Raw genomic sequence first — 115,343 nt, 5'->3', positions numbered from 1 at the left:
GGCGCTGTCAGGATTGATTGATGCCGAGAAGAAACTTAAGGGCATCCCGGATATCGCTTTTGTCACCTTTGATACCTATGATGTCGTGCGGCATCCGGTCGTTGCGAACATCATCAAAGCATATGATGTCAAAGAGGAAACAAAACACAACATAGAAAAGTGAGCGATTATATGGAAATAGATATTTTTGATGAAACCGAATCTGTACAAAAAGAGCACACGGAGTTGGTCCATTCCCTGATTTCCTTTGCGGGGGAGTATTTGAAGTTGGCACCGGATACCGAATTGTCGATCACGTTTGTGGACAACAATCGTATCCAGGAGATCAATCGAGAATACCGCAACAAAGATCAAGCGACGGACGTCATCAGCTTTGCGCTGAATGATGACATGGATGATGACTTCCCAATCAATATGGAAAGCATATCCGGATTGTTCCCCACCAACATTGGCGATATCATCATTTCAACCGAAAAGACCCTTGAACAAGCGGAGTCCTATGGTCACAGTTTCGAAAGAGAACTGGGTTTCCTTGCTTTGCATGGTTTCCTGCATTTGAATGGTTATGATCACATGACGGAGGAAGACGAAAAGGAAATGTTTGGTCTTCAGAAAGAGATATTGGATGCTTATGGACTTAAAAGAGACGAGTAAGGAAAAAATGGGGAAAGTTGGCAAGAATCCAAATTTTTTCGCTTCAGTTAGGCATGCTTTGGATGGCATCGGCATTATCCTCAAAGAAGAAAAGAATATGCGCAGCCATGCCTTGTTGGGCTTGATACCGCTTCTGTTGGCATGGATTTTCGAATCGAGCACAACGGAATGGATCGTGATCATCTTCTGCATATTTTTGGTCATCATCATGGAATTTTTGAATACAATATTTGAAAATGTGGTCGATTTGGTTACGGATTACGAATATCATCCTCTGGCAAAGAAAGCAAAAGATATCGCTGCCGGAGCGGTCTTGGTTACAGTACTCTTTACCATTGTTATTGCAGCTATCATTTTTTTGCCCGAGTTTGTGGAATTATATTATAAGTTAATTTGAGGAGTTTTGTATGAATAAAAAAGAAGGTTTCAAATCTGGGTTCGTCTCCATCATCGGGAGACCGAACGTAGGAAAATCCACCCTACTGAACCGTATTGTCGGTCAAAAGGTCGCTATCATGAGCGATGTCCCGCAAACTACACGGAACAAAATCCAAGGAGTAGTCACTTCGGATGATTCCCAAATTGTGTTCATCGACACTCCCGGAATCCACAAACCGCAGACGCGTTTGAACGATTTTATGCTGAAGAGCGCATACAGTACGTTCAATGAAGTGGACCTGGTTCTCTTTATGGTGAATGCGGCAGAAAAAAGAGGAGCGGGCGATAATTTTATCCTTGAGAAACTCAAAAATCTGCGCACGCCGAAATTCTTGGTCATCAACAAAATCGATCAGGTCAAGCCGGAGGAATTGCTTAAAATTATTATGGACTATACGTCAGACAATGAATTTAATGAAGTGATTCCGATTTCCGCCATTCAAGGGAACAATGTCGATGAAATGATGGTCACCATCAAAAAATACATGCCGGAAGGACCGCAATTCTATCCGGACGATCAAGTGACGGATCATCCGGAATACTTCGTCGTGTCCGAATTCATCCGCGAAAAGATCCTGCAGTTGACCAAAGAAGAAGTGCCGCATTCCGTGGCAGTCGTCGTGGAATCGATGTTGCGCAATGAAGATGATAAAGTGCACGTACACGCAACCATCATCGTCGATCGCACTAGCCAGAAAGGCATCATCATCGGCAAAGGCGGGAAAATGTTGAAAGAAATCGGTGTCCGTGCACGCCGCGATATCGAAGCGATGCTTGGTGATAAGATCTACCTCGAACTTTGGGTGAAAGTCCAAAAAGATTGGCGCGACAAACAGAGTTATCTGCAGGACTACGGTTACCGCCAAAAAGATTACGATTGATCAGCTCGTGCGCTAAAGATACTCGTATAGCAATCAGAAAGAGTTTGGGAGGTTGCCTTCCGGGCTCTTCTGTTTTTGAAAGGATGCGACATGGAGACATATCAGCAATTTGATGGCATCGTCTTATCGATCCGAAAACACAGGGAAAAGGATGCATTGGTAAAAATATTTACGCGTGAACATGGAAAACGGATGTTTTTTGTAAAGAACATCAAAAATCCGAACCATTCCCTGAAAGCAGCACTCCTGCCATTCACAAAAGCGACTTATCTTGGCCGCATCAAAGATGACGGACTCAGCTTCCTGCAGGATAGTCGCGATATCTCCCATTTTTCCAACATGCAAACGGACATCCACCTGAATGCCTATGCGACTTATTTGAACAACCTGGCTGATGCGGCCATTAATGATGCCATCAAGGCAGCCGACCTCTACGATCTGCTCGAGGAATCTCTGGTCGCCATGCAGAACAGGATGGATGCGGAAGTCATAGTGAACATTTTCGAGATGCGGGTATTGAAATATTTCGGAGCAGCTCCGCAACTGCAGGAATGCGTTGTCTGTCACAGCAAACAGGAACCATTCGATTTTTCGGTCAAATATTCCGGAGCGCTATGCCAGAAACATTACGGTGAGGATCCCAGAAGATCACATGCAAGCCCTGCGGCTGTCCATTTTACCCGTATTTTCCAATTGGTAACGCCCAAGCAAGTCGGGAACATAAAAATAAAACCGGAGACAAAACAGGCGCTCAGAGCCTTCATCGACGAATTATATGAAGAATATGTCGGGATCCGCCTGAAAAGCAAGAGCTTCATCGATCAGATGTACGCTTGGGAGACAAAGGTTGAAATCCCGTTCCGTTCCGCTACCGAACCGGAGCCAAACAAGCCGAACGAAAGCGTACAGTCCGATCCAAGTAATTCTTGACAATCTGCATAAACAAGGCTAATATTGAGAATAACTAAATACTGGACGTTGAAGATAAAAGTACCTCTGGTCAGTACCGAAAAGCGAATTTGGGATAGTGTGAGCCAAAGCGGGAAACTATTGCGGAAAGGCGTATCCGAGTCCTGTAACGAAGTGCCGGCATCAGCCGGAATTAGGGTGGAACCGCGAAAATATTCGTCCCTATGTTTCAAGGAAACTTGATGCATAGGGATTTTTTTTATGTATTATTTCAAGTGGAGGAGAATTATGATGGAAAACAAATTAACTGTGCAAAAAATGATTCAAGCGCTACAAAATTTTTGGGCAGATCAAGGTTGCCTATTGATGCAGTCCTATGATACGGAGAAGGGTGCCGGAACAATGAGCCCGTACACTTTCTTGCGCGCAATCGGACCAGAACCATGGAATGCCGCTTACGTGGAGCCTTCACGTCGTCCTGCTGACGGCCGTTATGGTGAGAATCCCAACCGCCTGTACCAGCATCACCAATTCCAGGTGGTCATGAAGCCATCACCGGATAATATCCAGGAACTCTATCTGGAAAGTCTGAAGGTGCTGGGCATCGATCCGATCGAACACGATATCCGCTTTGTAGAGGACAACTGGGAAAACCCTTCATTGGGTTGCGCAGGCTTGGGCTGGGAAGTCTGGTTGGACGGGATGGAAGTAACCCAGTTCACCTATTTCCAGCAAGTGGGCGGTTTGGAATGCAGCCCTGTCACGAGCGAAATCACTTATGGGCTGGAGCGCTTGGCTTCTTATATCCAGGATGTGAACAGTGTCTACGATCTTGAATGGACAGAGGGCGTGAAATATGGCGAAATCTTCGGCCAGCCGGAATATGAACATTCCAAATATTCGTTTGAGGAGAGCAACGTTGATTTATTGTTCCAACTGTTCGATTCGTTTGAAGCAGAAGCGACAAAACAGATCGAAAACGGTCTTGTGCATCCGGCGTATGACTATGTCCTGAAGAGTTCGCATGCCTTTAATCTGTTGGATGCAAGAGGGGTCATTTCTGCTACAGACCGCGCAGGTTATCTCGCGCGGATCCGCAATATGGCACGCCAATTGGCGAAAGCTTTTGTCCAAAAGAGAAAAGAATTGGGTTTCCCTTTGCTTTCGGATGATCAAAAAGAACTTGCCCTGAAGGAGGACTAAATTGATGAGTCAAACTGTATTATTAGAAATCGGACTGGAAGAAATGCCTGCGAAATATGTGCGCAGCAGCAGTATCCAACTGAAAGAAAAGATGACTGCTTTTTTGGAAGATAACCGCATCAGCTTTGATGCAATCGAAATGTATGCAACACCGAGACGATTGGCGGTCATCGCCAGCGGAGTGAGTGATAAACAGGCGGATTTGGCTGAAATCGTCAAAGGACCCGCAAAAAAAATCGCTTTGCAGGCGGACGGCAGCTGGTCAAAAGCTGCACTAGGTTTTGTCCGTGGGCAAGGATTGACGCCTGAAGATATCTTCTTTGATGAACTGAATGGTGTAGAGTATGTGTTCGTCAAGAAGGAAACGAGCGGACAAGCTTCCTCAGAAGTCCTGAAGGAATTGAACACAGTTGTTGAGTCGATGACTTTCCCTGTTTCGATGCACTGGGGCAACCATCACTTCAAATACATCCGACCGATCCATTGGATTGCGGCCCTTGCTGACGATGAAATCATCCCATTCCAAGTTTTGGATGTCGTTTCAGGCCGGACCACGCGCGGACATCGTTTCTTGGGCAAAGAAGTGATGCTTGCGCATGCAAGTGAGTACGCAGAAAAATTAGCGGAACAACACGTCATCGCCGACCAGGACAAAAGAAAAAACATGATCCGTGCCCAATTCCAGCAGATTGAATCTGAAAACGGCTGGATCATCCCTAACGATGAAACCTTGTTGGAAGAAGTTACATCATTGGTCGAATACCCGACTGCCTTTTTTGGGGAATACGACAGCAAATATTTGACGTTGCCGGCAGATGTATTGATCACATCGATGAAGGACCACCAACGCTATTTCGAAGTGAAGGATAAATCCGGGAAACTGTTGCCGTACTTCATATCCGTACGCAACGGGAATGGCGCATTCATCGATAACGTTAAGAAAGGAAATGAAAAGGTCCTGACAGCACGACTTGAGGATGGCTTATTCTTCTTCAACGAAGATCAACGCATCACTATTGCGCAGTCGGTCGAAAAATTAAAAAAAGTCACATTCCATTCGAAAATCGGGTCCATTCATGATAAGATGGACAACACAGCTAAAATTGCTGCTCACCTTGCTGATTTGCTTGATTTGGCAGAGGATGACAAAACGCAATTGTTACGTGCGGCTTCCATCTATAAATTTGATTTGGTAACCAATATGGTTTCCGAATTTACGGAATTGCAAGGGATCATGGGTGAAGTCTATGCGCTACAACAAGGCGAAACCGCAGCAGTAGCGACCGCAATCCGCGAACACTATCTCCCTGTGTCCAGTGAAGGTGCATTGCCGGAGACCCAAGTCGGAGCAGTTTTGGCGATGGCGGACAAATTGGACAGCATCATCAGCTTCTTCTTGCAAGGAATGGTTCCGACGGGATCGAATGATCCTTATGCTTTGCGCCGTCAAATGATCGGGGTCATTCAGATCATCGAAAAATACCAATGGTCGTTTTCATTGGAAGAGTTGCTCTCCAGCTTGTTGGTAGAGGTGTATGCGGTTGAAGATACAGAATCGTTCTCCAAAACAATGAATGAACTTGCTGTTTTTGCAAAAGCCCGTATCCAACAGAAACTTCAAAACTACGGCATCCGATATGATATAGTGGAAGCTGTGTTGCAATCCGGAGAACAAGATGTCAACATTTTGTTTGCAAACGCAAAAGTATTGCAGGCGCACAGTGAAGAGGCATCGTTCAAGGCGATTATGGAAGCTCTTGCGCGTGTCGTAAACATTTCCGGGAATCCTGATGAATCGATTCCTGTTCAGAAAGATCTGCTTGAAACAGCCAGCGAAAAGAATCTGTACGTACAGATTAACCATCTCGATTTGGCTCTTTCACACGGCGATCCGGAAGCGGATTATGCGGCCTTGGCTGCGATTGCGCCATACATTGAAGCTTATTTCGATGAAAACATGGTAATGGTCGAGGATATTGCGATCCGCAGTAACCGTTTGAACACGCTCGGAAACCTGACGTTGAGCATTATGCAGTTTGCTGATGTCAGAAAATTGATCCTTAAATAGTGAAGTGATGGAGGCGGGGCTAACATTGTTTACTCCCGACTCCATCATTTTGTTTTTCGCCGAGCGCTGGAAGGATCAATACCTCCCATACTGTATTTTCTTTTCGTTTTTTGGTTAATATGGTAAATTAAGAGGGAAGAATGAGCAGTTCAGAAAAAAGAAGCGCAAATTATTTGTTAAAGATAACGGTCCAACTTTTTGTCTGCGGAAGCGCATTTGGAAATGTTGGGCCAATCGAATCATTTTGTTCGGCATATAGAGTGCCGAACAGTTTTCCAAGGGGGAAAAAAGATGTCAATGTTTTTAGATCATGCAAAAGTGCATGTAAAAGCCGGTAAAGGCGGCGATGGTATGGTAGCTTTCCGTCGCGAAAAGTATGTTCCCGATGGGGGGCCTGCAGGTGGCGACGGCGGTCGTGGGGGAAGCATCATTTTCGAAGTGGATCCAGGCCTGCGCACGTTGTTGGATTTCCGTTATAACCGCAATTTCAGGGGCAAGCCCGGTGAAAACGGCATGAGTAAGAGTATGTTCGGCCGTGGAGCAAAAGACACGATAGTCAGGGTGCCGCCGGGTACGATTGTGCGCAATGCGGAAACAAAAGAACTCATCGCTGATCTGACTGAAGCTGGCCAACAGGCTGTAGTCGCAAGAGGTGGACGTGGCGGACGCGGGAATAACCGTTTTGCCACTGCGAGAAACCCTGCACCCGAAATCGCCGAAAATGGTGAACCCGGGCAAGAGCTGGAGTTGGAGCTTGAGCTGAAAGTCATCGCGGACGTCGGTTTAGTGGGCTTCCCGTCAGTCGGTAAATCGACATTGCTGTCGATTGTGTCAAAAGCGAAACCAAAAATCGCAGCTTATCACTTCACTACGCTCGTGCCCAATTTAGGTATGGTACAAACCCGCAGTGGAGAAGAGTTTGTCATGGCCGATTTACCTGGATTGATCGAGGGCGCATCCCAAGGCGTAGGTCTGGGGATCCAATTTTTGCGCCACATCGAGCGCACAAGAGTCATTCTGCATGTCATTGATATGGGCGGCACGGAAGGCAGAGATCCTTTCGATGACTATGAAAAAATCAATAAGGAATTGGAAAGTTACCAATTGCGTTTGCTGGAAAGACCGACAGTCATCGTAGCCAACAAAATGGACGTGGCGGAGGCGGAAGAAAATCTTGAAGTCTTCAAACAGAAAATCGCCGAAAAATTCGGCGAAGACGAAGCGCCAAGAATTTTCCCGATTTCAGCTTGGTCAACGACCGGCGTAGCCGAATTGTTGGACTACACTGCAGAAGTTCTGAAAGAAACGCCGGAGTTCCCATTATTCGACGAAGAAGAAGTCGAATCATCCGTCCTTTACAAATTCGAAGAAAATCAAGAACAATTCACTATCGGACGCGATCCTGATTCCACATGGGTTTTGGGTGGCGAAAGACTGGAAAAATTATTCAACATGACCAATTTTGCTCATGACGAAAGCATCATGCGTTTCGCGCGTCAACTGCGCCAAATGGGTGTGGATGAAAAACTGAGGGCCAAGGGAGCGAAAGACGGCGACATGGTCCGCATCATGACTTACCATTTTGAGTTCGTCGATTAAAAAGTAACATCAGTATCAATAAATGGGGGATAATTATCGTGACAGTACAAAAACGTTCCGTTCCATTGGATGGGATGCGGGCGATTGCGATTATTGCCATCATTTTCTATCATTTGATGCCTCATGTTTTGCCCGGCGGCTACTTAGCAGTTAACATTTTTTTCATCCTGACCGGATTTTTCGTTACAGCGTCGGTGATCAAAGAATACAGCGAAAAGGGCAAACTGGCTTACAAGAGCTATTTGTCCAGAAGGTTCCACAAGCTTTTCTTTCCGTTGCTATCGATGATGATAGTAGTGACCGCATATATCACTTTGTTCCAAAGAGGACTCTTACTGAATTTACGGCCATGGATCCTTTCTTCATTAGGGATGTTCAATAACTGGTGGCAAATTTCTGTTGGAGCTTCTTATTTTGAACAATTCTATGTGCAGTCACCGTTCATGCATCTCTGGTTCCTTTCGATCATAAGCCAATTCTATATCATCTGGCCACTGGTTGTGTTGTTGCTGTTGGCGTTGTACAAAGATAAACGGATAATCCTCTACACAGCGGTCTTACTTTCTTTGTTTTCTGCTCTTGCGATGGGGATGTTGTACGTACCTGGAGAGGACGCTTCACGCGTTTATTACGGGACGGATACGCGTTTATTTTCGTTTATGATCGGCAGCGCGCTTTCAGTTGTCTGGCCGTTGGAGAGGCTGGACGAACCGGTGCCGAAGCAGATTGGTCGAAGATTGACGCTCGCTGGATTATTGAGCTACGCTGTTCTCGGCGTCATGTTCAGCAGCATGTTGGATAGTCAGGCATTCACTTACAGAGGCGGGATGTTCCTCAACAGTGTCATGATCGGCATTGCGGTTGTCTTAACAGCACATCCGGCAAATTTCATTTCAAAAATACTGCGGTTCAAGCCGTTTCAGTGGATCGGCAGGCGGAGTTTCCTTCTGTATCTGTGGTACTATCCGGTCGTTTCCCTTTATCAAGCAAAAGTAGTTGATACAAGCGTTGATCCCGGTCGCCATGTTTTGATCCAACTGGTACTCATCCTCTGTCTTTCCGAAATAGGTTACCAACTATTCGAAAAAGAGCGGCGGAAAATACCGTTTGGGCCGTCTTGGCGTCTTGGGGATACTTTTTCCAAAAGAAAACTTTCAGGATCCCTCGGTTTCACCGGGCATTTTCCGGAAAAAATCTTTGCAACCGGCAGTGTTTGCCTGCTGCTGATTGCACTGACTGGTTTGGTCCAGGCAAAATCCGGCGAAAATGCCGATGTGCAGGAATTGCGAGAGCAGATCGCAGCCAGCCAGAGTAAGATGGAAGAAATCAATCGTGATGCTTCCGCCCGCAGCAGGGCCATCAACAATATTGAAGGGCTGGAACGAGAGGTAGTTTTATTTGCCCATGATGCTGATATTACCTTCATAGGCGACTCTGTGTTGCTCTCGGTTTCGGATCAGCTGGTTACTGTTTTTGGTCGGGCAGTTGTCGAAGGTGCAGTCAGCAGACAGCTTTACCAAACTACTGAGGTGATTGCTGATTTAAAAAAACGGGAGCAATTACATGATACGGTTGTTGTCTTTCTTGGTTCCAACGGGACTTTCACCCGTACGCAAATGGAAAGCTTCATAGAGGAAATCGGGACATCCAAGGATTTGTTTTTTCTCACCACGAATGTTCCGAGAATCTGGAAGGACAGCGTGAATGAGCAATTGGAACTTGCCGAAAGCACGCATTCCAATGTCCATCTTCTGGATTGGAATGCCTACAGCAGCGGGCATGGCGATTGGCTTCTGGAGGACCAAGTCCATCCGAATCCGACTGGCGCGCAACAATTAGCCCTTTTTGTGGCAGAGCAAATCTATCAAGAATTAAATGATGAAAATGGGAGCAATTGATTATGAAAATTCAATTTTTAGGCACAGGAGCAGGTGTTCCTTCCACCAGCAGAAATCTTTCCAGTATAGCATTGAAGCTGTTGGATGAACGCAATGCCATCTGGCTTTTTGACTGCGGGGAGGGTACACAGCAGCGTGTACTCAAAACAACTATCCGACCCAGGAAAGTGGAAAAAATCTTCATCACCCATCTGCATGGAGATCATATATTCGGACTGCCTGGCTTTTTGAGCAGTCGGGCTTTTCAAGGCGGCAATACTCCCTTGAACATCTATGGCCCTGTCGGAATAAAGGAATTTGTGTTGACCAGTCTGCGTATATCCCAGTCGCACTTGCGCTATCCGATCTTTTTCCACGAAATAACGGAAGATGGCGTTGTGTTTGAAGATGAGCAATTTCGCGTCAGTTGTGCAAAGCTGAATCATGGTATCATTTCGTATGGATACCGTGTTGAAGAAGCAGACTATCCAGGAGAATTGCAGGCCGATAAACTCAAAGAGATGGATGTTCCCGCAGGACCGCTCTATGGAAAACTCAAGAACGGCGAGACTGTTGTTTTGCCTGACGGAAGAACCATCAACGGACTGGACTTTATTGGAAAAACAACTAAAGGACGCGTCGTAACGATTTTAGGCGACACAAGAAGAACGAAAAATACAGTCGTTTTAGCCAGAGATGCCGATGTGTTGGTTCATGAGAGTACCTTTGGGAAAGAAGACCAAGCGATAGCTTCTGATTATTTCCACTCAACGTGCATCGATGCCGCTAATGTAGCAAAAGAAGCAAACGTAAAGCAACTTTATTTGACCCACATCAGTGCGCGTTACTTGAACGGCAATGCGCATCAGCTGCAGCGGGATGCCCGTAAAGTCTTTCAGAATACAAAACTTGTCAATGACTATGACGAGTTCGACATTGCTCTGATGAAATGATTGCCGGAACCCTTGAGAACATACTCACTATTGTTCTCAAGGGTTGTAAGTTGACGATGCATCGGCAAAAAGATGATAATAAGAGTGTGTAAACATCAAAATGAGTGGGGCGATTATAATGAAAAATCAATGGAGATTAGTAGCAGGTATTATTTTGATCATCATCATTGTGTTGTTTGCCGTTTTTAACGTTGATTCTGTGCCGGTCAATTTTGGGTTCGCCGTCTTGGATGGACCTCTGATCATCGTCATTCTTGTTTCACTTCTGATGGGCTCGCTCATCACTTTATTGGTTGCGACAGGGAGTGCGACGAAGAAGAACAAAGAGTTCAAACAGATGCGTGCCGAAGTCGACGCAAAAAGCAAAGAGATCCAAACAGCCGTAGATACTGCAAAAGCCGGATACGAACAGCAACTGAGCGATCTGCGGATGCAGTTATCCCAGAAAGACAGCAAAATCAATTCGCTTGAAGAAGAGTTGATAAAAAAGCTGACTGTTGGTAACCCGGATCAACCGAGCAAAATTTGATAAAAACAGAGCTGGAGATTCATTTGATGGCTACTTCAGGTTAGAAAGAAAAGACTAGAACGGGTTTAGCTTCTAGTCTTTTTTCGGTTAAGGGGGCTGCAGTGCTTCTATATAGTTTACAAAGTAAGGAGTCGGTAAATTGTTATCGTCAAAGATGAATTGGAAAATACGCAAATCAGAAATTGATGCATCTATAAGCCTGGGAATCAGTCAGGCTACGGGCTTATCAGAAAAGTTCGTCCTACTGTGCATGCAGCGCGGACTTGAAACAAAGGAACAAATCACAGCATTCGTCGAAGGGACCCAAATGGAATTCCATGATCCATATTTGCTGCACGATATGGATAAAGCCGTCCATCGTTTGACTGAAGCTATTGAATCAGGGGAAGAAATCGTTGTTTATGGTGATTACGATGCGGATGGCATCACAAGTACTTGCATACTCGTGGAAACCATTGAAGTGTTGGGAGGCAATGTCGGTTATTATTTGCCGAATCGCTTCACGGATGGTTACGGCCCAAATGCCGCCGCATTCAAAAAACTGATCGAAAACGGGGCGCAACTGATCCTGACTTGCGATAACGGAGTTTCCGGTCACGAACCAATAGCGATGGCAAAAAAAATGGGGGTAGACGTCATTGTTTCCGATCACCATGAATTGCCGGCTGTCTTACCTGATGCATATGCTGTCATCCACCCGAAACATCCTGCCGGGTCCTATCCTTTCCCGGATCTTTCCGGAGCTGGCGTCGCCCTAAAAATCGCGGCGGCCCTTCTGGGGGAAATGCCCTTTGAATCACTTGACCTGGCTGCTATCGGCACTGTTGCGGACCTTGTTAGTTTGACAGGCGAAAATCGCTGGATCGTGAAACAAGGACTACAAGTCATGAAACAAGCGCATCGGCTCGGGCTGGCTGCATTGATGGAAGCCGCTGGAATAGATACGGCTGTTTTGGACGAAGAGAGCATCGGTTTCATCATCGGACCACGTTTGAATGCAGTCGGTCGATTGGAAGATGCGGGTCCGGGTGCTGAATTGATGCTGTCATTCGACGAAGAAAAAATTGCTGAATTGGTTGCCTATATTCAGGAAAAAAACGTCGAGAGACAAAGCATAGTTCAGTCCATCCATGAAGAAGCCCGTATCCAATTGGCGAAGAATGAAAATTTGCCGGACGTTGTTGTGTTAGGCAACAAGAATTGGCATCAGGGCGTTCTCGGAATCGTGGCAAGCAAATTGGTCGAGGAATTTGGACGGCCAACCGTATTATTTAATATCGACGAAAAAACCGGTATCGCGAAAGGGTCAGCCCGCAGCACCGAGGCGTTGGACATTTATGCTGCATTGGCAGATGCAAAGGATTCGCTTACGAAGTTCGGTGGGCACAAAATGGCAGCAGGCATGAGTCTTCCTGCTGCTGATTTAGCCGCTTTCTCTGAAAAGATCAACAACTATGCTGCTCGCTATCATGATGCAATCGTGCTGGGCGAATCCATTTATATAGACGCCATCTTGCCGCTTGCTGACGTCACCTTGCCGTTTTTGAAGGAATTGGAGTTGCTGAAACCATATGGTACCGACAATCCGAAGCCGATATTCGGCTTCCAAAATGTACCTTTGACAGACATCAGACAAATCGGTGCCGACAACAAGCATCTAAAGTTCAAGCTCAAGGATAAGGAGCTCTTTCTGGATGTGATCGGCTTCAATAAGGGGAGCATCAGCAATCATTTGAATGAGGCGGATGTCGTTTCCCTAATCGGCGAGCTTTCAATTAATGTTTGGCGGGACAGCGCGAAGCCTCAACTGCAGTTGAGGGACATTAAAAATAAACATGTTCAGTTTTTTGACAAAAGGAGTTCGGTCATCCAAGAATCGGTATTGGCTGTGGAAGATGCCTTGTATCTATTTTCGACTTCCAACATCATGAAACAATTTTATGAGCGTATTCCAAGCAGTTCGAATGCGGCCTTGCTCAAAGACAATACAGTGGATGCCTTGCAGGCCGTCAGCGCCAAGAATCTCGTGCTCTTCGAATGTCCTTTGAAGCTGAACCTTTTGGCGAATCTCCTGAAGAGTAATCAGTTCGAAAATGTGTATGTCGTCTCTCATGAATCGAATGGCGTATACGCAGATGGCGTTCCTCCTAAAGACCAGTTTGCAAAATTTTACCAGTATATCCGTTCGCATAAGGATATCGACGTGAGAAATCGATTAGATGCTTTGGCAGAATATTTAAAAATCAAGAAAAATCTTGCCATTTTCATGATTCAAGTGTTTTTGGAGGCGGGATTTGTTACAATAGACAATGGTTTCATCAATGAGGTCAAGAATCCCGTCAAAAGGGCTTTGGCTGATACACAAGTATACAAAGATCGCCTGCAGAAAATGGAAGCTGAAAAAATATTCATCTACAGCCCGTTTTCGCAACTGACAAAATGGTTGAATGAACAGATGATGGTTCAATAATTAGGAGGAACATAAAAATGGATTTAAAAAAATATATTGCTGACGTAAAAGATTTTCCGGAACAAGGCATCATTTTCCGCGATATTTCCCCTTTGATGGCAAATGGCGAAGCCTATCGTTATTCAATCAAGGAAATCGTGAAATATGCTCAAGACTTGAATGTTGATAAAGTAGTCGGACCTGAAGCGCGTGGCTTCATGGTCGGTTGCCCTGTGGCTGTGGAATTAGGCTGCGGATTCGCGATGGCCCGCAAAAAAGGCAAATTGCCCCGCGAAACAGTAGAAGTATCCTACGGGCTGGAATACGGGAAAGCGACATTGCAACTGCATCAAGACGCCATCTTGCCTGGCGATAAAGTGCTGGTCTGTGATGATTTGTTGGCTACTGGCGGCACTACAGCCGCGACTATAGAATTGGTTGAAAAATTAGGCGGAGAAGTTGTGGGCTTGGCGTTCTTGATCGAGTTGCTGGATTTAAAGGGCAGAGATCTGATCCAAGGGTATGACATCTTCACGCTGATGGAATACTAAGAGAAGCAATCCTAAATAAGCATAGACACGCAAAAAGGCTGCCGGTTGGCAGCCTTTTTGCGTCAGTCGGAGGACTGTTCTTTAAATGATGTGGTTCCGATACAGGCCGACTACTTTACCCAGGATGAGGACAGAATCCAGGATGATCGGATCCATGCTCGAATTTTCAGGTTGCAGACGATAGTAGTTATTTTCTTTGTAGAAACGTTTGCAGGTCGCTTCATCATCGTCCGTCATGGCTATGACGATATCTCCGTTTTCAGCCGTGTTCTGTTTTCTGACAATGACGGAGTCACCATCGAAGATGCCGGCATCGATCATGCTTTCTCCGCGGATTTTCAACATGAATAAAGATCCCGCATTGGATTGTAGATCCGGGGGAACCGGGAAATAGTCGGTTGCTTCTTCTACGGCAAGTATGGGCGCTCCGGCTGTGACAGTACCCAACAACGGCATTTTATCTGATAGGATCCCCAATTTGTCCAGACCTGCTTGGGTCAATTCTATCGCACGGGGTTTTGTAGGATCCCGCTGGATAAAACCATTTTTTTCAAGACGCGACAGATGGCCATGAACCGTAGATGTAGATGACAGTTTTACCGCATTTCCGATTTCCCTTACGGTCGGCGGGTAGCCCTTTTCCTGGACTTCTTCATAAATGTATTGAAGCACTTCAATTTGGCGTGAATCTTTATTTTTAACCATGAGATCATCATCTCCGTAATCCTATATTTATATCGTTTAGGATACCATTAATCCCCCAAAAAATCAAACAGATGTTCGCATGTTCTTTGAAAATTATGTAAGAATATGCCTAGTATTGCCACAAATCCAGCAAATGTTGAAGCGTTTTCCAAAAATCGCTAAATTTATCCGTGATTGCTATTTCTTTTTCTCATAATCTTTAGTACAATTAATGAATGAATGCTTTGGAAAGGGGGATGAATACGTGTCAACAACAGCATGGGTAATGATGGTTATTTTAGGAATAGTAATAGGCGCGGTTGGCGGATTTTTCCTTGCAAGACGTTATATGGTAAAATATTTTGAAGAAAATCCACCGATCAATGAAGAAATGTTGCGTTCTATGATGATGCAGATGGGTCAAAAACCATCCGAAAGAAAAGTTAAACAAATTATGGCTTCGATGAAAGCACAATCAACAAAGAAAAAGAAATAGACTAATGAAATAATATACAAAATGTGGATCTTTACGGTTCCACATTTTTATTTTGTCTGAATAAACGCAAGAAAGGGGAAATATCCGTGAGTATTTTCAAAAAATTGAGTTGGTTTTTTCGTCAGGAATGGAAAGCCTATTTTGTGGGCGTCTTTTTCCTGATCATTGTGGCTATACTTCAGGTTGTATCGCCGCGCATCGTCGGAATCATCATCGATGAAATTGCACTTGGCACGTTAACGATGGCTTCTTTGTGGAAGTGGACAGCGATCATATTGATAGCGGGCGTGCTGCAGTACCTCTTCCGTTATATTTGGCGGATGAAGATTTGGGGAACTTCAGCAGAACTGGAAAAGATACTTCGGTCAAGATTGTTCAAGCATTTCACCGAAATGGATGCTGTCTTCTTCCAAAAGTACAGGACAGGCGATCTGATGGCGCATGCGACGAATGATTTGAATGCCATCCGCATGGTCGCTGGCGCAGGTATCCTGACATTGGCAGATTCAATTTCTTCAGGCGGGATCACGCTCTTTACGATGTTCTTTTTGATCGATTGGCGTTTGACGCTCATTGCTATGATTCCATTGCCGGCTTTGACGTTGGTGTCACGAATCCTCGGACAAAAGATGCATAAACGATTCCGCAAAGCACAGGCCGCTTTCTCGAGTTTGAATGACAAAACGCAAGAGAGCGTATCCGGCGTCAAAGTCATCAAAACTTTTGGTGAAGAAGAAGAGGATATTCGTGATTTCGAAGCAATGACAAAAGATGTCGTTGCAAAAAATAAATCTGTCTATCTGGTTGATGCCTTATTTGATCCAGCTATCCAACTTATTTTAGGACTTTCATTTGCGCTGACAATCATATTCGGAGGTCGCTTTGTCGTGGAAGGCAGCATCAGTATCGGTCAGTTGGTTTCGTTCATCAGTTACATCGGAATGATGGCGTGGCCAATGTTGGCAGTGGGCAGACTTTTCAATGTACTTGAGCGAGGCAGTGCCAGTTATAGCAGGATTGATGAGCTTCTGAAGGAAAAATCAACGATCCAGGAGCAGAAAAATGCCATCCGGACTGTGGTTTCAGGCGATTTGGATTTTCAGGTATCCTCATTCAACTATCCAAACAGCAAAGAAATTAGCCTCCATGATGTCACCTTCCATTTAAAGCGGGGGCAAACGTTAGGGATTGTCGGCAGAACTGGATCGGGCAAAAGTACGATTTTCCGTCTGCTGTTGCGTGAGTATGACCAATATACAGGCAGCATCAACTACAATGGGATCGATATTCGCGATTATTCATTGGATGCATTGCTGAGCGGAATCGGTTACGTTCCCCAAGACAACTTTCTGTTTTCTTCTGACGTCAGGGAAAATATCCGTTTCGCTGATCCATCCATCAGCCAGCAAAAGGTGGAGGAGGCAGCGCGCTTGACGGCCATTCATCATGATATCCTTGGCTTCCCCGCTGGATACGATACGCTGGTCGGCGAGAGAGGTGTTTCTCTGTCAGGTGGGCAAAAACAACGGATAGCGATTGCGCGAGCCTTAGTCACCGAACCAGAACTGCTTATTTTGGATGATTCTTTATCTGCTGTGGACGCGAAAACCGAAGAAGCAATCTTGACGGGACTCAAGCAACAACGAGCCGACCAGACAACAATCATCGCAGCCCATCGGATCAGCAGTGTGATGCATGCGAATGAAATCATCGTTCTTGATGAAGGACGCATCGTCGAACGCGGGACTCATCATGAGTTAATGGAATTGAACGGGTGGTACCGAAGAATGTATGAAAAACAACAACTCGAAACAAAATTGGAAGGGAAGGATGAAGCATGAGTGGATCAGCATGGTCTAAGACAATCCCATTGAAGGAACAGCTACGGGTAATCAAAAGAATTTTCCGATTTGCCCATCCTTTTCGTTATCAATTTTTCATCGCCTTGCTTTTCAGTATCGCGTTATCGTTGGTGAATGTTGTGGCCCCGCGAATCATCCAAATTTATATGGATGATTATCTGGCTGTGGGCGATGTCACGACCAATATCAGTCTGTTTTTTGCGATGGCCTATCTGGGATCCATACTGCTGAAGATGTTAGTCACTTATCTGCAGCGTTATATATTCAGCATGGCATCCGAACAAACTGTCGAGAATATCCGCAATGCTGTTTTCCGTAAAATCAATCAATTGGGGATGCGTTATTATGATACAACTCCAGCTGGTTCGATTGTGTCTCGCGTTACCAATGACACAGAAACCATCAAAGAATTCTGGAATGTGTTTTTGGCTTTGGCAGAAGGGATTTTCAGCATCATTACCGTGTTCATCGCCATGTGGACATTGGACAAGCAGATTTCCTTGCTCTTCATCGTTTTTGTCCCGATAATGGCAGGTCTGATTTGGTATTATCAAAAATACAGCACACGTGTTTACCGGACGATGCGTGAAAGACTGAGCCAGCTGAATACGAAATTAAATGAATCCATTTCCGGTATGGCAATCATTCAGCAGTTCCGCCAAGAAAAACGTCTGCGCGCAGAATTTGATGCAATCAATGATGATTACAGTAAAGGTCGCGTAGCGATGGTCCAGATGAATGCTTTGATGTTGATGCCGGTCGTCAACCTATTGCAGGCAATTGCTTTGGCGATTGTCCTTTGGTTATTTGGCTACCAGACTTTGAACGGCGTTGTGGAGTTGGGGGTCATCTATGCATTCACTACCTATATCCAAAATTTCTTCCGTCCTATGGGAATGATGATGGACAACCTCAGCGCCCTGCAGGACGGTATCGTCTCCAGTTCCAGGGTCCTGAGTGTATTGGATAACGCCGAATTGGCGCCAAATCAACCCGCAGATTCGGAATTGGAGATCAGTCAGGGCAGAATCGAATTTAAAGATGTATCTTTCTCTTATGACGGGAAACAGGATGTGCTGAAAGGCATCAGCTTTACAGCCAATCCGGGTGAAACGGTAGCGTTGGTCGGGCATACCGGCAGCGGTAAAAGCTCGATCATCAATGTGTTGCTGCGTTTTTACGAATTCGAGAAGGGAGATATTTTGATTGATGGGAAATCGATAAAAGCATATCCAATCGAGGAAATTCGTTCGAAAATAGGTTTGGTCCTTCAAGATTCTTTCCTTTTTTACGGGGATATCTCGCATAATATCCGATTGATGAATAAGGACTACACCGATCGGGAAATAGAGGCTGCGGCTGCGTTTGTGCATGCCGATTCATTCATAGAGTCGCTTCCCGGAGGTTACCACGCAAAAGTGATTGAACGAGGAGCCAGCTATTCAAGCGGCGAGCGTCAATTGATTTCGTTTGCCCGTACGATTTTACGGGATCCAAAAGTGCTCATCCTCGATGAGGCAACAGCCAATATCGACACCGAAACGGAGCTGTTGATCCAAGAAAGCATGCGCAAGATGCGTGAAGGCCGAACAACGATTGCGATCGCACATCGTTTGTCGACCATCAGGGATGCTCACCTGATCCTAGTGCTGGACAAAGGGCGCGTCATCGAAAGAGGCACACATGAAGAACTGATCGCCAAGCGGGGAACCTATTATGACATGTACATGCTCCAGTCAATGAACGATTGACCAAACGAATCGGCAGCAATGCCAAAAAACAGCACCGGAAATTTTCCGGTGCTGTTTTTTTTGAAAGCTGCTGCATACTTGACATCAAATATCAGCTGATTTATTTCGCTACATACACAAAGTTCGGATCGATTTCCTGATCCAACTGACGGAAAGTAGTCCCGAGCAATTCGTCGTAGGCCGCCAATTCTTCTCTGGAGATCCGCTTTTCCTTCGGCAGGTATATGGGCTTGCCGAAGCGGACTGTCGCTTTTTTGCGTTTCAAAATAAGATCTTTGAATGTGAGCGGGCCTTGATAGACAACTGGGAGGATCGGTACATTGGCCAATTTGGCTATGGATGAAGTTCCACCTTTGATTTCGGTGGAATGTCTCGATCCGGTCGGAAAAATCAGCAGATTGGTCTTTCCTTCTTTCAGGATGGAAACAGGCTGTTTCAGTGCACTCGGACCCGGGTTTTCACGATTGACAGGGAACGCGTTCATATGAGTGAGTACCCATGTGATAAATTTCCCCTTGAAAAGCTCTTGCTTCGCCATTGAGGAAAAGATATGCGGGTAAACACCAAAAGCAATAAAAACTGGATCCAGCAGACTTCTGTGGGGTGCTGCAAGGATGAAGACTGTATCCTTTGGAATGTACTCTTTGTTTTGGATTTCGGTCTTGCCGTTCACTATCCAGACCAGAAATCTCACAATGTTAACAACTGCTTTAAAAAACATGACAGGTCTCCTTTTGCTTTAGCATTATGCTAATTAGTATGTGATAGTTTGTGTAATATTTCAAGCTAAATATTCATCTCCGGCAAGCGTCAATGGGGAAGAAGGTATATTTTTCGACGGAATTGCAGTACAATAAAGAGTGGACAGCAAGAAACAGAGGAAGTGATAGCGTGAAATGGAGTATGCCGGACAAGTTGATACAAGAGGGACGCGAATATGTGAATGAGGACCGTGTGCTATCCGTACAACCGGATTTCCACACTCAGGTTTGGCATTGTGAAGTGCTCGGCAGTAAAATGTATCATGTCACCTTAGATGGTACAGCCAGAGAACAGGATCTATGCCAGTGTAAATACTGGAAAAACCATCAGTATTGCAAGCATACGATCGCTGTTGAATTATATCTGAAGGAGAAATGCGGCACCCGAATTTTGACGGAAAGCAGTGCAGAGCAGTTTCAGGTAGATGCAGAAACGGCCGGTCAGGAATTTGTGAATGACTTGACGCAGATTTTCTTCCAAGAAAATAAAGGTGCCCAGAGCCTGACGAACCGAGCTGATTTTTTAGTGCAGTATACGCTGCAGATTCTCCGCATGAAACCAAATAATCTGATGCAAAACACAGGTGAACATGTATTAGCTCTTTCCTTGCGTGCAGGGATTGATAAATCGTATATGGTTACAAATATAGAACAATTTACGGAACAATTCACCAAACAAGAAAAATGGGATTACCGTCTTGGAGATGCGATCGACTTTCGGTCTGTGAAGATACAGGAATCGGACCAAGCCATCATCCATCGACTGCATAAATTGTTGGAAGAGCAACCCGCGGCGTTGAACAAGCAATTGTTGAATGTCACGGCCAGAAAATTGGATTCCTATCTGATTATTCCGCCGAGTTCAGCGCACTCCCTTTTGGAAGATTTAATCCAAACCGGCAGGGTGGAATGGATTCACGGTGATGATACATATCCGGATGTGCAGATCAGTCCCGAAAAACCGGGTTATCAATTCCTGTTGGGAAAAAAAGGCAGAGGAATAGAGCTTCGCATCCAGCGCGACAACATTACTCATCTATTGGAGTACGACTGGTTAATCGAAGCCAACAAAATCCATCCGCTCAGTGCGCAACAGCATAAATTGTTAGGATACCTCTCATTTTTTGAGAAACGTTTTGAGGACTCAGATGTGATCGGAGTCGAAGAGTCCGATGTATCGGATTTGCTGACCTACGTTATCCCGTTGTTGAAACAGATAGGAACAGTGCACTTCAGCGATGAACTGGAACGTAACATCATCGATGAACCATTGACTGTCTCAATCCATTTCCGCGGCCCGGCAAAAAGGATAAAAGGGGAAATTTTATTCAAATACGGAGAAACAGTCTTCAATCAAAACCGCGCCGCCAAAACGGCTTCCCAATTCTTGATCAGAGACACAATAGCGGAAGAGAGAATCCTGCAGGTGTTGGAAGCTTTGGAATTCAACATCATCGAAAACCAAATATCTTTCCTGGCTGCAAAAGATATCGACCTATTCAGCTTTCTTTACAGAAAAGTACCAACATTGCGCCGCTATGCTGAAGTGGAATTAAGTCCGGATCTGCAGAACCTGGTAGTCGAGGACACAGTCGTGTCAACTTCAGTCCAACGCAGAACAAGGGATTCTTTTTTGGATATTCGTTTTGATGTTGACGGAATTTCGGATAATGAAATAGACAAATTACTGAACAGTTTAAAAAAAAATGACGCCTATTACAAGACGGAGGACGGGCGAATATTGTCTTTGGAGACGGAAACAATGAGGGAGATGAATCGCTTCCTTTCGTTGATCAAAGATGAGTCACAAGTTCGTGAGGGGACTCTGTCCATGCCAATGATAAAAAGCCTGACGCTTGAAAAAGAAATCAATGACTTGAACCCTGAGGTAGGCAGTCAAGCTTTCCTTAATGAACTTTATCATTTCATCAAGCACCCGGATGAGTTTCCCGCTGAACTACCGAAATCGTTGCAAGCGGGTTTGCGTCCCTATCAAGCGACCGGCTTCAAATGGCTAAAGTTCCTTGCCAACTATGGTTTGGGTGGTATTTTGGCTGATGAAATGGGACTCGGTAAGACGCTACAGCTGATCACCTTCTTGCTCAGTGAAGTAGAAGAAGGCAAAAACGAAAATAAACCTGCTCTCGTGATCGCTCCGGCTTCGCTGATATACAACTGGAAGTACGAATTCCAGAAATTCGCACCTTTGCTTCAGATCATCGTCATCAGCGGCGTGAAAAAGGAACGGGAAGAGCAATTGTCCCAACTGCCGGAGAGCGGTATCGCAATCACATCTTATCAAAGTTTCCGTCAGGACATCGAATCTTATCAAAAGTGTGATTTCTATGCGATGATTCTGGATGAATCCCAGTACGTCAATAACTATAACACCAAGACGTTCCGTGCCATTGCGAAAATGAACGCCCGAGTCAACATAGCATTGAGCGGTACGCCGATCGAGAACAGCGTAACGGAGTTTTGGGCTATATTCCAATTGATCCTGCCTGGGTTATTTCCAAAATTGCAGGAATTCAAAAAAATGCCACTCGAAGATATTTCGAAAACAGCCAAACCCTTTATGTTGCGGCGGTTGAAGGCGGATGTGTTGGGCGACCTGCCGGAGAAATCGGAAGCGGACATATACAGCAGTCTAAACCGTGAACAGAAAGTCATGTATTTGGCTTATCTGCAGCAACTGCAGGAAAAGGTATCTGATTATGACAGTGAGGATTTCCAACGGAACCGGATGGAAATCTTGGCCGGGTTGACTCGTTTGCGTCAAATTTGCTGTGATCCCCGTTTGGTGGATCCTGTTTATGAGGGAGGATCCGGAAAATTGGAGCAACTGGTCGAAATATTGAGGAATGCTCAAGAAAACAACCAGCATGTTTTGGTTTTTTCACAGTTCACTTCCATGCTCAAGTTGATTGAAGCGGAATTGGCCAAGGAAAACTTAAGTTATCTGTACCTCAGCGGAAAAACCCCACCTGCAGAAAGAATTACGCTCGTAAATCAGTTCAACGAAGGCTATACGGATGTCTTTTTGATTTCACTGAAGGCGGGCGGCACCGGGCTGAACCTAACTGGCGCTGACACTGTCATCCTTTTCGATCTGTGGTGGAACCCGGCAGTCGAAGAGCAAGCCGCAGGCAGAGCGCATCGCATCGGACAAAAGAAAAACGTGCAAGTGTATCGTTTCATTGCAGAGGGAACCATCGAAGAGAAAATCAATCAACTCCAGCAAGATAAAAAAATGCTCTTTGATCAGTTGGTCGTATCGGAAGGGGAAGAAGCGCTCAACAGACAACGGTTGACGAATGATGATATCAAGCAGATTCTGGGGATACAAACCTGATATATCCTATAAAAAAGTTTCTGTTATTCATTTTCAGAAAAAAGACTTGCTTCTTTCAGCGTAATTCGATATAATTATCAACGGTGCAAAACCACATTTCACACCTTGATCGATACGGCGGACGTTGCTTATCGTAAGATGAGTTTCTGCTGTAGAAGAAATCGGGGGAGGAAAATAAAAACAAACTTGGAGGAAATAAACATGGCAGTAATTTCAATGAAACAATTATTGGAAGCAGGCGTTCACTTCGGTCACCAGACTCGTCGTTGGAACCCAAAAATGAAGAGATACATCTTTACAGAGAGAAACGGTATCTACATCATCGACTTGCAAAAAACCGTAAAATTAGTAGACGAAGCATACAAATACATGCTTAATGTTGCTGAAGAAGGCGGCGTAGCTTTATTCGTAGGGACTAAAAAACAAGCGCAAGATTCAATTAAAGACGAAGCTATCCGTTCAGGTCAGTTCTTCGTAAATCACCGTTGGTTAGGTGGTACTTTGACTAACTGGGATACTATCCAAAAACGTATCAAACGTTTGAAATCAATCGAAGCTATGTCTGAAGACGGCACTTTCGAACTACTTCCTAAAAAAGAAGTTTCAATCTTGAAAAAAGAACAAGAACGTTTGGAAAAATTCTTGGGCGGTATCAAAGATATGCCTAGAATCCCGGATGTAATGTTCATCGTTGACCCAAGAAAAGAAAGAATCGCTGTTCAAGAAGCGCACAAATTGAACATTCCTATCGTCGCTATGGTTGACACTAACTGTGATCCAGATGAAATCGACGTAGTAATCCCTTCAAATGATGATGCTATCCGTGCAGTTAAATTGATCACTGCTAAAATGGCTGATGCTTTCATCGAAGGCAACCAAGGAAATGATCAAGCTGAAATTTCTGTTGAAGAAACTTTTGCGGCTGAAGCTGACGAAGCAACTTCATTAGAAGAAATCGTTGAAGTCGTTGAAGGCGACAACGAATAATATTTCCTATTTAGTTTGAAGCAATGAGCTGTCTCAGAAAAGAAGAAAGATATAGCCAATTAGGTAGCCGACATCTTTTCTATCTCTTTGGGGCAGCTTTTTTTATGAAAAAGAATATTCAGGAGGAATCATAAAATGGCACAAGTAACAGCAAAAATGGTTAAAGAATTACGCGACATGACAGGCGTAGGCATGATGGATGCTAAAAGAGCTCTAGTAGAAGTCGATGGCGACATGGACAAAGCGGTTGACTACCTAAGAGAAAATGGTATGGCAAAAGCAGCCAAAAAAGCTGACCGTATCGCTGCTGAAGGACTTGCAAACGTATATGTTGACGGAAATACAGCTGTTATCGCTGAAATCAATGCCGAAACTGACTTTGTTGCGAAAAACGACAAATTCCAAAACTTGGTAGCTGATATTACAGCAATCATCGCTAAAAACAAACCAGAAACGTTGGAAGCTGCTTTAGCGATCGAAACTGCAGACGGCTCATTGAACGATGTCATCTTGAATGCTACTACTGTAATCGGCGAAAAAATTACTTTGCGTCGCTTTGCTATCGTTGAAAAAACAGATGCTGATGCTTTCGGCGCATACCTTCACCAAGGCGGACGTATCGCTGTATTGACAGTTTTGGAAGGCTCTGCGGATGCTGATGCTGCTAAAGATATTTCTATGCACATCGCTGCCATCAATCCTAAATATGTTTCTCGCGACGAAGTTTCCGCAGAAGAACTTGAGCATGAAAAGAAAGTTCTGACTGAACAAGCTTTGAACGAAGGCAAACCAGCTAACATCGTTGAAAAAATGATCGTAGGCCGTTTGAACAAATTCTTGAGCGAAATTTCATTGAACGACCAACCATTCGTTAAAGATCCAGATCAAACAGTTTCACAATTTGCTGCTTCAAAAGGCGGCGTTGTTAAATCATTCGTTCGCTACGCTGTAGGCGAAGGTATCGAGAAACGCTCTGTGGACTTTGCAGAAGAAGTAATGAGCCAAGTTAAAAAATAATGAAAATTGCCCCTTAATTGGGGCTTTTTTATCATAGTCATAAGCCTGATTAATCAGGGGTCAGCCAATTACGGAGGGAAATATAGAATGAGTGAACCAAAATACAAACGCGTTGTTTTAAAACTAAGTGGTGAAGCTTTAGCGGGCGACACCGGTTTCGGAATTAACCCACCGACGATTGAAGAAATCGTAAAAGAAATCAAAGAAGTACATGACTTGGGTGTGGAGATAGCTATCGTTGTGGGCGGCGGCAATATTTGGCGCGGCACGACAGGCGCTGAAATGGGTATGGAGAGAGCGCAAGCCGACTATATGGGCATGCTTGCGACTGTCATGAATTCTCTGGCTCTTCAGGATGCCTTGGAGAATGAAGGGGTTCCTACCCGTGTTCAGACTTCCATCGAAATGAGACAAATTGCCGAACCGTATATCCGCAGAAGAGCTGTCCGTCACCTTGAAAAAGGACGCGTAGTGATATTTGCTGCCGGTACCGGCAATCCATACTTCTCTACTGACACGACAGCAGCCCTTCGTGCCGCTGAAATCAATGCTGATGTTATTTTGATGGCTAAGAACAATGTTGATGGGGTCTATTCATCCGATCCGATGAAGGACTTGAATGCAACTAAATTCTCTGAATTGACTCATTTGGATGTTATTTCCAAAGGATTGCAAGTAATGGATACTACAGCAAGCTCATTAAGCATGGATAACGACATCCCGCTGGTTGTATTTAACTTAAACAGACAAGGGAATATTCGCCGTGTTATAATGGGAGAAGATATCGGAACGACTGTTAGGGGGAAATAATTATGGTTAAAGAAATCCTTGATAATGCGATCGACAGAATGAAAAAAACGGAAGCTGCACTGATCCGCGAACTAGGCTCGATTCGAGCAGGCCGCGCGAATGCGAGTTTATTGGATCGTATCGAAGTTGAATACTACGGAACGAGCACACCAGTGAATCAATTAGCATCCATCACGATTCCTGAAGGACGCATGTTGTTGGTCACACCTTACGACAAATCCAGTATCGGTGATATCGAACGCGCGATTTACCAAAGCGACTTGGGCATCAACCCAGCCAATGACGGCAACGTCATTCGTTTGGTGATTCCGGCATTGACTTCAGAGCGTCGTAAAGAGTTGGCAAAAACTGTTGGCAAAGAAAACGAGGCAGCTAAGATTTCTATCCGCAATATTCGCCGTGATGCCATCGAGGCGTTGAAAAAAGCAGAAAAGAACAAAGAAATCACAGAAGACGAGTTACGGACTTATGAAAAGAAAGTACAAGAGTTCACCGACAAATCTTCCAAAGAAATAGACAAAATAACGGCGGACAAAGAAAAAGAAATTTTGGACGTTTAACATTCCATTCGTTGGAAAGCAGCCAGGGCACAAATCATTTCGAATGATTTGTGCCCTGGCTCTTTTTAAAAATTATATAAATTCCGGTTAATCATAGGAATTCAGGCGGGTTTTTGTTAAAATAAAAAGAGTTATGAAAAAGTGAGGGATAAAGCATGGCTCTATTCAAGAGTGAGAATCCAAAAACAGATTTGCAGTTTGACGAAAATGGCATCATTCCAGCTCATGTTGCCATCATTATGGATGGGAACGGCCGTTGGGCAAAGAAAAAACTGATGCCACGGGTTTACGGACACAAAGAGGGTATGAATACGGTTAAAAAGATAACCATAGAGGCAAGCCGCCTTAATGTGAAGGTATTGACGCTGTATGCCTTTTCGACTGAAAACTGGAAACGTCCGACTGACGAAGTCAATTTTTTGATGGGATTGCCCATCGATTTTTTTGATGTCTTTATGCCGGAGTTGATGCAGAACAACATCAAAGTGACGACCATCGGCTGGATCGATCAGTTGCCCGAGAAGACGCTTAAAGTCGTGCAAAATGCAATCGAAAAGACAAAGGACAATACCGGTCTTATTTTGAATTTTGCGTTGAATTATGGTTCCAGGGCTGAAATCCTTCAAGCTACAACGATGATTGCGCACGATGTCGCAGCAGGAAAACTCTCGGCAGACGCAATCACTGATGACGTATTCTCTTGTTACCTATTCACAAGCGGTCTTGGTGAATGGCAGGATCCTGACTTGCTGATCCGTACCAGTGGAGAAATCCGTCTCAGCAACTTCTTGCTGTGGCAGGCAGCGTACAGCGAAATGTACTTTACGGAAGAATTTTGGCCTGATTTTTCGATAGCCAGCTTGCGGGCGGCTTTAGCAGAATATCAGCATCGCAATCGTCGTTTCGGCGGCATATAGGGAGGATATTATGAAGGAAAGAGTAATCACAGGCTTAGTGGCTGCCGCAGTATTCATCCCATTCTTGTGGCTTGGGGGACTGCCGCTGCAACTGCTCATGACAGCAATCGGTTTGATCGCTGTTCAAGAACTATTGAAGATGAAAAAGCTGTCCATCTTCAGTGTGGAAGGTATCATCACTGCTTTGGCGACCGTATTATTGATGTTGCCGGAATCTTATCTGCAGTTCATCCCCGATGGCATCGATGCGATGCTTTTAATTTATCTGGAGGCGTTGGTACTGTTCATTTTTACTGTGTTCTCGCGGAACGATTTTACCTTCGACGATGCAGCCGCTTCTGTCCTGACCTCCCTTTATGTCGGGAGAGGATTTTATTATTTCATGCAGACAAGGGACATCGGTTTTTGGATGGTGCTCTTAGTGTTGTTCATCATTTGGGGAACGGATATCGGCGCATACATGATCGGAAGAAAAATTGGCAAGAACAAGTTGGCTCCGGCTATCAGCCCAAATAAAACAATCGAAGGATCTGTCGGCGGTTCGATAGCCGCTGTGCTGATCGCCATCGTATTTTTCCATTACTACAATCCGCTGGAGTTATCTTTAGGACTCCAGATCATGCTGGCAGCCTTACTTTCGGTCTGTGGCCAGATGGGAGATTTGGTAGAATCGGCATTCAAACGTTATTTTGGCGTCAAGGATGCCGGGAAGATATTACCCGGACACGGCGGCATGCTTGATCGTTTTGACAGCACGCTTTTTGTGATGCCGGTGTTCCATATTTTTCTGCATTTCATCTTTTAACAAAGCGAAGACACGCTACAAAAAGGGAGGGATTACATGTTTCAGACAATCATAACGTTCATCATCGTGTTCAGCATATTAGTGATCATCCACGAATTCGGCCATTTCTATTTTGCGAAAAAAGCTGGCATTCTGGTTCGTGAATTCGCAATCGGCATGGGACCGAAAATCTTCTCTCATCGCAAAAACGGGACAACCTACACAATCCGGATGCTGCCCATCGGTGGTTATGTGCGGATGGCCGGCATCGGGGATGAGGACACCGAGTTGAAACCGGGTATGCCACTTAACATCACCCTTGATGAAGAGCAACAGGTCATTCAAATAGATTTGAGCAACAAACAGCATTTGCAGGCTGTGCCGATAGAATTACTGGAGGCTGATCTGGAACACGCACTTTTCATAAAAGGAATCATTCCGGGAAGTTCAGAACCCGTTAGATACGCAGTAAAACGCGATGCGACAATCATCGAGACCGACGGAACAGAAGTTCAGATCGCTCCCATCGATGTACAATACCAATCAGCACCTTTGCTGAAACGGATGCTGACAAACTTCGCCGGACCGATGAATAATTTCATTTTGGGTATCGCGGTATTCATCGCGATTGCGTTCGTGCAAGGCGGCGTTACAGTAAACGAGAGTCGCTTGGGAGAAATCCAACCTGACAGCCCGGCGGAAGCAGCCGGATTGCGGGAGAATGATGAGGTATTGGCTGTTAATGGCGATGCAACCGCTGACTGGACGGAACTGGTTACGTCCATCCAAGCCAATCCGGGCAACCAAATCACACTTACAGTCGTGACTGATGGAGAAGAAGCGCGTGATGTCCTCGTCACACCTGACACGAAAACTGATGAACAAGGCAACGAGTATGGTTTGATCGGTGTCGCTGTCCCGATGAATCGCACGCTGATGGCTAAAATCAGCTACGGATTCAAAGAATTTTGGGTGATTGCCACTTCCATTTTCGGATTGGTCTTTGCCATGTTCAGGACCGGCTTTCAGGCTGACTCGTTCGGCGGGCCTGTCGCTATTTATGCGGCCACCGAGCAAGTCGTTGATTATGGCTTTCTGAGCGTACTCAGTTTTCTGGCCTATTTGAGCATCAACCTTGGTGTCGTGAATCTATTGCCGATTCCAGCATTGGATGGCGGGAAACTACTGCTGAACCTAGTTGAAGGAATCAGAGGCAAGCCGTTGGATCCAGAGAAGGAAGGCATCATCACGGCTATCGGAATGGGGCTGTTGCTTCTGCTGATGGTCATCGTCACTTGGAATGATATTCAAAGATTTTTCTTTGGCCAATGATAGGAAGAAAATAAGAAGATTCAAAGAAAGGTACGTTCATTCTTTGAATCTTTTTGTTTGTTAGTTGAGAAGGAGAGATCAAATGTCGTTATCGAAACATGAATTGTTCCAGCAGATGTTGGAACAGATAAATTTGCATCACCAGCCGGAGTATCTACCGTATTTTGAAAACGGGGAAATCGAACAAGTCATCGTGCATAAAAAATCAAAATTATGGTCATTTCAGTTCGTTTTTGATAACGTTCTGCCTTTCGAAGTGTTCACTGCTTTGATGAACCACATGAAAATAAAATTCCAATCCATCGCCACAATCGATTTTCAGATCAAAACCAGGAAACCGATTTTGACGAATGAGAGCATCTTGGACTATTGGGAAACAGTCGTCCAACGCAGCAATATATCATCACCACTGGTTCTGAGTCTTTTTGCCAAACATACACCCGTTGTTTTGGACAATAAAGTCGTTATCAGTGTTGAAAACGAAATCACCAAAAATCATTTGGCAGACAACTACTTGTCCATTATCCAACAGAATTACATGGTCTTGGGATTTCCGAGTTTCCAGATCACAATCGAAGTGGACGAGGCAGCATCCGAAGCCAGAATGGCACAATATCTGGCCCGAAAACAAGAACAGGATGAAATGTTGGTCAAACAAGCAGAGGAAGCCATCAAACAAAATCAGCAGGATAGACAACGCAGCGACGGCTCGCAATCTAAAGGCAGCAATAACGGCCCCTTGCTGATCGGCAGACAGATTTCCAGCAAGGAAGAAATCAAGCAGATGGCCTCAATCACCGAAGAAGAGCGTTCGGTGGTCATTGAAGGCTATATTTTCGACAGTGAAATCCGCGAATTGCGGTCCGGGCGGAAACTGCTCGTATTTAAAATGACGGATTATACCTCTTCCTTTTCGGTAAAACTGTTTTCGTCGAATGAAACGGATGAACAGAACTTTGAGCTTGTCAAAAAAGGAATCTGGGTGCGCGTGCGCGGGAGTGTCCAAGAAGACACTTTCATGCGGGATCTGGTTGTGAACGGCCGAGACGTGAACGAAGTTGCTCATGCGGAACGGAAAGATCGTGCGCCTGAAGACGAAAAAAGGGTGGAATTGCACCTGCATTCAAATATGAGTCAGATGGATGCCACCAATGGGATCGGTGATTTTGTCAAACAAGCGGCAAAATGGGGACATAAGGCCATCGCTCTGACCGACCATGCTGCTGCGCAAGGCTATCCGGATGCTCACGCAGCCGGAAAAGCGAATAACGTAAAAATATTGTACGGAATTGAAGCATATGTCGTCGATGACGGCGTTCCGATAGCCTATAATCCGGTCCATGAGGATCTAAGTGAAGCGACCTATGTCGTATTCGACGTTGAAACAACGGGGTTATCGGCAGTTTACGACACGATCATCGAGCTGGCTGGCGTAAAAATGTACAAAGGAAATGTCATCGAAACATTCGAAGAATTCATCAATCCGGGCCATCCGTTATCGCAGACGACCATCCAATTGACGGGCATAACCGATGATATGGTCCGCGATTCCAAGCCGGAAAAAACGGTGCTCGAGGAGTTCGCTGCATTCGCCGAGGGGACCATTCTTGTAGCCCACAATGCCAGCTTTGACATGGGCTTTTTGAACAACAGCTATGAACGCTATGGTATGGCCGAAGCGCCACAACCTGTAATCGATACCTTGGAGATGTCCCGTTTCTTGCACCCGCAATTGAAATCCCATCGTTTGAATACGTTGGCGAAACGCTATGGTGTCGGTTTGGAACAGCATCACCGGGCCGTTTATGATTCCGAAACAACCGGCGCCCTCTGCTGGATATTCCTGAAGGAAGCCCGCGAAGAACACAACATTCTATTTCATGATGAACTGAACAAATACATCGGCGGCGGCGATTCATACAAACGAGCGCGGCCGTTCCATGCAACGATTTTGGCAAAAAACCAGGATGGGCTGAAGGACCTTTTCAAAATCATTTCTGCTTCTAATATTGATTATTATTACCGGACACCGCGTCTGCCGCGCAGCGTTCTGCAAGCATCCCGGGAAAACTTATTGATCGGCTCCGCCTGCAGCGAAGGCGAAATATTTGAGGCGATGATGCAAAAAGGGGCAGAGGCTGCTAAAGCGAAAGCCAAGTTCTATGATTACATCGAAGTTATGCCAAAAGAGGTCTATGCGCCGCTCATCACGAGAGAACTGGTGAAAAATGAAAGTGATCTGGAAGAGATCATTACCCAAATCGTTGCCATCGGCGATGAATTGGGCAAGACGGTCGTCGCAACCGGGAATGTGCATTACTTGAACAAGGAAGACGCCATCTACCGGGAAATATTGATTGGGTCTTTGAAGGTGAATCAAGGAAAAGTCCTGCATCTGCCGGAAGCCCATTTCCGGACGACAGACGAGATGTTGGATTGTTTCTCCTTCCTCGGCAAAGAAAAAGCCAAGGAGATCGTTGTATCTAATTCCCAAAAAATTGCCGACAGCATCGATGAAATTATCCCAATCAAGGATCAGTTGTACACGCCGAACATGGAGGGGGCGAATGAGGAAGTCACAAGGCTCTCCTATGATGAAGCCAAACGCCTCTACGGAGAACAACTCCCTGAACTGGTCGAAAAAAGGCTGGAAAAAGAACTGAATTCGATCATCGGAAACGGCTTCTCGGTCATCTATCTGATTTCCCAAAAACTGGTTCTGAAAAGCAACCAGGACGGCTATCTGGTTGGATCCCGGGGCTCGGTCGGCTCAAGTTTTGTAGCCACCATGACCGGTATAACGGAAGTCAATCCTTTACCGCCGCATTACCGGTGTCCGGAATGCAAATATTCCTACTTCTATGAAGATGGCTCGATCGGTTCCGGCTACGACTTGGAAAAGAAGGACTGCCCGAAATGCGGAGCGGATATGGACCGAGACGGGCACGACATCCCTTTTGAAACCTTCCTTGGATTCTACGGGGACAAGGTACCTGATATCGACTTGAACTTTTCAGGGGAATATCAAGCCCACGCCCATGCTTACACCAAGGAGCTCTTCGGTGAGGAATATGTGTACCGTGCCGGAACAATCGGTACAGTGGCTGATAAAACAGCTTTTGGCTATGTCAAAGCCTATGAGCGGGATCACAATTTCAGATTCTCGTCAGCGGAAATCGATCGGTTGGCAAAAGGCTGCACGGGAGTAAAAAGGACGACGGGACAGCATCCAGGCGGTATCATCGTCATTCCGGACTACATGGATGTCTATGATTTTACACCTATCCAGTTCCCGGCCGATGCCCAAGATTCTGAATGGAAAACGACCCACTTTGACTTCCACTCTATCCATGATAACGTGCTGAAATTGGATATACTGGGACACGACGATCCGACTGTAATCCGGATGCTGCAAGATCTATCCGGAATCGATCCCCAGACGATCCCACCCAATGATCCGGATGTCATGAAGATTTTCGGCAGTACTGATGTATTGGGTGTCACGCCTGAACAAATATTCAGTAAAACCGGTACACTCGGAATTCCCGAATTCGGGACGCGCTTTGTCCGGGGAATGCTGGAGCAGACAAGTCCGAACACATTTGCGGAATTGCTGCAGATTTCCGGTCTTTCCCACGGAACAGATGTTTATTTGGGCAATGCCGAAACACTCATCCGCGAGAACAATATCCCGCTGGCGGATGTTATCGGTTGTCGTGATGACATCATGGTATATCTGATCCATCACGGTATGGATGATGGTTTGGCCTTCAAAATCATGGAAAGTGTCCGGAAAGGGAAAGGGATCCCAGACGATTGGCAGGCGGAGATGCGGGCAAAAGAAATACCTGAATGGTATATCCAATCGTGCCTGAAGATCAAATATATGTTCCCGAAAGCCCATGCTGCGGCATATGTATTGATGGCTTTGCGCGTCGCTTATTTCAAAGTGCACCAACCGATCCGTTATTATTGTGCTTTCTTCTCCGTGCGCGCGCAGGATTTCGATTTAGTCGCGATGACGCAAGGGAAAGAAATGATCAAGACCCGCATGAAAGAAATCATGGATAAAGGGTTGGAAGCTTCAGTCAAGGAAAAAAGTTTGCTTACCGTACTGGAATTGGCGAACGAGATGGTGGAGCGCGGCTTCAATTTCAAAATGGTCGATCTTGACAAATCGCACGCGAATAATTTCGTGATCGAGGGGGATACGCTGATTGCGCCGTTCCGGGCTATTCCGGGACTAGGCGGCAACGTGGCGAACCAGATTGTTCAAGCCAGGGAAAACCAACCATTCTTATCCAAAGAAGATTTGGCGACAAGAGGGAAAGTTTCAAAGACAATCATTGATTACATGAATGAAAACGGAGTGTTGAAAAACTTACCCGATGAAAATCAACTTTCTTTATTTGATTTTTAAGGAAAGGCTATTCCAAAGCCGTTAGGTTGGTAGGTCCTTGCATTTACTGACACAATGGTGTATAATTATAAAAGAATAAGTCGTCGGAAGGAGTGAGCGGAAACGCTCACTCTTTTTACGCAGTCAGCCAATGTATGACAGTGGTGTAGGATTGATAAAGGAGGATTTCTGTGAGTCGTGTAGTAGATGAAGTTCGTGTAGTGGTTCAACCAATAGTTGATGAACAGAATTTAGAATTAGTGGATATGGAGTTTTTGAAGGAAGGGAAAAACTGGTTTCTCAGAATTTATATAGATAAGCCAGGCGGTATCGATATTGAAGAGTGTGCATTGATCAGCGAAAAAGTCAGTGAAGCACTGGACGCTATTGATCCAGATCCGATCCCTCAGGCATATTTCCTGGAGGTGTCCTCGCCAGGTGCAGAACGTCCATTGAAGACGGAAGCAGATATGCAGAATGCTATCGGCAAATACGTGCATCTGTCCTTCTACCAAGCAATAGATGGCGAGAAATTCTATGAAGGAACGTTGAAGGAAGTAAACGATGACTCCGTTGTATTGACGATCAGAATCAAAACCAGAACAAAAGATATCGAAATCGAAAGAAAACAGATTGCAAACGCAAGATTGGCTATCCAATTTTAATCATTTTTTGAGATAGGAGTGAACGAGTAATATGAGCAAAGAAATGTTAAGTGCTCTTGAAGTGTTGGAAAAAGACAAAGGTATTTCAAAAGAGATTGTCATCAGTGCGTTGGAAGCTGCTCTTGTGTCTGCTTACAAACGTAATTACGGACAAGCCCAAAACGTTGAAGTGGAATTTGATACTAAAAAAGGGGACATCCATGTTTACGCAGTTAAAGAAGTAGTGGATATGGTGTTCGATTCGACTTTGGAAGTAAGTTTGGAGGATGCTCTGCAGATCAACAAAGCTTACGAACTAGGCGATAAGATCCGTTTTGAGGTTACTCCGAAAGATTTTGGAAGGATTGCCGCTCAAACAGCCAAACAAGTCATCATGCAACGCATCCGTGAGGCGGAGCGCAGCATCGTCTACAATCAATTCATCGCTTATGAAAATGATATTTTGACGGGTGTCGTCGAAAGAATGGATAGCCGCTATATTTATGTGAGCCTTGGAAAAATTGAAGCAGTATTATCCAAGCAGGAACAAATACCGAATGAAACGTTCCAGCCGCATGACCGCATCAAAGTTTACGTCACAAAAGTCGAGAACACTTCAAAAGGGCCACAGGTTTTTGTCAGCCGTAGCCATCCCGACTTGCTGAAGCGCTTGTTCGAACAAGAAGTTCCGGAAATCTTCGACGGAGTAGTCGAAATCGTCTCGATCGCCCGTGAAGCCGGAGACCGGTCAAAAGTAGCCGTGCGCTCCCGCGATAAAAACGTCGACCCTGTCGGCACCTGCGTAGGACCAAGAGGCCAGCGTGTCCAAGCGATCGTAAACGAATTGCGCGGAGAGAACATGGATATCGTTGAGTGGAACGAAGATCCATCGATCTACATCGGAAATGCGTTGAATCCGGCACAAGTCGTGAACGTTGATTTCCATCAAGCAGACGGCAGTTGCACAGTGATCGTTCCTGATTATCAACTATCACTGGCAATCGGTAAGAAAGGTCAAAATGCACGCTTAGCGGCTAAATTGACAGGCTATAAAATCGATATTAAGTCCGAAACGGAGTATAATAAGTTATTGATGGAATCCGGTGCCCAAAAAGTTGCATCCGATGAAGACGATGCTGACACGCTTCATTCTTTCGCTGGCTTGGACAAAATTTTCACGGCAGAGGAAGTTGCTGATGACATTGCTGTCCCAACGGAAGATACAGATTACACGGAAGAATACGAAGATGATGAAAAAATCCTTGATCCTGAAGATGTCGAGCAATTGATATCGGAAGTCGAGACAGATCCGGAAGAAAGCTATGATGAATTAACAAAGGACCTTCAAGACTAATCAGTGAGGTGAAAGTTTATGAAGACAAGAAAAATTCCGATGCGGAAATGCGTCGTCTCCAATGAGATGAAGCCAAAAAAAGAATTAGTCCGCATCGTAAAAAATCAAGCAGGTGAAATAGCCATCGATCCCACAGGCCGCATGAATGGCCGAGGAGCCTATGTTTCTATGGAACCTGCATTGGTACAGAAGGCCTGGAAACAGCATATTTTGGAAAAACACCTTGAGATCGCGATCAGTGATGCGTTCTATCAGGAGTTGTTCGATTATGTCGAACACCAAAAAGCAAGGAGCCTACTATGACACCTGAAGACAAGATGTTGAATTTGCTGGGTTTGTCATTGCGCGCCGGCAAGTTGATCACAGGTGAAGAAATGACCATCAAGTCCATCCAAAAAAATGAAGCAGTCTTTGTGCTTTGTGCGACAGACTGCAGCACTAACACCAAAGAAAAATTAGAAAACAAATGCCGCTACTATGAAGTCCCGTTCCTGGTGCATTTCACTTCGGAACAAATCAGTCAAGCAATAGGCAAGTCCCGTTCCATTTGCGCCTTGACTGATAGAGGATTCGCCAAAAGTTTCATGCGGCTGAAAGGAACAAAGTAATGAGATAAGGAAGGTGATGACATGGAAAAAAAACGTGTCTACGAATATGCAAAAGAACACAAGGTATCAAGCAAAACGGTGTTGGATAAAGCAAAACAATTGGGGATCGATTATCATAGCCATATGTCAACCATGGAAGACGGAGACATCAAAAAGTTGAACCAATCCATCTCTTCCACTGCTGGAAATCAGGTTGCCAAGCCGAGTGCACAGCAATCCAATGCGACACAGAAAAAGCAACCAGCAGAAAACAAAAAGGCGCCTGCAACAAAAATACATAAAACTACTGATAAGAGTGAACTGAGGAAAAACACAGACATGAAAAATAAACCATCGAATCCTTCTTCGAATCAAAACAACGGTTCCGAAAATAAAGGACAAGCAAAAACTACTACAGACAAAAATGCAAAACGGCCGGCGCAAGCCACAAGCCAAGCTGGACAAAATCGTCCAAATACTAAAATGAATCGAGTTGACTCTGTTTCGCCAAACAAATCAAATGACAAACCAGTGCAGAAAACTGCAAACACGAATACCACTACCAATGCGCCAGCCAAATCAAACCGTCCATCATACGGTCAAAATTCCGGCGGTTCCAATCCGCGCAGCCAAGGAAATCAAGGGAGAGGCAACAATCCCTACAACAAAAACAAACGCTCGAAGTTCAAAAAAGGCACAACGAAGCAAGGACCGGCAGTACCTCCACGCAAATTCCGCGAGTTACCGGAAACTTTCGTCTATACAGATGGCATGAATGTAATGGAAGTTGCCAAAAAGTTGCACCGTGAACCAGCTGAAATCATCAAAAAGTTATTCCTGATGGGCATCATGGTTACACAAAACCAAGCACTAGGAAAAGACGCTTTGGAATTGTTGGCTGCCGATTATGGCATCGAAGCTGAAGAAAAAATCGTGCAGGATATTTCCGATTTGAACAGCTATTTCGAAATGGAAGAGAATCCGGAAGAATTAGTTTCAAGACCACCTGTTGTCACAATCATGGGTCACGTCGATCACGGTAAAACGACGCTTTTGGACTCACTGCGCAACACGAACGTAATTCAAACCGAAGCAGGCGGAATCACGCAGCATATCGGCGCTTACCAGGTCAAAATCGACGGAAAACCGATTACTTTCTTGGATACACCTGGACATGCTGCCTTTACGACAATGCGTGCCCGCGGAGCGGATGTCACAGACATCACGATCATCGTTGTCGCAGCTGACGACGGTGTGATGCCGCAAACTATCGAAGCAATCAACCATGCAAAAGCGGCAGATGTTCCTATCATTGTTGCAGTCAATAAAATCGATAAACCGACAGCAAACCCAGATCGCGTGATGCAGGAGTTATCTGATCAAGGTCTGGTTCCTGAAGCTTGGGGCGGAGAAACGATTTTCGTCAACATCTCGGCCAAGTTCGGACAAGGTATCGATGAATTGTTGGAAATGATTCTGTTGGTCGCTGAAGTCCAGGAATTGAAAGCTAATCCGAATCGTTTAGCGATCGGTTCCGTCATCGAAGCCCGTTTGGATAAATCCAAAGGCCCGATTGCTACCGTCTTGGTGCAGTCAGGTACTTTGAAGATCGGCGATCCGATCGTAGTCGGTAATACGCATGGTCGTGTCCGCGTAATGACCAACGATCAAGGCAGACGTGTAAAAACGGCTGGACCTGCAATGCCTGTCGAAATTACAGGTTTAAACGCAGCACCGCAAGCCGGTGATCACTTTGTCGTCTTTGAAGACGAGAAGACTGCGCGTCAAGCAGGTGAAGAACGTGCGAAACGTGCCCTTATGGAACAACGTTCAACACAAAACCGCGTGACCTTGGATAACTTGTTCTCCAGCTTGAAAGACGGAGAACTGAAGGAAGTCAATGTCATCATCAAAGCTGACGTACAGGGTTCAGTTGAAGCCTTGGCAGCAAGCTTGCAAAAAATCGAGGTTGAGGGTGTCCGCGTCAAAATCGTTCACTCCGCAGCTGGAGCGATCAACGAAAGTGATGTTACTTTGGCAGCAGCCAGTAACGCAATCATGATCGGATTTAACGTTCGTCCGACTCCTCAAGCGAAGATCCAAGCAGAAAGCGAAAATGTGGATATCCGTCTGCACCGTATCATCTACAATGCCATCGATGAAATCGAAACAGCGATGAAAGGGATGCTGGATCCTGAATTCGAAGAGCAAGTAACCGGTCAAGCACTTATCCGTGAGACCTATAAAGTTTCTAAAGTCGGCACAATCGGTGGAGCTTTCGTAACCGATGGCTACATCGGCAGAAACAGCAGCATCCGTATCATCCGTGACAACATCGTCATTTTTGACGGCAAACTTGCCAGCTTGAAGCGATTCAAGGATGATGCCAAAGAAGTTAAAAAAGGCTTCGAATGTGGTGTGATGATCGAAGATTACAACGATATCCGCATCGATGATGTCATCGAAGCGTACCATATGGTTGAAATCAAGAAATAATGCTCTACAGCAATCGAACTAACTAGTGAGAGGTGAACCGAAATGGCTAATTTCAGAGCAGGAAGAATCAAACAAGAAATACAACGGGAAGTCAATGATATCCTGGCTAAGCGTGTAAAAGATCCACGTGTTGCAAATGTGAACATCACCGATGTGGAAATCACCGGAGACTTGCAGCAAGCAACCATCTATTACAGCACTTTGTCGGAACTTGCCAGCGATCGCGAAAAAACGCAACAAGGTTTGGATAAGGCGACTGGCCTCATCCGCAAGGAACTTGGAACGCGTCTGACCCTCTACAAGACACCGGAATTGATCTTTAAACGAGATGAATCAGTGGCTTACGGAAGCAAGATTGATGAATTGATCCGCAAGATGCACGAGGACGAAAAAAAATAGATTTCATATTTGTGCAAAAAAGGCAGCCACAATGATCCGTGCGATCGTTGTGGCTGCCTTTTTGCTTTGTGGTCAAGAACATGGCATAAATCCCATATTTAGCTACCCAGAGGTCACTTGTGTAAATAGAATGACTCAGAGTCTGCCAGCTAGTTATAATCGTTTAGAGGTTGATTTTAGTGCTGTGAGCATTCAGCCCTGTTCGCTTGTAAAAAAAGATTGACCGACCATGACATTTTTGGACATAATGTAAAGTAGACTAAATGGACAGCACTGAAGCTGCTGATGGAGGATATTATGATTTGGAGTAAAATGAAGCCGCAGTTGGAGAACTTCCTCGCGCCTGTGTTAGTGGGCAGAGTGGAGTACCTATCCACCAGCTACCGCTATTCACCCGAAAAAAACGGCCAGTGTCGCATAGCCGTAGACAATAAAAAAATCTTCAACATGAAGGACGGAACGACAGGAATAAGGTGGTACCTGTCGGAACAGGACATCAAGAATGATCCTGCAGTCATGATTCCGCTCAGCGAAGCCGAAATTGAACAAATCAGGAAAGAAACCGGCGGAAAAGTACCTGAAGAACGGTTGGCAGTGATCGCGAGCGACCGCAAACTGTTGGCCTATGCGAAGGGAACGATGGCCGCCCAAGTGACCTTAAGCAAAACCGATTTCAACAAAACCGCTGATGTATTTTTGAGCCAACCCATCGAAGACAGTCTCGCAAGCAAAGACATTCTGCTTAATTGCTTGGCCTTAGTGGATAGGCGCGTCGGCAAGAAACGAATCATGGACATGGAACAATCAGTGAGAATGAAGCATCCGATTGTGCAATATTTCTATGCACTGAGGCGTGGCCTGAAGTAGGGTGTATTGGGGCTTGCGGTATCCACAAGGAACGCCAGCGGGGAAACCGGCTTCCGGACGCCAAAAAGGAACCAATCAGGCCAAATCACCTGAACGGCTCCTTTTTGCATTCATAACGTATGCTCTACAGATTATCTTCAAGGAATAGTTGTGTTCGTTTCTTCTCGAACCGTTGGTAAATGCTGCTGCCAAGCAATCCGAACAGAATCGGTCCAACGATCAGCAACAACGCCTGGACATATTCACCGGTGTGGAATGGCTGGTAGACCTGGAAGGTGATGGCAATCAAAGTAGCTGTGCAGACACTCAGCGAGCAAAGGTAACCTTGCCAGTGCGCAGCAATCAGTGAGTGCTTCAGCAATCCAGGGTTCTTGATACGATAGAACGGATAACTTGCGGCTACGACGAAATACGGAATGGCACGGGCTACATTCGTCATATAGGTCAGTTGGTTGAATAATGTACCTAAAATGGTACTATTTAAAGATAAGCCGATGATGCACAAAGAAACAACCGAAGCTTGGATCCAAAGTGCTGTTTGTGGCATCTGTTTGTGGTTGATTTTAGTCAGAAATTGCGGCCAAATTTCCTTTGGCGTGCCCTGGATCAAACTTTTTAATGGTGTATAGGTGATGGACGACAACAATCCGATATAGGCTACAAACAAGGTGAAGGCAGTATAGCGTATGAATGCTTGATATAGGAATGCCTGAGCGGATGCCGACAGACCGAAGGCAATGCTGAGGTTATTGGCAAGACTGCCCATCAAACCGTACATCAGATTGCCGAGATGGAACTGATCGGTTTCCCGCAATACATTCAGGTTATTCGCACCGCTCCATAGCATAATGCCGCCGAAATAAAGGACGACGATGATCACAGCGCTGAAAATCAATGCTTTCGGAAATTTCTTTTGCTGTTGGCCGGATTTGTCTACAAGACTGGCGATCGTGTCCAATCCGCCGAATGCGGTGATGGCAAAAATAAAGAAGGGCAACTGCGAAAGGAATGAATCATTGGTCCCTTTGAAGAAACTCGGGGCGGCAAGGCTCTGCTGCATATTTTGAGCGATGAGTTGCGGAGTGTTCACCATCAACATCAGATTGCCGATTCCAGAAATGAGCAGCAGACCGACCATTGCATAGCTGCTCGTCTTCAAAAATGAAAAGACGGCCTGGTGACCGCGGTTGATCACCCAAGTCATGCAAAATACAGCTACAAGTGAGAGAACCATAATCCAGTAGGCCGTGTCGATGCCGAACCATTGCTCAGCGGAAGTCAAGTCCTGTCCAAAAAGCATGATCGTGAAAGGAATCAACAATTTCATGAAGAGGCTGATGATCCACGTGAAGTAGCTGCAGTACCACAGGAAGGCGGTAATGAACGCGATACGCGGTGAAAAAGCATCCTTCAGCCAATCATAGATGCCGCCTGTGCGATTCGAGTAGCTGCGTGTATATTCTGATACAATAAGGGCATAGGGTATAAAATAAAAAAAAGCGCTGATCAAAAACCAAGGGAATGATTTCAGACCCATCATGAAAAATGAGGACGACATACTTGAAAAAGAATATACGGTCATGACGATGATCAGTATCAGATTGAAAAATGATAGACTTTTGGTTGGTTTCATAATAAACTCCTTATTAATAATTTGCTTCCAACAATTGGTATCATCATAGTAACTTTTTGGATAAAGGGCAACAAAAATCCACAGATTTCGAAAAATATAGGGAATTGGAGTAGTGAATAATGTCACAAATAGATTTGTGGTTGCAGGAGAAAAGAAAAGAATGGCAGGCAGATTTTTTAGGCTTGGCTCAGGATGTTGCCCTGGCCTGCCAACAAACTGAACTGCGTTGGACGCATGTTGCCGGAAATACAAGCGATCACTACAAAACGATCCGCTTGCGGATCGGTAAAGGCATCGCCGGCGAAGTTTGGCGCACCGGCCGGGAACAACGTGCCACTGAAATCCAATCAGACAGCCAGAATCTTTTGAAGTATCCAATTGCAAGGCTCGAGCAGCTCGATATGACAATCGGCATTCCGATAGTGCAAGACGGTATCACACGAGCTGTTTTGCTGCTGGGATACCGCAACCCACTCGCTTTGAATGTGGCCGATATGATTGCTGTCTATGCAGCTTTGCCGGGTTTGGAGACTCTATTGGAAGAGGAGGGGCACAAAGATGAGTGACTCAACTGAGCGCATTTCCAAAACTTTGCCCCCACCGACTTGGATCATGGATGCCGACTATACAATAATCGACAGGAATGCGCAGGCAGAAAAGTTCGAGAAAGATTATGTCATTTCAATGGAATATGCCGTAGAGGTTGCCAAAGGCACTTGCTGCGCTTTCCAAACGGATAAAAAAGCCTGCAAAAACTGTCCGCTCGAGAACAAATGGGCTGCTTCCGACGGATTTCCGATCACTTTTATGGGCCGTGACGGAGTGTCCTATGAATTTTTCGGGAAACTAGTGAAAACGGAACATATCTGGAAATTGGAGATTCGCTACATCGATAAGCCCTTCGAATCAGAGGGGAAAAGCATGCTGACATACTTAAACGAGGCACGCGAGAGTGAACAAAAAAGGATTGCGCGCGAACTCCATGATGGGATTGCCCAAAGCATCTACAGCTTGATGCTTGAAACGAGAGGGCTGAAGTGGACACCGTTTGAAGAGCATCAGCAGAAGCTCCAGGCGATTGATCAGCACTTTGCGGACGTACTATTGGAAATCAAAAGTTTGGCTACCGAACTGAGGCCAAGCATTCTCGATGATGTCGGGCTTATTCCGGCGATAAATCAGTTTGTTGAACAGACAATGGAAATGACAGGATTCATCATCCATGTTATCGTTGACGGAGAGCGGAAGAGGCTCACCAGTCGAGGAAATGTCGTCATCTACCGCAGCATCCAGGAGGCGATCTCGAATGCTTTGAAATATTCTGGAGAGAATGAAGCGACCATCGCCCTTGATTTTGGCCAAAAGGAACTGCGCGTCACGATTGCGGATGCAGGCAAAGGGTTCATCTACGATCCTTATCACCTGGGGTTCGGATTGCTGAACTTGCGGGAACGCGCCCAATCTGTAGGCGGGACAATCGAAGTCGAAACAGGTATAGGAAAAGGGACACGCATTACAATGAACGTGCCTTACAAGGAGGGAATGTCATGAAAATCATAATAGCAGACGATCATGCACTGGTGCGCAACGCGCTGACCTTCATGTTGAATGCGCAACCGGACATGGAGGTCGTCGGAGATGCCGCTGATGGCAATGAAGTTTTCATGAAGCTGGAAAATACGCAGGCGGATCTTGTATTGATGGACATCAGTATGCCTCCGGGAGAAAACGGTTTGCATACGACACGGCGGATCAAAGAAACGCATCCTGAGATTAAAGTGATCGTCTTGACAATGCATGACGAGGAAAGCTATGTGAGGGAAGCGCTGAATGCGGGAGCGGATGGTTTCATCCTCAAAAGCACAACCGATGACATCTTGCTGGACGGTATCCGCCAAGTCTACGCCAATCAGCGCTACTACAGCGGCTATACAAACGACAGACTGGATGAGATGGATACTTTTGAAGGCGATAGCCTCTACGCCAGTCTTTCGAAACGGGAAAAAGAGGTGCTGCCGCTTGTTGCTTTGGGCTACAACAACAGGGACATTGCCGAAAAACTGTTCATTTCTGTCAAAACGGTAGAAGTGCATAAAGCAAATATCAGAAAAAAATTGGAGGTCGACAGTTATGCCGATCTTTTGCGCTACAGCATGAAAAATCATTTGGTCGATTTCTAGGAGGAATATCATGAATATAGGTATCTTGTATGTTTTGCACGGCAGAAAGACCAGCATCCCACAAAAACTTTTGAATATCGTCAAAGAGTTCAGTGACACCTTGGATCTGCTGCAAGCGATCGGCATGCTGGAAGGGCAGCAACAGACATTGGAATCCGCAGTCACGTTGCTTGAAGAACAGGCAGTGGAAAAGATTGTTGTTGTCCCGGTACTGCTTTTCCCGGCTACGCACGCACGGGAAGATATCCCGCAGCGCATGCAAGCCAGCGCATCCGTTCCGTTCGAAATCTGCGAGACACTCGGGTCGACGCGCGCTGTCTACGGGTGGCTGAAAGGTCGATTGCAGGAAGTGACCGAGCGCCATCCAAAATTGCCGGTCATGCTGGTTGTGCATGGCACAACCCATTATACTGAACCTGCTGAACAACTGGAAAGGATTGCCGCTGCCTTGAGATCAGATCTAGGCCGAGAAGTCTTCGCTACGAATCATCTGGGGGAACCGCATTATCAAGCAATATCTGGAGAACACCCCTACATCGTGCAACGGCTGTTTTTTACAGATGGGTATCTTGCCAAGAAAATAGGTGTCTGGTTCGAAAATAATCGTCCTCAAGATGTGCTGCTGGAACAGTTGCTTGATGCAGAAGCCGTCCATGCTGCGCTTAAGGAACGATTGGAGGATGCCGGATGTATCCGATGATGGTCGACATCAGCAGACGCAAAGTAGTTGTGGTCGGAGGCGGCAAAATCGCTACGCGGAAACTACGAGAACTGATCCGTTGCGGGGCTCAGCCGACCGTCGTCGCGCCTGCCGTGAGTCCGGAAATCCAGAAATGGGCAGAAGGCGGCCAGGCATTACTGGTCAGGCGGACTTACCAATCCGGCGATTTTGATGGGGCAACATTCATCTTCATCTGCACGGACGATCCGGCTACAAACAAAGCCGCAAGATCGGAGGTCGGACCCCATCAGTTTCTGAACGACACGACCGATTGCAGCAACAGTGACTTCATCAACCTTGCTACTTTGCGTCAGGATGACTACCTGGTGGCTGTCTCCACTTACGGGAATGATCCGCGGAAAGCAAAACGTTTGCTTCGTGAGATAACTGAAAAAATAAATCCGACTCAAGCCTAGCGCTTGAGTTTTTTTGTTGTGAGGGAAGTTGCTTACAAGTGGCTGATCGAGGGAAACCAGATGGTTCGATATCCTTACTTCCGGCGAGCTGTCCTTCACCGGAGTAGAGTACGGTAATAACGCCTCTACCTCCGACGAAGGGTGCTTAATCGGAACTGACACCGTATAAGTGATCATAACTCCGGTTGGAATGTCTTTAACCGGAGTTGGGCAGATTAGCTAAGAAAGTGACTCGTTCATTAGAATCGCTTTTGTGTACGACATTGCACGCGCAAAACGTTTTTGTCTAAATTATGGCATTTGTCAAAACATAGGTGTTTCCCTAATATGAAATATTTCACAAATCCTTTATTGTGAATTTTATAACAACGAATAGAAGAGGGTGCGCAAATGAGAGAACATTTGGTCTTGATCGGAAACGGTATGGCAGGGGTTCGTTTGGTTGAAGAAATTTTGGAAAGAGATCCGGAACGCTATGATATCACGATCATCGGGAAGGAATGCTACCCGAATTACAATCGTATCATGCTGTCCAATGTGCTGCAGAATAAAATGACGGTGGATGAAATCATCACCAATCCATATACATGGTACGAAGAGAACAATATCACGCTGATCAACGAAGATCCGGCGGTCGGAGTCGATACAGCGAATAAGCTTGTCACAAGCGAAAAAGGGCTGAAGATCCCTTTCGATAAATTGGTTTTTGCCACTGGTTCCCATCCATTCATTTTACCGATTCCCGGTTCGCAGAAAGACGGCGTAGTCGCCTTTCGAACCATCGATGATACGGCTGAAATGATGGAAGCCGCAGGCAAGCACAAGAAAGCTGTCGTCATCGGCGGCGGTCTGCTTGGGTTGGAAGCCGCGAAAGGCCTACAGCTGCAGGGAATGGACGTCACCGTTGTCCATTTGGCCAAATGGTTGATGGAAACCCAATTGGATGAGAGAGCAGGCAAATTGTTGCAGGGAGATCTCGAGGCACAGGGACTGAAATTCCTGCTGGAACACGCAACAACCGAAATATTAGGTGACGAGCGCGTCACTGGCCTGCGCTTCAAGGACGGCACCGCGATCGATACCGATCTTGTCGTCATGTCGATCGGTATCCGACCAGCTGCCGAATTGGCGCGCGAAGTTGGTCTGGAAGTAAACCGCGGGATTGTCGTGAATGACTTCATGGAAACCAATTTGCCGGCTATCTATGCAATCGGGGAGTGCGTGGAACATGACGGGAAAACCTACGGATTGGTTGCCCCCTTGTTTGAACAAGGAAAAGTGCTGGCCGATGTATTGACCGGCATCGAAGCCAAACCATACCAAGGATCCAAGACGTTCACTTCCTTGAAAGTTTCCGGATGCGATCTGTATTCAGCAGGGAACATCATGGATACTGAAGGGATGCAGAGCATCGAAGCATTCGATGGTGTCAACAGGAACTACAAAAAAGTGTTCATCAAGGACAACCGCATCGAGGGGATCGTCCTCTACGGCGAAACAGCGGACGGCAACCGATACTACAATATGATGAAAAAAGGTCAGGAAATCGCTGATCTGCAATCGATCGCGATTCTGCAGGCCGCAGGTGAAGAGGCAGGCAGCGATGATGTCGTTGCTTGGGATGACGATGAGACCGTCTGCGGCTGCAACGGCGTCACGAAAGGCGACATCATCAGAGGCATCCGTGACAAAGGCTTGACAAATGTAGCTGAAGTCGGAAAAGTCACCAAAGCCGGAACCAGTTGCGGAAAATGCAAGCCGCAAGTACAGACTTTGTTGGAGCACGAACTCGGTGAGGGTGTCACAGCTTCAACCGGCATCTGCTCCTGCACGGATTTGAACAGGGACCAAGTCATGACTCAGATTTATGCGAAGCATCTGACGACCAGCACGGATGTATTCAAAGAACTGCATTTTGCAAATCCTGAAGGCTGCGCGAAATGCCGACCGGCAGTCAATTTTTATTTGAATGTCGCCTTCCCGACAGAACACAAAGATGAGCGCCAATCACGCTATGTGAACGAACGCATGCATGCCAATATCCAAAAGGACGGAACGTTTTCGGTCATTCCGAGAATGAGGGGCGGCCAGACGAATCCGCAGCAACTGCTGCAGATCGCCAAAGTAGCCGAAAAGTACAGCGTGCCTTTGGTGAAAGTCACCGGTAGCCAACGGATCGGTCTCTACGGCGTCAAGAAGCAGGACCTTCCGGCCATCTGGAAAGAATTGGACATGGTTTCAGCACAGGCTTATGCGAAAGCTTTCCGCTCGGTCAAAACTTGCGTCGGGAAGAACTTCTGCAGATTTGGTACCCAGGATTCAATGGGGCTTGGCATCAAGTTGGAAGAACGCTTTGAGTTCATCGACACACCGCACAAATTCAAAGTTGGCGTATCAGCTTGTCCGCGCAGCTGCGTAGAATCCGGCGTGAAGGATTTCGGCATCATTTGTGTCGAGAACGGCTATCAGATCTATATCGGCGGAAATGGCGGTACTGAAGTCAAGGAAGCGCAGTTGCTTACGACAGTGGAAACGGAAGAAGAAGTCATTGAATATTGCGGTGCTTTGCTGCAGTACTATCGTGAAACCGGCATTTACGGCGAGAGAACCGCTCCATGGATGGAACGGTTAGGGTTTGAGGCCGTCAAGCATATACTGGGCGATGCCGCCAAGCGCAAAGACTTGATCGAGGCTTTGGATGTGGCAACTGCAGTGAAACGGAAAGATCCATGGCACGAAGTCGTCGGCGATCGCGATATCCAGGAAAAATTATATTCGATAGACAGAAGAGAACTTGTAACGGTGGGTGATTAAAATGACAGAAAAAATATTTTTGACCACAACAGATGCTTTGTTTCCGCAGATCGGACGATCCGTATCGATCGGGAACAAAAAGATTGCCATTTTCCAACTATCAGACGGCCGTATCACGGCCATCGAAGATTTTTGCCCATTGACTGGCGGACCTGTTCTGGAAGGGACCGTATCAGGCGAATACCTTTATGAACCGCTGCGGGATTATAAAATATCCTTGCTTGACGGGCGCATCCAGGACCCCGATGAAGGCCAATTGAAGGTATATGAGCTGTTGCTTGAAGACGGGGACATTTACTTGAAGGATGCTTCGCTATGATCCATTTCGTAGGGGCAGGACCGGGAGATCCGGAATTGATGACTGCAAAAGGGGTGCGGCTGTTGCAGCATGCCGATGCGGTCATCTACGATCGGCTGGTCAATCCGTTGCTGCTCTTTCATTGCAAGCAGGATTGCCGTTTCATCTATGTCGGCAAAACACCTGATCGGCCCTCGATTAGACAGGCAGAAATCAGTGGAAAACTGATTGAGACAGCCGAATCTTACGAGTCGGTCGTCCGACTGAAAGGCGGAGATCCTGTCATTTTCGGCCGTCTGACGGAAGAATTAGAGGCTTGTCAGAACGCCGGTATGCGCTTCGACATTACACCCGGGATCACTGCCGCTAGCGGCACTGCCGGCTACAGCGGGATTTCGTTGACGCAAAGAGGAGTGGCCACTTCGGTGACTTTTACCACCGGCAGACTGGTCGATAATGAAAAAAACACTTTCCAGCAATTGTTGAACGGCCAGACTGTATGCCTTTACATGGGTGTGGAGGCGCTCGACCGTTTTGTGGAAGCGGCCTTGGCGCAAGGGATGTCAGCGAGAATGCCTATCCTGATCACCCAATGGGGAACATACGGCAGGCAGGTAAAGTTGCAAGGAACATTAGCGGACATCAGGCAAAAAATCAGCGAAACCAAAATCGAGAATCCGGCCATGATCATCCTGGGTGAAGTCGTCCATGCCGGGGAACGCTTTGATTGGTTTTCGGACTTGCCGGAAAAAGGCGAATCGATACTGTATATTTCCACAAACAGACCTGACATGGATGCACTGCTTGAGCAGACACAAAAAGGCGCGGATGTCTGGTGGATGCAAGTAGGCGAAACGCGGGATCACCGTTTTGATGAGGTAAACAAGCACTACTTAGCGGAGCGGCATTTCAATACCATCATCTTTGTTGATGAAGCAGCAAAAAATAGCTATGAAGCGGAAAAGGTGAAGCCATTATGGGAGCATTGAGCCCGAAAGAATTATTAGAAGAAGCCATTCTAAGAGGCAAACATAAAGCTGATTACAGCATCATGACGATGGCAACGTTGGGAATCATGGCCGGTGTCTTCATCGGACTGGCGGGTGTTGCGATGATCCGCACTATGGGATCGATGCCAGTTGAGTGGGGCACGCTCGTAAACTTGTTGGGGGCGATGGTCTTCCCGGTCGGCCTGATTTGCCTGTTGTTGGTGGGCGGCGAATTGGTGACAGGGAATATGTTGTCTGTATCACTTGCGTTGTTCGCAAAAGAAATATCCGGAAAATCCTGGTTGAGGAACATGGCGGTCGTCACACTTTTCAACTTGATGGGAGCCCTTTTTGTAGCCTATTTCTTTGGTTACTTGTCCGGCACGCTGCAAGGAGCGTTTATCGATAGGACGATTGCTGTCGCCAGAGGCCGTATCGATGTGGCACCCGTTCAATTGTTCTTTTCTTCGGTTGCTTGCAATATCCTGGTCTGCACAGGCGTTTACATGAACTATGCAGCCAAGGATTTCATCGGGAAAATTTTCGGTACTTTTCTGCCGATCATGGCTTTTGTGATTGCCGGTTATCAGCATGTCGTAGCGAACATGTTCCTGATTCCGGCAGGAATTTTCGCCGGAGGGGCGACTTGGACGGAATTCATGCTGAACATCAGCATTGTCTGGATCGGAAATCTGGTGGGCGGCGGATTCTTCATGGGCGGACTCTATTTCATGGCTTACAGAATCGGTATGCGAGAAAGTAGATAACCTTTTTATTTCAAGCGTCAGTCTTCTATAATAGTGACAGAAGGGAGGACGTTGCATGAAGACACTAAGAGTAGGGACACGAAGCAGTGCATTGGCCCTGAAACAAACCGAACTGGTCATTGAGGCTCTGAAAAGGGTGGATCCTTCGGTAGATATCGAGGTGGTCGGCATCACCACCAAAGGAGACAGGCTGGTGCACGTGCCCTTGGCGCAAATCGGAGGCAAGGGCGTGTTTGTGAAGGAAGTCGAGGCCCAACTGTTGGACGGGACAATCGACTTTGCTGTGCACAGCCTCAAGGATGTGCCAGCCCGTATGCCGGAGGGATTGACCATCGTCGCCACACCCAAAAGGGCGAATCCTTTCGATTGTTTGATCTGGAATGATGACAAACCTTTTTCGGGTACAGCTGTGCCTATGGTGATAGGCACAAGCAGTGTACGCAGGATCAACCAGTTGAAGACTGCATTTCCGGACATGTCGTTTATGCCGATCCGCGGTAATATCGAGACCCGACTCCGAAAGATGAAGGAAGAAGGATTGGACGGTATTGTCCTAGCGGCAGCAGGACTTGAAAGGATGGATTATCTGAAGGGATTGCATACCCTTATGCTCGAACCAGAAGTGTGTGTGCCGGCGATCGGACAAGGGATCATGGCTGTCCAGTGCCGTGAGGGCGATAAGGAACTGATGGCATTGCTGCGCGGAATCAATGATGAAGCTGCAGCAATTGCATGCCGTACAGAACGTTTCTTTCTGCATCGGGCTAATGGCAACTGCGACTTGCCGATAGGCGGCTATGCGCATCGATTGGATGATGGCCAATGGGAATTTTTGGCTTTCTTGGCCGAATCGACCAGCAAACCTGGGGTAAGGAAACGTTATGTCGGGGATGATCCGCTTGAGTTGGCGAAAATGGCTGCTGCCGAATTGTTGCCATGAAGAAAGCGGTATTGTTGACCAGGCCTCTAGCCATGAATGCCGAAGATCAGGTCCGCTTCCGTGAGGCAGGATACGGAAGGTTTTACGAAATACCTTTATGTGAAATCAAACAGTTACCGATACCGGAATCCATCAAAAATAAAATCAATGCGGCCGAGTGGCTTTTCTTCACGAGTCAAGCGCCTGTAAAGAGTGTCTTGGGCGTTGTTGAAAAAGGGCATCGCCCTTTGATTGCCGTTATCGGCAAGAAAACCGGTGCTATGGTCCAAGCATGCGGATTTGAAGTGGCTTTCGTCAGCCCGCAGGAGACAAAAAAACAGTTTGTTTCCGCTTGGCAGGAAACATTTCCAGCGGGAACATCGATTTTTTACCCAAAGAGCCAGCTAGCCGATGATGCCATCGAACAACTCCTGGGGATCGAAAACGATGTAACCGGTTCGGTCCTGTACCACAATGTCTTCCTGGAGGAACGCAAAGCGGAATTGACTGAGCTGCTCAAAATGGGCAAACTGTCCGCTGTTTACTTCGCAAGCCCATCGGCATGGAAAAGATTCTTTTCGGTCTACGACCAAACCGAAAAAAAACCGCTCGTTTTTTATGCCATCGGGGATACGACAAAAAAAGCCATCACTGACAGCGGCTACGAGGCTGTTCTGTTTCAACGATAAGCAAGCAGGCGCAAAGATCAACTCGATCTGAGCGCCTTTTTTTTCATTGGAGCGTCCTTTTTCCGGATATCCAGCCTTTGGAAAGGACCTTCATGCTATACGGTGCGGTGAGGAAGTTGTAGAATGTATGTAAGAGGTAAGATGAGTACCCTAGAAAATACGTTCTGCAGAAGGGAGAATTGAGATGGGGAATCTGTACAAGGACAAATTAAGCGGCAGCCGGATCGGCATCGTTTTCGGAGCGTTCGCGCCTTGCCACATCGGGCATCTGGAAGTCATCCTGAAGGCCAAGAAGGAGAATGACGGTTGCGTCGTGATCGTCTGCGGAGAAGATGGAGATTGCGGCGAGCCTTTCGGTCTGGATGTCTACAGGAGATTCCGTTACATGCGCGAATTGTTTGCGGATGATAACCAGATTTATGTTGTGATGGCGGCCGGCCAAGGCATTCCACAGAAAGAAACCGAGTGGGAGTCTTGGTTGGAAATCATCAACCTCAAGATAGCTGATTCGCTGCAGCACAGCGATGCGCAAAAGATCTGGTATACCGGGAAAACGATGCAGGCTGAGGCATTGGAAAAAAAATCCACCGACGAAGTCCATTTGGTGGACACCAGCCTCTACCCGGTCAGCGGCCAGAATATCCGCAATGATGCCTTGCGCTATTTTAATGCCATCGCTTTGCCTTTCCGGCGCGCATTCACAAAAAAAGTGCTGGTTTTGGGCGCTCCGAGCGGTGGGAAAACGACGCTGGTCAAGGATTTAGCGAAACTGTATTCCTGTCCCTACAGTTTCGAATATTCACGCCAGTATCAAGAGGAATCGAATGTGAATGATTTCGAACTGGATGGCATGGATTACCAGCGTTTGGTCACCGGGCAGTTCCAGCTGAATCGGGACACGATCGCGGATCCCGCCAGCCAAGGGATGGCAATTTTGGACACGGATGTGATGGTCACAAAAGTCTACGCACGCCTTGGCGCTGAGGACGTGGATTATGCGATCACTCCGGAAGAATATGCGATAGTGGAACAGTCAGCCAACGCCTTCATTGCGCGCCAGTTGTGGGATTTGATCCTGGTTGTGCCACCGACTCTGAAATATGTCGACGACGGGTACCGCAACATGGAATTTTCAGAGGATGCCTTTTTGACGACCATCCATGAGATGATGCTGGAGGAAATCGAAAGCAGCGGAAACCTGGATAAAGTCGTCATGCTGGATGCAAAAGGAATCGGTGAGAAGGACGAATTCAGTTATTATGCCCGTTACAAACAAGCAAAAGAAGCGATAGATGAACTGATGGGGCACAAACAATACAATAGCGATAATTGAATCCAAAGGGTGTTCGGGAAAACCGATCACCCTTGTTCGTTTATGTCTGATTTTCACAGAGGTTTTCCCGTGTTATGCTTCCTTTATCATCCAATGTCAGAGAAGTCGCTTCATACTCAAATTTTGGAGCACACATTCATAAATAACACACTTAATGGGGGAATCAGCATGGTTAAAATCGTATCGTCAGTAGTAGAGTTGATCGGAGATACACCGATCATCAAATTAAGTAAAGTCGTACCAGAAGGCTTCGCTGATGTCTATTTGAAATTAGAGGCGTTCAATGTCGGCGGCAGCATCAAGGATCGCATCGCCTTGAATATGATCGCGACAGCGGAAGAAGAGGGAATCTTGAAGCCGGGCGACACAATCGTTGAACCGACCAGCGGCAATACAGGAGTGGGTTTGGCTATGTTGGCGGCAGCGAAAGGTTATAAAGCCATCTTTGTGATGCCGGATACGATGAGCATCGAGAGGCGTCTGTTGCTTTCGGCTTATGGCGCCGAACTTGTGTTGACTCCCGGGGCTGAGGGGATGCCTACAGCTATCGCAAAAGCCAGAGAAATTGCAGCCCAACCTGGCCATTTTCTGCCTCTGCAGTTCGAAAACCCAGCCAATCCGGCTATCCATGAAACAACAACCGGTCCGGAAATCATTGCGGCATTCGACGGCGTCGGCCCCGATGCTTTCTTATCGGCTGTCGGAACAGGCGGTACGATCACAGGGGTAGGGAGAGCCTTACGAAAAGCGAATCCGGATGTCGGCATTTATGCGCTTGAACCTTCCGAATCCGCAGTGTTGAGCGGTGGCCAAAAAGGACCGCATAAGATTCAGGGAATCGGTACCGGCTTCATTCCGCAGGTATTGGACACAGCGGTATTCGATGGCGTGTTCCAGGTCTCAAGTGAAGAAGCTTTCGAAATGACGCGCAGACTTGCCAAAGAGGAAGGCATTCTTGTGGGCATCTCCAGCGGTGCGGCAGTGGCTGGAGCCATCGCCTTGGCCGGTCAACTTGGCGCAGGCAAGTCGGTTGTGACGATCGCTCCGGATAACGGCGAAAGATACCTTTCCACCCCAGTGTTTCAGAATTAAGCAATATACCGAATAATGATAGTGCCTCAACCACAGCAGGAGCGGTTCCTGTGGTTGGGGCACTTTTTTTGCTCCAAACTTGGTGAGGGCTTTTATTTGTGTATGTTTCGCTACTTTTTTTCCGCAACTATTCGTATGGATTTCGAGGAATTCAGTGGGTGCGTTCTTTTAAAATGGAATCAGCACCAGAAAAGGAGCAACGGTTGGCCGGACTGAAAAATTAGGAGGCGTCAATATGAATCCAGTCGTAATCATTCCAGCTCTTAACCCTGACGAAAAGTTGATTTTATTGGTTGAAGAGCTACAGAAAAAGGATCTGCTCACTATCGTGGTGGACGATGGCAGCGGTGCGGAATATGCAGCAATTTTCGAACTTTTGAAAAGCAAATACGCATGCGATGTCTGCACGCATCCCAGCAATTGCGGAAAAGGACGGGCCTTGAAGACGGGCATCAGATTTCTTTTGGACAAGTATCCGGACAGCACTGGTTTTGTGACGGCGGATGCAGATGGGCAACACGCGGTCTCAAACATCGGGGAAATCGCCGGCGCGCTGGGCGGAAATCCGCAGGCACTGGTGTTGGGCGTACGGAATTTCAAGGATCAGGGCATTCCCTTCCGCAGCCGCTTCGGCAACAAAATGACTTCTTCGATTTTCCTCGCCGTAACAGGCACCCATTGCCAAGATACCCAGACCGGACTGCGGGGCGTTCCTATGCAGTACGCTGATCTGTGCCTCGGTCTGACAGGGGAAAGATATGAATATGAGATGAATATGCTCATGACATTTGCGGAAAACAAAATCCCTTTTAGGCAAGTGCCGATAGAGACCATCTACATCGAGAATAACCGCGCCTCGCATTTCGACCCGATCAAGGACTCGGTCCGCATCTATTGGAATATCCTGAAATACAGTCTGTCTTCAGCGCTGTCAGCACTGGTGGACCTCTCTTTGTTCGGATTGTTCAGCACCTACCTGTTCCCATCCATGACAGCAAAAATAGGCCTTGCGACCCTGTTGGCCAGATGCATCTCCGGAGCTGTGAATTTTATGCTGAATAAGCATTGGGTATTCCAAAATGAACGGTCATTGGGAAGCCAAGGAATCAAATATGGCGCTCTCTTCATCACACAGTTGTTTTTGAGCGGACTGCTGGTGGAGCTTTTGAGCGACTTGCCGATTCCGTTGTTGCTTGTAAAAGCATTCATTGATGCATCGCTCTTTTTTGCCAGTTACGTTATCCAAAAAAAATACGTATTCAATACGGTCAAGAAAGGACACACCATTTTATGAAACAATTTTTTTCGAAGCCTTATCGTTGGGCTCTCATCTACTCGAGCCTGTTGAGTGCAGCAACTGCATTCGTCATATTGGATGCCTTTGTCATCCCAAAGTCTCTGTCTGCGGTATCCGCTACAGAGACAACGACCAGCACAAGCAATGAGGAGACGGAGGCGGGTGTATCCGAATCCGTAAGTGAACAAACGATCACCGAAGCCATCGTCACCGAATCTTCCTACGAAGATGAGAATATCCAAATAGCCATCGAAACAGGACGGAGCAACAATACAACCTATTATGCGGTGGATATCCAAGTTTCCGATGCTTCCTTTCTGAAAACCGCTTTGGCACAGGATACTTACGGCAGGAATATCAAAGCTGTCACTTCAAGCATCGCTGCCAGCCATGATGCGATTTTGGCGATCAACGGCGATTTTTATGGTTTCCGGGATGCGGGTTATGTCCTCAGGAACGGTACACTTTACCGTGATTCGGCAAGGGAAACCGAAGATGCGGAGGCGTTGGTCATCGATGACGAGGGTGACTTCTCGATCATTTCCGAAAATGAAACGAGTCTGTCTTCCCTGGACACATCAAGCATTGCGCAAATCATTTCTTTCGGCCCCGCATTGATCGAAGATGGTGAAATCAGCGTGGATGCTTCAAGTGAAGTATCCCAATCGATGACCAGCAATCCGCGGACCGCCATCGGCCAAATTTCACCGTTGCACTACATCATCATCGTGTCGGATGGCCGGACCGATGAAAGCGAAGGCTTTTCTCTGCTGCAGTTGGCAGAAGAAATGCAGAACAGAGGGGCTGTCACGGCCTATAATTTGGATGGCGGTGGTTCGTCGACACTCTATTTCAACGGCGAAATCATCAATAATCCGACAAGCGGCAACAGCACAGGGGAAAGGGAAGTGAGCGACATTGTCTATATTGGATATGAATAACAAGTCTTCTGCACCGCAAAAAACGGGCATCACCTATCTCATCGCGACCGTTGCGATGGTCATCCTCGAAAAGATTTACAGGTTGTTTGGGCACGGCGTCACATCGCCGGCAATGACTTGGATGTTCTTATTCCCATTGGCAGGAGGGCTGCCCATTTATCTTGTGAACCGCGAGAAGGTTGATATTGAAGATGCAGAGCGATTGCGCAGCTTTTCCAACCTCTACCATTCAGGGATCGCTACTCTCACGGTCGGCAGTTTCCTGAAGGGCGTTCTGGAAATAGCCGGCACTGATTCAGTCTATCTCCTTTATTTTTACATCGTCGGATTCGGTATGGTCCTGTTGGGCATCGTGCCGCTGCTGTCGAGAGCATCAAAAGGACACTCCGAACCAAACTGAGTTGCAGAACCGGATAAAATATTTCAGTGCACTCCTTGTTCCTTAACACTCTAAATAGTGGCGCTTCCGGTCTTGAAGAACTATAATATAAGTAACGGATTCAGTGAGATGAGGTGAAGTGCATGTTTACAGATAAACGACTGACGGAAGCCTACGAAAAAGCCAGGGTCGAATACATCGACGAAACGTCCAATTATGTTTTTTTGAGCGATTGTCACAGAGGCGATGGAAGCCTTTCGGATGAATTCGCAAGGAACAAAAACATTTTTTTGTATGCTTTGGAATACTATTACAAAAATGAGTTCATATACGTTGAAAACGGGGATGGCGATGAACTGTGGGAACACCACGAGTTCAAGCACATCAAAAATGCCCATCCTGAGGTATTCGCTATCCTGAAACGTTTTTATGACGAAAAACGTCTGATCATGATTTACGGGAACCACAATATCTACCTGAAAAGCCAATGGTATGTGGAACAAAATTACTTCCGGAACTATGATGAATATACCGAGTTCTTCTACGATTTCCTCCCCGGAATCCGACCAATCGAAGCCTTGGTTTTGAAGGACCGGAAGACGAAACAGGAAATATTCGTCGTCCACGGCATGCAAGGCGATCTGCCCAACGATCAACTGTGGTACCCTACGATGCTTTCCTTGAAGTACTTTTGGCGGTTCCTGCATGCATTCGGCGTCAAAAGCCCGACAAGCCCTATAAAAAATATGAACAAACGGCATAAAATCGAAAAAAACTATGTGAAGTGGATCCAGAAGCATGAAAAAATGCTGATCTGCGGCCATACGCACCGTTTCAAATATCCGAAGACTAAAGATTTGCCTTACTTCAATTCGGGGTGCTGCATTTATCCGACAACCATAACCGCCATCGAGATTACCGGTGGTCAGATCCAATTGGTCAGATGGAAAACGCGGGTGAACGAGGATGGCCTGCTCCAAATCAAACGGGAAGTCATGCGTGGGCCGGATCCGATAGGGAAATTCGATATCCGGGCGAGTGTCAAAAATGAGCCAGTAACTGAATAATTTTGCCTTACCGACTCTTCTTGTAATTTGAGAAGAGTTTTTTTGTTCTCAAAAATACAATCTGCTCAGACAAAGAAAACGGGTTCGATTATTGACAGAAATCTGTTTGCACTCCCAATGGTTGACTGATAGAATGAAGGAATGCTTTCAAATATTATCTGTGGGGGAAAAAATGGCAAAAAGAAAAACTTCAGGCAAGCACAAACTGTTGAGGCTGCTTTTGCTGTTTGCCTGGTTTCTCATCCTTACCTGGATTGAGATACATGAAGGAGTCGATCCGACTTCAAACCAGGACGGCACAACCACAACTGCAGTAATCCTGTCCACGGATGATGCGCCTCAATATACTGGCCCGGACTTCCTCGAAATAAACGGTGGGAAGAGCACCTTTGATGATTCAGAATTGCGCTTTGAAGGGGAAGGCTGGATCCGTTACGGCGATTTGGATGAGCTGAACCGCGTCACCACAATGAACGCCATGATCACGCCGGAAATGTACCAGACGGGAACCGATGCAGACAGCAGCATCCTGCCGACTGGCTGGTCGAAGAGCAATCAGAATGATTCGAATCCAAAACAGCTGAACCGCGGGCATTTGCTGGCGGATGTGCTAGGAGGAAGCGGTGAGGACTGGCGCAATCTGGTGACGTTGTACCGCAACGCGAACTATCCGGCCATGTATTTCGCCTCGGAATACATTGTCAGTGAAGCGATCCAATCTGGCACAACAGTCCGCTATCGGGTAACGCCCCTCTTCAAAGACAATGAATTGATTTGCGAAGGGCTGCACATCATGGCAAAAAGCGTGGATGACGATTCAGTCGATCTGAACGTCTATGTCTTCAACGAGCCCAAAGATGCCGTCGATTAGGTCAGCGACTGGGCTTTTCCATAATTTTAAAACAGGCACCATCAAATAGATGGATGCCTGTTTATTTTTTGCAGAAGATCCGATTTTGTTTTTCCAGAATGCTCTGCTTCCATTCAAAAAGGATGATGCCGGTCAATCCTCCCGCGGTATCGATCAATACATCGGTAAATGCAGGACCTCTTCCCGGAATGAAGGATTGATGGAACTCGTCCGAGGAGGCGTACAAAAATACGAACAGCAACGCATACAAAGCTGATCTTCCCGATGATCCCCGCCCTTTCCGAGTACGCAAAAACAGGATAGCCAAAATCAAATATTCGGTGAAATGGCCTGCCTTACGCACTAAGTAACTGAGTACCCCCTGAACGGAACTGCCGGGGCCAATCCCAAAAAATTTCAGCAATTCCAAAAGAATTCCGCTTGTTTCGGATGAATCCTGACCATTTTGGTGCGACAGCAGAAAAATGACGCCCATCCATAGGCACAAAGCCGTTGATTTGGTGTTAAAAGTAAAACGCATGCTGTATGTTTCCCTCCGTCCTATTAAATCAGTATAGCGCAGCAAGCCAAGCCTGAAAAGTGGAGACTGACAATTTTAGCGTAATAATAATATATGTAACTATACAATTGAAAATGGATAAAATTCCACATCTCATCAAAATTGTTATACAATAGAGTTGAAGTATGTTAGCGCTTACGTTTTGTGTCCGGTGATGATTTTTGCCGGTGCAACCAGCGCAATCCAACAGTAAAGGAGTCCTTTGCATGTCGCTTGAAGAAAAATACCGTATTCCGGTCGAGAAGCTGCGTTGGAGTTATCTGCATACCGGTGAACTGAATTTTTGCGAATCATCCAGGGATGTCCCTCCCTTGCAGGGCATCATCGGTCAGGATCGGGCCGTGAAATCGATGGACTTCGGGTTGGGAATGGCAGTGCCCGGCTACAATATCTTTGTTTCCGGACCACCGGGAACAGGAAAGAGCACCTACGTCCAGACCGTGGTGTCCCGTTTGGCCGAGAAAGGCAATACGCCCGATGATTGGTGCTATATCTACAATTTTACCGATCGGGACAAACCGATTGCGGTGTCTCTGCCTGCAGGGCAAGGCAAAATATTCCGCAATGACATGACCGAGTTCGTAGAGGATATGCGCAGCCTAATTCCGAAAACGTTCGAGAGCAGTGATTATGATCAACAGAAAGGCACCATCATCCAAGTGGTCCAGGAAAAGGTTGATTCTATTTTTCGGAGTATCGAACAGGAAGCTCTCAAAGCGGGATTCATCGTCAGGCAAGCTCCTGGACGCGTGGCCTTGATCCCGATCAGGGACGGCAAGCAGCTTTCACCAGAAGAATACAAAGCTCTTTCGGCAGAAGAACGCAAAATCATTGATGAAAATACCTACAAGCTTGAAAAGAGGCTGGATGAGATCATCCGCGGTTCCCGCGCACTAGAAAAAGAGGCTGATAAGCAGCTAAAGGAATTGGACACGCAAATAACCCGATTTGCGACAGAGCCTCCCATCGCCAGATTAAAAGGAAAGTACGCTTATTCAGAAAAAATCTTGGATTATCTCGATAAAGTTTTGACGGACATCACCGAAAACAACATCATCTTCCGGTTGGCCGATGCACCGCAAGCGCAAAATCCTTTCCAGCTGCCGGAAAGCGACGGTGACCCGTTCATAAAATACAAAGTCAATCTCTTTGTGAACAATGAAAACAGCAAAGGCGCCCCAGCGATCATCGAACCTTTTACGAACTATTACAATATCTTCGGGAAAATAGAATACAAAAACCAATTCATGTACACGACTACGGACTTCACGATGGTGAAAGCAGGCGCCATCCATCAGGCCAACGGCGGTTATCTGGTGCTTCAGGCAAAAGATGTGCTGTTCGATCCGTTCATGTGGGATGCCCTGAAAAAGGTTCTGAAGCATAAGCAAGCATTGATCGAGAATATCGGCGAACAATACCGCTACGTGCCGACCTTGACGCTGAAACCGGAAACGATTCCCTTGAACGTCAAAATCATTTTGATCGGGAGCCCGATATTCTACAAAGTACTGACCTATGATGAAGATTTCAGGAAACTGTTCAAAGTAAAAGTCGATTTCGATATCAGCATGGAACGCAACGAAGAGAATATCAGGAAATATGTCTCTTTCATCAGCTCAATCTGCGAAGAAACTGGAACCCTCCATTTCGACCGCAGCGGCTTAGGGAAAGTAATTGAATATGGATCACGGCTTGCGGGCAACCAGACCAAGCTGTCCACCCAATTCAATGAAATCACTGAAATTGTCCATGAATCCAGCGCCATCGCCAAGTACGAAGAGGCAACGATCGTTTCCGATAGTCATGTGAGAAAAGCGCTGGCAGACCGGAAATACAGGGCCAATATGATCGAAGAAAAATTCCAGGAAATGTTATTGAAGGACAAGATCATGATCGATATTAAGGATGAGGTCATCGGTCAAGTAAATGGCCTCTCAGTGATCCAGACAGAAGAATATGCTTTTGGCCACCCGACGCGGATAACAGCCCGTACCTATATCGGTTCGAATGGAGTGACAAACATTGAGCGCGAAACCAAAATGAGCGGCAGCAGCCATTCAAAAGGAGTACTGACGTTGGCAGGCTTTCTCGGCGGGCAGTTTGCACAGGAAAAACCGCTGGCAGTAAGCGCCCAATTGACTTTTGAACAGAATTACGGAGGTGTCGACGGGGACAGTGCCTCCAGTGCCGAACTTTATGCGCTCTTATCCAGCCTTGCTGATGTTCCGCTGAAGCAGAATCTGGCTGTCACGGGATCCATCAACCAGAAGGGTGAAATCCAACCGATCGGCGGCGCCACCGAAAAAATCGAAAGCTTTTTCGATCTATGCGAGGCTAAAGGCTTGAACGGAGGACAGGGGGTCATCATTCCGAATCAGAACGTGGACGATCTCATGCTGAAGGAGGAAATCATCGCGGCTGTGGAAGCTGCCAAATTCCACATATATTCCGTCAAGACCGTTGCGGAAGGGATTGAGCTATTGACCGGAATGAATTGCGGAAAACGCGAACCGGATGGAAAATACACACAAGGCAGCGTCTTCCATAAAGTCCAGCAGAAGCTGGAAAAATACAACCAAAGCATCGAAGCTGCTCAAATTGCAAGCAGCCAGCATATGGATGATAACGCCAGTGAATATGAAGAAGACTGATGCTGATCCAGCATTTTGATTGGCACCCAGGTCGTATTTCATAGAAATCGAAAAGCAGAGACAGGCCATTTAGCCTTCTCTGCTTTTTTGTGACACTAAGTCCGTAAAACGTTATACTAAGGAAAATGAATAGGACGGTGATGGGGATGAAAATAGCCTTACTTCAGATGATGGTCACAGCGGATAAGGAAACGAACCTAAAACGTGCAGAAGAATTGGTCAAAAAAGCGGCGCAAGGGGGAGCGGATATGGCGGTGCTCCCGGAAATGTTCAATTGTCCTTATGATAACGCCTATTTCCGAGAGTACGCAGAACCGAAAGGCGGGGAAACCTACATTAGGCTCGCGGGTATGGCGAAAGAACACGCTATATATGTGGTAGGCGGATCGATTCCGCAAATCAGGGATAATAAAATTTACAACACAAGTTATACTTTCGATCGCCAAGGCAACGAAATCCACGACTACAGCAAAACCCATTTATTCGATATCCAGGTCGAGGGCGGGCAAGTTTTCAGAGAATCCGATACGTTGACCCCTGGGGATGGAATGGGTGCGTTTGAGACCGAATTCGGCCTGTTCGGATTGGGCATCTGTTTTGACGTCCGATTCCAAAGCGACTGGGAGCTGCTCCAAAAACAAGGAGCCCTTGTCTGCATTGTTCCCGGGGCGTTCAATATGACGACCGGCCCTGCGCATTGGGAATTGCTGTTCCGGGCGCGCGCAGTCGACAATCAGCTGTTCATGGTGGGGGTCAGTCCCGCCCGCGATCTCGATTTCAGTTACCATGCTTACGGCCATTCGCTTGTGGCTGATCCATGGGGAAGCGTGCTGGCTCAACTTGGTTTTGAGGAAGACATCGCAATCGTGTCGCTGGATCTCGAGCGCGTTGCATCCATCAGAAGGCAATTGCCTATCCTCACTCCGCCGGTTTCGGAATGAAAGATTTTCATGGATTATACCAATCGATATAGATAATAAATGCATAAAGAATACTTAAAGTTTTGGTAATTCGGGAATAAATGCCTTTCTTTGTGTACCGGAGCACTTACTATTTTGCTATAATGAAAGCATGCAAATGCATCAGCTGATGCCATTCTGAAGGATATGGCCTAAAAAATAGTTGCTTTATCACCTATATGTGAATTATAAAATTTGAGAGAAGGAATCCTTTATGTCCAACGAAAAAATGTATATGACTGTCGATGGCAATGCTGCCGCAGCTTATGCATCTTATGCTTTTACTGAACTTTCAGGGATCTATCCCATCACACCGTCTTCCCCGATGGCCGATGCTGTCGATCATTGGGCGCAGGAGGGCCGCAAGAATATTTTTGGCCAAACTGTGAAAGTAACTCAGATGCAATCCGAAGCCGGAGCAGCGGGTACTGTGCACGGGGCGCTGCAAGCAGGCGCTTTGGCATGTTCCTACACATCCTCGCAAGGATTATTATTGATGATCCCCGATCTGTACAAAATGGCTGGGCAACTTTTACCCTCCGTCATCCATGTCGCCGCCCGGGCAGTTGGTGGTCATGCGCTTTCCATCTTCGGCGACCATTCGGACGTGATGGCCTGCAGACAGACCGGTTATGCCATGTTGGCTTCCTCCAGCGTTCAGGAAACGACGGATTTGGCCGCGGTCGCCCATTTGGCGGCGATTAAAGGGCGCGTACCGTTCCTGCATTTCTTCGACGGCTTCCGGACTTCGCATGAAATCCAAAAAATCGAGGTCCAATCATATGACGACCTCGCGGATATGCTGGATCAGGATGCATTGAAAGCGTTCCGTGAACGCAGTCTCAGCCCGAACCATCCAACATTGCGGGGAACGGCTCAGAATCCCGACGTCTTTTTCCAGACAAAGGAAGCCGCGAACAGGTATTACGATGCTGTTCCGGAAATTGTCGAAGGCTACATGGAAAAAATGAACAAATTGACTGGCCGGGACTACCGCCTGTTTAATTATCATGGTGCCGTGGATGCCGAGCGGGTCATCATCTGCATGGGCTCCGTATATGAAACAGCCTGCGAGACGGCTGACTACCTGAATCGCTTAGGGGAAAAAGTTGGTGTCCTCAATGTGCATCTTTATCGTCCCTTCAGCGTCGGGCACTTTATGAAGGCTTTACCGGATACTGTAAAACGGATTGCGGTACTTGACCGCACGAAAGAAGCCGGCTCCATCGGCGAACCGCTCTTTTTGGATATCGTGGCGGCCTTCAACAACCGAATTGAGCGTCCGATGGTCATCGGCGGACGCTATGGCTTGGGCTCGAAGGATACAACGCCTGAGCAAATTTTCGCAGTCTTCAAAAACCTGAAACAAGAGCAACCGCAGCACCCCTTCACAATCGGCATCAATGATGACGTCACCCACCTGTCACTTGCAATCGATGAACAGATCGATGTCCGTCAGGAAGGCACTTTTGAAGCGCAGTTCTGGGGTTTCGGTTCTGACGGTACTGTCGGAGCCAACAAAAATTCGATCAAAATCATCGGGGATCATACCGATATGCATGTACAAGCGTATTTTTCCTACGATTCGAAAAAATCGGGCGGCGTCACCATTTCCGATCTGCGTTTCGGCAAGGAGCCGATCCATGAGCCGTACCTGATCGAAAAGGCGGATTTTGTGGCTTGCCATAACCATGCCTACGTAAAAAAATATGATATGCTGAAGAACTTGAAACCGGGCGGCGCTTTCCTCCTGAATACCAATTGGCGCGCTGAGGATCTCGAAATGCGTTTGCCTGCCAAGATGAAACGATACATCGTCCAAAACAAGATTGACTTCTATACGATCGATGCCATCAACCTCGCCAAGGAAATCGGTCTGGGCGGGCGGATCAACACGATCTGTCAAGCGGCCTTCTTCAAAATCCTGCCGGTCATACCTGCCGAAGAGGCAATGAAGCACATGAAGGAAGCCGCCCGTAAATCATACGGGCATAAAGGTGAAGCGATCATTTCCATGAATGAAAAAGCGATTGATGCCGGTATGGAAGCAGTCCAAAAAATCAGTATCCCGGATAGCTGGAAGGATGCGCAGGATGCGCCGGAAGCATTAAGAGAAGAACCGGATTTTGTCCGCAACATCGCCAGCATGATGGAACGGATGGAAGGCGACCAATTGCCGGTCAGCGCCTTTGTGGACCGCGCTGACGGTACTTTCCCGCAGGGAACGACGCAATACGAGAAACGCGAAATCGCGGTACAGATACCGATCTGGAACCCTGAGGAATGCATCCAGTGCAATCAATGCTCCTTTGTTTGTCCGCATGCCGCCATCCGGCCGTTCCTGGCCACAGAAGACGAGGCAGCCAATGCCCCTGAAGGTGTGGAATTCCTGGACGGGATGCGCCCGTACAAAGACTATAAATACCGGATCCAAGTTTCCGCTGCCGATTGCACGGGCTGCGGTATCTGCGTCCTGACCTGTCCCGCCCGCAAAAAAGCGATCGAGATGAAAAACCGTGAAGACCATCTTGAAGAAAACAATAATTGGGATTATATGATCCGCCTGCCGCACAAGGAAAATCCGGTCGGCATCAATACGGTGAAAGGCAGCCAGTTTGAACAACCATTGTTCGAATTTTCCGGTGCCTGCGCCGGCTGTGGCGAAACGCCATACATCAAACTGGTCACCCAAGTGGTGGGCGATCGGATGCAGATCGCGAATGCGACTGGTTGTACGTCCATCTATGGGGGCTCTGCTCCTTCCACGCCGTACACAACCAATGATGCAGGCTGTGGACCGTCTTGGGCAAATTCCCTTTTGGAAGATAATGCGGAATTCGGCTTGGGAATGCACCATGCGACAAAACAGCTACGCCTACGCACACTTGAATTGACAGGGAAACTTTTGAACTTACAGATAGCTGATTCGCTCAGATCAGCTGCAACGGCTTGGACTGAAGGGTTCAACGCCAAAAATGGCGCCCGCAAATTAGCTGAAGCTTACATCCAAGCTTTGGAAACTACGGACACAACGGATCCGGAAATACGCCAATTGGTCAATGAACTGACGGACTATAAGGACTATCTGATGAAGCGGTCCACCTGGATGATCGGCGGCGATGGCTGGGCCTATGATATCGGCTTCGGCGGAATCGACCATGTTCTCGCAAGCGGGGAAGATGTGAACATCCTCGTGCTGGATACCGAAGTCTATTCCAACACAGGCGGACAGGTTTCGAAATCGTCCAACCTGGGTGCCATCGCCGAGTTCGCTTCCGGTGGCAAATCCGTCCGCAAAAAAGACTTGGGCATGATGATGATGAATTACGGGTATGTCTATGTCGCCCAGATCGCGATGGGCGCAAACCCTAGACACACGCTGAAAGTCATCTCCGAGGCGGAGGCCTATGATGGGCCTTCCATCGTCATCGCTTATTCCCCATGCATCAGCCACGGCATCAAGTGCGGGTTGACCGTATCGCAAGAGCACGAAAAAGATGCAGTGGAAGTCGGCTATTGGCATCTTTACCGCTTCCACCCGGAAAACAAACTGAAAGGGAAAAACCCCTTCAAGTTGGATTCTAAGGAACCGCAGTTTGAACGTTTCCAGGATTTCCTGATGGAAGAGGTTCGCTACTCTTCCTTATACAACCAATATGATGCCGAGCATGTACAGGCTATCTTTGATGAGAGCCTCCTGGCTGCAAAAGACCGTTATCAGTCCTACGCACGCTTGGACTCTTTCACTGACTAGCATCAATCCGGACCAGTCGCTGCCCAATAGTAGCGACTGGCTTTTTTTGTTGCCCTCAGGCGGGCGGGCATCCTAATGTTTTGAGAAAAGGCCCGAGGAAGGCTATAATGAAGGAAAGAAAACGCTTTTCGGGAATGGGTTTACAAAAGAAAGCGAGGAACTGTCATGACCGCAGAAGTAGGGATATTGAACGCGAATGGAGTAGTGCTGGCAGCTGATTCCGCTCTGACGATGGGGAACAGCGAACAAATGAAAATATTCAATTCCGGAAATAAGATTTTTTCGTTGGGGCCGAGCCATTCGGTTGCCATGATGATGTTCGGGAATGTACAATTCATGGGGATTCCATGGGAAATCATCGTAACAGGCTTTCATCAGAAAATAGGTGCCCGGCCATTGGACTCGGTCTGGGATTACTGTACCGAATTTTTCAATTATCTTGAGAGTGTGGATGAGATCTACTCCTCGATCTATACCGAAGTGCTTATCATCGGGTATGCGGAGAATGTCTGCAATATTTTGGAGAATACGACGTATATACCTTCTCCTGGTACTTTTACTCTGGCGGATTACCAAAAAGCTGTCGAGGATAAAATTCCCGCTTTATTGAAAGAAAGCGAAAAAATGAAGAGCATCACCAAAAAGGCGCCGATCAAAGTTTTCGCCGATCGTTACGGGGAGAAACTGGATGAGGTTTTTAAGGAACTTTTCGATACGGTGTTCCTGGGCTTAAACCTCTATGACAAATTTAAGTCGGATCTTTATAAGCTTGTGCGGAATTATGTTTACAGCGACAGTTATTATCCCGACACCTACTCCGGCCTGGTGATCGCCGGTTTCGGCTTCGATGAGCTGTTCCCCAGCATCTATCAGTACGACATTTCCGGCGTCGTCGATAGAGTAATCAAAAAACGGCTGACTGTGCGCCAAATCGTGCTGAATGATTTCGCCGAAGACAGATGTTCATCGGCCATAGTTCCGTTTGCGCAACAGGATATGGTCCATACGGTCATAAACGGCATAGCGCCTGATCTGGAGGCTGATTTAGGGGAATTGCTCCGCGCTACACTCGAAAAACTCATTTCGGAACTGACCGAGAAAAAGTTGTTGAATGAAAGCGATGCTCCGGAAATCAACAAACTGAAGGCGACGCTGATCGAATCAGGCCTGAATGCCTTCGACAACATGAAACAGGAACGGCATTTGACCCCCGTGTTGATGACGATCGATTCGATGCCGAAGGAAGAACTTGCTTTGATAGCTGAAACATTGGTCAACATCACCTCTTTCAAAGGGAAAATCTCCTTTGCGATGGAAACGGTCGGTGGACCAATCGATGTGCTTTTGATCACGAAGGGGGACGGTCCTGTCTGGGTCAAGCGAAAGAACTACTTCAATCCCGACATCAATCGCCTGCGTTGATGAATCAGAGATTTCCCTCCGAAATTTCTATACTTGGTGTACAATGAATAAAATGAGTTTTATGAAGGGTGTTATTATGTATCTGAATATTCAAGAAACTGCCGATTATCTGGAAGTTCCGATCAGTGAAATCCATCGTTTGATCCGCGAACGGCAAGTCCGAATAATCGAAGTGGATGATGAAATATTACTGAATCGCGATCAGTTCAATTTTTTTATTGAACAAAGGGAAAAGTACAAACACGAATTGGAGGCCTATTTAAACACGCCTTTGCCGGAAGATCCTGACATCAAGGACGAAGATTGAAAAAAGCAGCGGGCTCTCAGATGATGAGAGTCCACTGCTTTTTATTTAAAATATAAGCGATTCGGTAGGCTTACAAGTTTTGTTTGCGTCTGTATTCAGACCGTGAGAGCCCGCTTGCATCCAGATTTTCTACAGGAACTGGCTGTTCCTCTGTAAAGTTAGGTTTCGTTTTTTTGGTCGACTTTACCGCAGAGCGCTTCTTGGTTTTGAGCTTACCCGATTTGAAAAGGTCCAACGCCAGGAAAACTGCGGCTGCAATAAAGAGACCGAACGAGAGAGCGCCTATCCAGCCGGATACGCCCAAGAGATCATCCAAAGTTGTCCGGAGATGGATGTATCTCAATAGTGCGCCCAAGCCTGCGCAAAGGATCGCCCGTTTGGTGTTTCCGCTGGCCAGTTTCAAGCGCTTGTTGCCCTCCATAAGCATACTGAAGACAGCAATCGCATAACTGATGAGTGCGGCATAAAGGAGCATATTGTGCACTCCCGTGATGTTCGCCAAAAAATCGCCGGCCATCGTTTGCGTATCGAGGAAAAGGAAAAATGTACCAAAGAAGACGCCGAGTATACCATTTCTGAAATGGGTGCCATGCTTTTTCAGCAATTTATTCAAGTTGGCCGAAAAGGAGAGGAATGCCAGTGCGTAGCAAGCGATGGCTACGTAGAGCGTCAAGTCGGAAATGCCTGTTCTGGCAACTATGAGCTGATCGCTGGCTGTTTGGGTGTGCAGATAGAGGAACCCGGTCCCCAATATCAAGCCGGATACGCCGCTACGGATTCGGGCACTTGCTTCGCGTTTTTGCTTACTTTTTCCAAACAGAACTTGTAGAGTGGCCAGGCCTAAAAATGCGAACGAAAGGTAAAAACCAAGGTCCGTAAGGCCGACTATGCTGCCGATAGAAGTAGCCTGCTGCAGGTATCCAAAGAGTATACCGAGAAGCACTGACGTAAATGGAAATCTGGACTCCTTGCCGTTGCGTTGTCTCATAATATGAATGAATGTCAGGATAAGTAGAAAAACGATGATGATCGGGTAGGTCATGCCTAATCCCCCTTGTATGTCTATTTGCTCTGAAAAAATTGCGGAATAACGCTTTTTTTTGCGATTCAGGAGCAGTCAAAAGATATCATAACACAGATTTATGATGCATTTGTTTCGGAATGACGATTATTTTATTAAGAAAGTATGACCTGTTCCAACATATGACAAAAAATGAGGACCGAAGCAAGCAAAAGTGAAGGTACTCGGTCAGGAGGCACCAAAAAAGCATACCGCTGCTAAATGAGCGGTACGCTGCGTAATGTAAAAGAGGAATCAGAAATTTGGCGGCGAATCTTCCGTTTCGTCAGGCAGCACATCATCCCAGCTTGTATCGAACGCATATTCTGACCCATAGTCTTCATATTCCGTGTCGAAAATATCCGAGTCCCCCAATTGAGATAATGCGAAGTTGATCAAACGAATCAAATCTTGTGAGTCCGTCAGCTTCAACTTATCCCGATTCTGCAGAATCGTGGGGCGGTCCTCCATTTCGTCAGGACTAGCATTTTTCGCGGCTACGCAAATCGGATAGCGGCAATCTTCTTGAGGAACAACCATCTCCGTGAGTTGGATATCCACTTCTATCACGGCATCTGTGAAATAGATGTAGGTCGCAGAATCATCGATATCAGTGAAAAATTTCTGCAGCGTCTGGTCCTCATTTTCCGCGCTGTCGTTTTCATCGTAATAATCGTATTCATTTTCTTCGATTTCATTCACATCTTCACGTTCTTCATCGGAATATCCCCTGAAGTCGCTGTCGTCCGTGTAATCTTCCAGAGTATCCAATGGTGTTTCTTCGATGATGATGGGAAGGAGATCGGTACCTCCGGAGCGCGTGACTTCAAAACGGTGTTCGTAAAACCCGCTCCAACTGAATGCTGCTTGGATGATGCTGTTGAAATCATAGAAAGTCTCATCGCTGTTCACTTGGATATCCCGCCATATAGGCACGCCGTTATCGCGGACAGCAATCCTGAATTCATAAATAGCGCTTTAAGAGGGTTGAGAGCAAAGAATAACGCACAGATACTTAATCGAAAGCCAATGGATAAGCGATCAGTATGTCTTCTCCAACTGTGTATGGTACACTGATAGTGTTGCTTGATTCAGCCTTTCATTACTCAAAAGGGCTGCGTATCGTAAATTCTACTTCCACATAAAGGAGATGTTTTATTGGAGAATTTTTCCATTGCAGTGAATGCAGTAATGCCTTTATTGTTGTTCATGTTGATCGGGCAGGGATTATTGCGGGCTAAACTATTGGATGGCACTACCTATCAAAAATTGAATAATGCTATTTTTCGATTCTTTTTGCCGATCAATCTTCTTATGAATGTTTACGAAGCCGATGTCAGAAGCACCTTCAGAGTGGATGTGCTTCTCTTCGCTGTCGGCCTCACGTTGAGCATCTTCTGCCTCTTTGCAGTGCTCATTCCGCGCATCGAAAAGGACAATACTAAACGCGGAGTGATGCTGCAAGGGACATTCCGCTCCAATTTTGTCCTGTTCGGTTTGCCGATTGCCACTTCGCTGTTGTCGGAAAGCCAGTTGGGGATGACATCGATACTGATTGCAGTCATCGTTCCCTTGAATAATGTTCTGTCGGTCGTGGCACTTTCCATCTATTCGGACCATAAAATCCAACCAGCGCAGATTATTCTGGACATCCTTAAGAACCCGATGTTCATCGGTACGCTTGCAGGAATTTTGATCAGTTTTACCGGCATCCGGTTCCCTGTATTCCTCGATGATACGTTGAGCGGCATCAAAGGGCTGGTAACACCGTTAGCACTGATTGTCATGGGCGGTACTTTCCGCTTTGATGCCTTGAAGAATGCGCGCATCCAACTGGCATTGACGGTATTCTTCAAGTTGGTTTTAATCCCGATAATTGGTCTGACGCTGGCTGTCCTCTACGGATTGACCCGAGAAAATCTGGTGCCGATGATGACGTTATTAGGCGGACCGACTGCTGTATCCAGCTACACGATGGCGCAACAGATGGGCGGGGACCCGGATTTGGCGAGCCAAATCGTCGTTTTCACTACTGTCTTGTCAATGTTCAGCTTGGTTGTGATCATAACGGTCCTCAAATCATTATTTTTGATTTGAATACAACGTAAGGAAACAAGAGCCTGCCGCTCAAGCAGATTCTTTTTTTTTTGCCATTCGCGTTCGCCTGTGGCCCGTCGAAAGCTTATAATGGATACAGATAGAACACAAATATCTTATGGTGGGGGACGATAAAGATGATCATCATCGGGATTACCGGAGGATCGGGAGCCGGCAAAACTACCGTAGCGAAAACAATCGCGGAAAGACTCGGCAAGAACAACGTTGTCTACATATCGCAGGATTGGTACTACAAGGATCAGACACATCTGAGTGTGGAAGAGCGCGTAAACCTGAATCTCGATCATCCAAATGCGTTCGATAACGAACTTTTGATCTCAGATTTGGTTAAACTCCGTTCCGGACAAGACATCGAGGCGCCGATCTACGATTTCGGTGTACAAGCGCGTTCGAAGAAGACGACCCCGATCGAGTCGAAGCCGGTCGTCATACTCGAAGGCATCCTGATTTTGGCCATACCCAAGTTGGTTTCCATGATTGACATCAAAATATTTGTGGATGCTGAACCGGATATCCGCCTGATCAGAAGAATCGAACGGGACATACGGGAGCGGAACAGCACCTATGAGAGCACAATCGCCCGCTATCTGACGACCGTCAAACCGATGCACGATGCCTTCATCGAGCCCTCCAAGGTTCAAGCTGACATCATCGTTCCACGCGGAGGCCAGAACGAAATCGCCACCGATATGCTTGGTGACCTAGTGGAACACTATAGCCATCATCATGTTTGAAGAGTGGTAGGGTCACAATAGATAAATTCCAAAAAATTATTATATATGAAAAAAGCATTAGAAATAGACAAGAAAACGGAAATAGTATATAGTGTTCCTATGCAGTAATACTACTGTCAAAAAAGCAGAACACGCATTGAAACGAGAGGATTTATTCAGTGGATAACACAGAATTGTTGACGCGATTTAATTTGACCAGACACGAAGCAACCATCTACCTGACTTTGCTTGCGGACGGGGATCTGAATGGCTATGAAGTATCAAAAATAACCGGCATTTCACGCTCGAACGCCTATGCATCATTAGCTTCATTGGTTGAAAAAGGAGCGGCTTTCATCATTGAGGGGGAGACAACCCGATACACGCCAGTGCCAGTGGAGGAATTCTGCGGGAATAAGATCCGATCCCTGCAGGAATCCAAGCAGGAATTGATCAAGAATATCCCGCAAAGAAGAGAAGATGCGGAGGGGTACATAACCATCACAGGCGAACACCGCATACTGGACAAAATGCGCAATATGATTTCAGAATCCAAGTCCCGTGTCTACTTGTCCGTTTCCGGAAATATCCTGCCGGACCTTTTGACGGAAATACAGGTTGCGCATCAGCGCGGCATAAAAATGGTCGTCATAACCGATACGCCGTTCCCTCAGGAAGGCATGACTGTCCATGTTTTAGAGAAGCCGAAGAAGCAAGTACGGATCATCGTGGACTCCACGACCGTTTTGACGGGTGATATCGATGAGGGCGAGTTTTCCACGTGCCTGTATTCCGGGAAGAAAAATGTAGTTGATTTATTGAAAGAATCGTTGCAGAACGAAATCAAAGTAGTCGAAATGATGAGAGGATTTGAAGCGAAATGACAAAAAAAGTATTTGTTGAAAAAGAGCAGTTGGAAGGAATCGTACAACAGTATCCGACGCCCTTCCATTTATATGATGAAAAAGGTATCCGTGAGAATGCGCGCAAATTGAATGCAGCTTTCTCCTGGAACAAAGGCTTTAAAGAATACTTCGCTGTGAAGGCAACACCGACACCGGCCATTCTGCAGATTCTGAAAGAAGAAGGTTGTGGCGTCGATTGTTCGACTTATACAGAGTTGATGATGGCTGATACACTCGGATTCAAAGGCGATGAAATCATGTTCTCTTCGAACGTGACGCCTAAAGAAGACTTTCAATTCGCCCACAAACTGAATGCGACCATCAATTTGGATGACATTACCCACATCGATTTCCTGGAAGAAGCAGCCGGATTGCCGGAAACGGTCAGCTGCCGATTCAATCCAGGCGGTGAGTTCACGATCAACAACGAAATCATGGACAAACCCGAAGACGCAAAATACGGCTTCACACGTCCGCAATTGACGGAAGGTTTCAAAAAGTTGATGGCAAAAGGCGTGAAACACTTCGGCCTGCATTCGTTCCTAGCCAGCAATAACGTTGCGGATGAATACTATCCGATCCTTGCAGGCATCCTGTTCCAGACGGCCGTCGAACTGAAGGAAGAAACAGGCGCGGACATCACTTTCATCAACTTATCAGGTGGAATCGGCATTCCTTACCTACCGGAGCAAAAAGCTGCAGATGTAGCAAAAATCGGCGAAGGTGTCCGCAAGGCGTTCGAAGAGATATTAGTGCCTGCCGGTTTGGGTGATGTTGCAATCTATACAGAGCTAGGCAGATATATGCTCGGACCATATGGTTGCTTAGTGGCGACAGCCATCCATGAAAAACACATCTACAAAGATTACATCGGCCTGGATGCCAGCGCAGTCAATTTGTTGCGTCCGGCAATGTACGGTGCTTATCATCACATCACCGTGATGGGCAAAGAAGATCAGCCAGCAGATCATTTGTATGATGTGACTGGCGGATTGTGCGAAAACAACGACAAATTCGCCGTTAACCGCATGCTGCCTAAAATCGACATCGGCGACTTGGTCGTGATTCATGATACAGGAGCGCATGGCTTCTCGATGGGGTACAACTACAACGGAAAATTGCGCTCGGCCGAAATCCTGTTGAAGGAAGACGGCGGCACGGAAATGATCCGCCGCGCAGAAACACCAGCGGATTATTTTGCAACGTTCGATTTTACGGGTCTTTTCAAAGACGTGAAATAAACGGAATCAAAAAAGAGGGGCCAACGAGCACATAAACTGCTCGCTGGCCCCTCTTTTTTTGCCTCGCATCAATAAATTGATTTGGCTGCATGATATAATGTACTCTGGATGAATGAACGAGGAGTGAGGGACATGTTTTTAAAAGAAACAATCAAGGAAAGCGTTTCGGCGCTTCCGTTGAAAGCTGGGGACTATTGCGTCATCACCGGAACGGCATTGGTGATGCATGGCATAAAAGAGGAAACTAAAGATATCGACATCAGCTGCACAAAGGAAGCGTTCCAAGCTTTAGCAGCTCAGGGATACCCGATCAAAAAAGGCGAATTTGCCCGCAAAGTGATCTACAGCGAAGACGTAGAAATTTTTGAGGATTGGCACAGCGGGGACAGCACGCTGATCGAGGGGGTTCCGGTCGCGAGCCTGGAATCAGTCATCGTTATGAAGAAGCAGCTGGGCCGGGAAAAAGATCTGTCAGACATCGCCAAAATTGAAGCGCATCTGGCCCAACGATAAAACCGGCAAAAAAAGCTGAAGAATGCCATTATAGAGGCGTTTCTTCAGCTTTTTGGATTGTCTGATTTAAACCAATAGTAATTGCAGCCAAGAGGGGGCAAAATACGCTCCGCCCATGGCAAGGAGAAAGAGGCCTTTCCAGATGATAGTAGGGATATATGTTTTAGTCGCCAAAGCTGTTCCGTCCCAATGGCTGTCATTTTTCAAAAGCAAAACAATGAAAAATTGATGGGCCAAGCCAAGCATATACCAGACGACGAAACTGATTGTGATGATGTCAACTGACTGATAAATCCTAATCAGAATGCTGGAGTCGTTCCGGTAGATCAAAATAGAAATACCAATCACAATCAGGATTATCAGATTCTGCCAAAAACTCTTTTCCCGAGCCAACAAATTCGTTAGTAGATAGATGCCCAAAAAAAGCGGAATAATCCAAAGCAACAGTCCCTGTAAATAGAGATAGGACATGACCACAAAGAACAATGCCTGCGAAACATAGCCGCCCAAAAGGCTAAAGAACATCCCCAACCCGCTGCGGTTTCCGATTTCGGCCAATCCGAGGATGCCGCTATTTTTGACGATTGAAGGCAGGACATTGAATTTTATCGACTGGATGCTTCCGCCCAATAAGCGCGCCGTCAGAGCATGGCCGCACTCATGGATTATGACGTTGGGGAGGTCCAGATAAATGCCGAACGTATACGCAAACCTGCCACGGCTAGAATAGGTGAAATAAGCTACCGCAACAAAGAGAACAATCAATACGGGAAGGTCCATCAAACGAGTATCCTCCTTTCGATAAATGCATCAGTACTCATTCAAGAGGATTACATGCAAATTTTATTTTTATGAAGATGATAGGGAATTATCATGATTAAATCCAAACGAATCACTAAATAGCAAGAAGCCTTCCTTTCGACGTATACAGAAAGGGAGGCTTCTTCGTTATCCAGTTGTTGAAGCTTGGGTTATTCGGTTTCGGTTGTAGTGCTGTCATTCCCGCCGAAAAGATTCGTGAAGAATTGGACGATGGATTCCCAAATGCCCATGCTGTCTTCCTTCAGTTGTTCTTGATCGACATTGCTCCAGGCTGTTTTTGCCTTCTCGAACAATTTTCCGCCAGTGGCTTGCAGTTCTTTACCGAAAGCTGCGATCTGTTCTTTTTGCTCGGCCGTCAGATTGATGTCACCAAAATTTATCATCAAGTTTTGGATATTTGTGATGTTGTCCGCTGACAGGATGCTGTCAAGGTTATAGTTTTTCAGCACATCCTCGACTATCTTACGGATTTCATCTGCACTGAGGGTCCCGTTGTTGGCATCCTTAGCTTCTTGGATATCTTGTTTCATTTCTACAATCGCTGCGTTCATCAATTCATCCGAATACCCGCTGTTGTCTTTATTTTCTTCGGTAACTGCAGAAGTGACAGCCAATTCTTCCTGGGCTACCCCTACGGCTTCAGAGTCCAATGTATTCCCTGAATCAGCAAAAGCTTTGTAGACACCGGCCAATGCGCCGGACCCGTCAACGGTTACGGCGGACGCTACCTTGATGTCCACATCCACTGCGCCCGCAGTGATGGCTGCATTCTTGTATTGCGCCTCTGTAATGGCGGTGATTGTTTCGGGAGTCAGGATTTCCACCGAAACAGCACCATCGCTGTCGGCAGGCGTGATGTACGTGCTCGAATAGACTTGGCTATAAGGATAATCATCCTGCAGCAAGCCGTTCAGTTCATTGACGGCCACAATCAACTCATTCGTCCCATCGGCCACTCCCAGTGTTTCTCTGGTTTCCTCCAGTTGGGCGGCATTCAGACTTTCGCCGTAAGTGAAGATCGGTTCGATTGCGACTTTATCGGCGAACGCTGCCGGAGCGGTAATTCCCAATAAGGCCAATGAAGCCAGACCTGTTGTCATCATTTTTTTCAGTTTCATGGTTTAACCTTCTTTCTTTCATAGCTTGCTAAAATTGTATCAAAGATAGACTACGAAATGTATTATGATTTTATTAAATAAGTATGAAGCTTCCGCGGCGGAAAGTCAAAGTATTCCCTAATAGGGGCCATTTGTACCGTTTCACGCACCGTTGTCCTTAGTCATGCGCGAAATCGTCTCAAAAGTCGTTTCTGCAGCCGTTCAAATTATGAATTTGGACACCAAATGAAGGAACACAAGTATAATTGTGTTCCCTATGAAACGTTGATTTATCAATGCCGAAATGGTATGCTTTTTTTAGCGAAATCACCCGAAAACCCCCGGATATCGGAGGGGATAAAATAGAGGAAACAAGAGGACATTTCAGTGAATACCACTCATGCAATCAAAGACATTAGCCAAATTCAAACATTGATGGACGTTTATCCGCCTCATTCGAAAAATCGCCTGCTGCTGGAGTATGCTATCCGGACAGGTCTGCGCATCAGCGACATCCTGAACGTGAAGGTGGGGCAAGTGCTGGGGAAAGAGTCGTATCAGATCGTCGAGATGAAAACAGGCAAGAAGAAGGAGCTGGCCATCCATGACCGTTTGAAGCAATCCATTTCGGATTACGTGGAACGGGAAGGGCTGACTGCTGCTGACTATTTGTTCTATTCCAACGCCGACAAGAGCAGCCACATCAAGCGAACGCAGGCACACCGCATCATCGCACATGCCGGGGATATGATCGGCATCACCTTGAGTGCCCATTCGCTGCGGAAGAGCTTCGGCTACCATTCCTATAAGCAGGGCGTCGATATTTCCTTGCTCCAGACAATCTTTCAGCACTCTTCGCAGGCGGTCACGCTCCGCTATATAGACATCACCCAGGAGAACATCAACAACGTATACAAACGGGTTGATTTCGGATTTTAACACCCATAAAAAAGAATAACGTGTTTTGAGAGAGTTTCGTGATGGTGGGTACACATTCCCGATTGAAATCGCCTCAAAATGCGTTTCCGCAAAAACAGCAAAAAGTGCACCTTGCCATCTAAAGTCGGCAGGGTGCACTTTTTTAATTTGATGGTGATTTATAATCCCATATCTTTTTTCATTTTCTCAAGCTCATCTTCGACAGATGCCGAGCCTTGACTGGCGTATTTTTCTTCCAGTGCCTTCGCTTCGTCGATCGGTGTCATGTTCAACTCGGACATCGCATTCGCTTCATCCAACATTTTGTCGGCTTTTTCTTCCATGCGTTCGAAAGAGCTCATGGCACCTTTCGTGCTTGCGATGGAATCCGTCGCTTTGTTGAGTGTTTCCTGGGTTTTGGCGACCGCCATCTTGGATTTGATCATTTCGCGGCGGGATTTGAGCGTTTCGATGTCGGTTGCCAGTTTATCGTGCATCTGACGCATCTTGACGGCATTTTCATGAGCCGAGGCGTATGAAGTCGCCAAGCCTGCACCTACATTTTCCAATTCCTGTTTTTTGCTCAGGAAGATGCGGGCGTCGTTCTCGTTGCCGGCTTCCAGAGCTTTTTTGGCATAATCGGTGTATTTGATGACTTCCGCCTGATTTTCATCGACCAAACGCTTGGTCCGGGTCTCTTCCGCCATAACACCAGCTGTGCTCCTTTTGACTTCAGCCAAATCTTCCATCATGTCGCGCAGGTATTGGTCGATCATTTTGGCTGGATTTTCCATTTTGTCGATCAAAGCATTGATGTTTGCACTGATGATATCCGAGAATCTTTCCAGTATTGCCATTTCCGTTTCCTCCTTATGGGTTCGTGTCTTCCTGGGTTTCGTCTTCTGCCTGCGGGGTAGGGCTGGTATCGACTTTCTGCGGGACATCGGCATCATATTTTTTCCTCAGTTCTTCCGCCTCAGTATTGCCGAAAGTATCCAACGGCGTCTTCAGAATATCTTCCGTTTGCTGCGCTTCCAGGTTCTTTTGTTTTTTTGCATGACGCCACCAGAAGAACAGAAGGGCGAGCAGAATGATGACTCCGAAAACGATCAGAACAGCGATCCACGGGGAACGCGTCACTTCCATGATGCGGTCTGCGGAATCCCGGAATGCATCGCTGAAAAACTCTTCGTCCGTTCTGTTGTCATCATAATAGTAGGAATCGATGTAATCAAGCAGAACATCACCGGCTTCGGTATCGATGACAGTGGCCGCCTGGGTACCGACTACATAATAATCCATGTACATGCTGGACTGATATTCGAAAAATACCAACAGCAGATGGGCCTCGTCCGCAAATAGTTCATCATATTTTTCGTTCGCGAAGCTTTCCAAATCCTCCATCGAGGGATTCGTCGAACCGTTGATGTCATCCGTCAAGTACAGATAGGGTTGCACGCCGGTTTTTTCGTAGAAATGCTTCATCCCCGAGGTCAATTCAGAACGGTTTCCGATCCAACCGATTGTGTCTGTGTAATAATCCGTTTCCGTGACCGAACCATCCGGAAGGGGCTCCCGTTCCACTGTAGAAAGGGTGATTTCGTTATTCCCGCCCGAACCGGAAAGAGAAGATCCCGTGTTGAAGGAGAAAACCAAACCGAAAACAATAGCCAGAATGATCACAACCAGTGCGATCGTACCGCAGCCTAAACCGCAGCCCGGAGCACCTCTAGGGCTACCACCAGAGTAATTAGGACCGCCGGAAGATGGGCCTCTGATAATGGGGCCACTCCGGAAAATCGGACCGCTTGAACCGGAAGAACGGGGGATATTAAACCCGCCGCCCCCAAAAGATCCGCTACTTCCTTTGCTTCCACCACCACGACCACTTTTGCTGCTGCCGAAGGATCCTCCGCCGAAGGAACTGCCGCGACCGCCGCTACTACGGCTGCCACCGAAAGAACCACCACCTCCCCGTGATCCGCCACCGCCACCTCTTGCCATATATACACCTCCTTGAGTACTTGCTTTCCTCATCAAAGTCAATCTATCGCAGTGCGTAAGCGCCGTCAATTTAAAGCCATTGGATAAATAAGACAACATTTATAGCTTTCAGAAAAATGCATGTCAGATTTTCTTACAAGTAATGTAACACTATCATCGACAAAATCTGGAAGAAACGGTAAGATATGCTTACCTGGATTAAACAAATTTATTTAATGGAACGGAAATCTGCACGATAATCATAGTATTGCAGCAAAATGCGGAAGGGGTGGGCCAAGTGAAGTTGACCGAAGGAGCAGAAATGGACGATTTTTTATTTTTGATGAAGAATGGGAGTTGTGAAAATTTCCAATCTCAGCTGAAACGAGATTTCACTGCGGTGATTTTCCTGAGACATCTGGGCTGCGGCATGAGCCAACTCGATATGCTGAAATACCGGGATGCCTATCATTTCCTCAAAGACCAAGGGATCGAGATCATGATGGTAATACAAGGGGCAGAAGCCGCTGTTTCCGAGAGAACGGCTAAAATGAACATTCCGTTCACCGTCATAGCGGACCCTGAGCAATCCTTGTATGAGCACTTTGATATCCCTTCATCGGACTCGATGCGCAATCTTGTTTACGGCGTTTCCGAAGAAAAACTGCTGGAATTCGAATACTATGGGATTGAATGTCAACGTTTTGAGGGCAATGAACTGCAACTGCAGGCGACAATCGTCGTGGACAGAAAAGGGCAGGTTGTTTTGAGCCATTACTCCGAAAACATCAGCGATGTGCCATCTCCATCAGAATTGTACCAAATGCTGCAGGCTGTGCCTGTAGGAAGCTGAAAATAGAAAAAAGTAGCGGATACGGCCATTTTCCTAGAGAAGGAAAGGGCGCATCCGCTTTTTTGTTGCCTATTCTACAAATGGTATCATTCGTCCAATCAGCTCCCAAGGTGGTAATATATAAGTGTAAACGACGCTGGAAGCCTGTCTGGAGCGAGGAGTGAATGGTACTATGAAAAACGTAACAGTCAACAGATTGAAATTGGAGCAGTTTTTGCTGGTTCTGAAAGAAAGGGTGGCCCCAGAATACAAGAGTCAAACGGAACAAGATATCCTCACCTTCATGGAAGAAATCGTGACAGAGCAAAGAAAAAACGTGAATTATGATGATTTGATCAGGAAGGTTCAGTCCTGTTCAGGTTGCAATCGTGCCTATCTCGAAGCTGGGCTCGACATCCGTATGAACAAATTTTCCCATGGCTCTTTAGCCGAACTGGTCCTCAACAGCGTGGATACGGATGATTATCTCACATTGCTGGAAATCGAAAATCCTACTGCTTCAGATTTAGAATTTCTTGAGGAAGTCAAAGAGAAGCTTTTTGCGTATTTCGACTGAAAACTATACTATAAAGTGTGCTTAGGCTTATCTGTGATTCGAGCAGGATTTAATCCCGTCCATGCAGCTCAGATAAGCCTATTTATATGAAAAATGTCGTCAGTCGCGTCAAATGACTCAAATACCAATGCAAACCTGCCTGTACCTTAAGATTCCTTAGATTTCTTCAATCGCGGTTCAATAACCTTAATCAGCGGCCCTTCAACAATAATTATCTGCAGCGGCCTGATTATATTCATGTCAATCTAATCTATAAATGCTTGTAATGGCTGACCGTCCAGCTAATTATTTTGTTAAACTGCCAGCATTTATGATTTGATTAACCCTAAAGCAACGAATCCAACGGATGAATATAAAAAATGATGCTTTTGATGCCAATAATTATCAATAGATATTCTGGACCTGCAAATACGTGAAAAACGGGGGATTATGGCCGCATCAAATCCTATCTGCAAAAATTCTATATTCTAGTTTACATAATATATATTATACTAAGTTAAATATAAAAATGATCATATACTGAGATAACCATAATCGTCCGGACCATACCGCATAAAAATAGCAAAATTGCGAAATAATCAACGTTATCGCAATTTTGCTATATATTATTATTTATTCGTCATTTTAACTTATCCCGCGTCAACATCATCATGCATCGAATCGATCGCTGCATACAAGATTTCTTCAGCAATCAAATCTTTTGACCGCACCGAAATTTGGATTGGTTCTTTATCCGCTTGAAAAATGGTCACTTCATTTGTTTCTTTGTTGAAACCTGCATATTCTTTCGAAACGTCATTTGCTACGATCATGTCCGCATTTTTGCGTTTCAGCTTATCCAGCGCATAATGTTCGACATCATTCGTTTCAGCCGCAAAACCGATCAAAAATTGGCCTGTTTTTCTTTTTCCTAGTTCAGCCAGAATATCTGTCGTTTTCTCCAAAACCAAAGTTAAATCCTCGTTTGTTTTCTTGATTTTGACGTTTGCTTGTGTTTTCGGTCTGTAATCAGATACAGCCGCTGCCATGATGACCATATCTAGATTGTGAAATTTATCTAAAACTTCTGATTCCATTTCTTCGGATGATTGTACGTAAATTGATTCGACTCCAAAAGGTATCGGCAATAGATTCGTTGCGGTTACCAATTTCACCTCAGCACCTAAATCACGGGCGGCTTTAGCCAAACTGTAGCCCATTTTTCCGGAAGAATCATTGCTGATGAATCTTACCGGATCGATGCGCTCTTTTGTTCCTCCTGCTGTGATGAGCACTTTTTTACCTTTCAAAGGCAGTTCTTTGGCGTTATTCAGAACGACCAGCTGTGCGGCCTCCACAATTTTTTCCGGTTCAGGCATGCGCCCTTTGCCTTCATAACCTTCAGCCAAAAAGCCTGTGTCAGGTTCCATGATTTCATAGCCGTAACTTTTCAGAGCTTCCATATTCCGGGCTGTAGCCGGATTCTCCAGCATATGTTGGTTCATGGCAGGCACAATCAGGCGTGGAGCCGTCGTAGCCAATAGCGCAGTCGACACAAAATCATCGGCAATGCCGTTCGCCATCTTGGCGATGATGTTTGCTGTTGCTGGCGCTATGACTGCAAGCTCCGTCCAATCTGCCAAATGGATATGACTGACGAACTGTGCATCTTTTTCATCGAATGTGTCTGTATAGACATCGTGCTTGCTCAATACTTGGAATGTCAACGGCGTTACGAATTCCTGGGCCGAAGCGGTCATCGCGACTTTAACTTCAGCGCCCGCTTTAATGAATTTTCTGACGAGATCGGCTGCTTTATAGACTGCGATGCCGCCTGTTACATAGATGGTTACTTTCTTGTTTGTTAACAAATTATACGCCCCGCTTACATTCGACTATTTTCCTTGCTTGTTGCCCTCTTGGCTATCGATGAAGGCTCTCGCCCGGCTGATGAATTCCTTCAATACTTTAATCCGGGCATATTCTTTTTGGGTTCCTTCGACAATGATCCACGGAGCATCTTTCGTGTCCGTTCTGGCGATCATTTCGTTCATTGCTTTTTCGTATTGCTCAAATTTTTCGTGGTTTCGCCAATCTTCGTCGGTCAGTTTGTAATTCTTCTCCGGATCGCTTTCCCGGTCCTTGAAGCGCTGTTTTTGCTCTTCTTTGTCGATCACGATCAGGAACTTAATGATCAACAAGCCGTCATGGACCAAGTTGTGTTCCATTTCATTGATTTCATCATAGGCAGCGGCCCAACGGTACTCTGGAGCGAAACCTTCCACCCGTTCAACCAATACGCGGCCGTACCAGCTTCTGTCATAGATGGTCATCTTTCCTTTTACCGGGAATGTCTGATAGAAACGCCAAAGATAGTTATAGCGGCTCTCGTTTTCCGTAGGTGCTGCTGTCGTGGCGACATCATAGCTGCGGGGGTCGATCAGTCTCGTTAATCGGCTGATTGCACCACCCTTGCCGGCTGCATCCGTCCCTTCGAACACAAGGATACACGGAATCTTTTTCAGCCACATTTCGTAGACCAATTGCCCCGCTTCTTCCTGCAGTTTTGGCAGCTGCGCCTCATACTCTTCTTCCGTTATGGCGGCTTTCAGATCGACTTTGGCCAGTGGCTTTTCCTTCAGGCCGGAACGTATCGGCGCGGGTGGTTTCTTTTCGGTCTGCTCAAGATGACTTTTCAAAGTGCTGATTGCGATGCTGATCGCTTCTCGGGAAGCGTCTTTCAGATCCTCTGAAGAAATTACGTGCCACGGAGACGATTCGAAATTTGTGTTTTCCAGTATTTTATCGAAATGTTTCAAATATTTAGGGTACTTTTTGAGTTGTTTTTCATCGTCTTTCGTGATGAGGAATTCTCTGTAAGGATCTTCTTTCAGTTTCGAAATCCGTTTTTCCATCGTGTTTTCGGACTGGTGCAGAAACAGTTTCAGGACAATCGTGTTATCAGCAACCAGCATCCGCTCCAAGAAACTAATATAGCCAAGGTGATGTTCCAGTCGTTCATCCTTCACTTTCAGATCGTTCATGAGTTCAGAATAGAAACTCCGGTCAAAAAAAGCGATCCTCCCTTTTCCGGGTAAATCCCGTGCGAAACGCCACAAAAAAGGACGCTCTGCGAAATCGTCCAAGGCATCATCAAAGGCGCTTACTTCGAAATAACGCGGATCCAATTCTCTCGTCAGATCCTTCAATATATGCCCTTTTCCTGAGGATTCCCAGCCATCGACGACAATCAGCATGGATGAATCGCTATTGACCAATTTTCTTTGCAAAGCGGCCAATTCTCTGCCGAGTTCAGACCTTTTTGTGCCGGATAATGTCTTGTCTTTTTTATCAAAATCAAAGTCCTTTAACATATGCTACGCCACCTTTTCTGCTTTTAACTATTTTATCACAAAACAGACTGATGCAAAGTGATTCGGATTAGTTGATAATTGCAGCAGACGATTTAAAAGGCGCTATTCTGTGAAAGGGACAACTTCGATGGTGACATGGTTGTAGTCACCGATGATTTTTGAAACTGGACAGCGTTTATGGGCGGATTGCGCAAGTTTCTCGACTTCCGCCAATTCCATGTCTTCGACTGAAACAAAGGCCTTCAGATCGAAATAAAAGCCTTTTCCGTCTTCTTCCCTGCAGAAATCGACATGGACTTCCGCTTTGCTTCTCGCCTCGGCTTTCCTCGCTTTAAGCAAAGCCTCAATTGTAGCATTCAAGCAAGTCGCCCATGACAAGCCAAATAACTGTTCCGGATTGAAGCCGGCTAAATCTTTCAGTGGATCTGAAGTTTGCAGGGATTCCCCATCCGAAACAGATACGTTCCCGTTCAATCCCTCATCATTGATAATTTCCGTATGATATAAAGAATTTTTCATTTTAATTAGTCCCCTTTCTTACCGCAGTACTTGTAGTTTCTTTCCTCTATCTTAACATGATTTACAACATTTGGCTGAAAAAAACAGCACCGGATATCCCCTGAAGGGAAATCTGGTGCTGTCGGATGTGGAGCGATTACGCGGTGATCAATTGTTCAAGCAAATCAGGTCTGAAGCCGAAAAATGGCTCAACGCCATCAAAGACGACTACAGGCAAAGATTGGAAACCCAACTCTTTGACTTCAGCCAGGGCCACTTCGGATTCCTGGATATCTTTGATTTCATAACGGATGCTGTTGTCATCCAAAAATTTCTTTGTGAAATTGCACTGCATGCAATTTGGTTTCGTGTATACTGTGACATTCTTGTTCGACATGATGGTTCCCTCCATTGATTATCCGATAAAAACTTTTTTCGAATAAAGCTTATGGATACATCATACAGTATTATCGATTAAAAAACAAACCATATCTAGTGGTTTATGACTAAATGAATCAGTCCAGATCGATGGAGAGTTCCTGCGCAGCGGCCGAAGATCTGATTTTTTCATAGACGAAATTCATGCTTGGCGGGAAGAAAAGCATGCTGATGATGGTCCCTTCGCGTACGGTAATGGCGGTGTCGGTTGAGAATGCGATCAGCAAAGCAGCTGCGATCAACAACACATCGACTATTTGGCGCACTTTCCCGAAGTTGAAGCCGAAACGGTTACTGAAGGCCATACAAGCACCCTCCAAAGGCATACTGATGTAATTTAAAGCCATCATCGATCCGACCCCGATTGCGGCTATGATGCCCCCTAAAATGACCATGGCGATCTTCACCCAGTACTGGTCGATCGTCAAACCGGAAAAAACTGTATAAAGCATCAGGTTCATCACTTGGCCGAGAATCAATGTGACAGGAATCTGAAACAATTGTCTGAGCGAAAAATCTTTTTTCATCAAAAGCCATTGGATGCCTACACATGTGATATTCAAAATGATTGCCAGCGTCCCGATTTTGATGCCGGAAAGTTGGTTGATGCTCATGTTAAGGGCTTCATAGGCACCAACGCCGACGTTAGCTTTCACTGTGATGCTCGCACCGATAGCGGTTATGATGACCGCCACGATGACCAATAACATGTTCTTTAAATGTTTCGTCATTTTTTCACCTATCCATTCGTTATTCTGCTAAGTCATTATAAAGAAATAAGCAACGAATTGCAATTCGTTGCCTACTCCGGATCTTCTATTTATTTTGAGTAGACGACTTTTCCGTCCACTAATGTATACAGCGTTTCGCCTTTTACTTTCCAGCCGGTGAATGGCGTATTTGTCGCTTTCGAAAGGAAGTCTTCGCTGCGGATTTCGTATTCGTTGGCCAAGTCGAAGATGGCGATGTCCGCTTGGGAACCGATATCCAGTGTTCCTGACCCCATACCGAACAATGCTGCTGGCTTGACGGTCATCCAATCAACCAGTTGTTTCAAGGTGAAGACGCCGCCCAAGACGAAGTTGGAATACATTAATTGGAAAGCAGTCTCGATGCCCACGATGCCGAATGGAGCGCCGACCATACCGCCTTGTTTTTCTTCTTCGCCGTGCGGTGCATGATCGGTTGCGATGCAGTCGATTGTGCCGTCCAACAAACCTTCGATCAAGGCTGCGCGGTCTTCAGCGCCGCGCAATGGCGGGTTCATTTTGTAGATGGCAGTATCCGTTGGGATGGAACCATCGATCAGAATCAAGTGATGTGGTGCGACTTCGGCAGTGACATGGATCCCAGCGCGCTTGGCATCACGGATGACGCGTACGCTCTCTTTTGTGGAAACGTGGCAGACATGGTAATGACAGCCTGTCGCTTCCGCCAAAAGCACGTCGCGGGCGATTTGGGTGGATTCCGTAACGCTCAAAATTCCCGGCAGATCCAATTCGTCGGAACGGGTGCCTTTGTGCATCACGCCTCCGAACAACAGCGAATCGTCTTCTGTATGCGCAACAAGAGCGACGTTATTCTTTGCGGCTTCCTTCATTGCCAAATACATCGTTCCAGCTGTTTGGACACCTACACCATCGTTAGTGAAAGCGAAAGCGCCGGCTTCCAATAATTGCTTCTGATCGGTGAGGACATCACTGCGCAAGTTCTCGGTGATGGGCGCGTACTGTTTGACTTTGATGATGGCTGTGTCTTTGATCAGTTGTTGGATTGCAGCGAATTTATCTGCGGTATCCGGAACTGGATTCAGGTTCGGCATTGCGCAGACTGTCGTGAAACCTCCGCGAGCGGCTGCCTGTGTTCCTGTTTCGATTGTCTCTTTATAGGTGAATCCTGGTTCACGCAAGTGCACGTGCACGTCGATCAATCCAGGAGTTACCAGACCGCCCTTGGCATCGATGACTGTCGCATCCTCAGCCGTTCCTTGCAGATCCTGGCCGATTGTGGCAATTTTATCGTCTTTCACATATATCTCTACAGGAATAAGTTCCTCTTTTTGACCCAACATTTTCGCATTTTTTATCCAAACTGACATGTTATCCCTCCACTGGTGAATTGTTATTGTTATACATTCGTTGTTCTTCCGTTTACGATGGCTTCCAAGATGGCCATTCTGGCAAAGACGCCATTTTTCATTTGCGTCACGATCCGTGAGCGGCGGCATTCCACTAGGCTGTCCGCCAATTCCACGTCGCGGTTGACAGGAGCGGGATGCATGATGATGGCTGTTTCCTTCATGCGTGCTTCCCGAGCGACTGTCAGTCCGAATTGGTCTAGATACTCTGCTTTTGTATAGCGCATTGCTTTTCCGCCATGGCGTTCCGTCTGGACGCGGAGCAGCATCATGACATCGACTTCTCCGATGATGTCATCAATGTCCATGTGCGTGCCGTATTGGTCGAAAGTAGAATCGTACCACTCTTCCGGACCCGTGAAATAGACGGTCGCTCCAAGGCGTTGTAGCATCTGCATGTTTGTTTTGGCGACGCGCGAGTGCGACAAGTCGCCGCAAATGGCCACCTTCACACCGCTGAAAGTATGGAACTCTTCATAGATCGTCAACAGGTCAAGCAAACACTGGCTCGGATGCTGGCCGGCGCCGTCACCGCCGTTCACGATGGATGCAGTAACGCCCGGGCTTTCGATCAATTCCTTGTAATAAGCTTCTGCGCTGTGGCGGATAACGACCACATCCACGCCGATCGCCGATAAGGTCAGGACTGTGTCATAAAGTGTTTCGCCTTTGCTGACGCTGCTGGTCGAAGTGTCAAAACTGATGACTTTCATCCCCAACTTGTGTTCCGCCATTTCGAAACTTTTGTGTGTGCGAGTGCTGTTCTCGAAAAATAAGTTCGAAGCGTAGATTCCCTCAGTCAAAGTCCTGTCAGGTTGGACACCACTTTTGAATTCGGATGCACGTAGGATCAGTGACATGATTTCCAGATTCGTGAGTTCCTCGACACTTACAAAGTTTTTTAATGCGGTCTGATTTGTAGTCTGCATCATTTTAAAGCCCTCCAATTAGTTTTTTTGTGAATGGAGGCAAAAAGAACCCGAAGAATTTGTAAGCTCTTCAGGTTCTAGGCCAGCCGCTCCCGGATTTAGATACAGAGCGGCCATCTAGTGACCTTGCGGGCCTCACAGGACCCCCTTAAAGTCTCACATTCGCTATTAAATTGTGCGATAGGATAAATCTCCAGAAAAAAAGCCCATGGTCAAAGAGACAATGGGCATAAAGTCATGATGAAGGCGCAGTACGCCTGACATGCTCCTTAGTAGTCTCTCTGGACTCTCGTTAAAGGAAATTCATTCTGTTGCTAAAATAATAACGCGCACAGTTGCTTTTGTCAATGCTGGCCAGGCGGATGCTGTGTTTTTTCTCGATCAAACTGGACACAGTCCCCTCAGCCGATGCGCATCGGCTTGGAACGGTCATCATGTCCGATGAAGGCCGTTTCCAATAACGGGAACCCGTACCGCGAAGCGTAGTTGCGGCACACAGACATAAAAGCGGCCCTTTTTCCGTCTAACTCGATTTGCGTGAAATGCCCGATGAGCATGCCGTTGATCTTTTCGAACGCGCCCAATTGTTCCAGTTGAGCCAAGCCGCTGCACATCGCTTCGTATCTGCCGCCTGCCGATTCGAGGACCAACACTTTGTTTTCCAATTCCGGCCAATAAGGGGTTCCTGCCAGCTTCAGGAAGCAGCGCAGATTCCCGCCTGCAAAAACTGCCGAAGATTGCTCAGAGGGATTATTTCCGCTTGTTTCGAACGTTTCAGTCCAGTCTGCATCATTTCGGCTGGATAAATCACGGAGGGCTTGTGTCTGGAATGCTTCCTCCCGGCTCACGAGCACTTTGGGATTATAGAGGATATTCTGGATGCCGGTTTTGGCTTGGATCGCATTCACGATCACGGAATTATCGCTGTATCCGAAATAAGGCTTGGGATTTCTTTTGATGATCCCGAAATCGAGATAAGGCAATATTTCATTGGCCAAATCCCCGCCGGATAAGTCAAATATCGCCTTTACGCTCGCGTTGGAGTATAGGGACAACAAAGCCCCTGCACGGGATGCAGGGGCCTCAGTTTGCTGTGTCTCTTTATCCAGGAAAAGGACATCACTCATTACGGTCTCAAGGCCAAAATCATCCTTGAGTTTCCGGCTGAGCGACGAAACGATTTCCAACGAGCGATCATTATTCGTTAATCCGTTCGAACAGCTGATGAAGCCGATCGCATCTCCCGGATGCCACATAAAGATCACTACCTTTCTGTCAGACCAAGATATCTTGGATGGATAATTCCTGAAGTTCAGCAAATACTTTTTCGGGCGTCAATGTTTTCTTCGTTTCAGCGTCGTAATCGTTCATGATTTGACCGTGATGCAGCACCAGCATGCGGTTTCCGTATTGGATCGCGTCCTGCAGATTGTGGGTGATCATGATGCTGGTGAGGTTGTTGTCGATTACCTGTTGATTCGTCAATTCCAGAACCAATTTGGCCGTTTTCGGATCCAAGGCTGCCGTATGTTCATCCAGCAGCAGGATATCCGGTCGTTTCATCGTTGCCATCAGCAGAGCGATGGCTTGCCTCTGACCGCCCGACAACAGCCCGATATCCGAGCCCATCCGATTTTCCAGGCCTAAGCCCAATTTTTTCAGTTCCTCTTTGAAGAACGCTTTTTCTTCATGCGAAGTTCCGAAACGCAGCGTCCGTTTTTGGCCTCGGCGGTATGCCAAGGATAAATTCTCCTGCACCGTCATCCGTGGGGCCGTCCCCATTTTTGGATCCTGGAAGACCCGGCTGATGTAAGGCGCTCGTTTGTCTTCTTTGAAGAAGGTAACATTTTGTCCGTTTACGATGATATCGCCTGTATCAGGCAGGAAGTTTCCGGAAATGGCATTCAACAAGGTTGATTTGCCGGCTCCGTTGCCTCCGACCAAAGTGATGAAATCGCCTTGTCTGACCGTTAGATTGACGTCCTGCAGTGCGTTGACCTGATTGGGCGAACCAGGGTAGAACGTTTTGGAGACATGTGACATCGTCAACATCGCTTCCTGATTAGTCATTTCGCTTCACCTTCTTTCGCAATGAATACATGTAGTAGGTTTCCTTGATTTTCGGCAACGCCAAGAAGAAGGTCAACAATACAGCTGAAATCAACTTGAAGTCATTCGGGTTCATTCCCGCCTCCAATACCATCACCATGATCAGTCGGTACAGGACCGAACCCAGCATCAGGCAAACCAAACGCATTTTGAAAGAGACATTCGTGAACAATACTTCGCCGATGATGATCGAAGCAAGACCAATGACAATCGTTCCGATACCCATACTGATGTCGGCGTAGCCATTGTCCTGGGCGATGATGGACCCCGCCAAAGCAACGATCCCGTTCGAAATCATCAATCCGACGATTTTCATCGTGTTTGTGGAAATACCCAGCGAGCGGGCCATCGCTTCATTGTCACCCGTTGCGATGACAGCTTGACCGAATTCCGTTTTGAAGAAGATGACATAGAGCCCAATGATCATGGCGACTACCAACAAGCCTAAGGTAATGGTGTCGAAATGTCTGGGAAGATTCATATTTTCGAAAACCGTGAAGATTGTATTCTTGCCCAACAGACTGATGTTTGCTCTTCCCATCACGCGCAGGTTGATGGAATAGAGGCCGGTCATCGTCAGAATACCTGCCAAAAGGCTGGGAATCTGCAGTTTTGTGATCAAAAAGCCAGTGATCAGTCCGGCTGAACTGCCGGCAATGATGGCAAATATAATCGCGATATACGGATTCGCTCCTAAAGTGATGGCTTGAACAGCCACAGCCGCACCGAGAGGGAACGCCCCCTCGGTTGTCATATCGGCTAAATCTAAAATACGGAAACTTACAAATAAACCAAGTGCCAGAATACTCCAGAGCAACCCTTGGGAGACGGCGGAAATAATCATGTTCATTAAATCTACTCTCCTTCTCCTACAAAGATGGCATTCTGTGCGATATCATCAGGAATCGTGATGCCCAATTGGTCCGCTTTTGCTCGATTGATGACCAGTTGGATCCCGGTCGCGTACTGTACCGGGTAAGTAGCGGGATCGGCCCCAGCCAGGATATCAGCCGCAACAGCACCCGTTTGAGTTCCCAATGCATATTGATTCAAACCGATTGTCGCTAATCCGCCTTCTTCAACCATTGTGTCCACAGCCGGGAATACAGGGATATTATACGCGTCCGCAACAGGGATCAATGTAGCCAGTCCGCTTGCGATAGTATTATCTGTCGGTACGTAGATGGCATCCACTTCGGAAGCAAGGCTTTCAGCGACTTGCGCGATATCGTTCGTTGAAGTGACTGTTTTCGTGACGGTCTTCAAGCCTAATGAAGCAGCAATTTCTTCAGCCTCTTTAGCGGAACTGATTGAATTGTCCTCTGCTGATGAGTAAAGGATACCGACCGTTTTGGCATCAGGAAGCAATTGTTGAATCAAAATAAACTGATCGCGGGCCGGAGTCTTGTCGCTGACGCCGGTGATGTTGCCGCCCGGTTTTTCCATTGACTGCACAAGGCTCGCAGCCACCGGATCCGTAATGGCTCCCAAAATGATCGGAATATCGCTGGATGCGTTCGCCAACGCTTGTGCTGCAGGGGTAGCGATGCCGATCATGATATCCGCATCATTCGAAACGAACCGCTCCGCTATCGACTGCATATTGGACTGATCGCCTTGCGCATTCTGGAAATCGATCGTTGCTGTTTCGCCATCCACATAGCCGGCTTCTTCCAATTGGTCGATAATACCTTCCCCAATCTGATCGAGTGCCGGATGGGTAGTCAATTGCATAATACCGATGTAAGGCAAATCCGAGTTGATGCTGTCGGTGGAGCTTGCTGCAGAACCGTCCGAAGAGGTGTCCGCATTATTGCCCTCCGTATTGCCGCATGCCATTAATACTGTCGCTGCCATTAAGGTCAAGATGCTTGCGCGTACTCTGAATAATTTTTTCATTTCTGATTCCTCCAATTTTTCTGCTTCTTATTCTGTAAAAAGGTGATAAAAAAGCCGCCATCTGAACGAAGTATGGCGGCTGAATACAGAAAACGCCACACAGACCGATATTGTCTATGTGGCGGCTTAAATATCTTTAGTAATCCACATAGATACTGTTCAGATGTTTCATCTGAGGCTGTATCTACGGACAATCAATACGTCACAAAGAACAACCTACTCCACGTGGCTTTGCCAATCAAAAAAATTCATTTTGGAAACGCGTGTATATGCTGACATGATTGATTGCTCCTTTTATTTAGTGATAATCCAATAGTACCCAATGCAAAAAACAAAGTCAAGAGTTGGATTAGAAAAAGATGAGGTATTCTCATAAAACCTTCCATAAGCTTCGGATCAAAAATAAACAAGCAAGGGAGCAGGGGAATCCTGTACCGTGCTTGTTCATCTATCCTTTGATATCTAATCTGTATTTTGTAGAACAAAGTAATGCCGAATTTCGAAATAATTCTTACCACTTTGATAAGTGGCAGTAATCGGCGTGCAGAAAAGAAGATGGCTATCCATTGGATAATGGCAGTATAATTTTGCGCATGCGGTTTATGATAAACTGAGCAAATCACCCTGCATTGGTTTGTATTGATTCATCCATTACGTACTCCATCCCCCCAAGGTTAGTGCCCATCACTATTACGATGAGTTTTTTTCTAAGCGACATACCCCCAAGTCTCGATGCCGCGATGGATTCAGTTCGGAAAACACATTCCTTCTTTCCTGCAACACGGCACGACAATCGACTGGATAGGTTTTACTCAAGATTACGAAGGAACAATTAGCGCTCCATAATGGGAGGGGGATAACCCACCACCTTGAAGCCGGGTTCAGACGAATCAGACGGAAAGCGCTACCAATGGAATTCATGTTTCGATTACTTTTACAGTATAATGCACCCCACAGATAAAAGCAACTTTATTTCAGTAAAAGTTTATAAATTTATTTTTTACCGAAAGACCTACTGATTATCTACCTTGAAAATAGTTAGCTGACCCCTGTTCCGATAACAAAAAACAATCTAACTAGATCTCTGAAAACTCCATCAAAAACATCTTAAAATACCTATTTATAAGCTTTTGATTGTATTATCTTTACATTTTGTTCATGAGCAACGGTTTGTTTTCGTACGATTTACCGGACACAATCCACAATCGTGTTCATTAAAATACGAAAAATCCATCAAAATAAATTAACTATCACTATCTTGTTTGTTTGGGTGGAAAACTAACGGTATTTTGTTTCATACCCATATCTCCCCTGATTCCGACAGAACGGAAGTCGAATGGTCGCCCTGCTCTTCTGGACGTAGTCTACCCAGTTTTTTCGGATTGGGTATTGTGTTATAATGTTAAAGCATATTCAGACATGCCCATAGGAGGTGCATCCATGTCTTTTGATGGTATTTTTACGCGTGCGATGGTGAGTGAACTGAACCGAGAGTTGGAAAACGGAAGAATCGGAAAAGTTCATCAACCCTTTCAGCACGAAATTATTTTAACAGTGCGTGCCAACAGAAAAAATAAACGCGTGCTGCTTTCTGCGCATCCTTCATACGCGCGGCTGCAAATCATTGAAGATTCATTATCCAATCCGGAGTCGGCTCCAAACTTTTGTATGGTGCTCCGAAAAAAACTGGAAGGTGCAATCATTGAGGGCATTCGCCAATTGGGCAATGACCGAATCGTCATCTTCTCTTTCCGGAACTTCGATGAACTGGGCGATCAACAGCAGTTGGAACTCATCGTCGAATTGATGGGGCGTCACAGCAACATCTTTTTGATCGACAAGGAGTCCAGAATCATCATCGATTGCCTGAAGCACGTGCCTTTCTACCAGAACAGCTTCCGGCCGCTGCATCCGGGAGTAGTTTACCAGCTGCCCCCTCATCAGGACCGTTCGGATTTGTTTGCGCTTGAACCAGAAGAAATCGAAAGCACCGTTGCCCAATTCGATCCTGAAACCCCTTTGCGGAAGGCTTTGCAACAGACATTCCAAGGACTTGGAAGCGATTCTGCGCAGGAAATAGCGCAGTATGCCACTGCAGAAAATCACTCGGTGACGGCCGCTATCCAGCTTTTCAAGGAAAGGCTGGAATCGGTGATGCCGACCTTGACGGACGAAAGCGAAAGGAAACAGCATTTTACGCCCTTCCCTTATGAAAGCCTGATCGGTGAAAAGCAGTCGTTCGCTACCCTCAGTCAGTTATTGGATGCTTACTATGCGGAAAAAGCAACACGCGACCGCATCCATCAAGTCGCTTCAGACCTGCTTCAGATCGTCAGTACCGAACGGAAGAAAAATCAATTGAAGTTGCAGAAACTCGATCAAACTTTGCTGGAAACCGAGAAAGCGGATGTTTTCCGGATAAAAGGCGAGATTTTGACTGCTTATCTGCATCAATTCAATAAAGGCCAACAAGAAGTTGTGCTGAATAATTTCTACGACGATGAGAAACCGATCGCGATTACTCTGAATCCTTCCCTTACGCCTTCACAGAATGCGCAGAAGTACTTTTCGAAGTACCAGAAACTGACTACCGCTGTGAACCACGTCAACGAACAGATCAGGCAGACGCATGCGGAAAACGAATACCTTGAAACAATCGAAACACAGATCCAATTATCCGATCCGCAGGACTTGGAAGAAATCAAGGATGAGTTGAGCGAATCGGGTTATCTGAAGCGCAAGCAATCACTGAAGAACAAAAAGAAAAAAGTAAGCAAACCTCATCGTTTCCGATCCACTGATGGCACCAGCATCCTGGTCGGCAAAAACAATCTACAAAACGATCAATTGACCCTGAAGACCGCCAAAAAGACGGATACTTGGCTGCATGCCAAAAATATCCCTGGTTCGCACGTCATCATCGAGAGCAACAACCCGAGTGAGGAAACGATACTGGAAGCCGCCAACATTGCAGCTTACTATTCCAAATTCCAGAACTCAGCCAATGTTCCGGTCGATTATGTGGCCGTCAAGCAGATCCGCAAACCGAATGGCGCAAAACCTGGTTTTGTCATCTACGAAGGCCAGAAGACGGTCTACGTGACCCCAGACAAAGAACTGATTAAATCCTTAAAAGCGGATTGATGCGGCAAAAAAAAGAAGGTACCGACTCGGTTATAGAGAGTCGGTACCTTTTTTTCTCGAAAATCATTACTTGATGATACCGAGGCTGTCCGATAACCATTCAGAATCGGACAACCATAACACATTCACTCGCAAGCTTGTCCGATAAACAAAACAAATGGGCATCCTCCTCTCAGGAAACCCATTCGCCTCTTATGAATAAATATATGACTTACCCTTTGTACCAGTTCTCGGGGTCTTTGCTCCAGTCTTTCAGCAAGTCCATTTCAGCTTCGGTGATGTACGAAGTTTCGTGCGCGACTTCCAAAAGTGTGCTGTAGTTGGACAATGTGTCGATCGCAAGACCAGCATCGGCGAAATTTTTTGTGCCTTTAGCCAATTCATAAGTGAAGATCGCAACGCAACCCAATACATTTGCGCCTTCCGACTCAGCTGCTTTGGAAGCTTCGATGACACTGCCCCCTGTGGAGATCAAGTCTTCGACTACGACCATTTTTTGGCCTTCAGTGATTTTGCCTTCGATTTTTCGGCCTGTTCCGTGGTCTTTCGCTTTGCTGCGGATATAAACCATCGGCAAGTCCAAAATGTCAGCGATCCAAGCTGCGTGCGGGATTCCTGCAGTCGCAGTTCCGGCAATCACTTCTACATCCGGATATTTTTCTTTGATCAGATCAGCCAGACCTTGTGCAATCTGTTTGCGCACCGCCGGGAAGCTCATCGTGACGCGATTGTCGCAGTAAATTGGGCTTCTGAGCCCTGATGCCCATGTATAGGGGTTCTGTGGGCTTAAGCTCACTGCTTTGATATCCAATAATGATTTTGCTACTTCTTTTGCTATCGTCATTTTACTCTGCTCCATTCCATTGGTTCTTGATTTCGTGATAGGCTGCAACCGGATCAGCTGCCTGGGTGATCGGACGACCGACTACGATAAAGGTTGAACCGATTTCTCTTGCACGGCCTGGTGTTGCGACGCGCTTCTGGTCTCCAACCGCACTGCCGGCCGGGCGGATACCCGGTGTCAAGCAGATAAAGTCTTCATTCGTGTGGTCCTTGATCATGCGCGCTTCCCATGCGGAACAGACGACGCCATCAAGTCCGGATTTGCAGGCGAGGTCCGCGTAATGCAGCACGCTCTCCTGAAGGCTGACTTTGATCAACTGTTCATTCTGCATCGCTTCTTCGGATGTGGAAGTCAATTGAGTGACTGCAATCAATTTCGGAACATCGCTTCCTGCCGGCGTACCGGCAACGAGGCCTTCTTTAGCAGCTTTCATCATTTCCGAACCGCCTGCTGCATGGACATTGACCATGTCGATACCCAAAGCAGCCAAGCCTTTCATGGCGCGGTGAACCGTGTTCGGGATATCATGCAATTTCAGGTCCAGGAAAATTTCGTGGCCCAAATCTTTTATCCACTTCACAATTTCTGCTCCGTGTTGGTAATATAATTCCATCCCCACTTTTACGTAAAGTGATTCATCTTCGAATAACCGAAGAAAGCCCTTGATTTCTTCGCTTGTTGAAAAGTCCAATGCTATTATCGGTTTATCGTTCATTCAGTATGCCTTCTCTCACTTCATTGATTAATTCCTTCAGGCTGTTTATGCCAAGTTCATCCATGCGTTGCGGAAGCTGTTCGATCAGTTTCGGGCAAACGAACGGATCGGTGAAATTGGCCATGCCGACGCCGACTGCGCTTGCTCCGGCCATGAACATTTCCAGAACATCATCAACTGTATAGACGCCCCCCATCCCGATGATCGGAATATCGACTGCGCGTGCCACTTGATAAATCATGCGGATGGCTACCGGTTTGATTGCAGGGCCGGATAGGCCTCCCGTCTTGTTTGCGATGACCGGTTTGCGCGTATGCAGATCGATGCGCATGCCTATCAGTGTGTTGATCATCGTAATGCCATCTGCTCCAGCTGCTTCAACCGCTTTAGCGATTTCGACGATATCCGTCACGTTCGGCGACAGTTTCACGTAAACCGGCACGGTTGCACCTTTTTTTGCCGCACGCGTTACAGCAGCTGCCATCTCCGGATCGGTTCCGAACTGCAATCCACCTTTGTGCACGTTTGGGCAAGAGATGTTCAACTCGATTGCTTTGACGTTCGGAGATTTAGAGACGGCCTTACAGACTTGGTAATAATCATCGACTGTATTTCCGGCAACGTTCGAGATCAACGGCACATCGAATTTTTCAAGCGCCGTATGCTTCTGTGCGACAACGACTTCAACGCCGGGATTCTGCAATCCTATGGCATTCAACATACCGGATGGCGTTTCCGCCAATCGCGGTGTGGCATTGCCTTTACGAGGTTCAAGCGTCGTTGCTTTCGTCATGATGGCGCCCAATAAACTCAAATCGTAAAACTTGCCGTAATCCTCTCCGAAACCGAAACATCCGCTCGCTGGGATGATCGGGTTTTTTAATTCCAACCCAGGTAAACTGACTGCTAATCGATTCATAATACTATCTCCTCTGCTCTGAAGACCGGTCCTTCGACACAGACTCTGTAATTATCGTAAGCGGATGTGCTGTTTTTCTTGTCGCAGACGCAGCCGTAGCATGCCCCAATACCGCAAGCCATCCGTTCTTCCAAAGAAAGGTAAGTGAGGCTTGGGTCGAATGTCTTCGAGACCGCCACCAACAAGCCTTTCGGACCGCAAGCGAAGACTGCGTCCGGCACAAAGCCATCCAGTTCATCGAAATATTGCGTGACGAAGCCATGTTTGCCGTAGCTTCCGTCATCAGTTGCGATGTTCACTTTGCCGAATGCGGCAAATTCCTCTTCATAGAAAACTTCGTCTTTGTTTTTAAAACCGAAGCAGCTGACGATGTTGACACCTTTCGCGTGCAACTGTTTCGCCAATTCATAAAGCGGAGGAACACCGATGCCGCCACCAATCAATAAAGCATTTTGACCTGCTGCGAGCATATCGATCGGATAACCGTTACCCAACGGCCCCAAGATGTCCAATTCATCGCCTGCTGTAAGCTGGCTGATGATGGTGGTGCCTTTCCCTTCGGTACGATAGATGATGACACACTCTTCTTTATCGGCATCGATTGCGGCGATGCTGATGGGGCGTCTTAAAAGCAGTTCATCCCCAGGGACACGGATATGCAAGAACTGATCCGGTGCTCCCATCTCATTCACTAATGCCCCTTTCAGGCGCAATTCGAAGATATCTTTTGCGATTTCTGTCTGACTGACGACTGTCATCATAGCTTGACTCATAATTATTTTCCTCCTTAATTTTGACAAAATAAGGTGATCTCAAAAAATGCAATGGAGCAAGCTTCAAAGCAAATTCTTCTGAGTCTCTCAGGACACAGTTAAAGAACCACCGATCTATTTGTTTAGGCTTTGATCAAAGTAACTTTTTCAATGCCATCGACTTCATCCAGACGGACGGAAATTTGTTCCGCCTGAGATGTGGGAATGTTTTTGCCGACGTAATCCGCCTTGATCGGCAGTTCCCGATGACCTCTGTCGATCAGGACCGCGACTGTGATCCGTTTCGCTCTGCCGAGATCCATCACTGCATCCATGCCAGCCCGGATCGTTCGAGCAGTGAACAATACATCATCCACTAACACGACATGCTTACCGGCGACCGAAAACGGAATGTTCGTTTCATGCAACACTGGGTTCTCATTCGTTTCACGGTGCACATCATCGCGGTAAAGCGTGATGTCCAACTCGCCGACAGGCACCTCGATGCCTTCGAAATCTTTGATTCGTTCTGCAATGCGCTGGGCCAGGTAGATGCCGCGTGTTTTAATGCCCACCAAGATCAGATTCTTGGTGCCGTCGTTTTTTTCCAATATTTCATGCGTGATGCGGGTCAGCGCGCGTTTCATCGTCTGAGCATCCATGATTTCGATTTCTTCTGCCATCTCCACTACTCCTTCGTCGTCAATAATAAAAAAAATACCCTTATGCATGTGGGCATAAGGGTACAGTCACGTGACGCTATACAAAATGTGATGCACCTTGTAGCCTCTCTGGACTATTTTAAAGGTTCCTTGAATATTACTGTAATGATAACGAATAGAGCCGTTTCTGTCAATCAGTTTTTGCGCAGTTCAGTTAATTTTTCGCTATAGAAGTCGGGCAATGGCGCTTCGAAGTGCATTTTTTCGCCCGTCTTCGGATGGATGAAGCCTAAAGTTGCCGCATGCAAATATTGGCCGTGACCACCGAGCGTTTCAGCTGGTCCGTACATAGGATCTCCGGCTAACGGATGGCCAATGTATTTCATGTGGACGCGGATCTGATGCGTCCGGCCGGTTTCAAGGCGCAGCTTCAGTAAGGTGAAATCACGGAAACGCTCAATGACCTCAAAATGCGTCACTGCTTTTTTACCACCGTCAGCTACGGTGCGCTTCTTGCGGTCGACCATCATCCGGGCAATCGGCGCATCGATGGTACCATCCTCATGCGGAATGACGCCATGGACCAAAGCAAGATAGGTCCTTTCCATCGTGTGGTTCTCAAGTTGCTCCGCCAATTTTTGGTGCGCTTCGTTCGTCTTAGCTACGACCAATAAGCCGGATGTATCCATATCGATGCGGTGCACAATGCCAGGACGGATGTTGGCCGTACCATCAGATAGCGAATTTACGTGGAACAACAAGCCGTTGACCAAGGTGCCTGAAAGATGCCCTTTGGATGGATGCACAACCATTCCTGACGGCTTATTGACCACCAATAACGCATCGTCTTCGTAGATGACATCCAATGCAATGTCTTCGGGCGTGACGTTGATTTGTTCTGGTTCCGGAATCGTCAATTCCAGAAGATCCCCATCCTGGACCTTATAATTCGATTTGACGGCTTTATCGTTCACCATCAAGTTGCCGTCTTTGATCCATGCCTGAATTTGCGAACGGCTCGTACCGGTCATGAAATCCGCCAAGATCTTATCGATTCTGCCGGTTTGACCATCAATATTAAAAACGATTTTTTCTGTCATTTGAATCCCACTTTACTTTAGCTTATTTTTTGTAATTACTTTTTCTTCCTCTTCCATGAAAAGGATATAGATCGTCATCAGGATGACGCCTATCGTCAAACAGACATCCGCCACATTAAAAATCGGAAAATCGATGAAGTCCAAACGGAACATATCGACAACATAACCCAACCGCATCCGGTCGATGAAATTTCCGATGGCACCGCTCAAAAGAAAAGCGTAACTGATGCCCACGATTTTTTTGTCGAACCCCTGTTTATGCGCATTATAAACCATCGCACCCACAACAACTACTGTGATGATGAAGAAAAAGAACATTCTTCCTTCAAAAATCCCCCAGGCAGCACCCTTGTTCTGGATATAGAACAGAGACAAGATTCCCGGTAGAACTTCCTTCATTTCGTGCAATGCAAAATTATTCACGATGGCAAGTTTGCTCCACTGGTCCAGGACCAACAGCAAGATGGCCAATATATAATAGATAATCATCCGATAGCCTCACTTATTCTGAAATTAACGTCACTACGCATCTTTTACCTCTATCTATTGTAAACTAATTTTTCGAATTGTATAGTCATTGAATCCAGCCTTTCCGTTTGTTTTTTAAGCCAGCATACTTGCTGCACCCACTTTTTTAATGAATTCTTAATATTATTTCGAAGATATTCCAAACTGCCTTGATAAAGGAACGCCATTTTCGGTATAATGAAGCTTGTATTGTTATATATCACGTGATAAAGGAGCTTGTTTATGTTGAGAGGAAAGAAGATTGCATTAGTTTTTGCCGGTGCACTGGTATTGTCAGCTTGCGCAGACCAAGTCAAGGAAGCGACAGAGACAGTCAACCAGCTTAAAACCGAGGAAACCGAAATTGTTTCCCAAATGAATGAGCTACAACAATTGGAGATTGCTTTACAGAAAACATTTGATGAATCGTTGACCAGCGATGAGGAATTAAAAACATTCAAAGATGGCTCGGCAGCCGTGTTCAGCAATCTTGAAGAGCGCCGTGCTATAGTCGATTCGATTGAAAGCGCTTTGGAAGATTTGACCGAGACCAAAACTGATTTTACTGCATTCGATGAAGAAACCCTGCCGCTGGATCAGATGCAGGCAATCGGTGAAACACTGGATTTGTTCAGCGAAAATTCATTGGCTTACCTAGCTGCCTATCGAGACAGCTTGGATAAGGAAGAAGAACTGTTGACCGGGTTCGGAGCGGATGATGCGACTTTTGATACGTTCTTTGCGGGTATCGAAGAAATCAATCTGAACGCCGAAACGAACCAAACCAATCTTGCACCCATCGCTGAGAATTTGACGACTCTGGATGCACAATTGGTTGAATTGGAAGCAGCCATTGCCGCAATCGGTACGGAAGGAAGTGCAGCCGCCGATTCTTCTGCCGGCGCTGAGGAATCCTCTGAGGCTGCCGCTGCAGAAAAGCCAGCAAAAAAAGTTGAACCCGTCAACTATGAATACCGCATCAACCCAGAAATTTCCACTGTCCAACCAATCGCTGAGGACGGCAACGCAAAGGTCGCTTTACTGACTTTCGATGATGCGCCGCAACAACCGAACAGCTATACCGTGAAAATTGCTGAAACCGTCAAATCGAAAGAAGCAAATGCCATTTTCTTCGTGATGGGACAATTCCTCACGAACGAACAAGCGCGCAAAGACATCAAGACCGTCTACGACATGGGCTTCGAAATCGGGAACCATTCCTATTCGCATCCCGATTTCCAAACTTTGACCTATGACGAACAACTGGAGGAAATCAAATCAACGAATGATCTGATTGAAGAGATTACCGGCGAGCGTCCGCGCTTCTTGCGTGCCCCTTACGGCCAGTACAATGACGACACCATCGCAATCGCCGCAGCGGAAGGCATGACCATCATGAACTGGACCTACGGCTACGACTGGGTGGAGGAATTCATGGAAGGCACTGCTTTGGCCGACGTCATGGTGAACTCGAAGTACCTGGGAGATGGCGCGAACCTGCTGATGCATGATCGCCCATGGACGAACGACGCAATCGGCGCCATCATCGATGGCCTACGCGCGAAAGATATTACGATTGTGGACCCGAACGTAATCGAATCGCCTGAACGGGAGGAAATGTAATGATGACATATTTTAAACAGACACTCGCTGCCGCAGGTTTATTGTTATTCCTGTCAGGCACGACAGTTGCATCGGCCAGCGAAACCGAAAGCTCAGCCGAAACGACAGCAGCCACAAGCACGCTGACACTGCGCCAAGGTGCCCTTTTGAAGACCCCTACCGCCAAAGAATTGCCGAAAAAGTTCTTCTATGACAGTGGAGTGGAAATTGCCTACCCGGCTGATGGCGTCAAAGGGATCTATGTGACTGCCTACTCGGTCGGCTACGAGGAAAAATTCACTAAGTTGGTTGATTACGTCGATTCGAACGACTTGAACGCGATGGTAATCGACATCAAAGATGACATGGGCGTTGTGACAGCTGACTTCAATTCGAAAGATAGCCACATCCAAGAAAATACGGAAGAATACATTCCCGATATCAAGGAACTGATGGATTTGATGGAAGAAAAACAAATCTATCCGATTGCCCGCATCGTGACTTTCAAGGATACGTTGTTGGCTAACGAGCAACCGGATATGTCCTTCACCGAAAGCGACGGTTCCGTCTGGGTCGCATCGAATGGCGAATCATTCATCAACCCATTCCTGAAGCAGACTTGGGATTATGCCGTCAATGTCGGAATCGAAGCAGCCAAAGTTGGATTCAAAGAAATCCAGTTTGACTATGTCCGTTTCCCGGAAGGTTTTGAAGTCTGGGGCGACACGTTGAATTACGACATGGGTGAATATGCAGACCTTGACATGACCGACGATGAAAAACGCGTGCAGGCCATCACAGATTTCACTGCTTATGCAAAAGAAAAACTGATGCCTTACGGCGTGGATGTGTCCGTGGATATCTTCGGTTATACTGCTTCTGTTATCGAAGCATCCGGCATCGGCCAAAACTTCCCGCAGATTTCCGAAAATGTCGATGTCATCTCCTCTATGATTTACCCGAGCCACTGGGGAACAAATTATTTCGGTATCTACAAGCCGGATCTATACCCGTATGAACTGGTCGCCGAATATATGAAAGTTGAAAACGAGTTGCTTGGTACGCTTGAAACGCCGCCAATCAGCCGACCCTGGCTGCAGGATTTCACCGCTTCCTACCTCGGTTCGGGATTCTACCAAACCTATGGAAAAGCACAAGTCGATGCGCAAGTGCAGGCGCTGTATGATTCCGGCGTAAATGAGTTCTTGTTGTGGAATGCGCTGAATAACTACACATATTAAGAAAAGCATAACGAAAAGCTCGGCCGGAAAATTTTTCCGGCCGAGTTTTTTGTCGCCATTCAGTAATCTGGATTCTTACACAATTCGTGTCCCGTGTACTTCGGTTAACTCTAAAACTTTTTCGAGATCTGCGAGATTATCTTTCGTAATGCCGCCACCCGGCATGATCGTCATGTCCGGAGTGATTTTCGCAAGTTCGGCGATGTGCGCTGCGTTATCAAAAATCGTATTTTCTTTAGGACCGCCATGCGTCAAAATCCGTTTGAAACCAATTTCTCCCAACCACAATAAGGCGTCTCGTTGCTTTTCTTCCGGTATTTCATCAAACGCCATGTGGAAAGCAAGTTCGATTCTATTATCGCTGGCCAGCTTGGCGATTTCCTCCAAAAAGGGTTTATCCAATGCGTTCGCTGCAGTTAACGCACCTACCGCTATACCATTGGCCTGCAAGGCAATTATTTCTTCTAAGTCCCTCATCATGATGGCTTTTTCCATAGCAGAATAAACAAAATCTCCGCCTCTTGGTCGCAGAATCACGATAAGGGATACATTTTTGTCGGAACAATACGCCGTTGCAATTTTGATGACGCCAACGCTTGGTGTTGTTCCCCCCACTGCCAAATTATCGCACAATTCAATCCGTTTAGCCCCGCGCTCGATGAGTTCTGGGACATTCGTAAAATTTTCTGCACATGCTTCTTGTAGCACGCTGTCACCCCCTGGATAATATGCCATTCCGTAAAAACAAAGAAGGCACAAGGCGCTGTTCCATTCGCTTCGTGTCTTCTTTTAATATGCGCTCAGACCAAACCTTCTTTTTTCAGCACTTGCATGAGATCCAATTTATTGTCAGCGACGACCTTCCGGATATCCAAGTGGATACCCTTGAAATTCAGGTACTCGAAAGCCTGAACATCGCGTTTATCAACCGCTACTGCATTCGTGATCATCTTTTTTCCATCTGAATAACTCATACTGCCGATATTGACGGAATCAAGCTGAACGCCCCTTTGGACGATGCGTGCGACATCGAGTGGATTCGTAAACAAGAGCATCGCCCGAAATTGGTTATGCGCATCATCGAAGTAAATTTCGACAAACTTCTCCACTGGAATCACATTGACCTTTACACCAGGTGGGGCGACCTGCCGCAAGAGCGTCTTACGCAGATGATCCCTCGCCACCTCGTCGCTGATGACAATAATCCGCTCTGCCTTACTTAGTCTTGTCCACACGGTTGCCACCTGCCCATGAATCAAACGATCGTCGATTCGTACCAACCGAATATCCATTACCACATTAGAACCTCCTTAAATCGTTCATCCAGCAACCGTAAACCGTATGCAAATTGATTTCCTGCCACTATTTAGGATGCTTTCTTATTGAACATATGCTTGAAGGCATTCTTCAAAACATCGAAGAAGCCCAATGATTGAACCATATGATCCGGGCTTACATAGATGCGGATCGCACGCAACACGTCCTTGGGATTTTTTGCTGAAAAAGTGTACGTACCATCCTTCTTTGTTTGAAGCGCAAAACGTGGAATCCACTTCCCTTTGAACATCACGGATGCCAGTACATAATCAACCTCTTCCCAAGGAATTTGAATGAACTTTCGCGGATCACGATGATGATAAAATTCAAACGCTTGATCTCCAATCATAATTTTACCATAGTCGGTCAGCCCCATATATGAAGTACCATCCACTACCATGTCAACCTTTGCATTCAGGGATTCAACCATTGTATATGCCCCTCTCTCTTTGTGTCTGATTTGAGTATAATATACACTCTTTACTTTTTACAAGAAAAACAAGGCTCAGGCTGGTTTGCCTGAGCCTCATAATCGTTATTTTTGATGCATCCGAAAATTACAGCAATCCGATCAAGCGTCCGCCGATACCGACAATGAACAAGCCAAGAATGATCACGATTGGAGATACTTTCTTCTTCAACAACCACATGCAAAGGAATGTCAACAGCAGCGCTGCCAATCCAGGGATCAATTGATCCAGGTTGTTTTGCAAGGTTGTGACTTTAGTGTCCGTCAACGACAAGCCTGAAGTATACTGCATCAGGGCTTCCTGGATGCCGGCAGTGCCACTTGGCAGGTTTTCCCAATCGATAAATGCGCCTTCTTGAAGCTTGACTGATGAAACGGTTGGAGCAAACGAGATCGATACCCAACGTTGCACCAAGGCCGCCAATACGAACATCCCCAGAATGGAAGCTCCTTTTGTCAAATCTTGCAGGATTCCGCCGGACAAATCCTCAGTGATTTTTGATCCAGCCTTATAACCGAATTCTTGGGTATACCACATGAATCCCCAACGGATAGCGTTCCAGGCAACAAAGAACAGGATAGGTCCTAGGATGTTTCCTGTTAAGGCCAAGGATGCGCCTAAAGCTCCCAAAATCGGACGGACTGTAAACCAGAACACAGGATCACCAACACCGGCAAGAGGTCCCATCATTCCGACCTTCACACCTTGAATCGTAACATCATCTACTGGAGCTCCGTTTGCACGTTCTTCTTCCAGAGCCAGCGTTACTCCTAATACCGGAGATGCCACATATGGATGTGTGTTGAAGAATTCCAAGTGGCGTTTCAACGCTAGGACGCGATCTTCTTTTGCTGGATAAAGTTTCTTGATTGCTGGAATCATTGCGAAAGCCCAGCCACCATTTTGCATCCGTTCGTAGTTCCATGATCCTTGAATGAAAGTGGAACGCCAAGCGACAGCTAGTCTATCTTTTTTAGTTAATACGAATTTTTTATCTACCGTATTTTGTGCCATGTTTGCAGTCTCCTTTCCTAATAGTCATTGAGTATCGAATCAAGTGGATCGCCAGTATTGCTGGAACCGCCATTACCGGAACCGCCCATTTTAGAAAGGTTCAAGTAGATCAATGCCATTGCGACACCTAGGGCTCCTAATGCGATCAATGTCAATTCAGATACAGCGGCAACGACGAAACCGATGATGAAGAACGGCCATACTTCTTTGGTGGCCATCATATTGATTACCATTGCATAACCAACCGCTACAACCATACCACCACCGATTGCCATTCCATCAGTCAGCCAGCCCGGCATTGCTTCCAATCCAGAACGGACTGCGTCTGCAGGGATGAACAAAAGCAATGCTGCAGGAATTGCAATCCGCAAACCTTGCATGGCAATTGCTCCAATTTGAAGCAACTCAATTTTACGATAGTCACCTTGTTCTGCAGCTGCGTCCATCATATGAACCACAGGAACTGCCAGTGTACGAACGAACATCGTCAAAACCAATCCAGCTACAGCCAGAGGGATCGCAATGGCAATAGCGGAAGATACGCCGTCTACCCCTTGACCACCCAAAACTAAAATAATTGCAGATGCGACAGAAGCGAGTGCTGCGTCAGGTGCTACAGCGGCTCCGATGTTTGCCCAACCTAATGCGATCATCTGTAATGATCCTCCAAGAATAATACCAGCTTCAAGATTTCCTGTGACCAGACCGATCAATGTACATGCAACGAGTGGTTGATGGAATTGGAACTCATCCAAAATACCTTCCATCCCGGCAAAGAACGCCACGATGATAACCAGAATAATAGAAACGACTGACATAATATACCTCCTCTTTTCTTGTTATGCCTTAGCTAATTCTTCTTTAGCTTTTTTCAGCAACGCATCCATTTTTTCCGATGAATCATTCGGAACTTTCCGGACATCAAATTTAACACCTTTTGCTTTCAATGCTTCAAATGCTTTCACATCTTCAGGCCCCATTGACAAGACCTTATTCACGACAACCTTGCCGACTGAGTGAGCCATTGATCCAACATTCAACTCCTCAATCTTCACGCCGCCTTCAATTACCCGAACGACATCTTGCACATTTTCAAAAAGCAAGAGGGCATGGGTGTTCCCAAAACGAGGATCTTTCGCAATCTCAATCATTTTTTTGATTGGAATCACATTGGCTTTGACTCCTGGCGGTGCTGCTTGCACGATCAGGTTTTTCCGCAATTCATCTCTTGAGACATCATCCGAAACCACGATAATCCGATTTGTTCCAGCTGATTTCGCCCACGTTGTTGCTACTTGTCCATGAAGCAATCGTGAATCCAATCGAACTAAAGCTAACTTGATTTTTCCATCACCAACGACCGTCCCTACAGGAAGGTTGCCTTTTGGTTGTTGCACTGCAGAAGCCGCTTCCACTTTCTTCGGCTCTAAACTTTCTGGCTTAGCTCTCACACCGTCCTTCGCTGCTGGAAGAATTTGTGCAGCAATTTTTTGTGCTGAGTCCATGCTCAATCGTGCAGCATACGCTTCGATGACCATCGGAAGGTTCATTCCGGCGATTATCGCCCATGTGTCTTTATGTGCTTCGAAAAGACTGTTGGCTTGGTTGAACGGCGTGCCGCCCCATAAATCGACTAAGAACAGTACTTCATCTTGGTTGTCAAAGGATGAAATAGCCTCTTGCATCTTTGCTTTGACATCGTCCGGTCCTTCACTAGGCGCCAGTGTCACTGCTTTGACATTTTCTTGTTCGCCGAAAATCATCGAAGCCGATTGCAGAATACCTTCAGCGAAATTCCCATGACTTGCTAGGATAATTCCTACCATTTGTATACCTCCCATTGAATATATTTTGCGACTGTTTGGATAAAAAGCTTGGCAGGCGATTTACCAGTCATTATACTATAAGCAAAAAGCGTGCCAACTTAGTGTATGGCTTAATCATACGGAATTAAGAAACAAAAAAATACACTAAAACAATTAGTGTTTTAGTGTATCGTTCGCACTGAAAGCTAGTGTATGGTTTACTGTATCATTATTTTTGATAGGCCAACAGTTGCTCCAGATAGTATATCTCATCTTTTGGCATTTCGATTTGAAAGGTGCCGCTCAGAATATTTAAAGCCTGTTCCAACTGCTGGAACCGCTCTGTCTGTTCAGTCAATTTCAGTTCTTCTTGCGGTGCAATCAATGTATCCTGGCGCAAGGCCCGCTCAAACATTCCCGCCAGGTGCATCAGAATATTGATTAATTGGGAATAATTTTCTTTATTGTCCAATAAGGAACTGCTGAATTTCCACAAAGGCTCAATCAACTTTTGTGGATTCAAGAAAGTAAAGCTTTCGCCCATGTATTCCAGACATATCTGCTTTGCCTTTTCCGATGTCAACTCATTTTCATCATAGGATTCCGACTCTTCCACCAAATAGTCCAATACTTTTTCGGCATCCCCATTGAAAAAATGCTCCATTGGAATGTAAACGGCATCGATTTTTGGTTTGACGATTCCTGTTGTCGCTAAGATTTCATATTTCTGTTGCAAGGTTACGAGCTGCTTATCCATATCGATCACCGAAATCGGCAGCACCTCGATGTCCACATCAAAATATTTCTCCAGATGTTTGTCGAGCATCTCTTTCATCTTTTGCGCGGTCCCTTCGCCCGAAGCGCAAATAGCAACGATTGCCTTTTTGAGCTTTAAGGAGTGACCGTTCTCTTCCCTTGTGGTCACGTGGCTGCCTGCATAACCACGAAAAGATTGAAGCGATCGATAAATTTCATCAAGTGTCGTTTCAACAAGATTCGTCTTGCGCACCGTTTCCAAAACGATCGGGGTCGTGACCATGTCGATCGTTTTGACCTCAATTCCGGTTTTTTCCGTGATTTTTTCCGAAAAGGTCGTCAGCGAGCCCATATCGACCAGCAAAATGACGCCGCTCCCTCGATCGATTTCTTGGACACAATGAATAATTTTTTCGAGGGCCACTTGGGGCTTCATCTCAAGAGGCATATCTACAGCGCGAATATTGTCGACCCCCAACAATGTCGTCACAACCTCCGCCATGCTCGTTGCTGTACTCTTGCCATGGGCTGCAATCACAACACCCACTCGCCCGGTGACCTTGTCTTGCTTTAATGAAACCAACAACAAAGTCAGATAATAGGTCTCCACCTCAGGGATGTTGATGCCGTATTCTTTTTGCAGCTCTTGTTTCATCCATTTTGCGACGGTAAACTCTTGAGGATAATCTTCCACCATATTTTTGATGCTTGCATGGAGCGTCCGGCTGCTTTCGCCTAATTGAATCCGCTTTAAAAACGAACTGATATGGAGACTCATCGCATATACGAAATTCCGTTGGATGTGATAATCCAAATGATCTTGCGCATACTCAAACATATCTTTTGCAAAGCGAATAATTCGTTGATCAATGATTTCGGAAAGCTTTTTCTCCGTGTCAAAGGTCAAACCCGTATCACGATAAAAAGACTTCAGATGGACATTGATGTCTGTCGTAATATAATGGTTGATGGATTCCTTATCAAGCCCCTCTTCCCGCAACAGCGCGGCCTTATTCCCGATAATTTCATATAAATTATAAGGAAGCTCATAGGAATCGTCTTTCAGCGGGCTTTCCGCTCCTTCATTCAGCACCAAAGTCAGCACGGGCTCCAGCATCCGAGTGAGCTCATTCAAGCGCTCGCGATGATTATTCGCCAGATTGAGCAGGCCGTTTTGGATCTCTGGTGTCAGCTCATCCAAGGTAATCGATATTTCACTTGAATTCATATAGTTCAAAAAGGCCCGTGCACAAACTAGCTGGACATTCGATTTCAGCTGCCCGACATTTCCGTAGGTTACACTGCCGATCAAAGCCTTCACTGCATCCTGTTTCACATGAATACTTTTTTGGATTCGATTGGCTTCGATCGAGACCATCCGCTTCAACAAATCCACTTGTTCCGCAATCGGACGCTCCGAAAATTGCGGTAATTTAATGACGATTGGGATACGTCGCACAAAGGTCTGGAGCAAACTGGAAGCGGGATCTTCCGTTGTTGCACAAACAAGACGGACATTGACTTTATTGGCTTTATCGGTTTCGCCTAATCGATTATAGGTGCCATGATCCAGCAGATAAAAAATCATTTCTTGCCCTTCAGGCGGCAGGCGGTGCACTTCGTCCATAAAGAGCATGCCGCCGTCTGCCCGTTGGATCAACCCGTCCGTCGTTTCCGTCGCTCCTGTAAAAGCACCCTTGCGGTATCCGAACAAATGAGCCATCAATAATTCGGGATTGTGCGCATAGTCGGCACAATTGAACACAACCAGCTCCTTATCAGCTGCAAAAACTTGATTTGCTTGCGCGAAACGAAACATCGCATGAACAAAAAAGGTTTTCCCGCTCCCTGTCGGTCCAGTGATCAAGCAGCTTAACCCCTTAGGCGGATAGAGGATCGCCGCCTTTGCTTGATCCACTTGAGTCCGCATACTGTCTTTTGAACCGATTACATTCGCAAATACCTCATTATTTTTTTTACGGTTGCCCGCAGTATTTCCTTCTCGGATTGCGGGAACACGAGAAATTCCAGAAGCAAGGCCGCGTGTTTCGCTGGTTGCCCTTGCTGTTGTTTTGGGCTGGTCTTCTTTATATGTGTGCATCTTTTTTTGTGGTTGCTTATTCCATTTCAAAGAGTGATCCGCATATCTGACCGGTCGACCAGAGGATTTGATCAATTTTCCCTGACGCACAAGCTCATTTAAGTCACTGCTTGCATTGGGCCGTTTGATCTCGAGCTGCGTCACGACATCCTGAGTCGTCACGCCTTCGTTCCCCTGCTCAAAAGCAACTTCTGTCCACTCCTGCGAGCGGATTTTTATATACTCGTAGATTCTGTCAATTCGTTTCAACCGGATTCCTCCTTTTACTTCATCACCCTAAAAGTACCATAGTCCCGAAAAAAACGAAAGAGTAAGCTTACGAAAAGTGCCGTTCCGAAGCATCCTTTATTTCGATGAAATGATGTCTTCTTAGATTAGACACTCATAATCTGCCCTAAGTAGACAGAAAAAGGGAGTAGGAAGATTATCCCCCTACTCCCTGTTCTAATGCTCACCTATATATTCCCTATCTTAAAACCGTTACGGCGTTTCTCCCAAGACTCGAGTATCTCTGCTTTTTTTGGTTCCCTCATGTGAGGACTTCTGTCCGGAAATTTGGTAGCTGTATAAAAATTAGAAGCCTTTACCAACTCTTCCATTCGAGAAGCACGGGACGTTGTAACCTTCAATTTGATTTTCATTCAACTACCTCCTTTTCTAGAGCTTCCAAAATGGAAGCAAATGGCTCACCGTATCTAGCGCTGTACTTGATAATTGTTGAATAACAGCAGGCTTTATAATACATTATACACAAAGGAGTGGTCGAAATGGGCACGATATCATTGCGGATGGACGAAGAAGATGAAAAATTGATCAAAGAATATGCGAAAACAAAAAATATTACGGTCTCCTCCCTCTTCAGGAATGCTGTGCTGGAAAAAATTGAAGATGAGATCGATATGGATCTTTATCACATTGCCATGAAACAACATATTGCTAACCCTCAAGTTGTTTCTTTTGATGAAATGATGAAGGAAATAGATTTCTGATACTAGCATTTAAAGGAGCCTTTGAGAGCAAGGCTCAGAAGACACTTACGCAATAGCCATATAATGAATTTCAAAATACTTGAACTATTTATGAAAATACTTCTTACACGCATTCTAAATTTGTGATACCATGGTTGACTTTACACAAAAATAGAATGTGTGTTTACATGCCCACAAACAAGAAAGAAGGAATTTTTTTCACTACGACAATGTGCTCAATGATGGTGTTAGGAATGAGCCTGTACAATCTGCTGTTACATAACAATTTAGGGTTTGTGCCGCTTGCGGCAGGCTTAGTACCAGGTTTTGTTGTCGCTTTTATCTTGGACGTATTCGTTGTAGGAGTGATCGCAAAGAAAATCGCTTTTCGACTACCCATCAAAAAAGAAAATAAGTTGCAGTTAATTTTGACAATCTCCAGATTGATGGTTCTAGGGATGGTCACTTTCATGTCATTATTCGGTGTTCTTATTGAAGGAGGCATCCCTGATGATTTATGGGCAGCCTATAGTGAAGCGTGGAGAGTCAACTACCCATGACTGAAGTCACAGGCTTGCCTCTCGCCACTTCGTGACGAGTGCATTAGCTTCGCTAATACTTTTTAGGTTTACGCCTAACCCTACGCAGTACAAACGTCCTGCGGACTCCTGAGTAGTTTGAGATCGATTGGTCCCTCAAAATGTTGGCGTTACTCACTGCAACATTCTTATTCAACCAGAATGGAGCAGCCCGACAGTTGACTTTGCCGGCAATCCAGCACATTTATGCACTAGGAATTTGCTTTTTGTTTCTCAAATTTGGGATTCGCTACACCGCTTACGTATTCTGTCCCAAGTTGTTGAATATTCATTGCGCCAACACGGTCATCGTTTGAGCGATACCCGCATGGGCAATGATATTCGTGATGGTGCTTATCCCGATTGGATTTTTTGATTGTGCCACACTTGGGACAACGCTGACTTGTGTACGCGGTACTTACTTCAACCACCATGGAGCCAACTTTGTTGGCTTTGTAAGTGAGCATTTGCCCGAATTGAAAGAACGCCCACGATACTTGCTCATAGCGTTGTGCTTTCGCAACTTGTTCCGTCGCGAAACGCACGCCAACCAAATCTTCCAATACAAATACCGTATCGGAACCATAGGTGGACACGAGTGTCTTAGACAGGCAGTGGTTCACATCTGCCATCCAACGGTTCTCTCGACTTTCCATTTTCCGGATACGACGTTTGGAGTTCCTGGTGTTGCGTGCCTGCAAACTGCGGCGCAGTTCTTTGTAGTGCCTGCGCTTTTTCAAGGTTGCGTTTCCGTTGTAGAAAGTGGTTTTGTCTTTTTCGTCATAGGTTGTCACTAATTGACGCAACCCTCTGTCGATTCCGACAACGTGTTTGATGTCTGTCAATTCCATTTCGGCGACTTCTTTTTTTACCGAAATATGCAAGAACCAATGCTTGTCTGACTTGACCAATTTCGCCAAACCAAACGCCCACGTACCGTCAAGATACTCTTCAAAACCCTTGAGGCAAAACCCGCACTTCACGCGCCCTTTTAGCGTATTGATTGAGAATGTTTTGCCATTATCGACAATGCTCCAATCCCGATTGCGCACCAAATCGGCTTGTGGTCGAGAAAACTGGATAGGATGCCAGAGCCAATTCAGGTCCTTTTGAACGTGAGTGTACACTGGCTTTGCGTCCCCATTCTTTTTGCCGCTGTCATATTTGTTGGGATTGCTACGGAGTTGCGTTTGAACGGTTTTGTATCGGGCCGTAACGGTCCGAAAGGTTGATTGGGTCAATTGGGATTTCAAATGAAACCGCTGGCGAACATCATGGTACAAATCTTTGTTTAATTTAACGGAATTTAACTCGAAATTGTGGTTGAAAACATAATCAGATACGTAATTACATGCCTGTCTGTACTGTTCGCAGACTTCTTGAAACGCCAATGCGTCTTTGAGGTCCGAGAGGTTTAACTTTGCTTTGATCATGAGATTTAGTTCCACGGCATTCACCACCTTTTAATAACCCTATTATACTAAAATCGCCAGTGAAAGTACACCAAAAACAGAACTTATGTTCGCATTAAATGAAAGAGGAAGGAGCTAGGAAATCAAGGAGGATTGTTGGCCCGCTAGGCCAATCGTTTTCTCCTCCCACGACTAAAGTCGCGGGAGGAGAAAACTAAAAAACCATGAAATATTATTGTCGCATTGCCATTACAATTGTTGCTTGTCGGGCCTATGTCACGGACAATTCTTGGTACAATCCAAGCCAATAGTCAGCTTGTTTTGGAATAACCTTGAGCGGGCAGTTGTTGGAAAATCAGAAAAAGGTGGAGCATCCTGGATTTATTCCTTGGATGCTCCACCTTTTTTTGTTGCCGGTATCGCCCTGGGTAGCGATAAGGTAGAAATTGTCGAATGCATGCAGAATATCCGATAATGTTATTGCAACGAACAGCGAAATTGTCGAATGGGTGGAAGACATTCGACAATCTGACCCTCCAACGAGACTGAATTGTCGAATGTTAGAAGAACATCGGACAATTCGCGCCCCCCCGCCCCACCACGCACAGCGTGGTATCGAAAAAGGTGCAGCAGCCTCTGGCGAAAACCAAGGATGCTGCACCTTCTGTTTGTCGTTCAATAATATACCGCCGTAATCAGACAACCACATTCCGACTTTTACAGTTGCTAAACCGAAAAATCCCCATAAATCGCGTTATATATGCGTTTATGGGGATTTTTTTATTTTTTGGTATGTAGATATGCACGCTTGCGTTTGTCTTTTTTCCCGTAGGGGGGAATATCTTCTAACCCAAGCACACCCAGAATGTCGGTGAAACCTTCGGTTGCTTTGTTTTTGATAAAAATATCAGTATTGTCCATATTCACACTGGTGATTGTAGCGCTGCGAAGAGCGGTCTGGATTGCCTCCGTGGAGAAGTCGATTCCTTTTTCATGAAGGTGATATTCCAGTAGGCGCTGCAGAACCAACGCTAAGTAGCAGAGAACGAAATGGCCCTGA

The 115,343-nt window shown here is 46.3% G+C and carries 104 protein-coding genes and 2 pseudogenes (1 of these 106 running past the window's edge); 68 read left to right on the top strand and 38 right to left on the bottom strand.

Annotation, left to right across the window (positions count from 1 at the left end):
* From BMZ71_RS02450 to BMZ71_RS02390, 13 genes are all read left to right on the top strand, one after another.
* Positions 1–163: the 3' portion of a PhoH family protein gene (locus BMZ71_RS02450; protein ID WP_245734367.1), read on the top strand. It extends 824 nt beyond the left edge of the window; only the last 163 of its 987 coding nucleotides appear in the window; its start codon lies beyond the left edge, outside the window; the stop codon is at positions 161–163.
* An 8-nt stretch (positions 164–171) separates the two neighbouring features.
* Positions 172–654 carry an rRNA maturation RNase YbeY gene (gene ybeY, locus BMZ71_RS02445; RefSeq protein WP_086988102.1) on the top strand — a complete coding sequence of 161 codons (483 nt, stop codon included), beginning with the start codon at positions 172–174 and terminating at the stop codon, positions 652–654.
* On the top strand, positions 626–1,051 hold the full coding sequence (locus BMZ71_RS02440) for a diacylglycerol kinase family protein (RefSeq protein WP_068559649.1): 426 nt from the start codon (positions 626–628) through the stop codon (positions 1,049–1,051). Before ybeY ends, BMZ71_RS02440 begins: the two co-directional genes overlap by 29 nt.
* Positions 1,052–1,061: 10 nt before the next feature.
* Positions 1,062–1,973 carry a GTPase Era gene (gene era / locus BMZ71_RS02435; RefSeq protein ID WP_086988047.1) on the top strand — a complete coding sequence of 304 codons (912 nt, stop codon included), beginning with the start codon at positions 1,062–1,064 and terminating at the stop codon, positions 1,971–1,973.
* Between the two features lie 90 nt (positions 1,974–2,063).
* A complete protein-coding gene (gene recO / locus BMZ71_RS02430) occupies positions 2,064–2,903 on the top strand; it encodes a DNA repair protein RecO (RefSeq protein ID WP_086988046.1) in 840 nt (279 codons plus the stop codon).
* Positions 2,904–3,173: 270 nt separating this feature from the next.
* Entirely contained in the window at positions 3,174–4,085 is a 912-nt protein-coding gene (gene glyQ, locus BMZ71_RS02425; RefSeq protein WP_068559829.1) for a glycine--tRNA ligase subunit alpha, read from the top strand.
* A gap of 4 nt (positions 4,086–4,089) precedes the next feature.
* A complete protein-coding gene (gene glyS, locus BMZ71_RS02420; RefSeq protein WP_086988045.1) occupies positions 4,090–6,153 on the top strand; it encodes a glycine--tRNA ligase subunit beta in 2,064 nt (687 codons plus the stop codon).
* Positions 6,154–6,444: 291 nt separating this feature from the next.
* Positions 6,445–7,752 (top strand): GTPase ObgE, encoded by a 1,308-nt coding sequence (gene obgE / locus BMZ71_RS02415; RefSeq protein WP_086988044.1) that lies wholly within the window; start codon positions 6,445–6,447, stop codon positions 7,750–7,752.
* A 38-nt stretch (positions 7,753–7,790) separates the two neighbouring features.
* On the top strand, positions 7,791–9,650 hold the full coding sequence (locus BMZ71_RS02410) for an acyltransferase family protein (protein ID WP_086988043.1): 1,860 nt from the start codon (positions 7,791–7,793) through the stop codon (positions 9,648–9,650).
* A 2-nt stretch (positions 9,651–9,652) separates the two neighbouring features.
* A complete protein-coding gene (gene rnz / locus BMZ71_RS02405) occupies positions 9,653–10,582 on the top strand; it encodes a ribonuclease Z (protein WP_086988042.1) in 930 nt (309 codons plus the stop codon).
* 118 nt (positions 10,583–10,700) lie between these two features.
* Positions 10,701–11,111 carry a LapA family protein gene (locus BMZ71_RS02400; RefSeq protein ID WP_068559634.1) on the top strand — a complete coding sequence of 137 codons (411 nt, stop codon included), beginning with the start codon at positions 10,701–10,703 and terminating at the stop codon, positions 11,109–11,111.
* Positions 11,112–11,265: 154 nt separating this feature from the next.
* Positions 11,266–13,581: a single-stranded-DNA-specific exonuclease RecJ gene (gene recJ, locus BMZ71_RS02395; protein WP_342724173.1), complete on the top strand. Its 2,316-nt coding sequence runs from the start codon at positions 11,266–11,268 to the stop codon at positions 13,579–13,581.
* Positions 13,582–13,598: 17 nt separating this feature from the next.
* Positions 13,599–14,111, top strand: a complete 513-nt coding sequence (locus tag BMZ71_RS02390; protein WP_068559630.1) for an adenine phosphoribosyltransferase — start codon at positions 13,599–13,601, stop codon at positions 14,109–14,111.
* Positions 14,112–14,192: 81 nt separating this feature from the next.
* On the opposite strand, the gene lexA is transcribed toward BMZ71_RS02390, so the two are convergent.
* Positions 14,193–14,816, bottom strand: a complete 624-nt coding sequence (gene lexA, locus BMZ71_RS02385; RefSeq protein ID WP_068559629.1) for a transcriptional repressor LexA — start codon at positions 14,814–14,816, stop codon at positions 14,193–14,195.
* A gap of 244 nt (positions 14,817–15,060) precedes the next feature.
* Between lexA and BMZ71_RS02380 the strand changes: the two genes are divergently transcribed.
* The 3 genes from BMZ71_RS02380 (at position 15,061) to BMZ71_RS02370 (ending at position 18,904) form a co-directional block, all read left to right on the top strand.
* Positions 15,061–15,291, top strand: a complete 231-nt coding sequence (locus tag BMZ71_RS02380; protein ID WP_068559628.1) for a YneF family protein — start codon at positions 15,061–15,063, stop codon at positions 15,289–15,291.
* Positions 15,292–15,377: 86 nt separating this feature from the next.
* A complete protein-coding gene (locus BMZ71_RS02375; RefSeq protein ID WP_086988040.1) occupies positions 15,378–17,132 on the top strand; it encodes an ABC transporter ATP-binding protein in 1,755 nt (584 codons plus the stop codon).
* A complete protein-coding gene (locus BMZ71_RS02370; RefSeq protein WP_086988039.1) occupies positions 17,129–18,904 on the top strand; it encodes an ABC transporter ATP-binding protein in 1,776 nt (591 codons plus the stop codon). Before BMZ71_RS02375 ends, BMZ71_RS02370 begins: the two co-directional genes overlap by 4 nt.
* 100 nt (positions 18,905–19,004) lie before the next feature.
* On the opposite strand, the gene BMZ71_RS02365 is transcribed toward BMZ71_RS02370, so the two are convergent.
* Positions 19,005–19,625, bottom strand: coding sequence for a lysophospholipid acyltransferase family protein (locus tag BMZ71_RS02365; RefSeq protein WP_086988038.1), 621 nt, complete (start codon positions 19,623–19,625; stop codon positions 19,005–19,007).
* Positions 19,626–19,795: 170 nt separating this feature from the next.
* Between BMZ71_RS02365 and BMZ71_RS02360 the strand changes: the two genes are divergently transcribed.
* The 16 genes from BMZ71_RS02360 to BMZ71_RS02280 all read left to right on the top strand — a co-directional run bounded on the left by BMZ71_RS02360 (position 19,796) and on the right by BMZ71_RS02280 (position 40,173).
* The gene (locus BMZ71_RS02360) at positions 19,796–23,020 is read left to right on the top strand and encodes a DEAD/DEAH box helicase (RefSeq protein ID WP_177187462.1); all 3,225 of its coding nucleotides are present in this window, start codon (positions 19,796–19,798) and stop codon (positions 23,018–23,020) included.
* Positions 23,021–23,221: 201 nt separating this feature from the next.
* The gene (gene rpsB, locus BMZ71_RS02355; protein ID WP_068559617.1) at positions 23,222–24,007 is read left to right on the top strand and encodes a 30S ribosomal protein S2; all 786 of its coding nucleotides are present in this window, start codon (positions 23,222–23,224) and stop codon (positions 24,005–24,007) included.
* Between the two features lie 135 nt (positions 24,008–24,142).
* Complete coding sequence (tsf, locus tag BMZ71_RS02350; protein ID WP_086988036.1) at positions 24,143–25,024, top strand: translation elongation factor Ts; 882 nt, start codon at positions 24,143–24,145, stop codon at positions 25,022–25,024.
* A gap of 87 nt (positions 25,025–25,111) precedes the next feature.
* Positions 25,112–25,834: a UMP kinase gene (gene pyrH / locus BMZ71_RS02345; protein ID WP_068559613.1), complete on the top strand. Its 723-nt coding sequence runs from the start codon at positions 25,112–25,114 to the stop codon at positions 25,832–25,834.
* Between the two features lie 2 nt (positions 25,835–25,836).
* Positions 25,837–26,394, top strand: a complete 558-nt coding sequence (gene frr, locus BMZ71_RS02340; RefSeq protein ID WP_068559612.1) for a ribosome recycling factor — start codon at positions 25,837–25,839, stop codon at positions 26,392–26,394.
* A 155-nt stretch (positions 26,395–26,549) separates the two neighbouring features.
* Positions 26,550–27,311 (top strand): undecaprenyl pyrophosphate synthase, encoded by a 762-nt coding sequence (locus tag BMZ71_RS02335; RefSeq protein WP_086988035.1) that lies wholly within the window; start codon positions 26,550–26,552, stop codon positions 27,309–27,311.
* A 10-nt stretch (positions 27,312–27,321) separates the two neighbouring features.
* On the top strand, positions 27,322–28,116 hold the full coding sequence (locus BMZ71_RS02330) for a phosphatidate cytidylyltransferase (RefSeq protein ID WP_086988034.1): 795 nt from the start codon (positions 27,322–27,324) through the stop codon (positions 28,114–28,116).
* A 36-nt stretch (positions 28,117–28,152) separates the two neighbouring features.
* Positions 28,153–29,427 carry an RIP metalloprotease RseP gene (gene rseP, locus BMZ71_RS02325; RefSeq protein WP_086988033.1) on the top strand — a complete coding sequence of 425 codons (1,275 nt, stop codon included), beginning with the start codon at positions 28,153–28,155 and terminating at the stop codon, positions 29,425–29,427.
* 82 nt (positions 29,428–29,509) lie between these two features.
* Entirely contained in the window at positions 29,510–33,847 is a 4,338-nt protein-coding gene (locus BMZ71_RS02320) for a PolC-type DNA polymerase III (RefSeq protein WP_086988032.1), read from the top strand.
* A 170-nt stretch (positions 33,848–34,017) separates the two neighbouring features.
* The gene (gene rimP / locus BMZ71_RS02315; RefSeq protein WP_068559597.1) at positions 34,018–34,491 is read left to right on the top strand and encodes a ribosome maturation factor RimP; all 474 of its coding nucleotides are present in this window, start codon (positions 34,018–34,020) and stop codon (positions 34,489–34,491) included.
* Between the two features lie 31 nt (positions 34,492–34,522).
* The gene (gene nusA, locus BMZ71_RS02310; protein WP_068559595.1) at positions 34,523–35,824 is read left to right on the top strand and encodes a transcription termination factor NusA; all 1,302 of its coding nucleotides are present in this window, start codon (positions 34,523–34,525) and stop codon (positions 35,822–35,824) included.
* Positions 35,825–35,842: 18 nt separating this feature from the next.
* Positions 35,843–36,127, top strand: a complete 285-nt coding sequence (gene rnpM / locus BMZ71_RS02305) for an RNase P modulator RnpM (RefSeq protein WP_068559593.1) — start codon at positions 35,843–35,845, stop codon at positions 36,125–36,127.
* On the top strand, positions 36,124–36,432 hold the full coding sequence (locus BMZ71_RS02300; protein ID WP_068559591.1) for a L7Ae/L30e/S12e/Gadd45 family ribosomal protein: 309 nt from the start codon (positions 36,124–36,126) through the stop codon (positions 36,430–36,432). Before rnpM ends, BMZ71_RS02300 begins: the two co-directional genes overlap by 4 nt.
* A gap of 21 nt (positions 36,433–36,453) precedes the next feature.
* Complete coding sequence (gene infB, locus BMZ71_RS02295) at positions 36,454–38,907, top strand: translation initiation factor IF-2 (RefSeq protein ID WP_086988031.1); 2,454 nt, start codon at positions 36,454–36,456, stop codon at positions 38,905–38,907.
* 42 nt (positions 38,908–38,949) lie between these two features.
* On the top strand, positions 38,950–39,306 hold the full coding sequence (gene rbfA / locus BMZ71_RS02290; RefSeq protein ID WP_068559587.1) for a 30S ribosome-binding factor RbfA: 357 nt from the start codon (positions 38,950–38,952) through the stop codon (positions 39,304–39,306).
* A gap of 297 nt (positions 39,307–39,603) precedes the next feature.
* Entirely contained in the window at positions 39,604–40,173 is a 570-nt protein-coding gene (locus BMZ71_RS02280) for an SF0329 family protein (protein ID WP_086988029.1), read from the top strand.
* Positions 40,174–40,297: 124 nt separating this feature from the next.
* On the opposite strand, the gene BMZ71_RS02275 is transcribed toward BMZ71_RS02280, so the two are convergent.
* A complete protein-coding gene (locus BMZ71_RS02275) occupies positions 40,298–41,806 on the bottom strand; it encodes an amino acid permease (protein ID WP_086988028.1) in 1,509 nt (502 codons plus the stop codon).
* Between the two features lie 119 nt (positions 41,807–41,925).
* On the opposite strand from BMZ71_RS02275, the gene BMZ71_RS02270 reads away from it, so the two are divergent.
* The 18 genes from BMZ71_RS02270 to BMZ71_RS02185 all read left to right on the top strand — a co-directional run bounded on the left by BMZ71_RS02270 (position 41,926) and on the right by BMZ71_RS02185 (position 58,579).
* Positions 41,926–42,372 carry a GAF domain-containing protein gene (locus BMZ71_RS02270; protein WP_086988027.1) on the top strand — a complete coding sequence of 149 codons (447 nt, stop codon included), beginning with the start codon at positions 41,926–41,928 and terminating at the stop codon, positions 42,370–42,372.
* On the top strand, positions 42,365–43,357 hold the full coding sequence (locus tag BMZ71_RS02265; RefSeq protein ID WP_177187461.1) for a sensor histidine kinase: 993 nt from the start codon (positions 42,365–42,367) through the stop codon (positions 43,355–43,357). Before BMZ71_RS02270 ends, BMZ71_RS02265 begins: the two co-directional genes overlap by 8 nt.
* Positions 43,354–43,986 carry a response regulator gene (locus tag BMZ71_RS02260; RefSeq protein WP_086988025.1) on the top strand — a complete coding sequence of 211 codons (633 nt, stop codon included), beginning with the start codon at positions 43,354–43,356 and terminating at the stop codon, positions 43,984–43,986. The genes BMZ71_RS02265 and BMZ71_RS02260 overlap by 4 nt, the downstream gene beginning before the upstream one ends.
* A gap of 10 nt (positions 43,987–43,996) precedes the next feature.
* Complete coding sequence (locus tag BMZ71_RS02255; protein ID WP_086988024.1) at positions 43,997–44,686, top strand: sirohydrochlorin chelatase; 690 nt, start codon at positions 43,997–43,999, stop codon at positions 44,684–44,686.
* Positions 44,674–45,123 carry a precorrin-2 dehydrogenase/sirohydrochlorin ferrochelatase family protein gene (locus BMZ71_RS02250; RefSeq protein WP_086988023.1) on the top strand — a complete coding sequence of 150 codons (450 nt, stop codon included), beginning with the start codon at positions 44,674–44,676 and terminating at the stop codon, positions 45,121–45,123. The genes BMZ71_RS02255 and BMZ71_RS02250 overlap by 13 nt, the downstream gene beginning before the upstream one ends.
* A 390-nt stretch (positions 45,124–45,513) precedes the next feature.
* Positions 45,514–47,937 carry a nitrite reductase large subunit NirB gene (nirB, locus tag BMZ71_RS02245; RefSeq protein WP_086988022.1) on the top strand — a complete coding sequence of 808 codons (2,424 nt, stop codon included), beginning with the start codon at positions 45,514–45,516 and terminating at the stop codon, positions 47,935–47,937.
* 1 nt (position 47,938) lies between these two features.
* Complete coding sequence (locus BMZ71_RS02240; RefSeq protein WP_086988021.1) at positions 47,939–48,256, top strand: nitrite reductase (NAD(P)H) small subunit; 318 nt, start codon at positions 47,939–47,941, stop codon at positions 48,254–48,256.
* The gene (cobA, locus tag BMZ71_RS02235) at positions 48,253–49,224 is read left to right on the top strand and encodes a uroporphyrinogen-III C-methyltransferase (RefSeq protein ID WP_086988020.1); all 972 of its coding nucleotides are present in this window, start codon (positions 48,253–48,255) and stop codon (positions 49,222–49,224) included. The genes BMZ71_RS02240 and cobA overlap by 4 nt, the downstream gene beginning before the upstream one ends.
* Positions 49,212–49,991, top strand: a complete 780-nt coding sequence (locus tag BMZ71_RS02230; RefSeq protein WP_086988019.1) for a formate/nitrite transporter family protein — start codon at positions 49,212–49,214, stop codon at positions 49,989–49,991. Before cobA ends, BMZ71_RS02230 begins: the two co-directional genes overlap by 13 nt.
* Before the next feature lie 55 nt (positions 49,992–50,046).
* Positions 50,047–50,931: a hydroxymethylbilane synthase gene (hemC, locus tag BMZ71_RS02225; protein ID WP_086988018.1), complete on the top strand. Its 885-nt coding sequence runs from the start codon at positions 50,047–50,049 to the stop codon at positions 50,929–50,931.
* The gene (locus BMZ71_RS02220; RefSeq protein ID WP_086988017.1) at positions 50,928–51,599 is read left to right on the top strand and encodes a uroporphyrinogen-III synthase; all 672 of its coding nucleotides are present in this window, start codon (positions 50,928–50,930) and stop codon (positions 51,597–51,599) included. Before hemC ends, BMZ71_RS02220 begins: the two co-directional genes overlap by 4 nt.
* Positions 51,600–51,783: 184 nt before the next feature.
* The gene (locus BMZ71_RS02215) at positions 51,784–52,932 is read left to right on the top strand and encodes an AAA family ATPase (RefSeq protein WP_086988016.1); all 1,149 of its coding nucleotides are present in this window, start codon (positions 51,784–51,786) and stop codon (positions 52,930–52,932) included.
* A gap of 168 nt (positions 52,933–53,100) precedes the next feature.
* Positions 53,101–54,024 (top strand): cysteine synthase A, encoded by a 924-nt coding sequence (gene cysK, locus BMZ71_RS02210; protein ID WP_086988015.1) that lies wholly within the window; start codon positions 53,101–53,103, stop codon positions 54,022–54,024.
* A 235-nt stretch (positions 54,025–54,259) separates the two neighbouring features.
* The gene (locus tag BMZ71_RS02205; protein WP_086988014.1) at positions 54,260–55,318 is read left to right on the top strand and encodes a bifunctional glycosyltransferase family 2/GtrA family protein; all 1,059 of its coding nucleotides are present in this window, start codon (positions 54,260–54,262) and stop codon (positions 55,316–55,318) included.
* Complete coding sequence (locus tag BMZ71_RS02200) at positions 55,315–56,262, top strand: phosphodiester glycosidase family protein (protein ID WP_086988013.1); 948 nt, start codon at positions 55,315–55,317, stop codon at positions 56,260–56,262. Before BMZ71_RS02205 ends, BMZ71_RS02200 begins: the two co-directional genes overlap by 4 nt.
* Positions 56,240–56,662 carry a hypothetical protein gene (locus BMZ71_RS02195; RefSeq protein ID WP_143071386.1) on the top strand — a complete coding sequence of 141 codons (423 nt, stop codon included), beginning with the start codon at positions 56,240–56,242 and terminating at the stop codon, positions 56,660–56,662. The genes BMZ71_RS02200 and BMZ71_RS02195 overlap by 23 nt, the downstream gene beginning before the upstream one ends.
* Before the next feature lie 122 nt (positions 56,663–56,784).
* The gene (locus tag BMZ71_RS02190; protein WP_086988011.1) at positions 56,785–57,708 is read left to right on the top strand and encodes a metallophosphoesterase; all 924 of its coding nucleotides are present in this window, start codon (positions 56,785–56,787) and stop codon (positions 57,706–57,708) included.
* A gap of 172 nt (positions 57,709–57,880) precedes the next feature.
* A complete protein-coding gene (locus BMZ71_RS02185; RefSeq protein ID WP_177187460.1) occupies positions 57,881–58,579 on the top strand; it encodes a DNA/RNA non-specific endonuclease in 699 nt (232 codons plus the stop codon).
* 61 nt (positions 58,580–58,640) lie between these two features.
* Here the strand turns inward: BMZ71_RS02185 and BMZ71_RS02180 are convergent, their stop codons facing one another.
* Complete coding sequence (locus tag BMZ71_RS02180) at positions 58,641–59,099, bottom strand: VanZ family protein (RefSeq protein ID WP_086988009.1); 459 nt, start codon at positions 59,097–59,099, stop codon at positions 58,641–58,643.
* A 245-nt stretch (positions 59,100–59,344) separates the two neighbouring features.
* Here BMZ71_RS02180 and BMZ71_RS02175 point away from each other — a divergent pair, with 245 nt between their 5' ends.
* The 5 genes from BMZ71_RS02175 to BMZ71_RS02155 all read left to right on the top strand — a co-directional run bounded on the left by BMZ71_RS02175 (position 59,345) and on the right by BMZ71_RS02155 (position 68,234).
* On the top strand, positions 59,345–61,792 hold the full coding sequence (locus tag BMZ71_RS02175; protein ID WP_086988008.1) for an AAA family ATPase: 2,448 nt from the start codon (positions 59,345–59,347) through the stop codon (positions 61,790–61,792).
* Positions 61,793–61,938: 146 nt separating this feature from the next.
* Positions 61,939–62,733, top strand: a complete 795-nt coding sequence (locus tag BMZ71_RS02170; RefSeq protein ID WP_218142758.1) for a carbon-nitrogen hydrolase family protein — start codon at positions 61,939–61,941, stop codon at positions 62,731–62,733.
* 232 nt (positions 62,734–62,965) lie between these two features.
* Positions 62,966–66,505, top strand: a complete 3,540-nt coding sequence (gene nifJ, locus BMZ71_RS02165; protein WP_086988006.1) for a pyruvate:ferredoxin (flavodoxin) oxidoreductase — start codon at positions 62,966–62,968, stop codon at positions 66,503–66,505.
* A gap of 165 nt (positions 66,506–66,670) precedes the next feature.
* A complete protein-coding gene (locus BMZ71_RS02160; protein ID WP_086988005.1) occupies positions 66,671–67,927 on the top strand; it encodes a hypothetical protein in 1,257 nt (418 codons plus the stop codon).
* Between the two features lie 76 nt (positions 67,928–68,003).
* The gene (locus BMZ71_RS02155) at positions 68,004–68,234 is read left to right on the top strand and encodes a MerR family transcriptional regulator (RefSeq protein WP_086988004.1); all 231 of its coding nucleotides are present in this window, start codon (positions 68,004–68,006) and stop codon (positions 68,232–68,234) included.
* Positions 68,235–68,304: 70 nt separating this feature from the next.
* On the opposite strand, the gene BMZ71_RS02150 is transcribed toward BMZ71_RS02155, so the two are convergent.
* Complete coding sequence (locus tag BMZ71_RS02150) at positions 68,305–69,276, bottom strand: hypothetical protein (protein WP_086988003.1); 972 nt, start codon at positions 69,274–69,276, stop codon at positions 68,305–68,307.
* A gap of 273 nt (positions 69,277–69,549) precedes the next feature.
* Entirely contained in the window at positions 69,550–70,266 is a 717-nt protein-coding gene (locus BMZ71_RS02145; protein ID WP_086988002.1) for an IS1096 element passenger TnpR family protein, read from the bottom strand.
* 186 nt (positions 70,267–70,452) lie between these two features.
* Between BMZ71_RS02145 and BMZ71_RS02140 the strand changes: the two genes are divergently transcribed.
* The 5 genes from BMZ71_RS02140 to BMZ71_RS02120 all read left to right on the top strand — a co-directional run bounded on the left by BMZ71_RS02140 (position 70,453) and on the right by BMZ71_RS02120 (position 74,784).
* Positions 70,453–71,391: an AEC family transporter gene (locus tag BMZ71_RS02140; RefSeq protein ID WP_086988001.1), complete on the top strand. Its 939-nt coding sequence runs from the start codon at positions 70,453–70,455 to the stop codon at positions 71,389–71,391.
* A gap of 137 nt (positions 71,392–71,528) precedes the next feature.
* Positions 71,529–72,146, top strand: a complete 618-nt coding sequence (gene udk / locus BMZ71_RS02135) for a uridine kinase (RefSeq protein WP_086988000.1) — start codon at positions 71,529–71,531, stop codon at positions 72,144–72,146.
* Positions 72,147–72,304: 158 nt separating this feature from the next.
* Positions 72,305–73,009 carry a TrmB family transcriptional regulator gene (locus BMZ71_RS02130; protein ID WP_086987999.1) on the top strand — a complete coding sequence of 235 codons (705 nt, stop codon included), beginning with the start codon at positions 72,305–72,307 and terminating at the stop codon, positions 73,007–73,009.
* Positions 73,006–74,271, top strand: a complete 1,266-nt coding sequence (locus BMZ71_RS02125; protein WP_086987998.1) for a diaminopimelate decarboxylase — start codon at positions 73,006–73,008, stop codon at positions 74,269–74,271. Before BMZ71_RS02130 ends, BMZ71_RS02125 begins: the two co-directional genes overlap by 4 nt.
* Positions 74,272–74,403: 132 nt before the next feature.
* On the top strand, positions 74,404–74,784 hold the full coding sequence (locus tag BMZ71_RS02120) for a hypothetical protein (protein WP_086987997.1): 381 nt from the start codon (positions 74,404–74,406) through the stop codon (positions 74,782–74,784).
* Between the two features lie 66 nt (positions 74,785–74,850).
* On the opposite strand, the gene BMZ71_RS02115 is transcribed toward BMZ71_RS02120, so the two are convergent.
* Together BMZ71_RS02115 and BMZ71_RS02110 are read right to left on the bottom strand one after the other, a co-directional pair.
* On the bottom strand, positions 74,851–75,564 hold the full coding sequence (locus BMZ71_RS02115; RefSeq protein ID WP_086987996.1) for a M50 family metallopeptidase: 714 nt from the start codon (positions 75,562–75,564) through the stop codon (positions 74,851–74,853).
* 191 nt (positions 75,565–75,755) lie between these two features.
* Positions 75,756–76,724, bottom strand: coding sequence for a DUF1002 domain-containing protein (locus BMZ71_RS02110; protein ID WP_086987995.1), 969 nt, complete (start codon positions 76,722–76,724; stop codon positions 75,756–75,758).
* Positions 76,725–77,090: 366 nt separating this feature from the next.
* Between BMZ71_RS02110 and BMZ71_RS02105 the strand changes: the two genes are divergently transcribed.
* Positions 77,091–77,642 (top strand): tyrosine-type recombinase/integrase, encoded by a 552-nt coding sequence (locus BMZ71_RS02105; RefSeq protein ID WP_086987994.1) that lies wholly within the window; start codon positions 77,091–77,093, stop codon positions 77,640–77,642.
* Between the two features lie 158 nt (positions 77,643–77,800).
* Here BMZ71_RS02105 and BMZ71_RS02100 read toward each other — a convergent pair whose 3' ends face one another.
* Entirely contained in the window at positions 77,801–78,478 is a 678-nt protein-coding gene (locus BMZ71_RS02100) for a PspA/IM30 family protein (RefSeq protein ID WP_086987993.1), read from the bottom strand.
* Between the two features lie 13 nt (positions 78,479–78,491).
* Entirely contained in the window at positions 78,492–79,625 is a 1,134-nt protein-coding gene (locus tag BMZ71_RS02095; protein WP_218142757.1) for a hypothetical protein, read from the bottom strand.
* A 301-nt stretch (positions 79,626–79,926) separates the two neighbouring features.
* Here BMZ71_RS02095 and BMZ71_RS02090 point away from each other — a divergent pair, with 301 nt between their 5' ends.
* Positions 79,927–80,457 carry a redoxin domain-containing protein gene (locus BMZ71_RS02090; protein ID WP_177187457.1) on the top strand — a complete coding sequence of 177 codons (531 nt, stop codon included), beginning with the start codon at positions 79,927–79,929 and terminating at the stop codon, positions 80,455–80,457.
* Positions 80,458–80,629: 172 nt separating this feature from the next.
* Complete coding sequence (locus BMZ71_RS02085) at positions 80,630–81,013, top strand: hypothetical protein (RefSeq protein ID WP_086987991.1); 384 nt, start codon at positions 80,630–80,632, stop codon at positions 81,011–81,013.
* Between the two features lie 629 nt (positions 81,014–81,642).
* Here BMZ71_RS02085 and coaBC read toward each other — a convergent pair.
* From coaBC to trpX, 11 genes are all read right to left on the bottom strand, one after another.
* A complete protein-coding gene (coaBC, locus tag BMZ71_RS02080) occupies positions 81,643–82,863 on the bottom strand; it encodes a bifunctional phosphopantothenoylcysteine decarboxylase/phosphopantothenate--cysteine ligase CoaBC (protein WP_086987990.1) in 1,221 nt (406 codons plus the stop codon).
* Between the two features lie 24 nt (positions 82,864–82,887).
* On the bottom strand, positions 82,888–84,366 hold the full coding sequence (locus BMZ71_RS02075; RefSeq protein ID WP_086987989.1) for a hypothetical protein: 1,479 nt from the start codon (positions 84,364–84,366) through the stop codon (positions 82,888–82,890).
* Positions 84,367–84,468: 102 nt separating this feature from the next.
* Positions 84,469–84,885 (bottom strand): OsmC family protein, encoded by a 417-nt coding sequence (locus BMZ71_RS02070; protein WP_086987988.1) that lies wholly within the window; start codon positions 84,883–84,885, stop codon positions 84,469–84,471.
* Positions 84,886–85,021: 136 nt separating this feature from the next.
* Complete coding sequence (nrdH, locus tag BMZ71_RS02065) at positions 85,022–85,261, bottom strand: glutaredoxin-like protein NrdH (protein ID WP_068559518.1); 240 nt, start codon at positions 85,259–85,261, stop codon at positions 85,022–85,024.
* A gap of 118 nt (positions 85,262–85,379) precedes the next feature.
* Positions 85,380–86,033, bottom strand: coding sequence for a YczE/YyaS/YitT family protein (locus BMZ71_RS02060; RefSeq protein ID WP_086987987.1), 654 nt, complete (start codon positions 86,031–86,033; stop codon positions 85,380–85,382).
* An 89-nt stretch (positions 86,034–86,122) separates the two neighbouring features.
* A complete protein-coding gene (locus BMZ71_RS02055) occupies positions 86,123–87,400 on the bottom strand; it encodes a dihydroorotase (protein ID WP_086987986.1) in 1,278 nt (425 codons plus the stop codon).
* A 29-nt stretch (positions 87,401–87,429) separates the two neighbouring features.
* Complete coding sequence (locus BMZ71_RS02050) at positions 87,430–88,371, bottom strand: aspartate carbamoyltransferase catalytic subunit (protein WP_086987985.1); 942 nt, start codon at positions 88,369–88,371, stop codon at positions 87,430–87,432.
* A gap of 398 nt (positions 88,372–88,769) precedes the next feature.
* The gene (locus tag BMZ71_RS02045; protein ID WP_086987984.1) at positions 88,770–89,624 is read right to left on the bottom strand and encodes an LD-carboxypeptidase; all 855 of its coding nucleotides are present in this window, start codon (positions 89,622–89,624) and stop codon (positions 88,770–88,772) included.
* A 19-nt stretch (positions 89,625–89,643) separates the two neighbouring features.
* Positions 89,644–90,438, bottom strand: a complete 795-nt coding sequence (locus tag BMZ71_RS02040; RefSeq protein ID WP_086987983.1) for an ABC transporter ATP-binding protein — start codon at positions 90,436–90,438, stop codon at positions 89,644–89,646.
* The gene (locus tag BMZ71_RS02035; protein ID WP_086987982.1) at positions 90,431–91,327 is read right to left on the bottom strand and encodes an ABC transporter permease; all 897 of its coding nucleotides are present in this window, start codon (positions 91,325–91,327) and stop codon (positions 90,431–90,433) included. Before BMZ71_RS02035 ends, BMZ71_RS02040 begins: the two co-directional genes overlap by 8 nt.
* Before the next feature lie 5 nt (positions 91,328–91,332).
* Complete coding sequence (trpX, locus tag BMZ71_RS02030; RefSeq protein WP_245734364.1) at positions 91,333–92,376, bottom strand: tryptophan ABC transporter substrate-binding protein; 1,044 nt, start codon at positions 92,374–92,376, stop codon at positions 91,333–91,335.
* Positions 92,377–93,816: 1,440 nt separating this feature from the next.
* On the opposite strand from trpX, the gene BMZ71_RS02025 reads away from it, so the two are divergent.
* On the top strand, positions 93,817–95,520 hold the full coding sequence (locus tag BMZ71_RS02025; protein ID WP_086987981.1) for an NFACT RNA binding domain-containing protein: 1,704 nt from the start codon (positions 93,817–93,819) through the stop codon (positions 95,518–95,520).
* A gap of 211 nt (positions 95,521–95,731) precedes the next feature.
* On the opposite strand, the gene pyrE is transcribed toward BMZ71_RS02025, so the two are convergent.
* From pyrE to lspA, 7 genes are all read right to left on the bottom strand, one after another.
* Positions 95,732–96,364, bottom strand: a complete 633-nt coding sequence (pyrE, locus tag BMZ71_RS02020) for an orotate phosphoribosyltransferase (RefSeq protein WP_086987980.1) — start codon at positions 96,362–96,364, stop codon at positions 95,732–95,734.
* Between the two features lies 1 nt (position 96,365).
* Entirely contained in the window at positions 96,366–97,079 is a 714-nt protein-coding gene (pyrF, locus tag BMZ71_RS02015; protein WP_086987979.1) for an orotidine-5'-phosphate decarboxylase, read from the bottom strand.
* Positions 97,069–97,998 carry a dihydroorotate dehydrogenase gene (locus BMZ71_RS02010; protein WP_086987978.1) on the bottom strand — a complete coding sequence of 310 codons (930 nt, stop codon included), beginning with the start codon at positions 97,996–97,998 and terminating at the stop codon, positions 97,069–97,071. Before BMZ71_RS02010 ends, pyrF begins: the two co-directional genes overlap by 11 nt.
* The gene (locus BMZ71_RS02005) at positions 97,995–98,771 is read right to left on the bottom strand and encodes a dihydroorotate dehydrogenase electron transfer subunit (RefSeq protein ID WP_218142756.1); all 777 of its coding nucleotides are present in this window, start codon (positions 98,769–98,771) and stop codon (positions 97,995–97,997) included. Before BMZ71_RS02005 ends, BMZ71_RS02010 begins: the two co-directional genes overlap by 4 nt.
* A gap of 122 nt (positions 98,772–98,893) precedes the next feature.
* Positions 98,894–99,433 (bottom strand): bifunctional pyr operon transcriptional regulator/uracil phosphoribosyltransferase PyrR, encoded by a 540-nt coding sequence (pyrR, locus tag BMZ71_RS02000; RefSeq protein ID WP_086987977.1) that lies wholly within the window; start codon positions 99,431–99,433, stop codon positions 98,894–98,896.
* 173 nt (positions 99,434–99,606) lie between these two features.
* Positions 99,607–100,512, bottom strand: a complete 906-nt coding sequence (locus BMZ71_RS01995) for an RluA family pseudouridine synthase (RefSeq protein ID WP_086987976.1) — start codon at positions 100,510–100,512, stop codon at positions 99,607–99,609.
* 12 nt (positions 100,513–100,524) lie between these two features.
* Complete coding sequence (gene lspA, locus BMZ71_RS01990) at positions 100,525–101,001, bottom strand: signal peptidase II (protein ID WP_086987975.1); 477 nt, start codon at positions 100,999–101,001, stop codon at positions 100,525–100,527.
* Between the two features lie 261 nt (positions 101,002–101,262).
* On the opposite strand from lspA, the gene BMZ71_RS01985 reads away from it, so the two are divergent.
* Both BMZ71_RS01985 and BMZ71_RS01980 read left to right on the top strand, forming a co-directional pair.
* Positions 101,263–102,642, top strand: a complete 1,380-nt coding sequence (locus BMZ71_RS01985) for a polysaccharide deacetylase family protein (protein ID WP_086987974.1) — start codon at positions 101,263–101,265, stop codon at positions 102,640–102,642.
* Complete coding sequence (locus BMZ71_RS01980; protein ID WP_245734363.1) at positions 102,642–103,862, top strand: putative glycoside hydrolase; 1,221 nt, start codon at positions 102,642–102,644, stop codon at positions 103,860–103,862. The genes BMZ71_RS01985 and BMZ71_RS01980 overlap by 1 nt, the downstream gene beginning before the upstream one ends.
* A gap of 75 nt (positions 103,863–103,937) precedes the next feature.
* Here the strand turns inward: BMZ71_RS01980 and BMZ71_RS01975 are convergent, their stop codons facing one another.
* The 8 genes from BMZ71_RS01975 to BMZ71_RS01940 all read right to left on the bottom strand — a co-directional run bounded on the left by BMZ71_RS01975 (position 103,938) and on the right by BMZ71_RS01940 (position 111,966).
* A complete protein-coding gene (locus BMZ71_RS01975) occupies positions 103,938–104,570 on the bottom strand; it encodes a copper homeostasis protein CutC (RefSeq protein WP_086987973.1) in 633 nt (210 codons plus the stop codon).
* Positions 104,571–104,662: 92 nt separating this feature from the next.
* Positions 104,663–105,160 (bottom strand): mannose/fructose/sorbose PTS transporter subunit IIB, encoded by a 498-nt coding sequence (locus BMZ71_RS01970; RefSeq protein ID WP_068559476.1) that lies wholly within the window; start codon positions 105,158–105,160, stop codon positions 104,663–104,665.
* Positions 105,161–105,228: 68 nt separating this feature from the next.
* Entirely contained in the window at positions 105,229–105,609 is a 381-nt protein-coding gene (locus BMZ71_RS01965) for a DUF956 family protein (RefSeq protein ID WP_068559474.1), read from the bottom strand.
* Between the two features lie 127 nt (positions 105,610–105,736).
* A complete protein-coding gene (locus BMZ71_RS01960) occupies positions 105,737–106,663 on the bottom strand; it encodes a PTS system mannose/fructose/sorbose family transporter subunit IID (protein WP_068559472.1) in 927 nt (308 codons plus the stop codon).
* Positions 106,664–106,680: 17 nt separating this feature from the next.
* The gene (locus BMZ71_RS01955) at positions 106,681–107,481 is read right to left on the bottom strand and encodes a PTS mannose/fructose/sorbose transporter subunit IIC (RefSeq protein ID WP_068559470.1); all 801 of its coding nucleotides are present in this window, start codon (positions 107,479–107,481) and stop codon (positions 106,681–106,683) included.
* 21 nt (positions 107,482–107,502) lie between these two features.
* Entirely contained in the window at positions 107,503–108,489 is a 987-nt protein-coding gene (locus BMZ71_RS01950) for a mannose/fructose/sorbose PTS transporter subunit IIA (protein ID WP_068559467.1), read from the bottom strand.
* A gap of 208 nt (positions 108,490–108,697) precedes the next feature.
* Positions 108,698–111,574, bottom strand: coding sequence for a sigma-54-dependent transcriptional regulator (locus tag BMZ71_RS01945; protein WP_086987971.1), 2,877 nt, complete (start codon positions 111,572–111,574; stop codon positions 108,698–108,700).
* A 206-nt stretch (positions 111,575–111,780) separates the two neighbouring features.
* Positions 111,781–111,966: a hypothetical protein gene (locus BMZ71_RS01940; RefSeq protein WP_086987970.1), complete on the bottom strand. Its 186-nt coding sequence runs from the start codon at positions 111,964–111,966 to the stop codon at positions 111,781–111,783.
* Between the two features lie 126 nt (positions 111,967–112,092).
* Between BMZ71_RS01940 and relB the strand changes: the two genes are divergently transcribed.
* Together relB and BMZ71_RS01930 are read left to right on the top strand one after the other, a co-directional pair.
* Entirely contained in the window at positions 112,093–112,314 is a 222-nt protein-coding gene (relB, locus tag BMZ71_RS01935) for a type II toxin-antitoxin system RelB family antitoxin (protein ID WP_068559460.1), read from the top strand.
* A 167-nt stretch (positions 112,315–112,481) separates the two neighbouring features.
* Positions 112,482–112,844, top strand: a pseudogene (locus BMZ71_RS01930) (DUF2798 domain-containing protein); the annotation flags it as partial.
* A 239-nt stretch (positions 112,845–113,083) separates the two neighbouring features.
* On the opposite strand, the gene BMZ71_RS01925 reads toward BMZ71_RS01930, so the two are convergent.
* Positions 113,084–114,319 (bottom strand): RNA-guided endonuclease TnpB family protein, encoded by a 1,236-nt coding sequence (locus BMZ71_RS01925; RefSeq protein ID WP_086987969.1) that lies wholly within the window; start codon positions 114,317–114,319, stop codon positions 113,084–113,086.
* Positions 114,320–115,063: 744 nt separating this feature from the next.
* Positions 115,064–115,343 (bottom strand): annotated as a pseudogene (locus BMZ71_RS14785) (IS1634 family transposase); the annotation flags it as partial.

It is taken from the genome of Trichococcus flocculiformis (genome assembly GCF_900113645.1).
Lineage (GTDB): Bacteria > Bacillota > Bacilli > Lactobacillales > Aerococcaceae > Trichococcus > Trichococcus flocculiformis.
This window is presented reverse-complemented; position numbering and strand designations above follow the sequence as displayed.

Coding starts and splice junctions, on each gene's coding strand:
- ybeY (WP_086988102.1), top strand. CDS start 172: ATGGAAATAGATATTTTTGATGAAACCGAATCTGTACAAAAAGAGCAC.
- BMZ71_RS02440 (WP_068559649.1), top strand. CDS start 626: ATGCTTATGGACTTAAAAGAGACGAGTAAGGAAAAAATGGGGAAAGTT.
- era (WP_086988047.1), top strand. CDS start 1,062: ATGAATAAAAAAGAAGGTTTCAAATCTGGGTTCGTCTCCATCATCGGG.
- recO (WP_086988046.1), top strand. CDS start 2,064: ATGGAGACATATCAGCAATTTGATGGCATCGTCTTATCGATCCGAAAA.
- glyQ (WP_068559829.1), top strand. CDS start 3,174: ATGGAAAACAAATTAACTGTGCAAAAAATGATTCAAGCGCTACAAAAT.
- glyS (WP_086988045.1), top strand. CDS start 4,090: ATGAGTCAAACTGTATTATTAGAAATCGGACTGGAAGAAATGCCTGCG.
- obgE (WP_086988044.1), top strand. CDS start 6,445: ATGTCAATGTTTTTAGATCATGCAAAAGTGCATGTAAAAGCCGGTAAA.
- rnz (WP_086988042.1), top strand. CDS start 9,653: ATGAAAATTCAATTTTTAGGCACAGGAGCAGGTGTTCCTTCCACCAGC.
- BMZ71_RS02400 (WP_068559634.1), top strand. CDS start 10,701: ATGAAAAATCAATGGAGATTAGTAGCAGGTATTATTTTGATCATCATC.
- recJ (WP_342724173.1), top strand. CDS start 11,266: ATGAATTGGAAAATACGCAAATCAGAAATTGATGCATCTATAAGCCTG.
- BMZ71_RS02390 (WP_068559630.1), top strand. CDS start 13,599: ATGGATTTAAAAAAATATATTGCTGACGTAAAAGATTTTCCGGAACAA.
- lexA (WP_068559629.1), bottom strand. CDS start 14,816: ATGGTTAAAAATAAAGATTCACGCCAAATTGAAGTGCTTCAATACATT.
- BMZ71_RS02370 (WP_086988039.1), top strand. CDS start 17,129: ATGAGTGGATCAGCATGGTCTAAGACAATCCCATTGAAGGAACAGCTA.
- BMZ71_RS02365 (WP_086988038.1), bottom strand. CDS start 19,625: ATGTTTTTTAAAGCAGTTGTTAACATTGTGAGATTTCTGGTCTGGATA.
- rpsB (WP_068559617.1), top strand. CDS start 23,222: ATGGCAGTAATTTCAATGAAACAATTATTGGAAGCAGGCGTTCACTTC.
- tsf (WP_086988036.1), top strand. CDS start 24,143: ATGGCACAAGTAACAGCAAAAATGGTTAAAGAATTACGCGACATGACA.
- pyrH (WP_068559613.1), top strand. CDS start 25,112: ATGAGTGAACCAAAATACAAACGCGTTGTTTTAAAACTAAGTGGTGAA.
- frr (WP_068559612.1), top strand. CDS start 25,837: ATGGTTAAAGAAATCCTTGATAATGCGATCGACAGAATGAAAAAAACG.
- BMZ71_RS02335 (WP_086988035.1), top strand. CDS start 26,550: ATGGCTCTATTCAAGAGTGAGAATCCAAAAACAGATTTGCAGTTTGAC.
- BMZ71_RS02330 (WP_086988034.1), top strand. CDS start 27,322: ATGAAGGAAAGAGTAATCACAGGCTTAGTGGCTGCCGCAGTATTCATC.
- rseP (WP_086988033.1), top strand. CDS start 28,153: ATGTTTCAGACAATCATAACGTTCATCATCGTGTTCAGCATATTAGTG.
- BMZ71_RS02320 (WP_086988032.1), top strand. CDS start 29,510: ATGTCGTTATCGAAACATGAATTGTTCCAGCAGATGTTGGAACAGATA.
- nusA (WP_068559595.1), top strand. CDS start 34,523: ATGAGCAAAGAAATGTTAAGTGCTCTTGAAGTGTTGGAAAAAGACAAA.
- rnpM (WP_068559593.1), top strand. CDS start 35,843: ATGAAGACAAGAAAAATTCCGATGCGGAAATGCGTCGTCTCCAATGAG.
- BMZ71_RS02300 (WP_068559591.1), top strand. CDS start 36,124: ATGACACCTGAAGACAAGATGTTGAATTTGCTGGGTTTGTCATTGCGC.
- infB (WP_086988031.1), top strand. CDS start 36,454: ATGGAAAAAAAACGTGTCTACGAATATGCAAAAGAACACAAGGTATCA.
- rbfA (WP_068559587.1), top strand. CDS start 38,950: ATGGCTAATTTCAGAGCAGGAAGAATCAAACAAGAAATACAACGGGAA.
- BMZ71_RS02280 (WP_086988029.1), top strand. CDS start 39,604: ATGATTTGGAGTAAAATGAAGCCGCAGTTGGAGAACTTCCTCGCGCCT.
- BMZ71_RS02275 (WP_086988028.1), bottom strand. CDS start 41,806: ATGAAACCAACCAAAAGTCTATCATTTTTCAATCTGATACTGATCATC.
- BMZ71_RS02270 (WP_086988027.1), top strand. CDS start 41,926: ATGTCACAAATAGATTTGTGGTTGCAGGAGAAAAGAAAAGAATGGCAG.
- BMZ71_RS02265 (WP_177187461.1), top strand. CDS start 42,365: ATGAGTGACTCAACTGAGCGCATTTCCAAAACTTTGCCCCCACCGACT.
- BMZ71_RS02260 (WP_086988025.1), top strand. CDS start 43,354: ATGAAAATCATAATAGCAGACGATCATGCACTGGTGCGCAACGCGCTG.
- BMZ71_RS02255 (WP_086988024.1), top strand. CDS start 43,997: ATGAATATAGGTATCTTGTATGTTTTGCACGGCAGAAAGACCAGCATC.
- BMZ71_RS02250 (WP_086988023.1), top strand. CDS start 44,674: ATGTATCCGATGATGGTCGACATCAGCAGACGCAAAGTAGTTGTGGTC.
- nirB (WP_086988022.1), top strand. CDS start 45,514: ATGAGAGAACATTTGGTCTTGATCGGAAACGGTATGGCAGGGGTTCGT.
- BMZ71_RS02240 (WP_086988021.1), top strand. CDS start 47,939: ATGACAGAAAAAATATTTTTGACCACAACAGATGCTTTGTTTCCGCAG.
- cobA (WP_086988020.1), top strand. CDS start 48,253: ATGATCCATTTCGTAGGGGCAGGACCGGGAGATCCGGAATTGATGACT.
- BMZ71_RS02230 (WP_086988019.1), top strand. CDS start 49,212: ATGGGAGCATTGAGCCCGAAAGAATTATTAGAAGAAGCCATTCTAAGA.
- hemC (WP_086988018.1), top strand. CDS start 50,047: ATGAAGACACTAAGAGTAGGGACACGAAGCAGTGCATTGGCCCTGAAA.
- BMZ71_RS02220 (WP_086988017.1), top strand. CDS start 50,928: ATGAAGAAAGCGGTATTGTTGACCAGGCCTCTAGCCATGAATGCCGAA.
- BMZ71_RS02215 (WP_086988016.1), top strand. CDS start 51,784: ATGGGGAATCTGTACAAGGACAAATTAAGCGGCAGCCGGATCGGCATC.
- cysK (WP_086988015.1), top strand. CDS start 53,101: ATGGTTAAAATCGTATCGTCAGTAGTAGAGTTGATCGGAGATACACCG.
- BMZ71_RS02205 (WP_086988014.1), top strand. CDS start 54,260: ATGAATCCAGTCGTAATCATTCCAGCTCTTAACCCTGACGAAAAGTTG.
- BMZ71_RS02200 (WP_086988013.1), top strand. CDS start 55,315: ATGAAACAATTTTTTTCGAAGCCTTATCGTTGGGCTCTCATCTACTCG.
- BMZ71_RS02190 (WP_086988011.1), top strand. CDS start 56,785: ATGTTTACAGATAAACGACTGACGGAAGCCTACGAAAAAGCCAGGGTC.
- BMZ71_RS02185 (WP_177187460.1), top strand. CDS start 57,881: ATGGCAAAAAGAAAAACTTCAGGCAAGCACAAACTGTTGAGGCTGCTT.
- BMZ71_RS02180 (WP_086988009.1), bottom strand. CDS start 59,099: ATGCGTTTTACTTTTAACACCAAATCAACGGCTTTGTGCCTATGGATG.
- BMZ71_RS02175 (WP_086988008.1), top strand. CDS start 59,345: ATGTCGCTTGAAGAAAAATACCGTATTCCGGTCGAGAAGCTGCGTTGG.
- BMZ71_RS02170 (WP_218142758.1), top strand. CDS start 61,939: ATGAAAATAGCCTTACTTCAGATGATGGTCACAGCGGATAAGGAAACG.
- nifJ (WP_086988006.1), top strand. CDS start 62,966: ATGTCCAACGAAAAAATGTATATGACTGTCGATGGCAATGCTGCCGCA.
- BMZ71_RS02160 (WP_086988005.1), top strand. CDS start 66,671: ATGACCGCAGAAGTAGGGATATTGAACGCGAATGGAGTAGTGCTGGCA.
- BMZ71_RS02155 (WP_086988004.1), top strand. CDS start 68,004: ATGTATCTGAATATTCAAGAAACTGCCGATTATCTGGAAGTTCCGATC.
- BMZ71_RS02150 (WP_086988003.1), bottom strand. CDS start 69,276: ATGACCTACCCGATCATCATCGTTTTTCTACTTATCCTGACATTCATT.
- udk (WP_086988000.1), top strand. CDS start 71,529: ATGATCATCATCGGGATTACCGGAGGATCGGGAGCCGGCAAAACTACC.
- BMZ71_RS02125 (WP_086987998.1), top strand. CDS start 73,006: ATGACAAAAAAAGTATTTGTTGAAAAAGAGCAGTTGGAAGGAATCGTA.
- BMZ71_RS02120 (WP_086987997.1), top strand. CDS start 74,404: ATGTTTTTAAAAGAAACAATCAAGGAAAGCGTTTCGGCGCTTCCGTTG.
- BMZ71_RS02115 (WP_086987996.1), bottom strand. CDS start 75,564: ATGGACCTTCCCGTATTGATTGTTCTCTTTGTTGCGGTAGCTTATTTC.
- BMZ71_RS02110 (WP_086987995.1), bottom strand. CDS start 76,724: ATGAAACTGAAAAAAATGATGACAACAGGTCTGGCTTCATTGGCCTTA.
- BMZ71_RS02100 (WP_086987993.1), bottom strand. CDS start 78,478: ATGGCAATACTGGAAAGATTCTCGGATATCATCAGTGCAAACATCAAT.
- BMZ71_RS02095 (WP_218142757.1), bottom strand. CDS start 79,625: ATGGCAAGAGGTGGCGGTGGCGGATCACGGGGAGGTGGTGGTTCTTTC.
- BMZ71_RS02090 (WP_177187457.1), top strand. CDS start 79,927: ATGGACGATTTTTTATTTTTGATGAAGAATGGGAGTTGTGAAAATTTC.
- BMZ71_RS02085 (WP_086987991.1), top strand. CDS start 80,630: ATGAAAAACGTAACAGTCAACAGATTGAAATTGGAGCAGTTTTTGCTG.
- BMZ71_RS02075 (WP_086987989.1), bottom strand. CDS start 84,366: ATGTTAAAGGACTTTGATTTTGATAAAAAAGACAAGACATTATCCGGC.
- BMZ71_RS02070 (WP_086987988.1), bottom strand. CDS start 84,885: ATGAAAAATTCTTTATATCATACGGAAATTATCAATGATGAGGGATTG.
- nrdH (WP_068559518.1), bottom strand. CDS start 85,261: ATGTCGAACAAGAATGTCACAGTATACACGAAACCAAATTGCATGCAG.
- BMZ71_RS02060 (WP_086987987.1), bottom strand. CDS start 86,033: ATGACGAAACATTTAAAGAACATGTTATTGGTCATCGTGGCGGTCATC.
- BMZ71_RS02055 (WP_086987986.1), bottom strand. CDS start 87,400: ATGTCAGTTTGGATAAAAAATGCGAAAATGTTGGGTCAAAAAGAGGAA.
- BMZ71_RS02050 (WP_086987985.1), bottom strand. CDS start 88,371: ATGATGCAGACTACAAATCAGACCGCATTAAAAAACTTTGTAAGTGTC.
- BMZ71_RS02045 (WP_086987984.1), bottom strand. CDS start 89,624: ATGTGGCATCCGGGAGATGCGATCGGCTTCATCAGCTGTTCGAACGGA.
- BMZ71_RS02040 (WP_086987983.1), bottom strand. CDS start 90,438: ATGACTAATCAGGAAGCGATGTTGACGATGTCACATGTCTCCAAAACG.
- BMZ71_RS02035 (WP_086987982.1), bottom strand. CDS start 91,327: ATGAACATGATTATTTCCGCCGTCTCCCAAGGGTTGCTCTGGAGTATT.
- trpX (WP_245734364.1), bottom strand. CDS start 92,376: ATGAAAAAATTATTCAGAGTACGCGCAAGCATCTTGACCTTAATGGCA.
- BMZ71_RS02025 (WP_086987981.1), top strand. CDS start 93,817: ATGTCTTTTGATGGTATTTTTACGCGTGCGATGGTGAGTGAACTGAAC.
- pyrE (WP_086987980.1), bottom strand. CDS start 96,364: ATGACGATAGCAAAAGAAGTAGCAAAATCATTATTGGATATCAAAGCA.
- pyrF (WP_086987979.1), bottom strand. CDS start 97,079: ATGAACGATAAACCGATAATAGCATTGGACTTTTCAACAAGCGAAGAA.
- BMZ71_RS02010 (WP_086987978.1), bottom strand. CDS start 97,998: ATGAATCGATTAGCAGTCAGTTTACCTGGGTTGGAATTAAAAAACCCG.
- BMZ71_RS02005 (WP_218142756.1), bottom strand. CDS start 98,771: ATGAGTCAAGCTATGATGACAGTCGTCAGTCAGACAGAAATCGCAAAA.
- pyrR (WP_086987977.1), bottom strand. CDS start 99,433: ATGGCAGAAGAAATCGAAATCATGGATGCTCAGACGATGAAACGCGCG.
- BMZ71_RS01995 (WP_086987976.1), bottom strand. CDS start 100,512: ATGACAGAAAAAATCGTTTTTAATATTGATGGTCAAACCGGCAGAATC.
- lspA (WP_086987975.1), bottom strand. CDS start 101,001: ATGATTATCTATTATATATTGGCCATCTTGCTGTTGGTCCTGGACCAG.
- BMZ71_RS01985 (WP_086987974.1), top strand. CDS start 101,263: ATGTTGAGAGGAAAGAAGATTGCATTAGTTTTTGCCGGTGCACTGGTA.
- BMZ71_RS01980 (WP_245734363.1), top strand. CDS start 102,642: ATGATGACATATTTTAAACAGACACTCGCTGCCGCAGGTTTATTGTTA.
- BMZ71_RS01965 (WP_068559474.1), bottom strand. CDS start 105,609: ATGGTTGAATCCCTGAATGCAAAGGTTGACATGGTAGTGGATGGTACT.
- BMZ71_RS01960 (WP_068559472.1), bottom strand. CDS start 106,663: ATGGCACAAAATACGGTAGATAAAAAATTCGTATTAACTAAAAAAGAT.
- BMZ71_RS01955 (WP_068559470.1), bottom strand. CDS start 107,481: ATGTCAGTCGTTTCTATTATTCTGGTTATCATCGTGGCGTTCTTTGCC.
- BMZ71_RS01950 (WP_068559467.1), bottom strand. CDS start 108,489: ATGGTAGGAATTATCCTAGCAAGTCATGGGAATTTCGCTGAAGGTATT.
- BMZ71_RS01940 (WP_086987970.1), bottom strand. CDS start 111,966: ATGAAAATCAAATTGAAGGTTACAACGTCCCGTGCTTCTCGAATGGAA.
- relB (WP_068559460.1), top strand. CDS start 112,093: ATGGGCACGATATCATTGCGGATGGACGAAGAAGATGAAAAATTGATC.